The sequence below is a fragment of the Flavobacterium limnosediminis JC2902 genome, from assembly GCF_000498535.1.
GTDB classification, from domain to species: domain Bacteria; phylum Bacteroidota; class Bacteroidia; order Flavobacteriales; family Flavobacteriaceae; genus Flavobacterium; species Flavobacterium limnosediminis.
This window is the reverse complement of the sequence record NZ_AVGG01000005.1, coordinates 230,686-311,990: the sequence shown is the minus strand read 5'-3', so window position 1 is coordinate 311,990 and position 81,305 is coordinate 230,686. Positions and strand designations below refer to the sequence as shown.

Here is an 81,305-nt window from a genome sequence, read left to right as displayed (position 1 = left end):
GAGGGGTTTTTTGTTTTATATTGGTTTTATTTTTAGGAAAAATAAAGGTAAAATCAATGCAATCCTGTGGGATTAGTGGCTTTCTTTTGAAAACTATTTCATTCAACAATGAGGGTTTTTTGTTTTATATCGGTTTTATTTTAAAAAAAATAAAGGTAAAATAGGTGCAATCCTGTGGGATTAGCGACTTTCTTTTAAAAATACTTCATTCAACAATGAGGTTTTTTGTTTTATATCGGTTTTATTTTAAAAAAAATAAAGGTAAAATAGGTGCAATCCTATGGGAGTAGTGGCTTTCTTTTGAATTACTTCATTCAACAATGAGGTTTTTTGTTTTATATAGGTTTTATTTTTAGAAAAAATAAAGGTAAAATCGGTGCAATCCTATGGGAGTATTGGCTTTCTTTTGAAATACTTCATTCAATAATGTGGTTTTTGTTTTATATCGGTTTTATTTTTAGAAAAAATAAAGGTAAAATCAATGCAATCCTGTGGGAGAGTAAGCGGATGCTTTTTTTGTTTTGGACCTTTCCGTTTTTAATGAATTGAGAAACATAAGAAATTCTATATGTGCATTACACTTTCTGCAGCAATTACTAATTAATGGTGGTTTTTTGTTTTGTAAAAGTTATTGCTAAATAGCTTATGAGCACTTCAATTCAAATGATAAATTACTGATAATCAGCAATTTGCATTAATGAGTAAAAATAATTTCACTAACTTTACCTAATTTCTAAAACTACTATTGCACTTCCAAATCCAAATAGGTTTAGTTTAGTGTTTATTGTTTTGTCTTGCTGTTTTTGCAACAATTTACATTAAATGAATGCGAGGTTTTACTTGTAGCCTGAGACACTGTTATGTGGATGTGAATGTCCTTAAAGAGACTATCTCTATTGTCAATAGACGGATTTTAAGTAAAAAGTAAAATGAAAATAGTAAATACGTTGGAATTAAAAAAAAATAGCATAGGAAGTCTTGTGTTATTTTTGATATGCATGATGTTGACTTTACAACTCTCCGGTCAGAACCTTCAGATGGTTTTAACTGAAACCTGGAACAATCCCAATTGGACAAATGCTGTACGATCATTGAACACATATGATGGTAGCAATTATTTGACAACTACGACAAACCAAAGTTGGGATACAGGTACAATGTCATGGATTAATGCTAGTCGACTTCAATTTCTTAATAATGCTGATGGGACTGTAAATCAGATGATCATGCAATTATGGAATCCCGGAAGTAGTGGATGGGACAATTTTTATAGAACAACTTATACCTATACTGCCGTAAAAAAAGTGCTTACGGCAGTTTCCGAGAGTTGGATCCCGGTGCTTAGTACTTGGATGCTGAGTACCAGAGAATCAAATACGTATGATGCGAGCAATTATTTAACGAATGGGTTATTCCAAACGTGGGATCCTGTCTCCAGCAGTTGGAAAAACAGTTCGCAATCGAATTACACCAATAACGCTAACGGATCAGTGAATCAGGTTATTACACAAACATGGAATGCTGCCGGTGCGGGTTCTTGGGTAAATTCTGCAAAAACAAATTATACTTATAATGTAGGAAATAAAATCACACTTACAGTTACCCAAACCTGGAATGGGGCTAGTTGGGTTAATGAAACGCAGACGATTAATAATTACAATGCAAGTAATTATATAATCCATTCACTGATGCAAAATTGGAATGGAAGTGCCTGGGTAGACGACCAACAGAATAATTATACAAACAACGCTAATGGAACCCCTTTTCAGGTAGTCAATCAATTGTGGGGAACTCCTGTAGCAGGGATGTGGAACAATAATTTGCGATTTACATATACCTATGGTTCTTTGGCTGTCTCCGATTTTGATTATCACAATGTAATCGTCTATCCAAACCCCTCTTATGAGTATCTGATGATTAGTGGGGATTTTTCTGATCTGAAGTACGTTATTTCCGATCTGTCCGGGAAATGGATTCAGAACGGGGTTTTGGAAAATGAAAAAGCGTTTATAGATATGAATGCGTTGCAAAGTGGGATGTATTTTATTCATCTTGGGGAAGAGAACAGTAGGGTTATTAAAATATTTAAGAACTAAAGGGTACGGATAAGGAAATTAAGTTTACCGTAAAAAGTAGGACTATTTTAAATCCTCATCATTCTTTTGATGAGGATTTTTTGCGACAAGTTTTATATTACGATTGCTAATCGACACTATACTTTCATGACTAGCCCTGATTGCAGTGGAAATCTCCCGCCACTGTTAAAAGTGGTAGGAGATTGAAGCGTAAAGCAGGAAAAGGGATGGCAAGTAAAGACCATCCCGATAGCTATCGGGACATTCGCTCCAAATAAAAAACCAATCCGTAATAATGAATTGGTTTTTGTGTTTTATCCGTGAACAGTTTCCTGTTTCCCGTAATTGGTGATGATACTCGCTTCGTAGTCCAACCACTCTTTCCAGCGTTGGTCGACGTCGACTCTATCTGAATATTTTTTGGCCAGTTTCAAAAAGGTAGTGTAATGACCGGCTTCGCTAACCATTAGATCATGATAGAATTTCGCCAATTCCTCATCTTTGATGTTTTGGGAAAGGACTCTGAACCGTTCGCAACTTCGGGCTTCAATCATCGCTGCAAAAAGTAAACGCTCAATTAACGAATCGTTCCGGCTGCCGTCTTTTTTTGAAAACTTGAAAAGTTCACTTACGTAATTATCTTTCCGCTCGCGGCCTAGGGTTAGTCCGCGTTCCTTGATGATTTCGTGAACCATCTGAAAATGCTCCAGTTCCTCACGGGCAATGCGTATCATTTCGGTAACCAATTCTTCGTTTTCAGAATTTTGTGCGATAATGTGAATCGCATTGGTGGCTGCCTTTTGCTCACACCAGGCGTGATCGGTTAATATTTCTTCAATATTCGATTCTACGATATTTACCCAACGCGGGTCGGTAGCTAATTTTAAACCTAACATTCTGCATTATTTTAGACAAAATTAAGCTCTTTTTTGGATTTGTAACCCAAGGCGGAGTATTTTTGGACATGCAGAATAAAAAACTCTTAATTATCAGTTCGGTTTGGGTGGAACCTACCTCTTCCGCTGCCGGAAGCCGGATGTTGCAGCTGATTTATTTTTTTCAGTCGTGTGGATTTGAAATCACGTACGCCAGTACATCGGTAAGTTCTGATTTTGCTTTTGATCTGACGAAAATTGGTGTGTCTTGTCAACTTGTGAAGATGAATGATAGTACTTTTAATGCGTTTGTCTCTGATTTACAACCAGATGTTGTGCTTTTCGACCGTTTTATGGTAGAAGAACAATTTGGCTGGCGGGTTTCCGAATCCTGTCCGGACGCTATTCGTCTCTTGGATACCGAAGATTTACACTGTTTACGGGATGCAAGAAAGGAGGCTTATAGGAAGCAAATCGAATTTTCTGAAACGATGCTTTTTTCGGATGTTGCCAAAAGAGAAATTGCCAGTATTTACCGTTCTGACCTGACGCTGATGATTTCCGAAGTTGAGATGGAGCTGTTGCAGTCATTTTTTAAAGTGGATCAGGGTTTATTGTTTTATCTTCCGATTTTGGTGAATGAATCCAAAGCGGATGAACTTTTCGAAAAATCAGCATTCGAAGAACGAACCGATTTCGTTTTCATCGGAAACTTTCTGCACGAGCCAAATTGGAATTGCGTTCAGGTTTTAAAATCGGAAATTTGGCCGGTTTTGAGTAAAAAACTACCCAAAGCCAATCTGTTAATTTACGGCGCTTATCCTTCACATAAAGTACATCAGCTGAATAATCCGAAAGAGCGATTTTTTATAAAAGGTCGTGCTGAAAGCGCTGCAGAAGTGATTCAGAGTGCAAGGGTTTTATTAGCACCCATTCGTTTCGGAGCCGGAATAAAAGGGAAATTACTGGAAGCGATGCTTTACGGAACGCCATCAGTTACGACTTCAATCGGGGCAGAAGCCATGCATGGTGATTTGCCGTGGAATGGTTTTATCGAGGATACTAACGAGGGTTTTATCGAAAGAGCAGTCGAATTGTATGCCAATCCGTCAATCTGGGAAACAGCCCGACAACATGGTTTAGAAATCATACGAAAACGGTTTTCCGAAGCTGATTTTTTAAGCGGATTGCAAGCTGAAATTGATTATCTGATGTCAAATATTGAAGTTCACCGACAGCAAAATTTTATTGGGGCTTTGCTGCAACATCATACCTTGCAGAGTACGAGGTATATGTCGAAATATATTGAAGCCAAGAATGCTAATGAGGTGAAATGAAAAAGCTGCCATTCCGACTGGAAAAAGAAATCAAAAAATATTGGTTTAACATTAGGTGATTTCTACAGTCTCCGGAATGACAGCTTCTTTGTCAGTTTCTTATTTTTGGGTAAGAATTAAAACAAGTTTGTTGAAGTCTGCAGCAGCATTTATTACTGTTTTGTATTCTTCAAACTTCTCTAACGGATAGTTGACAATATTATAAAACTCAGTGTTTTCTATGGTTAGCTGATTCTCTGTTTTGGTGTAGGTACTCTTAAACTGGGCTTCCGTCTTGTTGTTTAGAACCAGTGATTTGTCCATATTTATCTTATCCATATTTTTTGTATCCACGTTTGGCGGTAAGATAACCTTAATTTTTCGAGTATAAGCATGTGGATACTGTAGCTCTACCGGCAGTAATCTTTTATTTTGCTGGTAAAGTTCCATTTGTTTTCCGATTACCAAACCTAATGACAGCAGGTAATTGTTTCCAGCTTTCTGAACCAACTCATTACCGGCATACTTGAATTCCAAAAGGAAAGGATTTTTCCCCACATTGGCTGTACCTTCATTTGCGGTTTTGAAGTTTTCGTTCTCTTTTTTATTGGTGTAATTTTCGATAACCGAATTAAAAATCGTTTTGTAATCGTCATTGGAAACATAATCTTTTATCGGTTGCAAATTCATGGCAGAGTAGCCTCCGTATGAAAACTCGGAACTCACCGTGGGATTTTCTATGTCTTTTGATAAATCGATGGTGATTTCCATAATATCGGTTGTTAATTCCGTACCGGGAAGGGCTATGAATTTAATTTCACTGACAGCCATTTTAACACCTGCGAATTCTTTCGATTTAATGAATAAGCCGTTATTGTTTCCTAATTGGGCAGGGAACAACGGAATTCTGTATTCGACTTCTGTCGGCGTAATGTATTTGTCCACAGTCGGGAAATAGAATAGTAACTCATTCAGGTTTTCGTAGCTTTCAAAATCCTTGTCGAATGGAATTCCGAATCGTTCCGAAGTCAGTACGGTATTGTTTTCAATTTTGAAATAATCAAAAACCGCAATGTAAAGCCTTAAGATATCAAATTGATTGGCTTGTTTGGTTTTGATTACCTCACTTATCGTGTTTTTGTTGTCGATATATCTGTCATACGTGATGGTTTTCTTAACCTTGTCTTCAATATTCCAGATTAACTCCTTAGTTTCTTTTGAACTTGCGATAGTCTTGCAAAATTCCGAAATAGCTTTGGTGTCTTTCTTGTCTAAAGGCTGGTGCAAACGGTCAAAAATATTCGAAGCGAAGGTTTTGTAATTGTACAGGTTTTTCGAGCCGTTGTACAGATTTTCATCCAATTTGTAACGAATCATTTTTAAGGCCGCAGTTCTGTTCGAGTATTCCTCGTTTTTTTCAAGTGCCGGAATATCGTTTTCTGTCAGTGTAATGACTTTTTTCGACTCATACTTTTCCTCATCGGTTGTGACATCCTTTAAACCGTTATACGTTTTGGTTTTGAAAATAAGATGCTCCGGATAGATAAGTTCAAAAGACATTTTAGCGATAACATATTCATCCTGAATTTTTACGGTATTACCATCCAAATCGGGAACTTCTTCCAGAATGAAGAACTTCTCGATTATCGCCCCTTTTTCCAAACCGGTAATGGCAAAATAATTGTATTTGATGTTTCTTTCCTCGTCAATTTCTTCCTTGATGTCGTTGTTGTTAAGGGTGACAACTTTACCGTTTTTCAAAAAGACACGCACTTTCTTTTCCAATAAGTTTTCGTTACCGGTATGCGGAATGTAAACCCTGTTGTTTCTTTCAATTGCGTCGTCTGTGTTAACTGCGACTTTTTCGTGAAACAGGTAAAATTGTTTTGCAGCGCCCTTATCGTTTAATAATTCGATTTTTATATCCCGTTCAAGAACTACCTCATTTAAGGTTTTATATTTTTCCGGTATTTCAACAGCGGTTAGTTTCTCATCCCAGTTGTAGTTTTTAAAAGTATATTCCTGTGCGTTACCAGTATAGGTAAACAGGAAAAACACAAATGGAAGTGTTGCTTTCAGAAGGATTTTTTTCATTTTTTTGATTTAAGGATTATCGACTCGTTATAGGCTTTTTTAAGATTTTTTACGGATTGGTTCCAAAGATCTTTTTCGGATTTGTCGAACAATATTTTTTTAATTTTAATTTTCGTGGTCAGGATGATTTTAGTATCCTTTTGTTCGTAATTAATTTCCACTTCCATTAAGTCATTATTGAAAACCGTGTTTTTCGGCAGATAGGAAACCGTGTATTCTTTAGGAATTTCCAACTCATAGACAGCGTTGTTGTAGGTTAAGAAATCCAATTCGATCTTATATTTCCTGTCTTCTTCCAAAAGCAGGCTTTCATAGGCTTTGTCCAAATTTAAATTCACAAATATTTCGTTATCGACCTTAAGAACATAATTTTCCAGTTGGAAATCGTAATTGATTTCGTAAGGCTTGTCTTTGTCGCTGATGTTGTTTTCCGCGAATTCCTTCAGATTAAATTTATTGTTTCCTTTCAGTACAAGGCTTTTTATCATCTCAAAGCGGGTTTTGCCGGTTGCGTCCCCAATCTGAGCGAGATAATGCCCTTTGTTATAACCGAAGAAACTTATGGATCCGTTACCGGAAAGCACATCGTTGTCTATTTTCAGTTTAAGTGTTTCTCGGACTTCGTTTTTGGCGGAAGTGACAATCGGTACAGAAACCACTTTAAAGGTTCCGTTTTCATCTATCAGGGCTTCTTTTCCCTGTATAAAAGATGAAGGAGTTCCGAACTCGGTTTCCTTATCGGTTCCATCAAGGAAAATATAGTCATTTCCTCTTTTGTAAGTTGCTATCATGTGATCGTCGACAGCAGGCGTTGCCAAATCCGAATAAGAATACGGAATGTTCCTCGTTCCGATCCATGTGATGTAAACCGTATTGATGTTTGCCAACCTTGACATAGCGGTAATAATGCTTGCCATATCCTTGCAGTCACCAAATTTCCTTTCAAATACAAGTTTTGCTTCCCTCGGAATAAAGCCTTCATATCCCTGCTCAAAAGCCACATATTTGATATTGTCCTTAACCCAATAGTAAATGCTTTTCACCTTTTCGCTTTCACTTGTTTTGCCTTCGGTTATTTTCTCAACTAACGATTTTAAGGCTGGATCTTCGGTTTTGTTCAGGTTGTTTACAAAGCCACGATAATAGGTGTAGAGTTTTGAAACATCGTCTAAAACATCTGTTTTTTTCCCGTCAACGGTGTAGTCTTTAATGTAAATGTCAATATGCGGAACAAAATACAGAAACCCGGGAGCAAAAGCCTCCGATTTTAAAGGTTTTATGTCTTTAAGCGTCCATTTGTAATAGATTTTACCTTTTTTTTCGGTTTTGGTAAATTCGATTTTATTGTCAGGATCATTAAAAATTTTATAACCGATGGTGATGTTTTTATCGGTTGTGATTTCCAAAGAAGAGTTTTCAATAGGCAAACCGCTCCCGAAAACGAACTTATGTAACAAATGCGGATCCACAAATTCGGTTGTATAGTTCAGCACTTTTTTGGCGCCGGTTTCAAGGTTAGGGAAGATCACCTGCTTTTCCTTTATGGCGCTGTGAAACACATTGCTGTCATCATAAAATTTTTCGCTGATTTGGGTAACTTTTACCTTCTTGTCCTTTCCTTTTTCGGTGATAACGGAATAGGCTTCATAGTCCACTAACTTCACCAGATCGGAATGTGTGAATGATCCTTTGTTGTTATGGATTCCGATATCGGATAAAATCATTGATTCGGATCGGCTGTCCTGAAAGATTTTCAGCTTGTCATCTTCAATCGAAATCTTATAGGATTGGATATCGTTTAAAATGAGTTCATTGTAATCCGGATATTTTACCTTGTACTCTTTTATGGTATTCTGACTGTAGCCATCGATACAGCAGAGTATCATGGCTACAGCAGAAAGGCTATTTAATGATTTGGACCAATTCATTTGTGTCGTATTTTTTTGTTACCACAGGTTTATTGTCTTTGTAAAGAACCACATCACCGTGTAAATTATTGTCTTTATAATTGGCAGTCAGTATTCGGTTACCGTTTTCTGCGAAATATTCCTGTAAACCTTCGAAATCCCCTGATTTTAAACGCTCAACTTTGTATATGTTTCCGTTTGCGTAGTATTCGTAACGTTCGCCTTCGGAAAAGTTTTTCTTGTAAGTGGTTGTTATTTCAGGTTTTCCTTCCGTGTTGTTGATGATGAATTTCCCATTCAGAGCTCCTTTGTCAAGCGTCAGTGTAATAGCCAGTTTTCCGTTAGGATAGTGGGAAGTAATTTCTGCCGATTCCCCGGTAATCTCATGTTTATCATTCAATTGTCCGTCTTTACCTTTTTTAATATAATATTTTGGGGCATTATTCTGATAGCCGACAATCAGGATATCTTCTCCTTTTTGATTGTAATAAGTATAATCGCCCTCCATAAGGTTGTTCAGCTGTGTATACTCGTATACTTTTGATTTATTATGGTAGTATCGGGTTGTTTTTCCGTACTCATCTCCGTAAACGTATTCATCGGCTATTCTTAAATTTCCTGCCAGGTCATATTGTTTGTTAAGTCCGTGAAGTACTCCTGAATAGTAAGGTCTTTCATAGGACAGTTTTCCGGCAGGGCCATAGAATTTCATATAATTGTGGCGCATGCCGTTTACGAATTCCCCTTCCGCAATAAGGTTGTTGTCTTTGTCTTTCTCGATGTATTTACCGTTAAAGTAGCCGTTAACCATGTCGTAGTTTTCTGTTACGGTACCATTGAAAAGTGATACAGTAAGATTGCCGCTGCGGTTTTTGTAATCTAAAGTACTGTTTGGTTCGCCGTTGGTGTCAAATCTTTTGAAAGATGTAATTTCACCATCCTTAAAAGTGGTTTTGGATTTCAGTTTGCCGCTCAGCCAATATTCCGATTTGTCACAGTTGAGTTCGTCATTATCGTAAAAACCTTCTGTTTCGGTGGTTCCGTCAGCAAAAAATGTTTTATAAGGACCGCTTTTTTCGCCGTTTTCAAAATAAATCATCTCATCCTGAATACCGTATTCGTAACTTTCATACAGACCGTTTATCTTATTATCGGCATAATTGGTAATCGAGTTTAATGAACCGTCTCTGTTGTAGTTATAGGTTACGCCCTCCTGAGTTCCTTTGTTGTAGGTTTCCTTGAATTTGACTACACCGTTGGAGAACTTTTGCTCCCATGTTTTGTTTTTGAACCCTTTTTCAAATTCACCGGTGATTATAACCTCTCCGTTGAAATTTCTGAATTGTACCGGTTTTTTGTTAATGTTGATTGGAGTGGGTTTCGGATTGTTTTTAGTAAACTGAAACACACTTTTCAATTCATTTTTACGGTACTTTCCTTCGAAGTATTTGTTTTCGTTTTCATCAAAATAGGAATACACTTCTGATTCTCCTTTATCAGTATAGATGCCTTCTTTCGATTTTTTTCCGGTAGGATAATATTCTGTTGTTTTCAGAAGATCTCCGTTTTCATAGGTGTTTTCTTCTTCGATACTTCCGTTGTTGAAATATTTTTTAGAAACGCCGTTGGCCTTTCCGTTCACGTATGTTATTTCGGATTTGATATCCTTTTTGCTGAAATAAGTAGTGTATTTTCCGTTCAGTTCTCCGTTAGCGTAAGTTCCTTCTTCCTCAATATCACCCACTTCGTTGTACTTGATGTATTGACCGTCAACTTTTCCTTCCTTATAAGAAATGGAAGATTTTACCTTGCCATTGGGATAATAACAGGTTAATATGCCGTTTTCTTTCCCGTCGTTAAAGTTCAGTTCGCAATATTTCCCCCCGTTTATATGATAAGTCGAGGAAACTCCTTCTAATTTATCATCTTTATAGTTTTCGATGGTACTGATATTTCCGTTTTCGAAATATTCTGTTTTTTTACCTTCCAGTTTGTTGTTGATATAGGTTCTTTCCTCAATAAGTTGTCCTTTACTGTTAAAGTATTTCTGAACACCTTCCGAAAGATCATTTTTAAAATTCAGTTCGCCGGAAACGTTACCGTATTCGTCAAGCAACTTGAATTTTCCTTCTTTTTTACCGTCAACATAGGTCCCCACCACATAAGGAACATTGTCTTTCAGGTACACCAAAACCTCTTTCGTTTCTCCGAAATGTTCTGTTTTTCGCGTAGCAAACATTCTCCAGAAATCCGTTTCGATGTATTTCTGCTGAAAGCCCTGAATTTCTTTTTTGTGGGAAGTCAGTTTTTTGCCCAAATCGTCTTCCAGACTCAATAAGATATAATAGGAAAGTCCTTCAAAATAATTCTTTTCGGCAATGTCTTTAATCCAGGGAAGATAAGTGCTTTCGAAAAAGCCATCACCGGATTTATGCTCTTTTGTGTATTCAACAACTGCCTGAACCTGACGGATTACGATATCGTCAAAGTCAGATTTTACCTTGTAAGCTTTTTTTAATGGCAGTTGATTTCTTAAAATAACATCGATTTCCTCAAAATTGTCACCCGATTTCGAAAAAACAAGTTTGCCTTTTTCCAGATAATTTTCACCGAATTTTTTGTTCAGTTTTAATACCGCTTCTTTGGCGTATTTTCCGTCAGGTGCCAATGTGATGTAACTCAGCAATGCCAGGGTTCCTTCAGTGATGTTACCGTTTTCAAGAGCTAAAAATCCCAGGAAATAATGAGCCGAAGCATGATTCGGATTTTTAACAATCACTTTTTTAAGCAATTCGATACTCTTTTGTGATTCTTCTTTTCGGATATAAAGAATGGCAAAATTATAGAGAAAATTGGAGGAATTACCCAGAAGTTTTTCTCCTTCGAGGAAGATTTTTTCGGCCTCGTCGTAACGTTTGGCATCACTTAAATAATTACCGTACAGCGTATATAAATTAGGCGATTTTTCAAACTGATTTTTTTGTTGTAAATCGTTCATCAGTTTTTCAAATTCCTCGTTTTTTTTCATGGCATAAAGCGATAGTGCTTTTTCATACTGCGCATCCAGAAACCGTGGATCGGTTTTTTCTATTTTATCAAATTCCTTAATCGATTCATCATATTTTTGGCTCTCATACAGAGAAATTCCCTTTTTTATGATGGAATCATTCTGATAGACAAAGGAATAGTCTTTATGCGAATAAGCACTTTGCGAATAAACACCCGAGGAAGAACCCAATAGCAGGGCGATGATTAATTTTCTCATTTATATGGCTGGTTTTTGGTTTTAAGTGTTGATTTCCAGATCACGTATATAATCTTCGTATTCATAAAAAAAGCGTTCGAAGGCATCCATCTTTTCGTTGAAGAAGTCGAAAATGTCATTCCATGAGGCTTTGTTGAACAAACTGATTCCGTTTTTTTCGACCCATATCTTACTAATGCACTTTCCGGTTTCAAGGTAGAAGTTTCTTTCAAAGACGGCATCATCAAGGTATTCTTCCAATAGGATGGTTTTCAGTGATTCGATTTTCTCGTAGTATATTTTTCTTTTTTCCTCGTCCTTGGGTTCGATGTCGATTAAAACCTGTGCCTTTTTATTGTCTACATAAAACTTAAACGTGAAATCCTTTATTTTGGTGTCATACAGCATCCATTTTCGGGGATAGGCCTCTGCGAAAGCTGTCCAGAATTCTTTTTTTATTTGTTGTGCTTCTTCTTTGCTAAACATCTTTCTTTTAATATAAGTTTGTTAAAACTAATTTTTGGGGTAACTTTATAGTTGGTTGATAAAAAAATAAATATAATGGATTTTTCTGATTTTTTGAAATACATTCCAAAAATAGAAAAAGAAAAGTTGCCATCTGTGGAAGCGCACCTTAAAATGGCGCCTCTTGAGAGAATTTCTTCACTTTCTTCAAAGGAGTATTTGGACAAAGACCCCCGAAAGGCTGCTGTCATGATGCTTTTATACCCCAGAAACAAGGAAGTGCATCTGGCTTTGATTGTCAGAAATTCCTATCCGGGAATACATGCTTCCCAAATTGCTTTCCCGGGAGGAAAAGTGGAACCGACGGATATCGATCTTCAATTCACGGCACTTCGGGAAACGCATGAAGAGATAGGAGTGAAGCCTGATGTAATTGAAATAATAAAACCCTTCAGTGAATTGTACATACCTCCCAGTAATTTTCTAGTATCCCCTTTTTTGGGGGTTGTTCATGAAGAAGTTACTTTTTTTCCGAGTCCCTATGAAGTAAAAAGAGTACTTGAATTGCCATTAAGGGATTTATTGGACGACAGCATAATTACCAAAGTCGTTATGTCAACTTCTTATGCCGAAAATATTAAGGTTCCCGTTTTTAATGTGGATAAATATGTGGTTTGGGGAGCCACGGCGATGATGATGAGTGAGCTTAAAGAAACCATCAGAAAAGTATTGTATTAGCACAGTTTTTCTTAAATTTGCAGTCTTTTCCAGGAACTAATGTAAGAATATTATGGGATTGTTTAAAAGAAATCCTTTCGGTCATATACTTTTCATCAAGAAATGGTTAATTCGTGTTTTCGGCGCATTAACACACAGGCGTTACCGCGGTTTCAATGAATTGCATATTGAGGGCTCTGAGATTATAAGAGCGTTACCGGACAGAAATGTACTTTTTATATCAAATCACCAAACGTATTTTGCGGATGTGGTAGCCATGTTTCACGTCTTTAACGCCAGTTTGAAAGGGCGTGAAGACAATATTAAAAACGTATTATATCTATGGAATCCAAAGCTGAATATCTATTACGTAGCGGCCAAAGAAACCATGCAGGCAGGATTGTTACCAAGGATTTTATCGTACGTTGGCGCCATCACCGTTGAACGGACCTGGAGAGCAGGAGGAAAGGATGTGGCCGAACACGAGAAGAAAGAAGTAAATCCCAATGATACGGAGAATATTAAAATTGCATTGGCCGACGGTTGGGTAATTACCTTTCCGCAGGGGACAACGAAATCCTTTAAACCGGTCCGAAAAGGGACTGCACATATTATCAAGCAACACAAACCAATAGTGGTTCCGATTGTAATCGATGGTTTTCGACGCTCGTTTGACCGCAAAGGGTTACGGTTAAAGAAAAAAGGGATTTTGCAGTCCTTCATCATTAAGGAGCCGTTGCAAATCGATTATGAGAATGAAACGATTGATGAAATTGTAGAAAAAATTGAATACGCAATCGAACAGCATCCTTCTTTTCTGAAAGTAATCCCGACAGAGGAAATCGATGAAATGAAAGAGTTGGACAGACAACGACAATGGAATTATTAAAATAAAAAAAAAACACCTGTATTTATCATTCAGGTGTTTTTTTATGGCATTGAAGTATTGAGTTATTGCAGCTGCTTCTTGTACAGAATTGCGTTGTCTGCAAAGTTGATCATGTTTACTTTTGGAGCACCGAATAATTGGATTTCCGATTTTCCAGTTGCCGAAATGCTGATGGTTTTACTGGCATTTACATTCGCGTTTGAATAGGATTCGGCAACCAATTCCATGTCCGCCACAATTAGTTTTTTTGCCTCCAGTTTTGAAGTGTTGTCCAAGCGTATTTTTGATTCGGCAGCTTCTCCTTCAACATTGGCGGTTGTTTTCTGATAAAGATCCATTTTTAAATTCTGTGTGGCTACCAGCGCTTTTAATTCGGCATTCTTGCTTAATTCTAAAGTAGCGGATTCCGATTTCACATTTAATTCGGCCTTAGATTTATCATTCATTAACAAGGTGAAATGAGTAGACTTCACGTTTAAATACGATTTGGAATAATCGTAATTTTTTATGGTGATTTCCTTTAATTGTAAATCGGCCAACGAATTCAATTGGGCTTCCTGTTTCAGTGTAATCAATTTCAGATTGTCTGTGTAGGTGACCCTTACGCTGAACTTTTTGGCTCCGGTCACTTCTTTGGTCGAACTAAGGCGCAACGCGTTTCCAACCATTTCATATTTTAAAACATCGTGCAGATTGTCGTCAGCTTCAATCTCAATACCTTGCTTTTCACCTTTTATTAGGAAAATTTCAAGATTGTCTTCAATCTCTAGACTTTCAAAAGACTGCACTTCTTTTTGGGTAACGGTTACAATTTTGGAGCCTTTAATTTTTTCCTTTTTCTGAGCGAAACAAACCGATGTAAGTACTAATGCAATAAGCAGGAAATGTATTTTTTTCATTGGGTTACAATCTTTAGTTTTCACAAATATAATATAAATACTACGCCGTTATTTATCTAGAATTAAAATTTCTACTCTTCGGTTCATTAAAGCTTCATAACCATTATTTTCCGGGATACTATATTTGGGTTTTGAAGAACCATAACCCAGATACTGTAAACGTTCTTCTGAAATTCCCTGTTGAATGAAATAATTTTTAACCGATTTTGCTCTCCTTGAAGACAATTTAAAATCGTCTCTCGGAACGCAACATATATGTCCGATAATAATAATTTTCAGGTTAGGTTTTTGATTTAATAAAGACACCCATTTCAACAGATTTCTTTTTGCAGTGCTAAGCAGAATATCTGAATCAAATTGAAATTCTATTCCTTCTAAGGAAAATAAAGTTGCATTTGGTGTTACTTCTGTAATTTCATTAAGGCTTGATTTTTTTGATAATTTTAATTCATCGAAACGTGTTATTTTTAACGTGTCAATCTTTTCAGAAACGATAAAATCGTTAATGATAAATTCTTCTAAATCGAATTGGTGTTCCTGCACATAATAGATAGTGACTTTCCTGTCTAATGCATTGTCTGATAATTCAGATTCTTTTTCACCTAAGCCAATAGTTTTGAAATCGGCTCTGTATTTTATTCGATTCTCAATAGTTTTTATCAAAAAATCTACTCTTTTTAAAGATAAATTTTTGTTTGATTCGGTAGTTCCTTTTTTATCTGTTGAACCTATAATAGAAAGTATTTTGGAATTTTTATTTGAATCAATCCAATTACTCAATTTGTTTATTTCTTCATTTCTTAATTCGGCTTTATTGTTTTCAAAATAAAACGAAACACTTTCCTGTGAAAACATAACTTGTGAAGATAAGCCGAAAATCAGAAAAAAACAGATGCTTTTCATAGTAAAATTGTTCTTACAAACATAAGTAATAAAAAAAACATCAGCGAATACTGATGTTTTTTATTTTGAATCAAAAAGAATTCTGTATTAATTATCACGGGTAAATTCAAAATTCTGTTCCCCTAATTTCATACTGAGCGCATTTTTGGCTTCGTTAAACTGTACTTCCATTCTGATTTGTTCAAAAACGAATTTGTCTTTTCCTTTGTTTTCCATAGAAACGGGTTGCCTTCCTTCGGAATTAATTATCAGTTCCCCGTTTTCCTGCGTAAATCTGATTTTAATCGGAATTTGTTTGCTTGAGAAGCTTCCGGTGTAAGCGCTTAAATCCGGTGCTTTTTCAATCCCGTTTTTTGCAAGGGTCCAAATATTGTTTGCATCATTAATGTCCGGCATTCTTTTGTCCGGATCAAGTGTGATACTTTCTAATTCTTCTGTCGATTCATGTTTGAAAGTCCACTCCGCATTACGTTGCCAGATATCTACCGGCAGTTTTACTCTGGTAACGGCACCGCTTTTTGTTTTGATGTCCATAACCACAGGCATTGGCATTTTTTCCATATTTACAATGGTGATGAATGCACCTTGTTTAGCATCACCTTTCACATATTTTACTTTTGTGATTCCCTGATCCAATTGCCAGTTGTTTATGAACCAGCTTCTCCAGAACCAGTTCAGATCTTCTCCCGCAACATTTTCGATAGTTCTGAAAAAGTCGTCAGGCATCGGATGTTTGTAAGCCCAGCGTTCTACATAGGTTCTGAAGGCGTAGTCAAATCGCTCACTTCCTAACATTTCACGCAACATGTTCAGTCCTTCTCCCGGTTTATGGTAGGCAAGTAGTCCCAAACGGACTTCTTTTAAATTATCGGGAGCGCTTATAATCGGTTCGATGGCCGGATCGGTTAACGTATGGGCTTCATGGTGCATGTTCCCCTTTTCCTGTTTGTATTCTCCGTTATTGAAATCTTCAGAACTTAGCCCGTTAATGAACGTGTTGAAACCTTCATCCATCCAAGCGAACAAACGCTCATTGGAACCTACAATCATCGGGAACCAGCAGTGTCCGAATTCGTGATCGGTTACACCCCATAAATCTTCCCCTTTGGAACGATACGAACAAAAAACAATTCCGGGATATTCCATTCCGCCTACATTGGAAGCTACATTAACCGCGGCAGGATAGGGGTATTCGAACCATCTTTTAGAATAATTTTCTATGGATGCCTTCGTGTATTCCGTTGAACGCCCCCAGGCTCCGTTTCCGCTGCTTTCCGAAGGATAGGCACTGATGGCTAAGGATTTTTTTCCGCTTGGCAGATTAATTCTTGCAGCATCGATGATGAAAGCGGCCGATGAAGCCCATGATACATCACGTGAATTCTTCATTTTGAATTTCCAGGTTAGCGTCGGTTTTCCCGAAGGTCGTGATGACGGATTTTTAATTTCGTCTTCTGAGCGGATGATTACCGTTTTTTCACTTTGCTTGGCCTGATCCCAACGTTGTTGCTGTTCTGTGGTATATACTTCTTTCGGATTCTGTAAGTCGCCGGAACAAACTACAATATGGCTTGCCGGAGCTGTAATGGCAACATCAAAATCGCCGTACTCAAGATAAAATTCACCAGCGCCCAGATAGGGATGGGTATCCCAACCGCGAACGTCATCATAAACACACATTCTAGGGTACCATTGTGCCACGGAAAATATCTTTCCGTTTTTGGTGTCTAAAACTCCCATTCGGTCCGAACCGTGAATAGGGGATATGAATGAAAAGTTGATTTTTATTTTTACGGAGCCCCCATTAGCACTCAGTTCCTGCGGAAGAATGATTTGCATGCGGGTATCGGTGATGGTATATTTCGCTTCTTTTTCAACGGTTTTTCCATTCTGAATACTGAGAACCGCTACCGATTTTATTTTGTGGCCTCCGTCGAAAGCCTGACCTCTGGCTCCATTTCGGCTTCCTTTTACCGGAATCACGGCGTTTCCGCGCGAATCTTTTTTAAACAGATTCTGATCCAGATGCATCCATAAAAAGTTCATTTTTTCCGGACTGTTGTTGGTGTAGGTCAGAATTTCAGAACCGGTGATTTCGTTGTTTTCTTCGTTTAAAGTTGCCGTTAGACTATAGTCGGCCCTGTTTTGCCAGTATTTTGGTCCGGGTTGTCCGCTGGCTGATCGGGTTTCTGTTCCGTTTTTTGAGTAAAAGTTATTGCCGAAAGCCTCATTGTAATTGTATTTTGAAGTTTTGGCATCCTGAGCATTGGCAATAAAACAGCCCAATAAAAGGGCGCTTATAGAAAATGCTTTTAAAAGATTTTTTTTCATAGATGTAAAATTTATTTGTTAGAGGCCATATATGGTATCGCTTTTTTATCTATTGGTGTTTGATTGTGCAAACTCTTTCTTAATGGCGATTTCATATTTTAAGTTTTCTGATTGTTAAGAATGGTGCGGTTTTGCAATGAATATATAAAAATAAGTAATTTCTGAATATTTGCAAATTTTTCAGAAAAAAAGAGGCTTATAAGAAGCCTCTTAACTATTTGGTTGTTTTTTTATTCTTCACTAACGCTACCACCCGAACTGGTTTGTTTTCGCAGTTGTTGAGGTTTTTTTGTATAGCTCACTGAACTTCCGCTGGAGGCTTTAGCATCTAACAAAAGTATCGGAGCCACGGTTATTGAACTACCGCTGTTGGATTGTGCATCGATTTCATTCGCCATCAGGTTTTCTGCGTTAATCGAACTTCCGCTGGAGGAATGGGCAAAGGTTTTCAGTGCTTTTCCTCTCACGTTTAATTCACTTCCGCTTGTTGATTCACAGGTAATGGTGTCTGATTCGATAGTAACATTCATTTCGCTGCCACTGCTGGTTTTGAGCGCGATGGCATTTCCCTTTAAAGTATTTAATGACTTTAAATTAGAACCGCTTGTGCTTTCCAGGCTAACGATAACCGGCATTTGAACAATGATTTTTTTCGAACTGACGTTTTTGTAGTTACCGTACTCGGAATCGATTTTCAAAACACCGTGATCGACGGTTGTGATAATGCCTTCATGTAAATTGTCATCGGCTTCCACAATTACTGCAAATTTATCCGATTGCTGGATTTCACAGTCTAAACCTTTGGCTACCGTGACTTTGTTAAAACCTGTCAGGTTTCTTGCCTCTTTGGTTACGTTTCCGCTGCCTTTTATACTGTTGCCCAGGCTAACACTTGAGGTACAGGAATTCAGCATGATGGCTGCAAGAGTGGCTATCACCAGCTTCGTGCAAAAAAGAACAACTTTTATCATGACTATTTAGTTTTTACGATTACTCCGTTTTCGTCTACCGTAAGGTTACCCGATTTTTTGGTTTCTGTGCGGATAATTTCTTTTCCGCCAACTTTAACCGTTACCGTTTTAATGGTGTCCTGATCTTTTTCGGTGATGTTCACTATTTCATCATCTTCATCCGACTCGTTTTCTTCAGGGCAGTTCAAACATTTCAATTCGCCTTCCTCCACTTTGTAATTGTAACCTTCCGGTCCGTAGAAGTAATCGAAATCAGCATTATCTCCGTCTAAATAATTAGTAACGTTTTTTTCTGGTGCATAAACAATTCCGTTCGGCAAGTATAAATATACTTCAACTTTTTGATTTCTGATTTTATTTTTCACATCAGTCAGCAAATAATTATCTAAAATTAGCTGATTTCCAACGATTTTGAAATTATATTTGATTTTTTCTGCGCGTTGATTCGCTTCTGCAAAAGATTTTCCGCTGGCGATTTTCTCTACCTGAATGTAAGGATAAGCTTTGTCAGTTGTTTTTAGATGAAGACTTACATTGTTAGAGTAAATCATTTCGTTTCCGGCCGAATCCTGCTTGATTTTTACATCGTATTTGTCTTCAACATCTTTTGAAAAGAAATCGTTGTTAACAAATCGCACTTTTATTGTGTCTGCACTTGTGATCGGAATGTCAACTTTCTGAACTATTTTACCATCCAAAGCCAATTGACCAGCTTCTTTAATGCCTAATGCGATTAAGAAACCTGTAGCGATTAACCATATTGCCAACAAACTGTATTTGGTGATGGTTCCGATTGGTCTTAAGTTGTTGATTAATAATTTCAATCCTAAAATAAGAAGGAAGAAAAGCGGAATACCAACTACTAATAGCAATAACAATCCCTGAATCCAAAATGGTGTTTCGATACCAAGTGGTGTATCGATGAAATCAAAAGCGGCATTTTCAGGTAGCGAAGAAGAGAAAATCATAACAACCGATGCAATGATGATTCCGATTAAGGCGCTTCCTGAGACAATCAGCATGAAAGCTCCAATTAGTTTCGCAATCACTTTAAAGATCGTCATGAAAACATCTTCTATTGATGTAGCTACTTTGTTGGCTCCGTCTCTTGCGCCATCGGCAATTTTTTTATGGTCGATATTGTTGATAGTTTCAGAGATTTCGCCAAAGCCTTCCTTTACTTTTTTCTCGATATTGGAGATGGTGATAGCTTGTCCTGTCATTTCCAGTTTTTCAGCTGTTGTTTTAGCTTCCGGTACTAAAATCCAGAAGATTATGTACGGGATAATTCCAATTCCCCAAGTGAAAAGTAAGATAACCATAATGATTCTTAACCAAAGCGGATCTACTCCAAAATAGTGTCCGAAACCAGCCAATACACCACCTAACATCCCTTTTTCCTTGTCACGGTATAATTTTTTAGAACGTGTGGAAGAAGCGTAAGTGTAGGTTGTCTGCGTTGTTTCGTCTTCAATTCGGTAATCTTCCGGCTGTCCCATTACGGCAATCACCTGGTCGATTTCGGTCAGACTTACAACTTGTTTGTCGTTTGAAAGTTTTTCGGATAACAATTCTGCAATCCTGCTTTCTATGTCGTTCATGATTTCGTCTCTTCCGTCTGGAGAAAGGGAACGTTTTATAGCATCAAAATAGCGACTTAATTTTTGATAGGCGTCTTCATCAATATGAAAAGAAAAACCTCCTAAATTTATACTTACTGTTTTGTTCATGACTCTTAGTTTTGGCTGGTTATTATGTTTACGGCATCCGACAATTCCGTCCATGTGCCATTTAATTCTTTTAAAAATTCTTGTCCTTCATCGGTTAAACCGTAATATTTTCTCGGTGGTCCCGAGGTGGATTCTTCCCAACGATAGCTGAGTAATCCGTCATTTTTTAATCGTGTCAGCAGTGGATATACGGTTCCTTCAACTACTAGCAGCTTAGCGTTTTTCAGTGTGTCTAAGATTTCAGAAGTATAAGCATCTTTTTCTTTCAGAACCGATAGGATGCAGAACTCTAAAACCCCTTTACGCATCTGAGCTTTGGTGTTCTCAATGTTCATAGAATTTCTTTTTTTGTGATTAGACTGTTCATTTTTTTGATTTTTTCCGCTACGCTCCAAAGAGTTAGGCTGCGCCTCGGGTGATGATTGATGTTTTTATTTTAAAAATGAGATGCTCATCGGATAACGATAGTTTTCCCCATTGCTCGTTTTTACTGCGGCATATATAATAAGGAAGAATTCCACCACTTTTAATGTGCAAAACAAAAAGAGTGCTGTTGCTGCCACGGTGATTAATCCGGTGCTGTTTCCTGACAGTAATTGCTCAATTTCAAAATTTCCTTCCTCAAATTGATTGAATGTTATGTTATTAAAGACTGCGAATAAAATGCTTGGAATCGCAACTACCGCAAGCAGTAATGAATACAATAACATGCTCAATTGAAAATTCAGTGTTTGTTTTCCGTTGTAATCCACAAATTCCGATTTGTCTTTTCTGAAAGCCCAGATTAAGATCGGGAAAAAGTAATTGCCCAGGGGAATAAAATACTGTGACAGCGTACTCAAGTGTACTAAGGTTGCTGTGTTTTTTTCTGTTACGGTTGTCATGATACTTGTTTGTTTTTTGATTGTTTTTTGATTGATGATTGAAACTCGATTGATGATTGATTGATGATTGAAACTCGATTGATTTGCTTTTTTAAATAATACTATTGATAGGCTATTAATTTCTTATACAAAGATAAGGTTAAAAGAAGATACCTTGCAATACAAAGTACTTAGAATTAACATTTTTTTAACATTTGCTTTTTTGTACTTTTTATAAGTGAAATTGTATAGATTATTATTTCCTGGATTTTACCAGTGTGATTGGTTGTAGGGTAGTTAAAAACTGGCTTTCTATTACCTGACTGTCCTGCAGTATTCTTTCCTCCATTGATTTTTCGCTGCAAACAGGGATGGTTTCTATTGCAATGTCAATTTGATTGTCTTTTGAACTACCAGCTTCTGCGCACTGTTCCGGTGTAATAGTGCTTTCGATTATCTGATTGTTTTCAGCAATAATTTCCTCCATAGTTTTTTGATAGGTAGTAACAACAATCGTTTCAGGAGTACTGTTTGCACTATGAATTTTTCGTCTTTCAATCGAATGAGTACCTTGTGTGTTGCCTGCTAAACCTGCGTCCGATGATACTGTTTGCGCCAAACTGTCTTCTTTAATGAATGATTGCTGCGCTAAAGCTGATATAACATTTGTAAAAGTTAATACAGCGATTCCTAAATAGATGATTGATTTTTTCATGATGATTGATTTTTTAATAATACTATAGATAGACTATTAATTTCTTATACAAAGATAAGGCTAAAAGAAGATACCTTGTAATGCAAAGTACTAATAATTAACATAATTTTAACAATTTAAAATTTAGTATGAATGCCTACTATTTTTTTGTACATTAGCATAAAATCAAGTGTTATGGAGTTTTCGCCCTTAAAATTGAATACCTTTTTGTTTTTTAAATTGCCGTCCGCATTTTGGTGTGGGGTTCGTGTAAAGGAGATTTCGACTCAGAAATGTGTAGCTTCGGTTAAATACCGTTGGTTCAATCAAAATCCTTTTAACTCCATGTATTTTGCGGTTCAGGCTATGGCGGCAGAGCTTACAACCGGCGCTTTGGTAATGTATCAGATTAAAAAAAGCGGAAAGAATGTTTCCATGTTGGTTGCAAACAATAAAGCGAGTTTTACTAAAAAAGCGAAAGGGAGGATCATATTTACTTGTTCCGAAGGGGATTTAATAGCCCAAGCCATTCAAAGAGCAATATCCACCGGGGAAGGACAAACCTTCTGGATGAAATCTGTCGGCACCGATGAAAAGGGCGATCAGGTTTCGGAAATGGATTTCGAATGGAGTATCAAACTGAAGTAAACAAGTAAATTCTGAATAAAAGTTAAACCTACCTTAATTAACATTTATTTTTATCGTTTGCTCTTTAAATTTGTAATAAAAAGCTGAAAATGAAGGTTTTAGTTACAGGCGCGACCGGTTTGATAGGGAAGGAGTTGGTTTCCTTGCTCCTGCAAAACGGAATCATCATTCATTATTTAACCACTTCTGTCAAGAAAGTGGAAAGTGAACCTAACTATCACGGTTTTCTCTGGGATCCTCAAAAAGGAACCATAGATGAGAATTGCCTTCTTGGTGTGGATGCCATTGTGCATCTGGCCGGCGCAAGTATTGCAAAAAGATGGACGGATTCGTACAAACAGGAGATTGTCGAAAGCCGGATTCTGACCACCAATCTTCTTTATAATGTACTGAAAAATAATCCCAATCAGGTCAGACAGATAGTAAGCGCTTCTGCAATTGGAATTTATCCAAGTAGTTTAACCGAAAAATACACTGAAGACAGCAACTCGGTAAGTCCCACTTTTTTGGGTAGCGTTGTTGAAAAATGGGAGGAGGCTTTAGAAAAGTTCCATCGTTTAAATATCAACGTTTGTAAACTGAGAATCGGTTTGGTTTTGGCCAATGAAGGCGGTGCCTTACCGCAAATGGCTAAGCCGATCAAATCCGGTATGGGGGCGGCTTTCGGAACCGGGAAACAAATGCAGTCCTGGATCCATATCCATGATTTGGCGGCGATGTTTTTGTACGCCATTCAGAATAAATGGAGCGGAGTCTATAATGCCGTGGCACCCAATCCGGTAACCAATTCCGAATTAATAAAGACGATCGCCAATGTTTTGGATAAAGATATCATCATGCCTAACGTGCCTCAGTTTTTAATGAAACTGTTTTTGGGTGAAATGCATATGTTGCTCTTCGAAAGCCAAAATGTAAGTGGTCAAAAAGCATTGGATGGCGGATTCCAATTCAAATATAGAATCCTCGAAAAAGCCCTTGATAACTTGTTGGGATAAAAAAAGCACCGAATCTCGGTGCTTCTTAGAATTATAACGTAAGAGTGAATTAATAATTATTTTGTTGCTTTAACGTTGATCTTCACCTGGATCTCGTCATGAATAAATTTGTCTTTCAGGTCATCAAATAAGGATTTTGAAGCATGATTGATGTGCCAATACGTTCTGTTTAACACAAGAGTGTCGCTCTCAAGACTTACCTCGTTGTCGGTAACCTTTATGTCAGCAGGAAAATTAACCGCTTTGGTTACATCCTTTATAGACAAGGCACCGTAAACCACTGTTTTTCCGTTTTCTTCTTCAATTCGTCGAATGACAAAAAAGCCCGTCGGATATTTTTTGATATTAAAAAAATGATCCTGGTCTGCTTTATCTCCAGTTCCTTTCAAATGCGCTTCCAGATCCTCTTTGCCGTCATCGGGTTTTAAATCGGTTACCGTAATGGTACTCATATTGATCGTGAACTTACCGGTAACAATTTTATTGTCTTTTACCGTAAATTCACCATCCTGAAGGTTAACGGTTCCCACATGTTTTCCGCCGGGTTTCGATCCGCCCCAGTTTATTACGGATGAAGTTGTGTTGGCTTTATAAACTACTCCGTCAGCGGTAACCGCAGCCTCAACCGTATCTTTTGATCCGTCGGTTTCAGCCTTTTTACAGGAAACAGAAACCAGAGCAGCAGCAATAAAAAGGCTTAAAACAATTTTTTTCATAGCTATGAATTTTAGGCGTTATACAAATCTATTTATTCGTAATCAAAAACTTCTTAAAATTATACTAAAGTTAGAGAACATTATCCGGCTTTGCAATTTTTAAGTAAAAAAACAAATGACAAATTGACATTTTTTATCGCTTTGGCAATACATTTGCAGTCCAAATAGCGATACAAGAAAATAATGTTCAAAAAAATATTTAAAAATATGGGCCAGGAAAGTACTGAAAACATCGAGAATGAACAGTTGCAAAATGAAAATGTTTCAGAAAACCAGGGGATTGAAAATCCTGAATTAACCGTTGAAGAACAGCTTGAGGAGGATTTAGCAAAAGAAAAAGATAAATTCCTGCGTTTGTTCGCCGAATTTGAAAACTACAAAAAACGTACTTCTAAAGAACGTATGGATTTGTTTAAAACAGCCGGACAAGAGGTTTTACAGTCAATGTTACCGGTGATGGATGATTTCGACAGAGCTATGGTTCAGATCGCAAAAACCGAAGACGAAAATCTTTTGAAAGGTGTGGAATTGATTTACGAAAAATTAAAATCAACCTTAGTTTCAAAAGGATTGGAAGAAGTTGAGGTAAAAGCAGGTGATGCTTTTGATGCCGATTTCGCTGAGGCAATCACTCAAATTCCGGCCGGAGACGATTTGAAAGGAAAAGTGGTGGATGTAGTGGAAAAAGGATATAAACTAGGAGATAAAATTATTCGTTTCCCGAAAGTAGTTATTGGGCAGTAAGCCAAAATAGATCAGACTGATGAAGAAAAGAGATTTATACGAAGTATTAGGAGTTGAACGCGGTGCTACGGCAGAGCAGATAAAGAAAGCCTACCGTAAAAAAGCAATTGAGTTCCATCCCGATAAAAATCCGGGCGACAAAGTGGCGGAAGATAAATTCAAAGAAGCCGCTGAAGCCTATGAAGTTTTAGGCGATGCTGACAAAAAAGCACGTTATGATCAATACGGTCATGCTGCATTTGACGGCGCCGGCGGATTTGGTGGCGGTGGTCACCACATGAACATGGACGATATTTTCAGTCAGTTCGGTGATATCTTCGGAGGTGCCTTTGGTGGCGGTTTCGGAGGTTTTGGCGGAAATGGAGGTGGTCAGCGCAGAATGAAGGGCGGAAATCTTCGCATCAAAGTAAAACTTACCCTTGAAGAAATAGCAAACGGAGTTGAGAAAAAAGTTAAGGTAAAACGTAAAGTTCAGGCTCAGGGTGTTACCTACCGAACTTGTCCGACCTGTCATGGTTCCGGTCAGGTAATGAAAGTTACCAATACGATCTTAGGAAGAATGCAAACCTCTTCACCATGTCATTCTTGTGGCGGAACCGGTCAGATGATCGACACCAAACCATCACAAGCCGATGCGCACGGAATGATTTTGGAAGATGAAACCGTTTCAATCAAAATTCCTGCAGGTGTGGTTGACGGCATGCAGTTAAAAGTTTCCGGAAAAGGAAATGACGCTCCGGGTGCCAACAGTATTCCGGGTGATTTGATTGTCGCCATCGAAGAAGTGGAACACGAGTTCTTAAAACGAGAAGGCGAAAACCTGCATTACGATTTGTACATCAGTTTTGCCGAAGCAGCTTTAGGAACATCAAAAGATATTGAAGCGATTGGCGGAAAAGTCCGAATTAAATTGGAAGAAGGCATTCAGTCCGGAAAAATCCTTCGTCTGAAAGGAAAAGGAATCCCAAGCATCAACAGTTACGGAAACGGTGATTTGCTGGTTCACGTAAATGTTTGGACACCAAAAACGTTATCCAAAGAACAAAAACAATTCTTCGAAAAAGCGTTAACGGATGATAATTTCATTCCGAAACCCGAAAAAACAGACAAGTCTTTCTTCGATAAAGTGAAAGATATGTTTTCATAATTTTTTTGTTGTTATGTTTTTAGCATAGCAATTTTTTTCCCATCCTGATGCAAATCAGGGTGGGTTTTTTGTGTAACAATTTAACACATTCGGTAACTAATGTGTACTTTTACACGCGCAAGGCCAAAAAGGCCAAACGGATGAGATAAATCAAAATTTTACAATGAGTTCAATTCTTGAAGTTAGAAATGTAGTCAAGCAATACGGCGACTATACCGCTTTAAACAGTGTTTCATTACAAGTTCCCCAAGGCAGTATTTACGGACTTCTCGGTCCAAACGGTGCCGGAAAAACATCCTTAATTCGTATTATCAACCAAATTACCATGCCCGATGGCGGTGAAGTGTTTCTGGATGGCGAGAAATTGGCTCCTCATCACGTACAGCATATTGGTTATATGCCCGAAGAACGCGGATTGTATAAAACCATGAAAGTGGGCGAACAGTGTTTGTATCTGGCACAACTAAAAGGATTGTCGCATGCCGATGCCAAAAAACAATTGAAATATTGGTTTGAGAAATTTGAAATCGAAAGCTGGTGGGACAAGAAAATTCAGGAATTGTCAAAAGGGATGGCGCAAAAAGTACAGTTTATTGTTACTGTTTTGCACGAACCGAAACTGTTGATTTTAGACGAACCGTTTTCAGGTTTTGACCCGGTAAATGCTAACCTGATTAAAGACGAAATCATTGAACTGAACAAAAAAGGAACTTCTGTAATCTTCTCAACCCACCGTATGGAAAGCGTCGAGGAAATGTGCGATTATATTGCCCTGATTCACAAATCGAATAAACTGATTGAAGGAAAACTGATCGACGTTAAAAAATCGCACCGAACCAATGCTTACGAAGTGGGTATACTGTCGGATAATGTGGAGCGTTTAATGTATGATCTGACACAAAAATTCCAGTTACAGCAAACCGATTTCAAATCCCTTAACGACGAACTGAAACTGGAAGTACAACTGAACGGTTCAGCACCGAATGAGTTACTGAATATCCTAACGCAAAACGGACAGGTAACGCATTTCGTGGAAAAAATTCCAAGCATCAACGATATTTTTATTCAAACAGTAAGCAATAAATAGACTTCTTAGACTTTCTTAGACTTCTTAGATTTTTAGAAAATCGGGAATTTGCGATAAAAAGCCTAACAATCTAAAACGTCTAATAAATCTAAAATGTCTAACGATCTAAAACGTCTAACAATCTAACAATCTAAAATGTCTGTATTAGCATTAATCATAAAAAGAGAATTCATTGCCAAAGTGCGCAATAAGTCGTTTATCGTAATGACTTTTCTGAGTCCGCTCTTAATTGTCGGGATGTCCTTTTTGATTGGTTATCTGGCCAACATGAACGCGGGTGAAGTCAAAAAAGTGGCCATTCATGACGAATCGGGTCTGTTTAAAAAAGACTTCAAAAATACCAAGGAAACCGCCTATACGGATTTGTCGGCCATACCTTTGAATGTAGCGAAAGATACGGCAAGCAAAAGTTATGAAGGGCTGATTTATATTCCGAAAGTAACCAATCCAAAAGATCTGGCAACAAAAGTGGAATACATTTCAGACGACAGTCCGAGTATGGAATTTATCATGGAAATGGAAGACGTTATCGATCATCAGCTGACCCAAAACAACTTGAAAGAACTGGGTTTTGATTCCGAAAAAATCGACAGTGCTCAGGTGAAATCCGACATCCATTTGGCAAAATTCTCCGGTGAAGACAGTCTGAAAGGATTGAACGAAATCAAAATCGGAATCGGTTCCGCTTTCGGTTATCTGATTATGATGTTCATTATTATCTACGGGAATTTTGTAATGCGAAGCGTTATCGAAGAAAAGACAAATCGTATCATCGAAATCATCATTTCTTCGGTAAAACCATACCAACTGATGATGGGTAAAATCATCGGAAACTCCTTGGCAGGAATCCTTCAGTTCAGTATTTGGGCCATTGTGGGTGGATTACTTTTAGTAGGTGTATCTTCCTTTTTCGGTATTCAGGCCGGAGCAGCTTCTTCGGTAGATCCGGCAATGGTGAACGCAGCGCAGCATGAATTGGGAGGAACCATTCAGATGTATCTCAATGAAATCTGGAATTTACCTATCGGAACATTAATGATCTGTTTCATAGTTTATTTCATCGGAGGCTATTTTCTGTACAGTTCGCTTTATGCCGCAATTGGTGCAGCCGTTGATTCGGAAACCGATTCACAACAATTTTTACTGCCAATCATCATGCCCTTAATGTTGGGTGTTTACGTTGGATTCTTCACGGTTATGGATGATCCGCACGGAACCGTCGCAACCATATTCTCCATGATTCCGTTTACGTCACCTATTGTAATGCTGATGCGAATTCCGTTTGGCGTGCCATGGTGGCAGTTAGCTTTGTCAATGACATTATTGTTTGGAACGTTTTTTGGTGTAGTTTGGTTCGCCTCTAAAATTTACCGTGTCGGTATTTTAATGTACGGTAAAAAACCAACCTGGAAAGAAATGTATAAGTGGCTTAAGTATTAAGTAGCTTAGTGAGTTAGTCGCTAAGTTCGTAATTTGAAAAATCTCAGTAACTTAGTTACTCAGAAACTCAGAAACTGAAAAAAAAAAATGAGTAAAATTTTAATTATCGAAGACGAAGCTTCCATCCGCAGGGTTTTAACTAAAATCTTATCGGAAGAAAGCGACACCTATAAAGTGGACGAAGCCGAGGATGGTCTTCAGGGCTTGGAAAAAATCAAGAACGAAGATTACGATTTGGTTTTGTGCGACATTAAAATGCCCAAAATGGACGGTGAAGAAGTACTCGAAGCCGTTAAAAAAATAAAACCCGAAATCCCGATGGTCATGATTTCCGGTCATGGCGATCTGGAAACGGCTGTAAATACGATGCGTTTGGGTGCGTTTGACTACATTTCAAAACCGCCCGATTTAAATCGGTTGTTAAATACCGTTCGCAACGCTTTAGACAGAAAACAACTCGTAGTGGAAAACAAAATTCTGAAAAAGAAAGTTTCGAAAAACTACGAAATGATAGGTGAAAGCGAACCCATCAATCGTATCAAAGAAATGATTGAAAAGGTAGCGCCAACCGAAGCGCGCGTTTTAATTACAGGTCCCAACGGAACCGGAAAAGAACTGGTAGCTCATCAGATTCACGAAAAAAGCGAGCGTTGTAATGCGCCGTTGATTGAAGTGAACTGCGCGGCAATTCCGAGCGAGCTGATTGAAAGCGAATTGTTCGGTCACGTAAAAGGAGCCTTCACTTCGGCCGTAAAAGACAGGGCTGGGAAATTCGAAGCGGCTGATAAAGGAACCATTTTCCTTGATGAGGTTGGCGATATGAGTTTGTCGGCGCAAGCCAAAGTATTACGCGCTTTACAGGAAAATCTCATTCAGCGAGTAGGAGCGGATAAAGACATTAAAGTCAATGTCCGTGTGGTGGCGGCGACGAATAAAGATCTGAAAAAAGAAATTGCAGAAGGTCGCTTCCGTGAAGATTTATACCATCGTTTAGCGGTGATTCTGATTAAAGTGCCGGCCTTGAACGATCGACGCGATGATATTCCGTTACTGATAAATCATTTCGCCGAAAAAATCGCTTCAGAACAGGGAACAGCGGTTAAAAAATTCTCTTTACCGGCCATTAGATTATTACAGGAATACGATTGGACAGGAAACATCCGCGAACTCAGAAACGTAGTGGAACGCCTTATTATCCTGGGCGGAACCGAAATTTCGGAGGAAGATGTGAAACTGTTTGCGAGTAAATAAATTAATTTAGGGATAAGTGATAAGGCAAAAGTAACTTGAGTAACAAGCACTTTTCACTTATCCCTTTTTCCTTTATCTCTTTTCATAGATATGAAACTAAAAAAAATAAACGAAAAACTGGCTTTAGCCTTAGCGGAAAACGGAATCGAAACGCCAAACGAAGTTCAGAAAGACTCTTTCGGAACTTTGAAAAGCGGAGCCGATGCAGTTGTGATTATGCCCAAAGGTGGTGGAAAATCGACTACGATTGTTTATACGGTGATTCAGAAACTGGAAAAAGCCGTTGGCGAATCCACCCGTGCACTGATTATAGTGAAAGACAAAGAAGACGTTCTGGAAATGGTGGAAATGTTCAAAAAATTTGCCCGCCACACCGATTTGCGCGTTTTCGGTTCGCACGATAAAGGCGACATCGATTATGATAAAAACCAGATTTCACTCGGAGTGGATGTGCTGATCGGTACACCTAACCGAATCAACGCCATGTTTTCTTCGGCCGGTTTTAACATGAACACGGTAAAAATGTTTGTGATTGATGATGCCGATGAACTTTTCAAAATCAGAATGGACACCATTGTATTGCGTTTGTCCAACAGTGTCGAAAAAACACAACGTCTTTTCTTCTCCGAAAACCTGACCGAAAGAGTTGAGGTTCTGGCGGATAAAATCATGCTGGAACCGTTTTTATTCGGCTTGGAAGATTACGAAGAAGAGGAAGAATAAAAAGAAATTAAAGCATATAAAAAAAGCTTCAACACTGTGTTGAAGCTTTTTTTGTTATAAATCGATTTTCTGTAACTCTTCATAATTCTTGTGGAGTCGTCTCAGTAAGAACCCGTAAATCAAACGGTAAAACAACCATACAATTAGCAGAATAAGGAGTAAGGATACCAGTAACAATATACTTGCGCCCACTACAATCTTCATTTCCTGATGCGTGTCGATAAGTAGCATTTTTACCTGGGAACCAATAATCAACAGTCCAGCCAAAAATACATAGGCAATATTGAAGAAAATATAGTAAGTCACTGTTTTTCTCGTTTTCAAAATACTCTCCATCAGTTTTTTTGTGGTGGATGTAGAGGATATGGATTGGAAATTCCTGTAAAATAAATAGATAAAGAAAGCCGCAACAGCATAACTCACATAATCCGAATAGTGAACAAAAGTTCCCACCCATCCTAATTTCGGATCAAAATCATTCGGAAGTAAAAAGCTCAATGAATTCAAAGCAATAAATTCAATGATACTGATGATAAAAATCCATTTTACGATTGAGGACGATTTTTTATGCAACATGCCATAAATCTCCTGTTCCGAAATTTTCGGAAACTGCGGTTCGTTTTTTTTCCAGTCCTTTTTTAATAAATCTAACTCGTCCATATTTCCTTTTCCTTAGGGATTTACTATTCGTTTTAATTTTCCTTTAATCCTGTTCATTTTTACCCTTGCATTCACTTCGCTAATCCCAAGTGTTTCGGCAATCTCGGTATAATCCTTATCCTCGAGATACATGAAAACCAAAGCTTTTTCAATGTCGTTCAGCTGATGCACCGCTTTGTACAACAACTTGATCTGTTCTTCCTCTTCGTAGTTGTAATCGTCGTGGGTAAACCGGTGAATCGTACTGTCAAATTCGATCGTATTAATCGATTTGGTTTTCTTCCGGTACAGCGTAATGGCTGTATTCAGCGCCACACGATACGCCCAGGTGGTGAATTTCGAATCGCCCCGAAACTGCGGGAATGCCTTCCAAAGCTGAATGGTAATTTCCTGAAACAAATCCTTATGCGAATCTTCATCAGAAGTATACAGCCTACAAATCTTGTGGATAATATTCTGATGTTCTTTTAATTGCGAAACAAACGATTGCTCTAAACTCGAATTCATAAAACATTAGTGTTACATTTTAACCGATTGTTACAAATTAGCATTTTTTTATTTTTTTGGAGCATCACTTTCGGGCATTTTTTGAGCCATGTTCCCGCTTTCCGTTGCAATCCGTCAATGCGAGCTTGCGTTGCAATCTCCCAACGCCGGGATTTCCACTGCAATCGGGGCTAAGGGAAAACTATAGGCTTCTTTTAAACTTTTGGTTTTTTAGTGAACGCATATACCCCGGATTTTTTTCGATTTAGACCTGACAGGTTTCTAAAACCTGTCAGGTCTAAAGGTTTATCTTCACTCTTTTCGCCCCTTTGTGTCTTCTCCGTGTCTCTTTGTGAAACAATTTTAATGAAACGCAAATATCACAAATGCATGTATGAGGATTTTTAGCAATTTTTTCCCTTCTCTATTTTCTGTTTTTCCTTTTCTCTTATCCCTTTTCCCTTTTTTCACATCTCTTCTCCCCACTTTCTTCGTAACTTAGCAATTCAGTAACTCAGCTACTCAAAAGAAAATGAATATTCCCCGTTCAAGTTTCCCGCGCATTGTCATAATTGGTGGCGGATTTGCCGGAATTTCACTGGCAAAAAAACTTAAAAATAAAAACGCACAGGTTGTCCTTTTGGACAAACACAACTACCATACATTTCAACCTTTATTGTATCAGGTAGCCACAGGCGGATTGGAAGCAGGTTCTATTGCCTATCCTATCCGAAAAGTAGTTCAGGATTATGAAAACTTCTATTTCCGACTAGCCAACGTGAAGGGAATCGATACCGAAAACAAAAAAGTCCTGGCCGACATCGGAGATTTGTATTACGATTATCTCGTGATTGCCACCGGTTCTAAAACCAATTATTTCGGCAACAAGGAAATCGAGAGTTTCAGTATGGCCATGAAAACCATTCCGCAGTCGCTCAACATCCGCAGTCTGATTTTAGAGAATTTCGAACAGGCACTGCTCACTAACGATATCAATGAACGGAACGCACTGATGAATTTCGTAATCGTGGGAGGCGGACCAACAGGAGTGGAGTTAGCCGGCGCTTTAGCCGAAATGAAAAAAGCCATACTTCCCAAAGACTATCCGGATCTGGATATCCGCAATATGGGTATTCATGTGATTCAGGGTAGCGCTCGGTTGCTGGATGCGATGTCGGTCAAATCATCACAAAAAGCAGAAGATTTTCTACACGGTTTGGGTGTAAGCATCTGGAAAAACGTACACGTAACCAATTACGACGGAAGAACCGTAACCACAAGCTCCGACCTAACATTCGAAACCGCAACGGTAATCTGGGCCGCAGGAGTAAAAGGTGCATTGATAAACGGACTGAAATCGGAATCCTTCATAGAACGCGCCGACAGGATTAAGGTCAACGAATTCAATCAGGTATTGGGGTACGATAACATTTTCGCGATTGGAGATATCGCCGTTATGGCTTCCGAAAAAAATCCGCAGGGACATCCCATGATGGCACAACCGGCCATGCAACAGGGAAATCTGTTAGCGGAAAACCTGATTAGGAAACTGCAAAACAAGGCAATGAAACCATTCGTGTACAACGACAAAGGTTCGATGGCCACCATAGGAAGAAACAAAGCCGTGGTGGATTTGCCCAGATGGCATTTTCACGGTGTTTTCGCCTGGCTCGTGTGGATGTTTGTCCATCTGTTTTCGCTCATCGGATTCAAAAACAAAGCGGTTGTACTGATGAACTGGATCTACAATTACATCAAATTCGACCGAGAAGGACGTTTAATCATCCGCCCATATAAAAAGAAAAACATTCAGAGTTTTACAAGTGACGAAATTTAAGAAGGCTGTCTAAAAGAAAATAAACGTCTTTTTTGTCATTTCGACCAACGGGAGAAATCTTATGATCAATATTTTAAAATTATGAGATTTCTCCTTTCGACGGAATGATATCCTTTCTAGACGACCTCGTCACCAATTTTATGACAAAATAAAACATGCAAACAAATACTAAATTTTCCCCCGAAGCAATAGCCATAAAAAGAATAGACAATTATCCCGGAAGACCAACAATCATATTCCTGCACGATTCATTAGGTTGTATCGAATTGTGGAGGGATTTTCCCGAAAAATTGGGAGCGTTAACAAATTGCAACGTATTAGTTTATGATCGCCAGGGTTACGGAAAATCATGCCCGTTTTCATATACAAAGCGTGATAATTATTACTTGGAACTGGAAGCGGATATTCTAAACCAACTGCTGAGTTTTTGGAATATTGACAATGTGATACTGTTTGGACACAGTGATGGAGGTTCCATCGCATTGCTTACGGCAGCAAAGTATCCGGAGAAAATTTCAGGGGTTATTACCGAAGGCGCACACGTTTTTGTAGAAGAGGTTACACTCAACGGTATTAAAGAAGCTATCGAACTTTATAAGACAACCGACTTAAAGTCAAAATTGCAGAAATACCACGGTGACAATACCGGGGAAATGTTTTGGGCGTGGGCGGGAACCTGGACTTCAGACGAGTTCAAGTCTTGGAATATTGAACGTTTTTTGCCTTCAATTCAATGTTTTTTATTGGTTATACAGGGTCGGGATGACGAATACGGTACTTTGGAACAGGTGAAGACCATCAGCACTAAAATAGCCGGAAAATCTTCCGAATTGGTCATTCCAAACATAAAACACACACCGCACAAGGAAGCGCCGGAACTTGTTTTGGATAAGTCTACTGAATTTATCAATCAATTATTAGCAAATTGATATTGGAGGATTTTTTTTATTGAAGTTAGGGTATATAAAAAAGGTTTCAGGTAAAACTGAAACCTTATATTTTTAAAATCGCAGTTGCGACTGTTTTTAATTGAAAATTTTAAGCATCCGGAATTTCGGGTTCAACCAGTTTCGTCAGTTTGTCTAAAGAATCTTGCCAGCCTAAATAACACATTTCAACTGGAATGACCGAAGGTATTCCTTCCTGCAGCACTTTTAATTCGGTACCACCAATAACTTCCCGCAACCAAACGGAAGTAATCATTTCTCCGGGAAGGTTCGGATCATCAAATTTATCGGTATACTTTAAAAATTCATTGGGTTTGATCTCGATATATTTTCCCCCAAAGGAGTGACTGTTGCCGGTTGAAAAATTATGAAATGACATTTTATAAGTTCCCCCAACAGACACATTCATTTCATGCACGGTACAAAGGAAACCATAAGGAGGAATCCAGGATGCAAGCGCATTGGCTTCGGTAAAGGCACGGTAAACTTTTTCGGGAGAGGATTTGAGGACTCTGTGTAACGATACGCTGTTATCTGCCATAAAATTAATTTGTATTATTTCCTACTCGTTTGGCTTTTGGGTTCCGCCCGTTTTTAATGGTCGCTGCTCCATTTGACCAATAAAGTTAATGATTTTCAATTAGATATGTGCTGGTTTTTTTAAGACAGCATAACTTAAAGTTTATTGTTCTTATAGTAATTTACCATAATTCCAACGAATTTGCTGTACCCTTCCAAACCGTCTTTCTGTTGGTTCACTTTCAGGAAATTGTCATAAAATGTATGGAAAATCACATCGATAAATGTTTGATGACTGTCCCAGAATTCCTCGGTTTCTTCAAAGTTTTTCAGGATTCCGGGATGAATTAACGGCAGCAATGGTTCGGCAGCACCTTCTTCAAAATTTTCCAGATTCCCCAAGCAGTAGCGCAATGCATACGCATAACCGCAGTATTTGAAATAAATGTCGTCGTTGTAAATCGTAGCCATATAACCGATGAAATTGGCTTCGCTTTCCGGGCCAATACCAATCTGATGCGCCATTTCGTGTCCGGTTGTAGTTGTGAAATTATGCAACGGGATGAGGTTGTTCACCTGAGCTTCATTGGTAAACGGATTCAGATACCCGCCGAAACCCATATATGTAAGTGGCGTACTTAACAGTGAAGGTTTAACGGAATGTTTTTCATACTTAAGATATGGAAATGCCTTTGCCAGATTGTCATAACCGTTTTGTGTTTTCTCGAAAATTTGTTCCCGGTTAAATGGAAGAACAACTTTTACAGTATCATTTTTAACCAATTGCGAATGAATGGAGTTTGTTTTTAAAATCATCAGTTTGGTGAAAGCCAGCAATTCCTCCTGAGTGTATTCGCGTTCAATCTTTAGTTTTTCATACATCGGAACCCGCAAATAATTCATCGCCCATAGAAGGTTGAAGAAAAAATAAAATACCGATACAAATCCCAAAAGGGATAAAAGATTCGATTTCCACTGCGATTTCCATGTTTTTCGTTGTTTCCAGAACCACCGAAGCAAAAAGAAAATGGCGATACAATAAATAAGATCTCCTACAGAAAACGGAATTTTCCCCAACGTGATTCTAGAAATTCTGGCTAAAGGCGGGTAAAACCCGTTGCTGTAATAACGCTCCACTGTCTCCGGAAAAAAGGAAAGAATCTTTAATCCGATCAATTGAAAGACGAGAAAAAGCGGTAAAATCAGTTTTCGGTTCATGGAGAAAATTTTGATAAAGATAGAAAATAGATGATAGAAAATAGAAAATAGAGAATAGACGAGAATCAAGAGACAAGAAACGAGAAACAAACATAATATGATGATAAAACCGTCTTGACTCTTTGTTCTTGGTTCTGTTTTCAAATCCAAAGACTTGTCGTAAATTTGTAATAAGCAGGAATTAAGAAAAGAGTATTATGAAAAGTTTAGATATTCCGAAAAAAGTCATTCTCTTCTGTGACGGAAGCAAATGCGGAAAGCCCAACAAACACAACCGAAAAGTGTTTCGAGGACTCATAAAACAAACCGAAATGAAAGGCGATGTCGTGATGATGAAAATTCAATGCACCGATAATTGTAAGTGCGCTCCTGTGATAGGTTTTCAGCCTGATAATGTTTGGTATGGCGAAGTGTCCGAAAAAAAAATACCGCAACTTTTCGAGGAGCACGTGGCACATGAGAAACTACTGAATCACGAATAATTTCTGCTGAAAAATACTTAAGAAAAAACGTTTTTGATTAAAGTTATAAAAAAATAAGTAGGATTTTTTAACTTTTTTAAACACAGATTTCACGAATTTTCACAAATTAATCTGCGTAAATTAGTGAAATCTGTGTTTAATGTGTAAAGATGTCCGCTTAATCTTTACCACGAAAATTACTCCACATTCTGATCTCCAAAGTGGTAAAACTTCGTAACTTTGGGACTTTGAAAAAAACAACATTAAATAAAAAATATGAGCCAGGAAGTAAGAAACCTTGAGCCTAAACAGCTTTGGAATAAATTTGCCGACCTGAATGCCGTGCCGCGTCCCTCTAAAAAGGAAGAGCGCGTAATCGCATTTATGATGGATTTCGGAAAAAAACTAGGTCTTGAAACCATTAATGATGAAGTAGGAAACGTAATCATCAGAAAACCGGCTTCGGCAGGAATGGAAAACCGTAAAACCATAGTGATGCAGTCGCATTTGGATATGGTGCACCAAAAAAACAACGACACTGTTTTCGATTTTGATACACAGGGAATTGAAATGTATGTGGACGGGGACTGGGTTCGCGCCAAAGGAACTACACTTGGTGCCGATAACGGTCTTGGAGTAGCAACCATCATGGCGATTTTAGAAAGTACAGAGATCAAACACCCGGCTATCGAAGCGTTATTCACTATTGATGAAGAAACGGGAATGACCGGAGCGATGGGCTTAAAAGGCGGTTTGCTTAACGGTGAAATCCTTTTGAATTTAGATACGGAAGAAGATGATGAGATCGGCATTGGTTGTGCCGGTGGCGTGGATGTTACGGCAACCCGTCAGTATAATGAGGAAGAAGTTCCGCAAGATTCAGTAGGTTATACCATTACCGTTAAAGGTTTAAACGGAGGGCACTCCGGAATGGATATCGATAAAGGTTTAGGGAATGCCAACAAAATAATGAACCGTTTGTTGTTCGACGGATTTGAAAACTTCGGTTTGCAGATTTCGGAAATTAACGGAGGAAGTCTGCGTAATGCAATTCCGCGTGAAAGCGTTGCTAAAGTGATCATTGCCGGAATGTACGATGAGGCTTTCGTGTTTGATATGCAGGAAGTAATTAACGATATTAAATTCGAGTATAAAACGACTGAGAAAAACCTAACCATTGAAATCGTAAAATCCGATTTACCTTCAAAAGTAATGGATTTGGGAGTCCAGGAAGGTTTGTTACGTGCAGTTTATACGGCTCATAACGGAGTTTACAGAATGAGTGCCGATATGGAAAATCTGGTGGAAACGTCCAACAATATTGCCCGTGTGATTGTGAAAGACGGAGAGATTTCGATTCAGAATTTAACACGTTCTTCTGTTGAATCGTCTAAGTTTGATTTGGCGAATGCATTACGTTCGGCTTACGAATTGTTTGGCTGCGAAGTGACGGTTACCGGTTCTTACCCGGGTTGGACACCTAATGTGACCTCTCCGATTTTAGATGTGATGGCATCCATCTATGAAAAACAAAACGGTTCCAAACCGAATGTCGCTGCTTGTCACGCCGGATTAGAATGCGGAATCTTAGGAACTAATTATCCGGATATGGACATGATTTCCTTCGGTCCAACCATCAAAGGAGCACACAGCCCGGATGAAAGAGCTTCGATTTCTTCAGCTCAGAAATATTGGAAATTCGTCCTTGAGATTTTGGAGAGTATTCCGGTGAAAAATTAAGCTGAAATTAGTTTTCAGAATATAGTAAAAAAGGCTTTTCGTAATTGAAAAGCCTTTTTTTATCTGCAAAATCTGCGGGATTTTTAATTTTTAAGCTTTACCTTTCTTCTTTCTTCCCCACCAAATCAGAAATCCGGTAACCGGCAAACTCGCAATCAGTAAACTAATCAGGAAAGCGAATATTTTTCCGGGTAAACCCAAAATGGCTCCGGTGTGAATGTCGTAATTCATACGCATTACCTTATCGGAATTAGTTGTTGTGGGATAACGTCCCCAAACATGATTGACCTGTTTTTCTTTTAAGGTATACTGATCATAGTAACGGTAGTCTATTTTCCAGTACGTTCCGGCTTCCGGATTTGCGTTGGCAGCAATTGATGAGCTGTCCGTTTCCGGAGGATGTACCTCGATGGATTTTGCTGTCGGATATTCCTTTTGCATCATCAGCCAGGCTTTGTCCAACGGATTGGCGATTTTAGCATCTGCAGTTTTAGGTCGCACGGAAACCGGATCCTCGTAAATTAAGGATTTTTCGCCTCCCATCGCCGTGTAATAACAATACGCAAACCAAGGGAAACCCCAAACCAAACCCGTTACGGCAAAAATTAGTGCGATACTCATCACGTAAAAACCTGTGATATTGTGCAAGTCGTAATTTCTTCGTTTCCATTTTAAACTCTCCTTCCATTGAAACCAAAAACGTTGTTTGGCTGCTTTTCTGTTTTTCGGAAACCAAAGGATGAAACCACTGATGATCATCAGAACAAAAATCAGGGTAGCAGTCGCCACAACAGTTTGACCGATTTCTTGCGGTAACCATAAATAAAAATGGCCGTCTAAAATGAAAGGGAAGAAGCCTTTGTCCAAATCAATGGTTTTGATTATTTTTCCGTTATACGGATTCATGTAAACCGTATAATAATAACGAGGTTCATTATTGAAAAAGATACCTTCCGCAGCTTCTTCAGGACCATTATATTCTATAGCGTGCAAATGTTTGTTTGGAAGTTCTTTTTGAGCAATTTTCTGTAATTCAGATGGTAGCATATAAGGAGCATCCTGTTTGTCGATAAAACGGTAATCTTCGATCATGTCCTTGATTTCCATCTGAAACGCATAAATACATCCGGTGATGGCAATAATAAATACGATAATACCGGAAGCCAGCCCTAGCCAAAGATGTATTTTTCGGATTGCTTTTTTTAAAATGTTGTTTTTCATTCTTCAACGATAAAAACTCCCCACCGAAATGAGGAGTCTGATTTAAACTAAACTAACACAAATCATTTATTATTAAAATCTATAGGTTAAACCGGCAGTTAAGCTTCTTAATTTTTGAGGCGTAACGGTTGACCAACCCGAATAGTATTTTTCGTTTAGAAGGTTGTTCACTTTTAAGGAAATGTTGAATTTGTCGTTGTTATAACACAAAGCCGAATTTAAAATAGTGTAATCCGGTAATTCAAACGTACCTATGTTGGCTCTGTTTAAGGTTTTGTATTCGCTGGCATAATTTCCTCCGAATCCAATTCCGAATCCTTTTAAGTTACCCGCCACAAAAGTGTAATTAGCCCATAAGTTTACTAAATTTTCCGGTCCGGCTTCTTCGGGACGCAAACCTAAATAGCCATCTCCGGGATTATCTTTAGTCACTTCGCTGTCATTATAGCCATAACCTGCAATGATATTTAAACCTTTCGTCGGATTAGCCGTAAGACTGATTTCAACACCTTTACTGTTTACTTCACCACCCTGAATTGAGTTGTTGATGTTGTTCGGATCGGTCATCAATCGGTTCTTCACATCGATGTTGTAATAGCTGATCGAACCTGAAATAATGTCTTTGTACAGATTTGTTTTTAAACCAAATTCATATTGGTTGGCGTGCTCCGGGTCAAAAGATTTCATTCTCGGGTTGGAACCGTCAACATCGGCAACCTGTTGTGGTGCTACGTTGACAAAACCATTCATGTAGTTACCGAAAGCCGATAATTTGTTCTCTATGATTTGATAGACGGCACCAAATTTTGGTGAAAAACTGGTTTGGCTGCTGATTTCGTCAGTTGACCAATATGCGGTTTTTCCTTTAAATACATCACCACGGATACTGGCCATAACAGAAAGTTTATCAGTAATATTCAATACATTTGAAACATAAGCACTGATGATTTCAGTTTCTGCCGTCGAGTTACCTTCGAAGGAACCAACCAAAAGATTGTCTACACCGGCTTGGGTTAAATCGCCTGTATCCGTTTGGTTTACTAAAGAAACAGTTCCGTTGCCAACCCAACCTGTGCTTCCGTTGAAAATATCGGATTTGAAGTAGTCAAGTCCGGCCACTAAGCGATTTCTTAATTTTCCGATTTTGAAATCACCGATGAAATTTTGTTGGATATCAGTAGTCAATGTTTCACCGTTTCTTTTTGAGATAAATCGGGTAAACTCATCGCCATTGGCAGAATCCCATAAATAGGAGTAGTAGCCACTGGTTTTGCTGTTACTTCTGGATAAGACAGTTTGTGATGTCCATTGATCCGATAATTTATAAATCATCAGAGCCTGTAAATTATACGTCGGATTGCTGATGGATAACTCATTTGAAGTATAGGATTTCTTATAACTTCTTTCAAAAAGATCCATTGAGTTAAAAGACAACGGAGAATATCTGCTTAAGAAAATCATCGGTGCATTAGCTGATGTTCTTTCGTAGAATTCGGTATTGATTAAAAAGGATAGTTTGTCGGTAACCCTGTAATTCAAAGAAGGAGCGATGAAGAATGATTTTCCGAAACCGGCATCCTGAAAAGAATTTTCCTTTTGGTAGGCTGTGTTTACTCTGAAATCAACATCTTTATTTATGGGGAGATTTACATCGGCGGTAACTCTGTCCATCCCGTACGTCCCGGCATTATAGCCAATTTCACCACCAAATTTTGAATGTGGTTTTTTGGTCACTATGTTGATTAATCCGCCGTAAGAAATCAGACTGCTGCCATATAGAGTTCCCGACGGGCCTTTTATGACTTCGATATTATCTACGTTTAACGGATCAATAGTCCCGTTGTTGATGCCGGGAAATCCATTAATCATCGTTGGTTGAGTGGCAAATCCTCTAACAATGTAAAATTCGGCACCGTCACCGCCACGACCGGTCGACTCCCAAAGTCTTGCTACTCCGGTGGCATTTTTTAGAGCGTCATTAAAATTGGTTACAACTTGCTCTTTTAATAATTCGCTTGTAACCGTATTGTAAACTTGTGGGTTTTCAATGTTGGTTAACGGCATTTTTGAAACGGTAGTACTCTTTTCTCTTTTGTATTTATGAGTGTTTCCGTTAACAATAACTTCATTTAATGTCTTGATGGAATCTTTTTTTGTTTCCTTTTCCTGAGCAAGAAAAGACGTGCTGACAAATAGCGCACTTACGGTTAAGTAAAATAATTTCGCAGTTTTCATTTTTATTTAGAATAAATTAAAATAATATTTTACCGCAAAACTATTTTCTAATTTCGAAAAACACAAGATTTATTTAGACTTATTTAAAATAAAATTGTGATATTTTTATTACGTGTTGAAAATGAATTAGTTATAAAGAAAAAGCCCCGCTGATTGCGAGGCTTTTTAAAATTTTCGTTTCTTTTTTGGATTTAACGCTTCTTCATAGCAAATAGTTCCTTGCTTATTTTTCCGTCTTTCATTCCGGAAATTTCAGCAACTAAACTGTCAGATGAAATCTTGTTATAAGTAATCTTGTTAGGAAAATCATGTTTCGGATTTTCAAAAACCAACTGATCATCATCCGCGGCAGTCAGATAGAAAGCTACCGTTTCGTTGTTGTTTTGTCCTTTAACGGTCACTTTGTAGAACAAACTGTCGTTCTTTTGTTCCAAAACCACATTTTCCTGAAAAACAGTGTCCACTTCAACGGTTACGAAATTTTTTCCGATAAAAGTACTGTCGTTTTCCTGTTTCCAGGTCTCGGTTAAATTGCCTTCCGCAGAAGTATTTCCCCATTCTCCCAAAAGCCAGTCTGCTTTTTCAAGCTGTTCGTAGTCTTTGGTTACAATCTCTTCCGGTTCACCAATCTGTAGTGAACTCTCTTTCTTTTGGTTACAGGCCACAAACGCAATTGCAGCTAAAGTAACAGTGAATTTTTTCATTTTCATTCAAGATTTTTAACGGGATAAAGGTAGATAAATTGAATAATATTTTGCAAAAAAAGAGATGTTGTTTTTTAGCTGTTTTTTGAACCTATTTTTTTTGTAATTTTGCACCCGAAAACAGCGTATAGAATTATGTTAGACAGACTGCAATATGTGAAACAGCGTTTTGACGAGATCTCGGATTTGATTATCCAACCCGATGTTATCGCCGACCAAAAGCGTTATGTTCAGCTTAATAAAGAATATAAAGATTTGAAAGCCTTGGTTGAAAAACGCGAGGAATACATCAATGTCGACGGAAATATTAAAGAAGCCCAGGAAATCATTGCCGATGGTTCTGATGCCGAAATGGTGGAAATGGCCAAAATGCAACTGGAAGAAGCCAAAGAGCGTTTGCCGCAACTGGAAGAGGAAATCAAATTCATGTTGATCCCGAAAGACGCCGAAGATGCCAAAAACGTAATGGTGGAAATCCGTGCCGGTACCGGTGGGGATGAAGCTTCCATTTTTGCGGGCGATTTGTTCCGTATGTACACTAAATATTGCGAAAGCAAAGGATGGAGAACTTCTGTAGTGGATATGAACGAAGGGACTTCGGGCGGATTCAAAGAGGTGATTTTTGAAGTGACCGGAGAAGACGTTTACGGAACTTTAAAATTCGAAGCGGGTGTTCACCGTGTTCAGCGTGTACCGCAAACCGAGACGCAAGGACGTGTGCACACTTCCGCAGCGACGGTTATGGTACTTCCGGAAGCCGAAGAATTCGACGTACAAATCGACATGAACGACGTTCGTGTGGATTTCTTCTGTTCATCAGGTCCCGGTGGTCAGTCGGTAAATACGACAAAATCGGCCGTGCGTTTAACACACATCCCTACCGGATTGGTGGCACAATGTCAGGATCAGAAATCACAACATAAAAATAAAGACAGAGCGTTAGAGGTTTTGCGTTCCCGTTTGTACGAACAGGAATTGGCGAAAAAGCAAGCGGAAGATGCCGTAAAGCGTACTTCGCAAGTTAGTTCAGGTGACCGTTCTGCAAAAATTAGAACCTACAATTATTCGCAAGGTCGTGTAACCGATCACCGAATTGGTTTAGACGTTTTTGATATGGATGGGGTTATGAATGGTAAAATCCAAAAATTTATTGACGAACTCCAGTTGGTCAACAATATGGAAAAACTGAAAGAAAGCGACGTTTTCTAATAGAAAAAAGAGCAAAGAGAATAGAAAAAGATGCCATACTGAACTTGTTGATGTATGGTATTTTTTTTGGAGCGAATGGCTTGGGCCTTTTTGGAATCCATTTTCCCGCTTTCCGCTCTGCGAGGCGCCGCTCCAATCGGGGCTAGACCGGAAACCATTTGAATTTTTGTAAACTTTCAAAAAATTACCGGTCATATTGGGTTTAGAAAAAACTTTGCGACCTTTGCGAAAACTTTGCGACCTTTGCAGTTAAATTACAACAACCAAACTCAGCAACTTGGTAACCGAAAAAAAATAAAAACAACTCTTTTGCCGCTTCGAACCTAAGTACCTTAGCATCTCAGCGCCTTAGTACCTAAATAAGATGACAACACAACAACTACAAGACCAAATCCAATCAAAAAAATCATTCTTATGCATTGGTTTGGATGTCGACTTAAACAAAATTCCGGAACACCTGTTACAAACAGAAGACCCGATTTTCGAATTCAACAAAGCGATCATCGATGCGACCCACGATTTATGTGTTTCCTATAAACCCAACACCGCTTTTTACGAAGCTTACGGAATAAGAGGCTGGCAATCATTGGAAAAAACCATTCATTACATTAACGAAAAATATCCTGAAATCTTCACCATTGCCGATGCAAAACGTGGAGATATCGGAAACACGTCTTCCATGTATGCAAGGGCATTTTTCAAAGATCTGAACTTTGATTCGGTTACCGTGGCGCCTTATATGGGAAAAGATTCGGTAGAGCCGTTTTTGGCATTTGAAGACAAGCATACGATTATGTTAGCATTAACTTCAAACGAAGGTGCTTTCGATTTTCAGACTCAAAATGTAGACGGAACAGAATTGTACAAGGTAGTTTTAGAAACTTCCAAATCCTGGAAGAATTCCGAAAACCTGATGTATGTGGTAGGAGCAACCAAAGCGGAATATTTTACCGAAATCCGTAAAATTGTCCCCGACAGTTTCTTATTGGTTCCCGGAGTAGGCGCTCAAGGCGGAAGTCTTGCGGAGGTTTGCAAATACGGTATGAACGAAAACGTCGGTTTGTTAATCAATTCGTCCCGCGGAATCATTTATGCGTCCACCGCAGCCGATTTCGCCGAAAAAGCAAGAGAAGAGGCCTTGAAACTGCAACAGGAAATGGCAACAATCCTTAAATAGGTTATATTTGTTACTGCTCATTTCTAAATTTTAAAAATGAAAAGTACCTTTCTGCTTCGTTTTGCGGTAGCTGTGATTTTAATCATGCACAGTGTACCGGGCATGTTCAACAACGGGATTAATGATTTCGGTAACCTTTACCTGAATACGGTCGGATTTGCTCCGTTCGGATTGGCATTGGCCTGGGCAATCAAACTATCGCACGTAGTGGCAGCCATTTTACTGCTTCTGAATAAATACATCAAACCGGCAGCAATCGTAACGATATTCATATTGGTTGTCGGTATTTTTATGGTTCATTTACCGGAAGGCTGGTATGTAGTGGGCGGAGGACGAAACGGAGTGGAGTTTAATTTCCTGCTTATTTTTGTTTTGCTGACAATCATGTTTCCCAACGGAATAACCAAAAAGGAACAAACTCCCGATTTATAATTAAATTTTTATCTGGCAATGCCAAATTCAAAGACATATACCGATCAACTCGGAATCCAACATACGTTCGAAAAAACACCTAAAAGAATTGTTTCCTTAGTGCCGTCCCAAACCGAATTACTTTTCGATATGGGCCTGGAAGACAGTGTAGTGGGAATCACTAAATTCTGCGTGCATCCGTTTCATTTCAAATCGACCAAAACGATTGTCGGCGGAACGAAACAGGTGAAAATCGATAAGATAAAAGCATTGCAACCGGATATTATCATCGCCAATAAGGAAGAGAATACGTTGGAAATTGTAGAATCATTAAAAGATATTTGTCCGGTTTGGGTAACGAATATCATTACCATTGAAGATAATCTGCAAATGATTTCCGATTTCGGACAATTGTTCAACAAACGCACCGATGCGCAAAAATGGATCGATAAAACGAATTTCGCTTTAGCTGATTTTCAGAATTTCATGAAAAACAGGGAAGTTCAGAAAGTGGCTTATTTTATCTGGGCCAATCCGTATATGGTAGCAGGAGGGGATAATTTTATCAATGAATTGCTGAAGCTGAATAAATTCGAAAACATCTATGACAATCACCCGAAATACGAAGGACGTTACCCGGAAATCGTAATTCAGAAAATGCGGATTCAGGGCGATCCCGATTTGGTTTTATTGTCTTCCGAACCGTTTCCCTTTAAAGACGAACACGCTTTTGAATTAGGGCGGCATACGCATCATGCCAAAACCGTTTTTGTAGACGGTGAAATGTTTTCCTGGTACGGCAGCCGGTTGGTGAAAGCTTTTGATTACTTCAAACAATTGCATAATCGTTTGGATTAAATGCAAAAAAAAACCACGCCCGAAAGCGTGGAATTCTTTTTTTAACTAACCCTAACCAAATGAGAAACTATTCATTCTGACGCAAAGTTCCGATAATTTTTTCTTAGTTAGTGTTAATAAATTGTTATTTGTATCTCGTTGAATTTTAATTTTTTAGCCCTGTTTTCCATCTTGTAAGGCAAATACTTTTTTCAGTAAATCACTGCTTCGGGAAGACAGATTGTTACGAATGTCTTTCTCTTCCACAGCAATCATTTTGAAAACACCTTCCATGGATTTGTTGGTGGTATAATCCGTTAAGTCGGGATTGACTTTTTTTACCAACGGCACACTGTTGTACTTTGTAATTATGGTGGCCCAAACTTTATCAGCGCCTACTTTGGCAAACGATTTTTTAATCACCGGATTGAATTTCGCGTATAAAGCAGTTGAGGTTGTGGTTTGTAAATAAGTCGTAGCGGAACGGTCATCACCCATAAGAATGTTTTTTGCATCGTTGAAAGTCATCCCCTTCACCGCATCGACAAAAATAGGAGTGGCTTCTTTTACTGCATCTTCAGCCGCACGGTTCATTACTTTCAAACCTTCATCAGCCAATTTGCTCATGCCGATATCACGAAGCGTTTTGTCTACCTTTTTAAGTTCTTCCGGTAAAAGGATTTTTACCATTTCATTTTTGTAGAAACCGTCTGTATTGGTAAGTTTTATCACTTGTTTTTCAATTCCTTTGTTCAGCGCTTCTTTCAGTCCGGAAGCAATTTCGACTTGTCCTATTCCCATTTGCCCCATAACGCCCGGTGTTTGTGGTAACTGATCGATAACCTGTTGCATTTCCGCGCAACCAAAAAAAGGAATGAAAGCTAATAGTAGTGCTGTTTTTTTCATGCTTATTTAATTTAGTTTCCAAAGGTAAACAAACATCATACCAATTTTAGGTTATAGGATTTTCTTATGAAAAAATAAAAACAATCAATTTGATTTATGAAAAGTTAATCAGTTAATTCGGTAATTTTAACTAAATTTAATGCTCGTAAAAAATTGACCTACAGTATTTTAATTTGGTAATTTCTCGTAAAAATAAATATTCATCCGTTACTAATAACTTTATAAAATATGGAAAGCAATTCTAATAACAATGGTAAATGCCCGTTTTCCGATACAGCTCAAAGTCAAAACCTGGGAGGGATCGGGACAAAAAATCGGGACTGGTGGCCCAATCAGTTAAAAGTAAGCATGCTGCGTCAAAACTCTTCACTGTCTAATCCGATGGGAGATGCGTTTAATTATGCAGAAGAATTCAAAAGACTTGATCTTCAGGCTGTAAAAAATGACCTTACTACACTTATGACCGACTCACAGGACTGGTGGCCTGCAGATTTCGGACATTACGGACCTTTATTCATCCGTATGGCATGGCACAGCGCCGGCACATATCGTATTGGAGATGGTCGTGGTGGTGCAGGAGCCGGACAACAGCGTTTCGCACCGCTTAACAGTTGGCCGGACAATGCCAATCTTGACAAAGCACGCAGACTGCTTTGGCCCATCAAACAAAAATACGGTCGCAAAATTTCCTGGGCCGATCTTATGATTCTGGCCGGGAATGTCGCTTTGGAATCGATGGGATTCAAAACCTTTGGATTTGCCGGTGGCCGTGAGGATGTATGGGAACCGGAAGAACACGTTTACTGGGGTTCTGAAACCACATGGTTGGATGATCAACGATATACGGGGGAACGAGACCTTGAAAATCCGCTTGCGGCAGTTCAGATGGGGTTAATCTATGTAAATCCGCAAGGACCTAACGGGAATCCGGATCCGATTGCTGCTGCTATAGATATACGCGAAACCTTTGCCCGTATGGCCATGGATGACGAGGAGACCGTTGCACTTATTGCGGGAGGTCACACGTTCGGTAAGGCGCACGGTGCAGGAGATGCCTCGCTTGTGGGAGCAGAACCCGAAGCGGCGGACATTGAATTGCAAGGTTTGGGATGGATGAGTAAACACGGTACGGGTAAAGGTGGAGATGCCATTACGGGTGGACCGGAAGTTACCTGGACACAAACACCAACCAAATGGAGTAATCACTTTTTCGATAACCTGTTCAGTCACGAATGGGAACTGACCAAAAGCCCTGCCGGAGCATTTCAGTGGGTGGCCAAAAATGGCGCAGGTGGCGGGACGATTCCCGATGCGCACGATCCTTCAAAAAAACATGCGCCTACCATGCTGACTACAGACCTGTCGTTGCGTTTTGATCCGGCGTACGAAAAAATTTCCAGACGTTTCTATGAAAATCCCGATCAGTTTGCAGACGCTTTTGCCCGTGCCTGGTTCAAACTGACACACCGCGATATGGGGCCTCTTGCTCGTTATCTTGGAAGTGAAGTTCCTTCAGAAGTATTGATATGGCAAGATCCGATTCCGGCCGTGAACCACGAACTGATTAATGAAAATGATATCGCTTCCCTGAAAGCCAAAGTGTTGGATTCCGGTCTTTCCGTTTCTCAATTGGTTTCCACAGCTTGGGCTTCGGCTTCCACTTTCAGAGGTTCAGACAAACGAGGTGGTGCTAACGGTGCACGTATTCGTTTGGCTCCTCAAAAAGATTGGGCGGTAAACAATCCGGTTCAGTTATCAAAAGTATTAAATACGCTGGAAGGCATCCAAAAAGAATTTAATAACTCGCAATCTGGTGGTAAAATGGTTTCACTTGCCGATCTGATTGTATTGGCAGGTTGTGCCGGTGTTGAGAAAGCTGCGAAAAATGCTGGTCATAACGTAACGGTTCCTTTCTCGCCCGGTCGTATGGATGCTTCGCAGGAACAAACCGATGTGGCGTCATTCGCCGTATTAGAGCCAAAAGCTGATGGTTTCCGTAATTACCTGAAGACCAAATTTACAATTCCAACAGAAGCATTGTTGGTGGATAAAGCGCAATTACTGACACTCACAGCGCCCGAATTAACCGTTCTTGTAGGTGGTATGCGTGTATTGAATACCAACTTTGATAATTCGAAAAATGGGGTGTTCACAAAACGTCCGGAAACACTTACCAACGATTTCTTTGTGAATCTGCTAGACATGGGTACAACCTGGAAAGCGGTTGATGGACATAAGGAATTGTTTGAAGGCAGTGCAACCGGGGTAAAAGAATCAATATGGTCAGGAACCCGTGCCGATCTTGTCTTTGGTTCCAATTCCGAACTCAGAGCACTTGCCGAAGTGTATGCCAGTTCCGATGCTCAGGAGAAATTCGTAAACGATTTTGTAGCGGCATGGAATAAAGTAATGAACCTGGATCGCTTCGATTTGGCTAAATAGAATTAAAAATCATGCAAATTTCAGAAGTTCATCTGTTAACCAACTCCCTTTCGGAAACCGAATTCTTTTACAAGGAAAAGCTAAGCTTGAAAGTGATAGAACAAACGGATGAACTTCTTTCTTTTCAGACAGGAACTTCAAAGTTGTGTTTTCATTTGTCGGATGCCATTCAGAAACCGGTTTATCATTTCGCTTTCGATATTCCCGAAAATAAGCTGAAAGCGGGTTTGAAATGGATGAGGGGTAAAGCGGAACTGATTCCGTACGAACCCAATCAATATATAGTCGATTTCAGTAATTGGAATGCCAAATCGTTTTATTTCTACGATAACAACGGCAATATTCTGGAATGCATCGTTCGCTATGATTTACAGAATGTTGTGAATGAAAAATTCAGCAGCGCCTCTTTTTTAAAAATAAGCGAAATCGGTTTTGTGGCCGATAACGTATTCGGATTTTGTGACGAGGTGAATCAGCGTTATGAAACCGATTATTTCATCAAACAACCCAAACGCGAGAACTTCTCTGTATTGGGAGATGATCACGGATTGTTTATCGTTTCCGATGAAAAAAGAAACTGGTTCCCAACGATGAATCAGGCAAAACCGTTTTGGACGAAAGTCATTTTCGAGAACAATGGCAAGCGACATGAAATGGTTTTTAGTCCGTGAAATCCGTGTTTGTATGTGACTTATGCTAATCAAGTGTTAAAATAAAACACCGACATCCTTCATGTTAGACCTGACAGATTTTTAAAAACCTGCCAGGTCTGCGTTGAAAAGACACTATCCCAAAAAGTGTGTAAGTTTTAAAAATGAAATTTTTAACACATGACTATGTAAAACCCAATTTTGAGAATTCCTGATGACATCAAATTATAAATCACTTAAATTGTTTTATTTTCTTACTTTTTGTAGATTAGCGGAAAATAGAGGTAGTGTATTTTTCTTTAGATTATGATGCTTTTAAAGTGAGCAGTTCTATATATTAATGCGTTACGTCTGTTTAAGAGTTAGTTGTAACTTTCGAAAAAAAATTGTGTAAAAAACAAAACTTAGCAAAATGCCTGAATTAATTAGTAAGTATAAAATATTTTTAGCCTCACCATCTGATTTATCTGAAGAAAGAGAATCCATAGACCAAGTTGTTGAAGAATTAAACTTAACGTTTGGAAGCCAAAATAACATTATTTTAGAATTACAAAAATGGGAAACAAATTCCGCGCCAGCAATAGGTTCCGAAGGATTACAAAGCATAATAAATAATGATATCCCTGAATATGATTTATTTATTGGTCTTTTATGGATGAAATTTGGAACACCAACAAAAGAATATGGTTCAGGTACAGAAGAAGAATTTAACATAGCTCATCAAAAATTTATAAAAGATAATAACTCTGTACAAATTTTATTTTATTTCAAAAATTCAGCACCTCAGTCTTTAACTGAAATAAATCCTGAACAGCTCACAAAAATTAGAGATTTCAAATCCAGTTTGGGAGAAAAAAACGTTTTGTATTGGGAATTTAATCTAAAAGATGAACTCGAAAGATTATTAAGAATTCATATTCCTAAAAGGATTCAGAATTTAAAAGCTATTCCAAATCTTCCAACAAAAATTGAAGAAGTAAATACAGATATCATAATTGTTGAAGAAGAAGATTTTGGGATCATTGATTATCAAGAGTTTATAGAGGAATCGTTTTCGATTTCAACTCACGCTTTAATAAGGATTTCAGAAGCAACGAACTGGATTGGTGATGAAATGAATAAAAAAACGTCTGAAATAGATGTTTTAATCGCTAAAAACAGAAATCAGCCCATATCCTTTAAAGTTCAAAGAAATATCTTTGAAAGAACAGCAAACGTAATGAATGATTTTGCAAATCGAATTGAACCCGAAATCCCAATTTATATAAATAATTTTGAAAAAGGTATTGATTCATTTTCAAAATTAATAACGATTTATATTAATGATTTTGAAAACAAAAAGGAAGAAATAATTGAAGCTGGTGATTCTTTAGATAATCTATTAATCCAAATTGAATTCGCATTAAATAATATGCATCTGTTTCTAAATACAATTGATGGTTTACCGAAAATGTCAAAGGAATTAAATAGTGCAAGAAAAAATGTTGTGAATATACTTTCTGAATTCTTGAAAAAACTTGAAACAAGTATTACAATTGGAAAAGAAGTACATAAAAATATTATTTACTAAAAGAACTTTATGATGTAAAAGCTACATCTATAAACGGTTTTGTTCAAATGGAATTTTAGGGCAAAACAGAATGCTTTTTTGAATATTTGACTTAGCGATAAACAAACTAAAAGAACAAAAAAACCACGCTAGCGAGAGCATCCTGCTCTTGCCCGCAACATAAATTCATTGAGTTGTAACACGATATACCGAAGTGGCGGAATTGTGCAAATATGTTATAGATTGTCGGCAATTGGTTTTTGTACATGAGTAAGATGCTCGCGCCAGTTTAGGGACACCGCCAAACACCATCAAAATAGTTGAAAAATGAAAGCAATTGTACATGCAAAATATGGACCGCCGGAAGTTGCCAAGTTAATGGAGGTTGCTAAACCTTTTCCAAAAGATAACGAAGTATTAATTAAGGTCTATTCATCCACAGTAAACCGTACTGACTCCGGTTTCAGAAGTGCAGAATATTTCATTTCACGGTTTTGGAGCGGACTTTTGCGACCAAAATGTCAAATATTAGGTTGTGAGTTTGCAGGTGTAATTGAAGATATCGGAAAAAATGTAACAACATTCAAAAAAGGCGATAAAGTTTTTGGGTTTAATGACAAAACCTTTGGTGGTCATGCAGAGTATTTGACAATTGCTGAAACAGATGCGATTACACACATGCCTGAAAACTTAAACTTTGATGAAGCGGTAGCTATTACAGAAGGCGGACATTATGCCTTGGTGGACATCAGGGCTGCTAAAGTTGAATCCGGACAAAATGTTTTAGTGTATGGAGCAACCGGTGCTATTGGTTCTGCGGCTGTTCAACTATTAAAACATTTTGGGGCAATAGTAACCGCGGTTTGTAATACGAAAAATGTAGAGTTGGTAAAATCTCTTGGTGCAGATACGGTTATTGATTATCAAACGCAGGATTTCACAAAGACAAAAGAAAAATTTGATTTCATTTTTGACGCAGTGGGAAAAAGTTCATTCGGTCAATGCAAACCTTTGCTGACTGAAAAAGGGATATACATTTCAACTGAACTGGGTAAAAATGGAGAGAATATACTTTATGCACTTACCACTTCGCTTTGGGGAGGCAAAAAACTTTTGTTCCCAATTCCGACTACTACTAAAAAGGATGTGCTATTTTTGAAAGAACTTGTTGAAAAAGGCGAATTCAAACCTGTAATTGACAGGAAATACAAGTTAGATCAAATTGTAGAGGCATACAAATATGTTGAATCCGGTCAGAAAACGGGTAATGTTGTAATAAAAGTAGTTGACTGACAATAATTCCAAACAATAGGGTGGTGTGTCATGCTTATGCGATCTGAAAATCTAAAACTCTATAGCATTTTACGAACATTTCTTATAGCAACTAAAACAGAGGAAAATGACAAAATATAATTTTCGCAATTCAATTTACATTTGGCTTTTCGCGGGGTTATTTATGAATTCCTGCCATGGCCAAGTGGAGAAAAACGCTCCGAAGCAGACGACTAATGTACCGCAACCAGGCCTGGAAATAATAGGAAGGCCACAGCCTAAAGTTGTCAATTCTAACCCGGTTTGGGATCCCAGTCTTGTAAGCCAATATATTAGAGCTATCTTTCAGGATTCGAAAGGGAATTTATGGTTTGGTACCTTAGGCGAAGGTGTAGTGAGGTATGATGTAAAAACGCTGACTTACTTTTCTAATCCTAATGGTTTTAATAGCAACACTGTTTATGCTATTAATGAAGATAAAAATGGTAATCTTTGGTTTGGGACTGACCAAGGCGTTTATAAATATGATGGAAAAACCTTTAGAAATTATAATCAAAAAGATGGCTTGAGCCATATAGATATAAGTCGGAAAAGCATCCTTGTTGACAAATCGGGTACTATTTGGGTAGGTACACATGGTGGCGTTTTCCGATATGATCCATCTGCCGATAGCAAAGGTGATCAATGTTTTTCATTATTTCAACAACTTCCCCCTATAAATGTTGCTGGCATCATGGAAGACAAAAGTGGAAACATTTGGTTTGCTTCTTTTGAAAATGGTGTCTTTCGTTATGATCCTTCGGATTCGATCTTAACAGGTGGAAAAACAATTACCAATATTGCAGAAAAGGAAGGTTTGGGAGGTAACTATGCGGGAGGTATAGCACAGGATAAAGCTGGAAATATGTGGTTTACTATGAAAAACGGCATCTGTAAATATGATGGAAAAACTTTAACCGAATACACTGCTAAAGACGGATTAGGGGGTACTGAATTTTGGGGTATATATATAGAAGAGTCAGGTATTATTTGGGTTACAGCCCGAGGTAGTACTACGAGATTTGACCCTTCCGTTCCCTTACCAAATCCAAAAGCATTTACCGTGTTTACAGAAAAAGACGGGATTAACTGTTGTGTTCAGAGTATGTATCAGGACAAGTCGGGAAATATGTGGTGGGGTGCCGGAGCCGGACTTTATCGATTTGATGGCAAACGCTTTTATCAAGTGAAACAGAACGGTCCTTGGTAGTATAAACAGTTTTAGACGACCGAACAGAATTGAAAACAAACACCCCTGGGAGCGGATTTACTTCGTCAGTTCGGCTTAAATCTCGGGTGCAATCAGTGCCTACAAAGAGAACAAATAAAAAACTGCAACCATATGAAGTTGTGGTTTTGTTTTTTGATAAATTGCCACGGCAACAAAATTCAGAGCCAATATCCATCACAAATTGTGAATATCTATTTTATCAATTGTGCATTTCGTTTCTTTTAAAATCTAACTTTGCCCGATAGCGCGGATTTGTAACCGTGCCTACAAAGAGACCAAATAAAACTGCAACCGTAAAAGTTGTGGTTTTGTTTTTTAAATAAGCCCTCATGCCAACAAAAGCCAATGCCAACTTTCATCTCAAATTGTGGATATCTATTTTATGAATTGTGGATTTATTTTCTTTTAAAATCTAACTTTGCCATCCTTTAAAAAAAAAACAGTTATGGGTGCAATTTGGTACGAATGCAAAGTAAAATACAGAAAAATAGACGATAACGGTGTACAAAAGGTGGCGACAGAGCCTTATTTGGTAGATGCCTTATCCTATACGGAAGCAGAAAGCAGAATTAATGAAGAGATGGCTGCCTATGTTAGTGAAGAGTTTAAAATCACGAATATAAAAGTGGCTAATTATGCCGAAATACATCCCTTCGAGAATACGGACCGTTGGTTCAAATCAAAAGTGTCCTTATTGGCTTATGATGAAGAAAGCGGTAAAGAGCGTAAGACGAGTTTTTATCTGTTAATACAAGCCAACGATGTAAAAGAGGCTTATGATAACACCGTTTTTGCCATGAAAAACACCATGGGCGAGTACACCATACCGGCTATTTCGGAATCTCCTATCATGGATGTTTTTCCTTATTTCAGTGGTGAAGAAGACGGATTAGAGCAATTGGAGAAATTCAATGCCCTTAAAGCATCTAAGCCCGTAAAAGAAGAAGAAATAGTGGATCACATGGAATTTGCCCCGGAATTGGTGGAGGAAAGCATTTAATTATAATATTATAGAGGCGGGTTTAAAACCCGCCTCTATAATATTTACAACCCGAGAATCCCTTTTTTGAATTGCAATTGTTCTGCGTTCGGATTTTCACCTGCGGAAATATACACGTCTTCCAAAAAGCCGTCAAGCTGTAATCCCATCGCGGCTAAATAATCGGTAACCGGAATTCGTTTCGTTCCTGTAACATAATCATCAAAAAACCATTGAAGATTTTTACCCGAAACGGAATTTGAAATCGCAATAATGTCTTTCAATTCGTAACGCGTATTGGTTTTTCCGAACGCTTCATACATACCGGCAAATACATCGTCTAAACTTTTATGATTGTTTGTCGCTTTCCGGATTTCAATGTCTAAACCTAAAGCGACCAATTCGCCACCACCATACACCAAGTAATGGTTCTGGTCTTTGTTGTTTCCGGATTCCTGAATGCTGAGTTTGTTCTGCATCAGATCTCGGGTAATATTGTATTTCGTAATTACGTTTTCGAAACGTTTGTAAAACGTCGGTTCGTCGATAATTTTGGTACGCGTCAGTAAAATGTTCGTCAGATAATCGGTGAAACCCTCCTTAAACCATTCTTCCTGTTCCTTCGGGATTAATGTGTGGCCGTTCCAAAGGTGAATCGTTTCGTGCGCCATGATGTGGCCCCAATTCGTACGGCTGTTTTTGTTTACTTTCCCTTTGATAATCTGACTGAAACTGGTTCTGAAGGCACTACCGTCTGTCATAATATCATTTTCATTAACCACGATGAGGTATTTTTTCTTCGGTGAACCTTTAAATACTTTCGTAGTCGATTCGATAATGGGTTGCATCAGTCCGATAAAGTCGTTTTCATAAGGTTGCATTGAACTTCCAAGAGCAAACAATAATTCAAAATCACCCAACTTGATTTCCTTTTCGTGATGATTTCCAACAAAAATACAATTGTTTAAAAGGAATCGTAAATCCTCATTAACGGTATAATGATTCGGTTTTTGTGTTTTGATCCACGGGGTGGAAGCTTTCCAGTTTTTCGGTAACGTAAAAGAAACCGATACGTTTTTTACATCTCCCAAAGCGGGAATATCCGGAGCCATGAATAAAGAATATCCGGTAAAAAATAAGCCTTCCGGAGTTTTGTAAGCCACTTCGTCAACGCCGCCGCAATGATCCCAGTTTTCGGTGTTGTGATCTAATGCAATATCATATTCAACGGTAAACGAACCACTTGATACTGATTGGATTTCCCAAGTGCCTTCACCTAAATACTTGAGGGTTTGTTTTTGGCCTTTTTTGTTTTTGGCCGTAATGTTCTTTACGAATTTGGCTTCGCCATCAGGATTTTTGTCCGAAGGATGCGTAATCATGAAAAAACGGTTTTTTGCTTGCGATAATTCAAGATTCGCTTTGACGTGAACGAGATTTTGCTGCTGTTTTGTGAAGTCCAGCTGATACTCGGCGGCGTTGTTTTGTGCCTGGACGTTTAAAAAAAATGGTAGTCCCAACAGGAGCAAAAGATACTTTTTCATGATTGTTTTTTTGATGATTGATGATGAATTTGCTTCATGGAAACCAAGAAACAACAGTACAAGACGACCGAATTACTGTTTTGTTACAAATAGACCGCATTATTTACCCCGAAGAATTTAAATTTTAAGCCGTTACTTTTTTAATAAATGCGTAAATTGCACCCTCAAAATTAGTACCAGAAAAATGGAACAAGCACAACCATACCAACCAAAAAATAAAGTCAGAATTGTTACTGCAGCTTCGTTATTTGACGGACACGATGCAGCCATAAACATCATGCGCCGAATCATTCAGGCAACCGGTGTTGAGGTAATTCACCTGGGACATGACAGAAGCGTGGAAGAAGTAGTGAATACTGCTATTCAGGAAGATGCGAATGCGATTGCGATGACGTCTTACCAAGGAGGACACAACGAATATTTCAAGTATATGTATGATTTGCTGAAAGAAAAAGGAGCAGGTCATATTAAGATTTTTGGAGGCGGAGGCGGAGTAATCCTTCCTTCTGAGATTTCCGAATTGCACGAATACGGTATCGAAAGAATTTATTCTCCGGACGATGGCCGTGCCTTGGGATTGCAGGGAATGATTAATGATTTGGTACAACGTTCCGATTTTCCGGTAGGTGAAGTGCTTAACGGGGAATTAGATCATTTGGAAGATAAAAATCCAACGGCGATTGCCCGCGTGATTTCTTCGGCAGAAAATTTCCCTGAAGTTGCCAAATCTACATTAGATAAAATCTACAAAATCAATCAGGACAGTAAGACTCCGGTTTTAGGAATTACAGGAACAGGTGGTGCCGGAAAATCCTCGTTAGTGGATGAGTTGGTACGTCGTTTCCTAATCGATTTTCCTGAAAAAACCATCGGATTAATTTCCGTGGATCCATCCAAACGTAAAACAGGAGGAGCGCTTTTAGGAGACAGAATCCGAATGAATGCGATCAATAATCCGAGAGTTTACATGCGTTCATTGGCAACGCGTCAATCGAATTTAGCGTTATCGAAATATGTTCAGGAAGCGATTGAAGTACTGAAAGCGGCTAAATACGATTTAATCGTTTTGGAAACCTCAGGAATCGGTCAGTCGGATACGGAAATCATGGATCACTCTGATGTTTCGTTATACGTAATGACACCTGAATTTGGAGCAGCAACCCAGTTGGAGAAAATTGACATGTTAGATTTCGCCGATTTGGTGGCTTTAAATAAATTCGACAAACGTGGCGCTTTAGATGCGATTCGCGATGTGAAAAAACAATACCAGCGCAACCATAATTTATGGGACGTTGACCCTGATAAAATGCCTGTTTTCGGAACAATTGCTTCGCAGTTTAACGATCCGGGAATGAATACGCTTTACAAATCCATCATGGATAAAATTGTAGAGAAAACGGGAATCGATATGCATTCGACTTTCGAGATTACGCGTGAGATGAGCGAGAAAATTTTCGTGATTCCGCCACACAGAACCCGTTATTTATCTGAAATTTCAGAAAACAACCGTAAATATGATGAAACGGCACTTTCTCAAGTGGATGTGGCTCAGAAATTATACGGTATTTTCAAAACAGTAGAAACCGTTTCAGGACGAGTTCCTAAAATTGATAAATCAGGAATTATTGAAGAATCGTTGAATCATTCACCGGAGAAACAAGAATTCCTATCCTTGCTTACCAAAGAATTCGACCGCGTAAAAATGAATCTGGATCCGTACAACTGGGAGATCATTTTAACTTGGGACGAAAAAGTAAACAAATACAAAAATCCGGTTTACTCGTTTAAAGTACGTGATAAAGAAATCAAAATCGCAACACATACCGAGAGTTTGTCACATACACAGATTCCGAAAGTTGCGTTGCCGAAATACCAGGCTTGGGGTGATATCCTGAGATGGAACTTACAGGAAAATGTACCTGGAGAATTCCCATTCGCATCAGGATTATATCCGTTCAAACGTGAAGGAGAAGACCCGTCGCGTATGTTTGCCGGAGAAGGAGGGCCAGAAAGAACCAATAAACGTTTCCACTATGTGAGTGCCGGTTTACCTGCAAAACGTTTATCGACGGCTTTTGACAGTGTGACGTTATACGGAAATGATCCGCACGTTCGTCCTGATATTTACGGAAAAATCGGTAATGCCGGAGTTTCTATCTGTTGTTTGGACGATGCTAAAAAATTATACTCAGGTTTCGATTTGAGTCACCCGATGACTTCGGTTTCGATGACTATTAACGGTCCAGCGCCAATGTTGTTAGGTTTCTTCATGAATGCGGCTATCGATCAGAACTGTGAGAAATACATCAAGGAGAACGGGTTAGAGAAAGAAGTTGAAGCTAAAATCAACGAAATCTATAAGCAAAAAGGGGTGGAGCGTCCGCATTACCAGGGAGAATTGCCGCAAGGAAATGACGGTTTAGGATTAATGTTACTAGGTGTTACAGGAGATGAGGTTTTACCATTGGATGTTTACACCGATATTAAAATTAAAACCTTGGCTCAGGTTCGTGGAACGGTTCAGGCGGATATCCTAAAGGAAGATCAGGCACAGAATACCTGTATTTTTTCTACGGAATTCGCACTTCGATTAATGGGTGACGTTCAGGAATACTTTATTAAGGAGAATGTTCGTAATTTCTATTCGGTTTCGATTTCCGGCTACCATATTGCGGAGGCTGGAGCGAATCCTATCACGCAGTTGGCATTCACTTTGGCTAATGGTTTCACTTACGTGGAATACTATTTAAGCCGTGGCATGAACATCAACGATTTCGGTCCGAACCTATCGTTCTTCTTCTCGAACGGTATCGATCCGGAATATTCGGTAATCGGTCGTGTGGCTCGTAAAATATGGGCAAAAGCTTTAAAATTAAAATATGGAGCTAACGAAAGAGCGCAGATGCTGAAATACCACATTCAAACATCGGGTCGTTCGTTGCATGCTCAGGAAATTGACTTTAATGATATCCGTACGACGTTACAGGCGTTGTATGCGATTTATGATAACTGTAACTCATTGCATACCAATGCGTACGATGAAGCAATTACAACTCCGACGGAAGAATCGGTACGTCGTGCAATGGCTATCCAGTTGATTATCAATAAGGAATTAGGATTAGCGAAAAACGAAAACCCAATTCAGGGATCGTTCATTATCGAAGAATTAACTGATTTAGTGGAAGCTGCGGTTTTAGCCGAATTCGACAGAATCACCGAAAGAGGTGGTGTTCTTGGTGCGATGGAAACCATGTACCAACGTTCGAAAATTCAGGAAGAATCATTGTATTATGAAACACTGAAGCATACAGGTGAATTCCCTATTATCGGTGTGAATACATTCTTGAGTTCGAAAGGTTCACCAACAGTTATACCTGCAGAGGTTATCCGTGCTACAGAAGAAGAGAAACAATACCAGATTGTTATGTTGGATCATTTGCATGAAGCCAACAAGCATAAAGTGGAAGAGCAATTGAATATCATTCAGGAAGCGGCCATCAACAATCAGAATATTTTCGAAAAACTTATGGATGCGACGAAAGTGTGTTCGTTAGGTCAGATTACTTCGGCTTTGTTTGAGGTGGGAGGTCAGTATCGAAGAAATATGTAAGACTTTTAGTTTTAAAAAGAGGTTCCAATTCGGAACCTTTTTTTATGTTTAATTTATGACTTCTTTTGAACCTTCAAAATGGATTTTCACTAATTTTGAAAGAGTAGCCTTTAAATCAAATACCACAAAATTGAATACAGCCCCATAATATTTAGATTTAGAAATCAATCAATCAAATAATAAATATTATGAAAAATTCAATCGCAATCAGAAACTGGAAGTCATTAGGCTTCTGCCTGGCTTTATTTGCAGGCTTATTTATTTTTTCTTGTGAATCCGACGACGATTTACCTCCGGATACGACAGCAACGAAAGTTCCTTATGTATGTACATCCTGTGCTACAACTTCAGAAGCATTGCCCGAGAATGATAATGTCTCCAGAGGGATTTATAAAGGGGTTTTTTCAGCGGGAACATTGGTGATTAACAACAGAAATAATGCAGAAAAAGTTACAGGTAAGGTTTATTACAAAAACAAAACTATTAATTTACAGGAATCTCCTGAGGTAGTTATGGTTCAAGGCCGACCTACTTACTTGTCATTAAGAGGATCGTCCGGTGGTACAAATGTGACTTTGCTTTTTTCGGTTAACGAAGATGGTTCATCTCCCCTAATAGAAGAGCTTACCATTTCGGGTGAAAGAAACATAACTTCGTTTGCGGTTTTTAAAGAAAAATCTAATACGCTGATTGAGGCTTATGAAGGAAATTACTTTTTGGTAAATGGTGCTATCTCTACTTCGGATGAGGTGAGTGAGATTTCAGAAAGAGTTGATTCTGGTTTGGGAGTCCCTGAAAATGCAATAAAAGTTGGTGGTTTGAGAATGGTTTTGTCTCGATCTGAATCCATGTGGGTGTTGCTTAAAGTTATGGGTGATAATGAAAACTCAGTTATGGATCGCGGAATCATTAAGAATGTTTCTTTGGTTTCAGATGCAAACGGAAAAACAGTTGCTAACCTGAGTGGAGATGAGTTGAATCATAGCGAATATGTTTCTTCAGGTACACTGGTTATGCATGCAGAGCGAAAAAGATAAAGGATAAGTAATCCGATTAAAAATAAAACACCTCTTCGGTAAAAAGAGGTGTTTTTTATTGGTTTGGAATTGGTTTTGTACGATTCCCGATGTCGTATTTGTATAAAAAAGTATGGTACCACCAGTTAATTGATTACAGACCAAAACGATATTGAAGGCTTGCTAAAAACTGCGTTCTTGATGATAAGAATCCTGCTTCGGCTCTAAACATCCAATGTTTGTTAAATTGATATTGTGAACCCACGATGAAATTCCACATATCTTTTGGGTTTTTATCCATAGAGTATTGAACAGTGGAATTTGAGATGTTGTTTACCGCCGTATCTGCTGCGGCTAAAAATTCACCGGCTCTATCCAAAATTTGATTTGCGGTATTGTATTTTGCCTGATTAACAGGACTGTTTTGTTCAATTGGAGTTAATCCATTCCACCATGCGTCCACTTGTTGTTGTGTGTCGTTTACGGCGGTTATGCCATTTTGAATTTTCTCGTCCAAATCGCCTTCCGGTAAAACTTCGCTTAGGTTTACGGAGCCATTGGTGTCGGATTTGAAATGTACACGGAATCCTCCGGCCCAAACAGCAATAGTTCTGTCTGGTTTGTTTAATTTGAAATTTTTACCAAGTCTGGGGCCAAAAACAAAGGTAAATGTGGGTTTGTTTAATTGTGGGACATCGGTCCAGGCACAGTTCATATCCAATGCCAGGAATCCTCCGGCAACTCCTATGGTGGGGGTCATCCCGATACCAAAAGAGGTGGCCTCAAAATCAACTTTAGATTCGAACGAAGTTACCTCTGTTTCTGTACCGGTGGCAGGATTTTGTAACCAAACTCCCATTCCAACCTCAGTACTTGCGGATGTTTTTCCTAAAATGCCATAAACATTTAAAAACGGGAATAGCCAAATATCAGGACGTACCGTAAGGGTGTTTGAAGAAACTTGTGCTTTATTAAATCGTATGATATTGTCCAGGTTGTACATAGGGCCGTTGTTAAATCCGACGCTTAAATTGTCTATTAAGATATCCGATTCCTGCCAAAGATAATTTACGCTTATTCCTGCCGAATAAGGAAGATGGTATCCTGCCTTGGTGGCCTTATCGCCCCAAATGGGTAAGGCATAGGGATAATCCGTTACTTTTAAGCTGTCAATTAGTTCCTGATTGGCTTTACCAACTTCTTTGTTTGAGAAAACCTGTGCGTTTACCGACAAACTTAAAAATAGACAAAAGGCAAATAAAATATAATTTTTCATGGTATTCGAAGTTTATATTATTGTTCTGACTCAGTTGTTTTTTTCTCTGCATTTTTTTTTGCTTTGCCGGCTCCTATCGGAATACCTGCCGTTATGTAAAAACTCTGGTTGTAAACATTTTTACCGGAGTCGTCAATTTCTATATCAATTAAACCGTAATAATAACGCACGCCCAAATTCATTCCGTTGCCCCCCATTAATCGGTAGCCAATTCCGGCTATTAACCCCGCATCAAGAGGATGGTAGTTATCCTTAATGGATATTTTGTATTTTAAATCTTCCTTGTCTATTACATCTGCGGTGAATTCATCATGGGCTTTGTATAAAAGGCCTAACTGAAAACCTCCTTCGGCGTAAAAGTTTTTCGGGAGTTTTCTTTTCATCATCAGCGGAACGTTGAAGTATTGGAAGCTTCTTTTTACCTTTCCGTCTACAAATGCATTATCTAAATCAGGATTATTAAGTAAATATGGTTTTATATCATCTGCCCCCATGGTTGATTTTACGATTACTCCGGTGTGGAACATCCAGTCGTTTTTCATCTTAATGTCAAAATAAAATCCCAAATTGAAACGGGCGCTTGATTCGGAATCGTCCAGTCCTCTGAGCGAAGCAAAATTTACGCCGCCGTCAAGTCCGAATTCTATTTTGCCGGTATTTAATTTGTCTCCCAACAGCAATGAGATTAACACCTGTCCGCTGACAGTACATGAGAACAATAAGATGCATGTGGATAGTATTGTTTTTTTCATGTTTGTGACTGATCTCTGGTGTGGTTTGCTAATTCCGTGACTTGTAAAATCTTAAGATTCTAAGGATTATAAGATGAAAATACAACGGTAAACTGCTGTATCAGAATAAAGTTACTATAAAAAACTGATATTAATGAAATATCGCTGTGTTATTTTTCTTCATTTTTTTATGTTAAACTTTTTTGCAATTGCTTTGAGGTTAATTGTTTAGTGTTTTTTAATGGTTGTTTCTTTGTAAATTTACGTAGGTTTTTCAAGTGTGAGAGGCTGTTAAATTCGGCTTTGCGAAAGTTTGGCACGACTATTGTAAAATTGAAGAATAGTTGAGGTTGCTTCGATTGCCTTAGGGATTACTTACTTAAAGAATTAAAAAAATAAATTTATAGCCATGAGCAAGAAAATTACTTTATTATTAGCTTTTATCGGGATGATAGGGCTTACAGGTTGTACTACGGAAGAATATTATGTTCAGGGGGATACTTATGATCAGGATACCATCAGTGAGGTTTTTGAATTTTATGGTGTTGATTTTCTTCCGAATGATTATAGTGTATATTTAGAGTTTCCTCATGCGATTTATACCTCGGATATGGTTTTGGTGTACCGTTTGGCTGGAGTCGGACCGGAAGGTAATGAATGGAAATTACTGCCTGAGACCCATTATTTTCCTGATGGTACTTTAGATTATGGTTACAGAAATGATTTCACCCAGTATAGTGCGATAGTCGATTTGTATGGTTATGATTTATCCACTTTGCCAAACGCCTTTAAATTAAATCAGATGTTTAGGGTGGTAGTTATACCGGCTTTCGTAAATAAAAAACAAACGAACCCGGTAGATGTTAACGATTATAATGCTGTAGTTAAAGCTTACCATATAGAGGAATCAAAAATCCAGAAAATAAAAATGTAAATGCAATTTGTTTGTTAGTTATAAAAAAGACCGTCTTTGGACGGTCTTTTTTATTTTTTGATGAAGCTAATTAGATTATCCTGAGTGGTTAGACTTTGTAATTCTTTGAATAACTCAGTTATGAATGAAAAACAAAGTTCAGGTCTGAGAATGATTTTGTTGAAAAACACTATATTTTTATCATAAATAAATTGCAAGAAAAATCGCAAACAATTACTTTTGTGTGATTAATCTTAAAAATTTAAACATGAAGTTAACTAAGTTTTTTTTTGTTCTTTCTTTTTTTCTTTCTCTCGCCACTTCTTCAGGGCAGGTTACAGTTCAAATTTCAAATTTGAAAGTGGGAGGAGTTGCAGTTACTAACAATACTGTAAATTTTAATGGAAGTTCCAGTTTGTCAATAAGTTTAGATGTTAATCTTAGCACTTTTAATGGTGACTCAAATAACACTTTTGGAAATACCTATATATTCTTTAAAGCTTCTGGTTCCGAAACTGAAACCCAAGTTGGCTTTGCTACAAATACATTTGTTGTTACTTATCCTCCTTTTGTCTCACAGACAACTTATACAAGTACCAGGTCTTTTGGTTCAATTACTCTTAATGCATCTAATTTTTTTGCATCTGGCGGAGTGTTATATGCTAAATATATTAATAATAACAACTCGAACTATACTTCTTCTAATATATCGGTAATAGGAGGGACTAGAACCACGCCGAGTCCGCAGTCTAACACTATATGTTGTAACCAAACCATACGATATGGAGACAAGCCTGGTACAATTACAGGGTCAAATATTGTTATGAACGGGCAAGTTGGTTTAGAATGGATTGTCAGCTCGGGAAGTCCTCTTTCTCACGATGATTTACGTGGAAGTACTGCTTTGAAACCTGATTACCTTTTTCAGACAACAACTTATAAGAGAAAAGTAACCTATTATTCATCTCCTCAAAGCGTGTCTATTAGTTCACCTGTGACGATTACTGTCGTGCCTACACCAATAATGTCGAATACCATATATACCAATGCCATTACTATGGGTGATGATAGTTATGAAATTAGGGAAGGAAGTCCTGTTCAATTTAACGGTCTTGGTACGTATGTTAATTTAAATATATTGGCTGATCCTTTTCATGTTGCCGATCGATCAGATGCTTTAGTGAACGTCGAAGATTTTCAATGGCAATATAAATCAGGTGATTCGGGCGCTTATTGGAATGATATTCCTAATGCAGTACTTCCATATTTAGATGGATTTACAATGCCTTCAGATAATTTATCGGGATCTTATTATATAAGACGTATCGCAAAATATCAAGGTATAAGCAAAGTGAGTAATGTTTTAAAGATTGTAACTGTAAAAGCAAGCGATTCAAATACTGTTTGTTGTAGTCAGCTATTGGAGGCTGTTGCTTCTGCAGGGTTTCAATCGCCGTCTGTTATAACTGGTTCTACTCCGGTTTATAGTGTAAATGATGGGGGTTATTACGCTAGTCCTTCCAGTGTGTCTTTTTCGTATCAGTGGCAACAACAAAGCAGAACATCTGCCTGGTCCGACATATCGGGTGCTACCTCTATGGATTTTTTACCACCGGCCATATCGACTTTCTCGACAATAATAAATTATAGAAGAGTTGTAAAAGTTAGTTATTGGAAAGGGTTCAGTCATCGATCTTATGTAACATACAGTAATGGAGTCTCGGTTGCTACCCCTCCAGGTGGGGTCCGAAGTAAGGTTGGTGTCGAAGATAAGGGTGGAATAGACTTGGATTGTGCGATTTATCCTAATCCTACTTCTTCAGTTTTAAATATCTCAGGTATCTCAGATGTTTTAAATATTAATATCAGAATGGTTAATTCACTTGGTCAGGAGATTAAAATGAATTTTGTAAACAAGGATAAAAATTTGATTTCTGCAGATGTTTCAGACTTGCAAAATGGAGTTTATTATATGATTTTTGAAAAGGGTTCGAATGTGGTACTGAAAAAATTCATTAAGAATTAATGTGTTCCATGTTTGAACTTCAGTTTATAAAATCCCTAAAATTATAGGTAATTCGATTTGTTTTTCGATTATTTTTAAATACACCCCTATTTTTTTAGGGGGTAAATGATTTTGTAATGTAAAATTTTATATTTTTGCGGTGTATAACTATAGGTCATAACCTTAAAAACACAACTTATGTCAACATTTCGTTTCCATGCTTTACAAAAAGCGACAGACAGAACACCCGTAGCGGTAGATGATTCGGAGAGAAAATCAGCGATTTTCGGAAGTAACGTTTTTAACGACAAGGCGATGCGACAATTTTTGACGCCGGAAGCTTATAAGGCTGTTAAAAATGCTATCGAAAACGGAATTAAAATTGATCGTAAAATTGCAGAGTACATTGCAATGGGAATGAAAGAATGGGCGCTTTCTAAGGGGGTGACTCATTATACACACTGGTTCCAGCCGTTAACAGGAACAACCGCTGAGAAACACGATGCGTTTTTCGAAACATCAATGGACGGAAGCGATCCTGTTGAGAAATTCGGAGGAAGCCAATTGGCGCAACAGGAACCGGATGCTTCATCTTTTCCGAACGGAGGAATCAGAAATACATTCGAAGCACGAGGATATACCGCTTGGGACCCAACATCTCCGGCTTTCATCTTCGGAACAACATTATGTATCCCGACAGTTTTCATCTCTTATACAGGTGAGGCTTTAGATAACAAAACACCTTTGTTGAGAGCATTACATGCGATTGACAATGCAGCGACTGATGTTGCTAAATATTTTGATAAAAACGTTAAAAAAGTAACCCCTACTTTAGGTTGGGAGCAGGAGTATTTTCTTGTTGATGCTGCTTTGGCAAATTCAAGACCAGATATTTTGGCAACCGGAAGAACTTTGTTAGGACATACTTCTGCAAAAGGGCAGCAATTGGAAGACCACTATTTCGGTTCTATACCGACTCGCGTATTACAATATATGAGAGATTTGGAAAAAGAATGTATGTTGTTGGGAATTCCAGTGAAAACCCGTCACAACGAGGTAGCTCCAAACCAATACGAATTAGCACCTATCTTCGAGGAAACAAACTTAGCGGTTGACCACAACTCATTGTTGATGGATGTTATGCAAAAAGTAGCAGAGCGTCATCATTTTAAAGTGTTATTCCACGAAAAACCATTCAAGGGAGTTAACGGTTCAGGTAAACACAATAACTGGTCATTGGCTACAGATACAGGTATAAACTTGTTAAGTCCGGGCAGAACGCCGATGAGCAACTTGCAATTCTTAACATTCTTCATCAATACAATCAAAGCGGTTCATGATTATGAAGAGTTGATGAGAGCTTCTATTGCTTCTGCAAGTAACGACCACCGTTTGGGTGCGAATGAAGCACCACCGGCTATCATATCTGTTTTCATCGGTCAGCAATTAACAAATGTTTTAGCTGAATTAGAAGGTGTTTCCAGCGGAAAACTTTCTCCAGAAGAAAAAACAGATTTGAAATTGAACGTAGTAGGTAAATTACCAGACGTATTGTTGGATAACACCGACAGAAACAGAACGTCTCCATTCGCCTTCACAGGAAATAAATTCGAATTCAGAGCGGTTGGTTCTACTGCAAACTGTGCGGTTTCAATGACGACTTTAAATACGATTGTTGCAAAACAATTGAAAGATTTTAAAGTTGAGGTAGATGCATTAATTGAGACAAAAGACATGAAGAAAGACGATGCGATCTTCAATGTTTTAAGAGAATACATCAAAAAAACCAAAGCGATTTTATTCGAAGGCGACGGTTACAGTGAAGCTTGGGAAATTGAAGCTAAAAAACGTGGCTTAAGCAACCATAAAACAACTCCAAAAGCATTAAAAGCAAAAGTATCTAAACAAGCTATTGATTTATTCGGAGAGATGAATGTAATGGACCATGTTGAGGTAGAATCCCGTTACGAGATCGAATTGGAAGAATACACCAAGAAAATTCAGATTGAAGGACGTGTGTTGGGTGATATCGCTCGTAACCACGTAATTCCGACATCAATCCGTTACCAAAATACGTTGATCGAAAACGTAAGAGGACTGAAAGAAATTTTCGGAAAAGATTTTGAAAAAATTGCGAAAGAGCAAATCGGATTAATCAAAGAAATTTCAGAGCATATCGAAGGTATCAATTCAAATGTAGAAGCTATGACGGAAGAGCGTAAAAAAGCAAATGCTTTAAACAGCTCAGAGAAAATGGCCGATGCATATTGCGAAAAAGTAAAACCATATTTCGATATCATCAGAAGCCACTGTGATAAATTAGAGCTGTTGGTTGACGACGAAATCTGGACGTTGGCTAAATACAGAGAATTGTTATTTGTGAGATAATATTCTCTTCAATTTATTAAACCTCCTTCGGGAGGTTTTTTTATTTAAAAATGTCGTTGGTCTGCTTTTTTATTCGCTTCGTGGAAAACTTGTAATTGTTTGAAAAATAAACTGTTAAATAATTTTTACAAAGCGATAAATGTGCTAAATTTGAACTGTAAATCTACCACAAGATTTATTTTTCCAACTACATCTCGTAAGGTTATTTAATCCCTGACGTTTTATTTCCTCTGTATTAATTCGCGTTTTTTTTTATTGTCAAATACTGTATGGGTTCTAATTAAAGTACACGATTTTCTCAACAGAATTTCGTTAACCGGACAGGAGTAAACATCAATTTAAGTCTTATTCATCTATGATTAAGACACTTCACAACAATTTGTGTTAAAATTCGATAATTTGTTTACTTACTCCTGTACTCAGAAACAAACCAAACCCATAGAGGGAAAGTGAGACGGACCTTGTCTGTCTCACTTTTTTATCCAAATTCAGGACACTTGTTTTTTAATTGTGAAAAGCATTCCTTTTTTAAGAGGAGTGCTTTTCGTTTTTTTTTTTTATATACTAAATTTCGTCTGATTTAGTTATATAGAAAAAAAAAACTATTTATGAGAAAATTCCTGTTACTGCTTTTAACCGGTTTCATGTCCAAATCCTTTTCACAGGAAAAATTTACGGTGTATTTTGACTCTGCTATTCATCAGGTGGCCATCGGTTCAAATGAAAAACTAACAAAATGGATGTCGGAAAATAAAAATGCCGAAGTCCTCAAAATTTACGGTTATTGTGACAGTATCGGTTCCAACGGTTACAATGATAAACTGGCACTACGCCGGGTGAATTCTGTTTTAAAGACGTTGCGTGCTAATGCGATTGGTTTGTCGGATAAGCTTGAGACCAAAGGTTTCGGTAAACGATTAGAGCAATCGGAAGTTCTTGCAGACAACCGTAAAGTGGAAATTTATTTTCAAACGAAAGAAGAAAAATTGTCTTCTAAAATTGCTCAGGTGAAAGTAGGCGATAAACTCCGGCTCATGAATCTGAATTTCTATGGCCGCTCAGGTGTTGTGCTTCCGAAATCAGTACCCGTTTTAGCTGAATTACTTCAGATCATGAGACAAACCCCCAAACTTAAAATTCAGATTCAAGGACATATCTGCTGTCAGCCTCAAGGCGATGTTGAGGATATTTCCACCCTGCGCAGTAAAACGGTTTATAATTACCTTGCGAAGAACGGAATCGACACGAACCGTCTTTCGTATAAAGGTTTTGGAAGCAGCATGCCTTTATATCCCATTCCGGAACAAAATGATTTTGAAAGGGAAGAAAACAGAAGGGTTGAAATTCAGATTGTGGAAAATCAATAATTCCCCGTTTTATTTATCAGATTATTTTCGTTTATTCGTTATAGTTTAAAAACCCATTTTATGAAACGATTTTCCGTATTCCTGTTACTTGTTTTTCCGTTTTTTATGTCGGCACAGGAACAGTTTTCGGTTTACTTTGAAAGTAACAAACATGAATTAACCAAAAAACAGTCGGCACTCTTGAGTGAATGGATGATTGCTAATAAAGATTCCAAGGTGGTTGCCATTAACGGTTTTACCGATGAAGACGGCAGCAATGTTCATAACGATTCGCTGTCACAACGTCGGGTGGATTTTATTCAGACGGTTATCGTAAAAAACAGCATAAAAATCAGGGATGATTTTAAAACCAGAAGTTTTGGTGAAAGCCACGATCATTCAAATATAAAAGCTGAAAACCGTAAAGCGGTCATTTATTATATTAAGGCAAAAGATCTGGCCAGAGAAAATGAGATTTTAGGAATCAAACCCGCCCAGCCTGTTGTTGCAGAGATTGTTCCGATTGAAGAAGAAGATATGCACTTTCCTCCAAATGCTACTTTGGAAGAAAAAGTGGCTTTGGCCAGACCCGGAACGAGAATCGTAATCAAGGACGTCTTTTTTTATAAAAACACTTTTGGAATCATGCCTACGTCTAAAAGGGCTATGGATGAATTATTGATGGTATTGGATAGAAATCCTAAAATGGTTATTGAAATTCAAGGGCATATTTGTTGTGTGGATGCCGATAAAAGAAATCTTTCACTGGATAGGGCCAAACAGGTCAGAAGGGTTTTAGAGGCGAATGGGATTTCTCCAAAAAGACTAAAAGTAAAAGGTTTCGGAGTATCTCATCCTAAATTTCCGATTCCGGAAGCCAATGAGCTTGAAGCTTTAGCTAACCGCAGGGTGGAAATTATGATTTTGAGTAAGTAGGAGGAGAGGCTAGAAGATAGAAAATAGAGAATAGAAAATAGAAGCAAGAGACAAGAGACAAGAGGGGAAAGGGAAAAGATGCAAGAGTCAAGAAGATAGTTAGCGGTATGTGAAAACTCGACGGAAATAAATCGGAAATCATGACAGAAAATAAGCAAACCATACAAAACTATATCGACGGTTTTATCGCCAGCGATCATCATAAAATTTTATCATGTTTAACCGATGATGTCACTTGGGATATTCCCGGGATGTTCAGTATATCCGGTAAAGAAGCTTTTGACAAAGAAATTGAGAACGACAATTTTGAAGGCAGTCCAACAATACAGATCATCCGAATGGTCGAAGAAAATGATATTGTCATTGCTGAAGGAGCTGTCCAAGGTAAAATGAAAAATGGCGGATTGCTGGACGCACTGTTTTGCGATGTCTTTCATATGCGTGGTGGAAAAATAAAGCATCTGACTTCTTATCTGATGAATAAATAAAAGCTATTCTGCTAGATCTTACCGTGATTAATCTGTGTGAATTTATTTTGTAAGTTCGCATCGCTCAGGTGTGGAATCTATGTTTTTAATCCTGCTTCCTCCATCTTCCGTAACACATTTTATTTTCTTGCTTCTTGACTCTTGCCTCTATTTTCTGTCCTCTATTTCCTTTTTCCTGTTTTCTCCACTCTATTTTCTTGTTTCTTGACTCTTGCTTCTATTTTCTATTCTCTATTTTCTTTTCCCTATTTTCTCCTTATCTTTGCACCACAACACACAAATAAACCACATGAGTTCTGATAACAGCCAACGTTATAACCTTCGCGGAGTTTCGGCTTCCAAAGAAGATGTGCACAACGCAATTAAAAACATCGATAAGGGATTGTTTCCGAAAGCTTTCTGCAAAATCGTTCCCGATCATTTAACCAATGACGACCATTATTGCTTAATCATGCATGCTGACGGTGCAGGTACGAAATCCTCATTAGCCTATATGTATTGGAAAGAAACGGGCGATATTTCGGTTTGGAAAGGTATTGCACAGGACGCTTTGATTATGAATATCGACGATTTGTTGTGTGTGGGCGCTACGGATAATATCATGTTGTCTTCCACTATCGGAAGAAATAAAAACCTGATCCCGGGCGAAGTGCTTTCAGCAATCATAAACGGTACCGAAGAATTGATCGCCGAATTGAAAACGTTTGGTGTAACTATCAATTCCACAGGTGGAGAAACCGCAGACGTTGGTGATTTGGTTCGAACCATTATCGTGGATTCAACCGTAACTGCCCGAATGAAAAGAAAAGATGTGGTGGATAATGCTCATATTCATCCGGGTGATGTTATCGTGGGACTGGCTTCTTACGGTCAGGCGAATTACGAAAAAGAATATAATGGCGGAATGGGCTCTAACGGATTAACATCTGCCCGTCACGACGTATTTGCGCATTATCTTGCAGAGAAATATCCGGAAAGTTATGATGCTTCCGTACCCAAAGAACTGGTATATTCCGGAAACGTGAAACTTACGGACAAAGTAGAAGGTTCACCGATTGATGCCGGAAAACTAGTGTTATCGCCTACGCGTACCTATGCCCCGATTATCAAAGCGATATTGGATAAATATTCAGCCGGATTAATTCACGGAATGGTGCATTGCAGTGGCGGTGCGCAAACCAAGGTATTGCATTTTGTTGATAACGTACACGTAATTAAAGATAATATGTTCCCCGTGCCTCCTTTATTTAAACTGATCCAGGAGCAATCGGGAACGGATTGGAAAGAAATGTATCAGGTATTTAATTGTGGCCACCGAATGGAATTATATATCCCGGATGATATTGCAGAAGATATCATAGAGATTTCAAAATCATTTGGCGTAGATGCACAAATAATAGGAAGGGTTGAAGCTTCCGAAACCAAAAAGTTAACCATTACTTCAGAGTACGGAGTATTTGAATACTAAAAAAGAATCCCTCAATTGAGGGATTTTTTTATGTCTATTATTTTTCACCATAAATTACCAACGCACTGGAGTCAATAACGACTTTACCATCCGGATATTTCTGTTTTACGGTTTCGTAAACTTCTTTTTTGATTTTTGCTTTCATGGCTTCATCCGCCATGCTCAGGGCAGCTACGATAGGTGCGCCTATTTCTGTCATCATGTTCCAATAGGTGTCAGTTGTCCCGCTGTTTAATTTTCCACTGACTTCTGTTTGTGAAATATTTTTTAATCCGGCTTTTGAAAAGATGTCCGCTATAAAACCGTCTTTAGCACAACGGAACATTCCTGGTGCTCCGGGTGGAGGAGGGGGAAGTTCCATGTTTTTGTTGATGGTTCCCATAATGGCCGTTACCCAGAAATTTTTTTCGGGAACATTCCAAACTGATGTTGCAATACGTCCTCCGGGTTTGAGTACGCGTACCATTTCTTTGGCGGCGAGTTCCATATCCGGGAAGAACATGAATCCGAAGCGGCAACTTATGGCATCAAAAGTATTGTCCGGAAACGGAAGTTCGCAAACATCACAGGCGACGGTTTCAATATTTGTAATGCCTCTTAGTGTTGCATTCTCACGGGCTATTTCAAGCATATCTTCGGCAAGGTCGGTAATGATTACTTTGCCGTCCTTCAGTTTGCCGGCAATGGTTAATCCGGGTTCTCCGGTTCCTGCGGCCACATCCAATACAATATCATCGCTTTTAAGATTGAGGAGTTGGATTATCTCATCGCCCATCGGTTTTAAAAAATCCATGGTCAGGTCATCCCATTTTTTCCATCCGGAAGAAAATTTATTCCAGGAGGCCTTTTGTTGTTCGCGAATTTGTTCAAGTTGCTGTTCCATTGTTTCTGAGTTTAAATGGATTTACTATTCCGTTAGTTTTTTACAGCAGACGGCAGGTTTTGCAGTAGATTGTTTTTCAGGCAATTGAAGTGTAAAGGTACAGTAAAAATGAATAACTGAAACAAAGTTTTTTTTGATAAAATGTAGCAAAGTTCTTCTTGTTCAATATTATAAGTAGCAATACAATTTTTTTGCAATTCCGAAAACACTTACCTTTGTTTAAAATCAAAAATTATGAACATTAATCCGAAAAATGGAGTGGGTGAGTTGCTTTTCGGAATGAAGCAGCAACATGTGGTGGCCGTTTATGGTAAACCCGATAAACAGTTTGCCGATGAAGATAAGAATATTATTTATCTGTATAATAAATACAAAATGCGACTTACGTTTTATGAGGATGAGGAGTTTCGTTTGGGATATATCGTGATTTCTGATCCGCAGTCAACGCTTTACGATAAAAAAGTAATAGGGTGTAAGCCAAAAGAAATTCAGAATGAATTGCCGCAAAAAGATTTTAAAACCTGGGAAGTAGCGGATGAAGACGGGATAGAAAATCACTTTAACGAAGACAATTGGTTACTGTTAATTGCTGAATACGATGAAATTATCAAAGTGGAAGTAGGCGCCATCTTCGATAAAAACGACGAATTTGACTGGAAGTTTTCGGGGTAGGATTGAGAAGGGTGAATAGAGAAGAGAAAATAGAGAAGAGAAAATAGAGAAGAGAAAATAGAGAAGAGAAAATAGAGAAGAGAAAATAGAGAAGAGAAAAGGGAAGAATTCGTAAAAATCCGTGTTGCTTGCATCCGTTTCATCCGCGTTCCATTTTAGAATTTGTATTTTGGAATTTGTGACTTAGTGTTCATCAAGGGTTGACAGTGAAACATATTTAGTAAATAAAAAAGGCACAACGGTTAAAACCAATGTGCCTTTTTTATGTGAGATATTCAGAATTACTGCTTCGGAGTAGCTTCTGTCATTTCCAATTCGAAAATCAAATCGGTATTTGGTGGGATAACGCCTCCGGCACCTCTTTCACCGTATCCTAATTTGGAAGGGATGAATATTAAGGCTCTGTCGCCTGAATTCATGTTTTCCAATCCTTCAATAAAGCCTGGGATCAAGCCGGATTTGTTTCCGTAAGTAAAAGGGAAACCATTGTATCCTCCTTGTTGTGCACGCATCGGATCATGTTTTCCGTATAGTTTTGCCACATCTTCAAAGCTCGCGTCAAATAATTTTCCGTCTTCGAAATAACCGGCATAACCAATTTGTACCTGAGCACCGGCAGCAGGTTTTTTACCGCTTCCTTTTTTAGTGATCACATACTTAAGTCCGCTTTCTGTTGTAGTAGCTGTGGCTTTCAGTTTTTCAAACTCAGCTTTTTTAGCCTGCATAACAGCAGCGTATTTGTCATTGTATTCTTTGTCTTTAGCGGCGTTAAGTTCGGCCTGCTTTTTGTTTTTCTCTGCCTGTTCGTCGGCTAATTTTTTATCCTCAACCGCTTTGTTGGCATAGTAATCGGCAAAAACTTTTCCGGCATCAAAATTCTTAGCTTCTTTTCCTTTGCGGGTAATGGTTACCCTGACGATTTTATCGCCTTGTTCGATTTTGTTAACCACATCCATTCCCTCAGTAACTTCTCCAAAAACAGTGTGTCTTCCGTTTAACCAAGGTGTGTCTTTATGCGTGATAAAAAACTGACTACCGTTAGTTGCCGGTCCTGAATTAGCCATTGAAAGGATTCCGCCTTTAGTATGATTTAAAGTCGGGTCAATTTCATCTTTAAATTTGTACCCCGGATCGCCGGCACCAGTTCCAAGCGGATCTCCACCCTGAATCATGAAATCCTTAATTACACGGTGAAAGGTCAGTCCGTCATAAAATGGTTTTCCTTTAAAAGGATCTGCTACGATTGTGTTTTTACCTTCAGCTAAGGATACGAAGTTAGCAACCGTAATCGGAGTTTTCTGGTACTCTAATTTTACGGTGATTATTCCCTTATTGGTTTCGATAGCTGCAAAAATACCATCATTGGAACTTTTGGTAGCTGTAGTCGTCGCTTTTGTCTTTGTTGCAGATGCTTTTTTGGTTTTTTGAGCATAACCGCTCATCATTCCTAAAAATAATAAAAGCAGGATTTTGTTTTTCATATTTATGCTTGTATTCGCCTTACTCTTTTTGCATTGTGCCGGGATTTTCAGGATTTGTCCCATAGATTAATTATTTTTTTGCTGATAATTCAATTTCGAAAATCAGGTTGGTATTGGGTGGAATTATTCCTTGTGCACCTCTTTCACCGTAAGCCAGATAGGATGGAATAAATAATAGTACCTTGTCACCGGTCGACATTTTTTCCATTCCTTCAATAAAACCCGGAATTAAACCTTCTTTTTTTCCGTATTCAAAAGGAAAAGCATTGTAACCTCCCTGTTGATCGCGAATCTGATCGTAGGTTCCGAATAATTCAGCCACATCTTTGTAGTTGGTATCAAAAAGCTCGCCATTTTCAAAATAGCCTGCATAACTGAAAAGAACATTGGTTCCCGGAGTTAACTTTGGCTGGTTCCCTTTTTTAATGAAAGCATATTGTAAACCGGATTCAGTTTTAATGGCTTTTGCTCTTAAAGCATCAAATTCGGCTAGTTTATCTGTTTTGATTTTGGCGGTTCTTTCGGCTATTTTCTTCAGTTCAACCGCTTCGGTATCATAATAGTTTTTGAAAACTTTCAGAGCATCAAATGCAGAGGCTTTAACTCCTTTTCGGATTATGGTGACTTTTGTTATTTCGTCATTACCTTCAATGGTAGCCACTACATCCATTCCTTCAACTACTTTTCCGAAAATCGTATGAATTCCGTCAAGGTGAGGAGTGGCTGTGTGTGTGATGAAAAACTGACTTCCGTTGGTGTTCGGACCTGCATTGGCCATAGATAGGATACCGCTGTCATTGTGTTTTAATGTAGGGTCAATTTCATCTTTAAATCGGTAGCCGGGACCACCATTTCCTGTTCCGTCCGGATCTCCTCCCTGAACCATGAAATTGGATATAACACGGTGAAAGGTCAGTCCGTCATAAAAAGGTTTTCCTTTGAATTTAGCATTAACAAACGGGTTTTTCCCTTCTGCCAATGTTACGAAATTAGCAACTGTAACCGGTGCTTTTGTATATTCAAGGGAAACAACAATGTCTCCTTTCGGAGTTTCGATAGCGGCATATAAACCGTCAGCTAAATTATCGTGATTGTTTTTGCAGGAAAATAATAATGCGGTAAGTGCTACTACTATTCCGGTAAGTGTTTTTTTCATTGTAATGGTGAAATTGTATTTCAAAAAATTATGGTTTTGCAGTACCCGGTTTAAAATCGTTTAATGTCACTTTGCAGATAACAGGTTGGTTGGTACCGATTTTTTCGTTGTCACCGTGATAGCCGTACGCCATGTGGGAAGGGAAAAGGAAGGTAACTTTTTCTCCCTTTTTCATTAGTTTGATTCCGTCGCGCAATCCCATCATAATGTGTTGTTTGTCTACGACATAGTTTTGCGTTTTAAGTTCTTCGGTAGTATAAATGACGTTACCGGACAAATCGGTTACTTCATAGTCAAAGTTGGCCATATCTCCTTTTTTTGGAGTCAGGGTTTCGGTATCGTTTTTTACATCGTAATAGTACCAGTACCCCTTTGGCGAAGCAATATAATTGTTGGCGGTATCTTTTTTGATGATGTCCCTTATTAAGGTTTCCTCATTATTTATGAGCTTTTTGTTGCGTTCAATGGATTCCTTTATAAAAGTACCCGAAGAATGTGACACCGGTTTTCGGGCTTCCTGTTTTTGGGTACAGCAAGCGAACAATATTCCCGAAAACATTACACCGTATATATGGATTCTTTTCATAATCAATTATTCTTTTCGGTTGCTAAAATAGCAATAAATTCTTGTACTGTTGCCTCTAAAGAAGAGTCTGATTTTCCTCCCGCCGCATTAATGTGTCCGCCTCCGTTAAAATGAGTTCTTGCGAATTGGTTCACATCAAAGGCGCCCTGCGAACGGAACGATATTTTAATAACGCCTTCTTCTTTATTTTCAATGAAAATTGCAGTAAAGTCGAAACCTTTTAAAGACAAACCGTAATTAACGATGCCTTCTGTGTCACCTTTCGTATAACCGAACATATCTAGTTCTTCCTGACTCAAAGTAATGTAAGACGTCTTGTACTCCGGCAGCAGTTTCATGTTTTGTAACGCACGCCCCAATAACTGTAAGCGGTTGTACGAACTGGTGTCAAAAAGCAGGTTGTGTATTCTAGGGTTTTCAACTCCTTTGTCAATAAGATCGGCTACAACGCGGTGTGTTGTGCTGGTGGTTAAAGGAAAACGGAACGAACCCGAATCGGTAACGATGCCAGTGTAAATACAGGTAGCAACGGTTTTGTTTATCAGATTTTCTCCGCCCAACTGATGAATGAAATGATATACCATTTCGCAGGTGGAACCGTATCCGGTATCAGAAAAGGTGTATTTTGCATAATCGGAAGGCAATTGATGGTGGTCAATCATCACAAAAGTTTTATCTAACTTCTCTAATGTTACCTGCATAAAATCACCCACGCGGTGCAATGCGTTGAAATCTAAAGTGAAAATAATATCCGACTGATTTAGTTTTTCAGTACAGTTTTGCATGTCTTTTTCGAAAATCATGACTTTTTCGGCATCGGGTAACCAGGCTAAAAAATCGGGAAATTCATTCGGAGCAATTACTGTTACATCGTGGTTTTTCTGAAGTAAAAAATGATATAATCCCAAGGTAGAGCCCATGGCATCGCCGTCTGGGTTTCTGTGCGGGATAATTGTGATTTTTTTTGGGGAAGCTAAAAGTTCTTTAAGTGCTTCAATTTCATAGGCTGTCATCATGTTGCGAAATTACATTTTTTCAGGATATTTTTCATTACTTAAATCTTTCAAATTTTTAATTTTTCATTTTCATAGAAATGACTATTTTTGCACATGCAACACAACGTACTTATTTTAGATTTCGGATCGCAATACACTCAGCTTATTGCGCGTAGAGTTCGCGAATTAAATATATTCTGCGAAATCTTCCCTTATAATCATTTCCCGGATGATTTGTCAAGTTATAAAGCGGTAATTTTAGGAGGAAGCCCTTTTTCCGTTCGCGGAGAAGATGCGCCACATCCTGATTTGTCCCAAATTAGAGGTAAAATGCCTTTGCTTGCGGTTTGTTACGGAGCACAATATCTGGCACATTTCAGCGGAGGTGAAGTAGCAGCTTCTAATACCAGAGAATATGGTAGAGCTAATTTATCCTATATTAAGGAGGATGAAGTTTTCTTTGATGGTGTTGTTCAAAACAGTCAGGTTTGGATGAGCCACAGTGATAGTATCAAAGCATTGCCAACCAACGGAGTTAAGTTAGCGAGTACCAATGATGTAGAATATGCTGCTTATAAAATCGAAGGTGAAACTACCTATGCAATTCAATACCATCCGGAAGTATTCCACTCTACGGATGGAAAGCAAATGCTTGAAAATTTCCTTGTAAAAATTGCAGAAGTGCCTCAAAACTTTACCCCGGGTGCTTTCGTGGAAGATATTGTAGCTGAAATGAAAGAAAAAATCCAGGACGATAAAGTGGTTCTTGGACTTTCAGGTGGAGTGGATTCGACGGTAGCGGCTGTTTTATTGAACAGAGCAATCGGTGCGAATTTATATTGTATTTTCGTGAATAACGGTTTGTTACGTAAAAATGAATTCGAAAACGTATTGAACCAATATAAAGGAATGGGCTTAAACGTTAAAGGAGTAGATGCTTCAGAACGATTTTTGTCTGAATTAGCCGGAGTGGATGATCCGGAAACTAAAAGAAAGATCATCGGCCGCGTGTTTATTGAAGTTTTTGATGACGAGGCACACCATATCGAAGATGTAAAATGGTTGGCACAAGGAACTATTTATCCGGACGTAATCGAATCGGTTTCGGTAAAAGGACCTTCAGCAACGATCAAATCACACCACAATGTGGGTGGTTTACCGGATTTCATGAAACTGAAAATTGCAGAACCTTTGCGTATGTTGTTTAAAGACGAAGTGCGTAGAGTGGGTGCCAGTTTAGGGATTGATCCGGAATTATTAGGAAGACATCCGTTCCCGGGACCAGGTTTATCTATCCGTATTTTAGGTGATATTACTCCGGAGAAAGTAAGAATTCTTCAGGAAGTAGATGCTGTTTTCATCAACGGATTGAAAGAACACGGATTATACGACAGCGTTTGGCAGGCAGGAGCAATCTTGTTGCCGGTAAACAGTGTTGGGGTTATGGGTGATGAGCGTACTTATGAAAAAGTAGTAGCATTACGCGCTGTGGAATCTACAGACGGAATGACAGCGGACTGGGTACACTTACCGTACGACTTCTTAATGAAAATTTCAAACGAAATCATTAATAAGGTAAAAGGTGTGAACAGAGTGGTATATGACATCAGCTCGAAACCACCAGCCACAATTGAGTGGGAATAATAATAATTAAGAAAATTATGAATAAGTCGTTACAATCTATAACTTTGTGACGACTTGTTCGTTTTAAAAAATACCATATGAAGCAATTTTTTATTGGATTGTGTACCGCTTTAGTAGCTACTGTTTCTGCTTATTCACAGACGAAAGAACATAAGGTTACGAAAGGAGAAACTACGTACTCGATAGCCAAAAAATACAATGTGTCTCCGGAAGATATCTATCGTTTAAATCCTGAAGCTAAAAATGGCGTCAATGAAAATTCGGTGCTTTTAATTCCGACGAAAGTGGGTCAGCCTGTAAAAACTGCGGTAAAAGAAACTCCGAAACCAACCGGTAAGGAAACCCGTGTATATCATGTGGTGGAAGCCAAAGAAACGGTTTTCAGTATAGCAAAAAAATACGATACCACAGCGGAATCGATCACTAAAAACAATCCGGGTATTGAAAAAGAAGGGTTGAAATTAGGGCAGTCGATTGTGGTTTTTACAACAAAAAAAATCGATAAACAGGAAACGGTTAAGTCGATTGTGAAACCGACAGCGATTTCCTCTGCAAAATATCATACGGTTGAATCAAAGGAAACGAAATTCGGAATCGCTAAGAAAAACGGTTTGTCTGTTGAAGAACTGGAAACTTTGAATCCTGAAATCAAAGAAAATCTCGAAATCGGGCAAAAACTGCGTCTGAATAAAAATACGCCTGTGGCTGCGAAA

General features: G+C 38.4%; 68 protein-coding genes (1 of these 68 running past the window's edge). 38 read left to right on the top strand and 30 right to left on the bottom strand.

The features are described 5' to 3' along the window. Positions 1-929: 929 nt before the first annotated feature. Positions 930-2,096 (top strand): T9SS type A sorting domain-containing protein, encoded by a 1,167-nt coding sequence (locus FLJC2902T_RS07220; protein WP_035677683.1) that lies wholly within the window; start codon positions 930-932, stop codon positions 2,094-2,096. A gap of 293 nt (positions 2,097-2,389) precedes the next feature. Here FLJC2902T_RS07220 and miaE read toward each other — a convergent pair whose 3' ends face one another. Beyond that, on the bottom strand, positions 2,390-2,971 hold the full coding sequence (miaE, locus tag FLJC2902T_RS07215) for a tRNA-(ms[2]io[6]A)-hydroxylase (RefSeq protein ID WP_023579143.1): 582 nt from the start codon (positions 2,969-2,971) through the stop codon (positions 2,390-2,392). A gap of 68 nt (positions 2,972-3,039) precedes the next feature. On the opposite strand from miaE, the gene FLJC2902T_RS07210 reads away from it, so the two are divergent. Beyond that, positions 3,040-4,287 carry a glycosyltransferase gene (locus tag FLJC2902T_RS07210; RefSeq protein WP_023579142.1) on the top strand — a complete coding sequence of 416 codons (1,248 nt, stop codon included), beginning with the start codon at positions 3,040-3,042 and terminating at the stop codon, positions 4,285-4,287. A 99-nt stretch (positions 4,288-4,386) separates the two neighbouring features. Here the strand turns inward: FLJC2902T_RS07210 and FLJC2902T_RS07205 are convergent, their stop codons facing one another. The 4 genes from FLJC2902T_RS07205 to FLJC2902T_RS07190 are packed head-to-tail and all read right to left on the bottom strand — an operon-like array spanning position 4,387 to position 11,997. Next, positions 4,387-6,360 carry a DUF3857 domain-containing protein gene (locus FLJC2902T_RS07205; RefSeq protein ID WP_035677679.1) on the bottom strand — a complete coding sequence of 658 codons (1,974 nt, stop codon included), beginning with the start codon at positions 6,358-6,360 and terminating at the stop codon, positions 4,387-4,389. Then, positions 6,357-8,288 carry a transglutaminase-like domain-containing protein gene (locus FLJC2902T_RS07200; RefSeq protein ID WP_035677676.1) on the bottom strand — a complete coding sequence of 644 codons (1,932 nt, stop codon included), beginning with the start codon at positions 8,286-8,288 and terminating at the stop codon, positions 6,357-6,359. The genes FLJC2902T_RS07205 and FLJC2902T_RS07200 overlap by 4 nt, the downstream gene beginning before the upstream one ends. Beyond that, a complete protein-coding gene (locus tag FLJC2902T_RS07195; protein WP_023579140.1) occupies positions 8,263-11,532 on the bottom strand; it encodes a toxin-antitoxin system YwqK family antitoxin in 3,270 nt (1,089 codons plus the stop codon). The genes FLJC2902T_RS07200 and FLJC2902T_RS07195 overlap by 26 nt, the downstream gene beginning before the upstream one ends. A gap of 21 nt (positions 11,533-11,553) precedes the next feature. Beyond that, positions 11,554-11,997 carry a DUF4268 domain-containing protein gene (locus FLJC2902T_RS07190; RefSeq protein WP_023579139.1) on the bottom strand — a complete coding sequence of 148 codons (444 nt, stop codon included), beginning with the start codon at positions 11,995-11,997 and terminating at the stop codon, positions 11,554-11,556. A 75-nt stretch (positions 11,998-12,072) separates the two neighbouring features. Between FLJC2902T_RS07190 and FLJC2902T_RS07185 the strand changes: the two genes are divergently transcribed. Together FLJC2902T_RS07185 and FLJC2902T_RS07180 are read left to right on the top strand one after the other, a co-directional pair. Further along, complete coding sequence (locus FLJC2902T_RS07185; protein WP_023579138.1) at positions 12,073-12,714, top strand: NUDIX hydrolase; 642 nt, start codon at positions 12,073-12,075, stop codon at positions 12,712-12,714. A gap of 52 nt (positions 12,715-12,766) precedes the next feature. Continuing rightward, positions 12,767-13,582, top strand: a complete 816-nt coding sequence (locus tag FLJC2902T_RS07180; protein ID WP_023579137.1) for a lysophospholipid acyltransferase family protein — start codon at positions 12,767-12,769, stop codon at positions 13,580-13,582. A 62-nt stretch (positions 13,583-13,644) separates the two neighbouring features. On the opposite strand, the gene FLJC2902T_RS07175 is transcribed toward FLJC2902T_RS07180, so the two are convergent. The 8 genes from FLJC2902T_RS07175 to FLJC2902T_RS07140 form a co-directional block, all read right to left on the bottom strand. Beyond that, a complete protein-coding gene (locus tag FLJC2902T_RS07175) occupies positions 13,645-14,481 on the bottom strand; it encodes a GIN domain-containing protein (protein WP_023579136.1) in 837 nt (278 codons plus the stop codon). A 48-nt stretch (positions 14,482-14,529) separates the two neighbouring features. After that, entirely contained in the window at positions 14,530-15,261 is a 732-nt protein-coding gene (locus tag FLJC2902T_RS15775) for an OmpA family protein (protein ID WP_245594746.1), read from the bottom strand. Positions 15,262-15,471: 210 nt separating this feature from the next. After that, positions 15,472-17,715: a M1 family metallopeptidase gene (locus tag FLJC2902T_RS07165; protein ID WP_023579134.1), complete on the bottom strand. Its 2,244-nt coding sequence runs from the start codon at positions 17,713-17,715 to the stop codon at positions 15,472-15,474. A gap of 230 nt (positions 17,716-17,945) precedes the next feature. After that, positions 17,946-18,686 (bottom strand): head GIN domain-containing protein, encoded by a 741-nt coding sequence (locus FLJC2902T_RS07160; protein WP_023579133.1) that lies wholly within the window; start codon positions 18,684-18,686, stop codon positions 17,946-17,948. A gap of 2 nt (positions 18,687-18,688) precedes the next feature. Next, positions 18,689-20,416 (bottom strand): PspC domain-containing protein, encoded by a 1,728-nt coding sequence (locus tag FLJC2902T_RS07155; protein ID WP_023579132.1) that lies wholly within the window; start codon positions 20,414-20,416, stop codon positions 18,689-18,691. 5 nt (positions 20,417-20,421) lie between these two features. Next, positions 20,422-20,751 carry a PadR family transcriptional regulator gene (locus FLJC2902T_RS07150; RefSeq protein WP_023579131.1) on the bottom strand — a complete coding sequence of 110 codons (330 nt, stop codon included), beginning with the start codon at positions 20,749-20,751 and terminating at the stop codon, positions 20,422-20,424. Positions 20,752-20,847: 96 nt separating this feature from the next. Continuing rightward, complete coding sequence (locus FLJC2902T_RS07145; RefSeq protein WP_023579130.1) at positions 20,848-21,300, bottom strand: DUF4870 domain-containing protein; 453 nt, start codon at positions 21,298-21,300, stop codon at positions 20,848-20,850. Between the two features lie 235 nt (positions 21,301-21,535). After that, the gene (locus FLJC2902T_RS07140) at positions 21,536-21,994 is read right to left on the bottom strand and encodes a hypothetical protein (RefSeq protein ID WP_023579129.1); all 459 of its coding nucleotides are present in this window, start codon (positions 21,992-21,994) and stop codon (positions 21,536-21,538) included. A 174-nt stretch (positions 21,995-22,168) separates the two neighbouring features. Here FLJC2902T_RS07140 and FLJC2902T_RS07135 point away from each other — a divergent pair, with 174 nt between their 5' ends. After that, on the top strand, positions 22,169-22,621 hold the full coding sequence (locus FLJC2902T_RS07135) for a DUF4442 domain-containing protein (protein WP_023579128.1): 453 nt from the start codon (positions 22,169-22,171) through the stop codon (positions 22,619-22,621). 89 nt (positions 22,622-22,710) lie between these two features. Beyond that, a complete protein-coding gene (locus tag FLJC2902T_RS07130) occupies positions 22,711-23,616 on the top strand; it encodes a TIGR01777 family oxidoreductase (protein WP_023579127.1) in 906 nt (301 codons plus the stop codon). A gap of 56 nt (positions 23,617-23,672) precedes the next feature. Here the strand turns inward: FLJC2902T_RS07130 and FLJC2902T_RS07125 are convergent, their stop codons facing one another. Beyond that, entirely contained in the window at positions 23,673-24,332 is a 660-nt protein-coding gene (locus tag FLJC2902T_RS07125; RefSeq protein ID WP_023579126.1) for a YceI family protein, read from the bottom strand. Between the two features lie 183 nt (positions 24,333-24,515). Here FLJC2902T_RS07125 and FLJC2902T_RS07120 point away from each other — a divergent pair, with 183 nt between their 5' ends. From FLJC2902T_RS07120 to FLJC2902T_RS07095, 6 genes are all read left to right on the top strand, one after another. Further along, a complete protein-coding gene (locus FLJC2902T_RS07120; protein WP_023579125.1) occupies positions 24,516-25,076 on the top strand; it encodes a nucleotide exchange factor GrpE in 561 nt (186 codons plus the stop codon). 19 nt (positions 25,077-25,095) lie between these two features. After that, complete coding sequence (dnaJ, locus tag FLJC2902T_RS07115) at positions 25,096-26,223, top strand: molecular chaperone DnaJ (RefSeq protein WP_023579124.1); 1,128 nt, start codon at positions 25,096-25,098, stop codon at positions 26,221-26,223. Positions 26,224-26,386: 163 nt separating this feature from the next. After that, the gene (locus FLJC2902T_RS07110) at positions 26,387-27,310 is read left to right on the top strand and encodes an ABC transporter ATP-binding protein (RefSeq protein ID WP_023579123.1); all 924 of its coding nucleotides are present in this window, start codon (positions 26,387-26,389) and stop codon (positions 27,308-27,310) included. Positions 27,311-27,445: 135 nt separating this feature from the next. Beyond that, positions 27,446-28,750, top strand: a complete 1,305-nt coding sequence (locus tag FLJC2902T_RS07105; RefSeq protein ID WP_023579122.1) for an ABC transporter permease — start codon at positions 27,446-27,448, stop codon at positions 28,748-28,750. An 87-nt stretch (positions 28,751-28,837) separates the two neighbouring features. Beyond that, complete coding sequence (locus FLJC2902T_RS07100) at positions 28,838-30,001, top strand: sigma-54-dependent transcriptional regulator (protein ID WP_023579121.1); 1,164 nt, start codon at positions 28,838-28,840, stop codon at positions 29,999-30,001. Positions 30,002-30,091: 90 nt separating this feature from the next. Next, entirely contained in the window at positions 30,092-30,724 is a 633-nt protein-coding gene (locus tag FLJC2902T_RS07095) for a DEAD/DEAH box helicase (RefSeq protein WP_023579120.1), read from the top strand. 54 nt (positions 30,725-30,778) lie between these two features. Here the strand turns inward: FLJC2902T_RS07095 and FLJC2902T_RS07090 are convergent, their stop codons facing one another. Together FLJC2902T_RS07090 and FLJC2902T_RS07085 are read right to left on the bottom strand one after the other, a co-directional pair. Then, positions 30,779-31,384 (bottom strand): hypothetical protein, encoded by a 606-nt coding sequence (locus FLJC2902T_RS07090; RefSeq protein WP_023579119.1) that lies wholly within the window; start codon positions 31,382-31,384, stop codon positions 30,779-30,781. 12 nt (positions 31,385-31,396) lie between these two features. After that, complete coding sequence (locus FLJC2902T_RS07085) at positions 31,397-31,891, bottom strand: RNA polymerase sigma factor (RefSeq protein ID WP_023579118.1); 495 nt, start codon at positions 31,889-31,891, stop codon at positions 31,397-31,399. Between the two features lie 511 nt (positions 31,892-32,402). On the opposite strand from FLJC2902T_RS07085, the gene FLJC2902T_RS07080 reads away from it, so the two are divergent. Both FLJC2902T_RS07080 and FLJC2902T_RS07075 read left to right on the top strand, forming a co-directional pair. Further along, complete coding sequence (locus FLJC2902T_RS07080) at positions 32,403-33,707, top strand: NAD(P)/FAD-dependent oxidoreductase (RefSeq protein ID WP_023579117.1); 1,305 nt, start codon at positions 32,403-32,405, stop codon at positions 33,705-33,707. Between the two features lie 155 nt (positions 33,708-33,862). After that, entirely contained in the window at positions 33,863-34,636 is a 774-nt protein-coding gene (locus FLJC2902T_RS07075) for an alpha/beta fold hydrolase (RefSeq protein ID WP_023579116.1), read from the top strand. Between the two features lie 109 nt (positions 34,637-34,745). On the opposite strand, the gene FLJC2902T_RS07070 is transcribed toward FLJC2902T_RS07075, so the two are convergent. Continuing rightward, positions 34,746-35,195, bottom strand: a complete 450-nt coding sequence (locus FLJC2902T_RS07070) for an SRPBCC family protein (protein WP_023579115.1) — start codon at positions 35,193-35,195, stop codon at positions 34,746-34,748. 134 nt (positions 35,196-35,329) lie between these two features. Then, on the bottom strand, positions 35,330-36,391 hold the full coding sequence (locus FLJC2902T_RS07065; RefSeq protein ID WP_023579114.1) for a DUF3810 domain-containing protein: 1,062 nt from the start codon (positions 36,389-36,391) through the stop codon (positions 35,330-35,332). 197 nt (positions 36,392-36,588) lie between these two features. Here FLJC2902T_RS07065 and FLJC2902T_RS07060 point away from each other — a divergent pair, with 197 nt between their 5' ends. Both FLJC2902T_RS07060 and FLJC2902T_RS07055 read left to right on the top strand, forming a co-directional pair. Continuing rightward, complete coding sequence (locus FLJC2902T_RS07060; RefSeq protein ID WP_023579113.1) at positions 36,589-36,873, top strand: (2Fe-2S) ferredoxin domain-containing protein; 285 nt, start codon at positions 36,589-36,591, stop codon at positions 36,871-36,873. Between the two features lie 255 nt (positions 36,874-37,128). Beyond that, the gene (locus FLJC2902T_RS07055) at positions 37,129-38,592 is read left to right on the top strand and encodes an aminoacyl-histidine dipeptidase (protein WP_023579112.1); all 1,464 of its coding nucleotides are present in this window, start codon (positions 37,129-37,131) and stop codon (positions 38,590-38,592) included. 90 nt (positions 38,593-38,682) lie between these two features. Here the strand turns inward: FLJC2902T_RS07055 and FLJC2902T_RS07050 are convergent, their stop codons facing one another. From FLJC2902T_RS07050 to FLJC2902T_RS07040, 3 genes are all read right to left on the bottom strand, one after another. Next, positions 38,683-39,813, bottom strand: coding sequence for a PepSY-associated TM helix domain-containing protein (locus tag FLJC2902T_RS07050; protein ID WP_023579111.1), 1,131 nt, complete (start codon positions 39,811-39,813; stop codon positions 38,683-38,685). A gap of 72 nt (positions 39,814-39,885) precedes the next feature. Beyond that, on the bottom strand, positions 39,886-42,048 hold the full coding sequence (locus FLJC2902T_RS07045) for a TonB-dependent siderophore receptor (protein WP_023579110.1): 2,163 nt from the start codon (positions 42,046-42,048) through the stop codon (positions 39,886-39,888). Positions 42,049-42,239: 191 nt separating this feature from the next. Next, positions 42,240-42,752, bottom strand: coding sequence for a DUF6265 family protein (locus tag FLJC2902T_RS07040; protein ID WP_035677746.1), 513 nt, complete (start codon positions 42,750-42,752; stop codon positions 42,240-42,242). 135 nt (positions 42,753-42,887) lie between these two features. On the opposite strand from FLJC2902T_RS07040, the gene prfA reads away from it, so the two are divergent. From prfA to FLJC2902T_RS07020, 4 genes are all read left to right on the top strand, one after another. After that, the gene (gene prfA, locus FLJC2902T_RS07035) at positions 42,888-43,961 is read left to right on the top strand and encodes a peptide chain release factor 1 (RefSeq protein ID WP_023579108.1); all 1,074 of its coding nucleotides are present in this window, start codon (positions 42,888-42,890) and stop codon (positions 43,959-43,961) included. A 364-nt stretch (positions 43,962-44,325) separates the two neighbouring features. Continuing rightward, on the top strand, positions 44,326-45,138 hold the full coding sequence (gene pyrF / locus FLJC2902T_RS07030) for an orotidine-5'-phosphate decarboxylase (RefSeq protein ID WP_023579107.1): 813 nt from the start codon (positions 44,326-44,328) through the stop codon (positions 45,136-45,138). A gap of 36 nt (positions 45,139-45,174) precedes the next feature. Next, the gene (locus FLJC2902T_RS07025; RefSeq protein WP_023579106.1) at positions 45,175-45,570 is read left to right on the top strand and encodes a DoxX family protein; all 396 of its coding nucleotides are present in this window, start codon (positions 45,175-45,177) and stop codon (positions 45,568-45,570) included. Positions 45,571-45,588: 18 nt separating this feature from the next. Next, the gene (locus tag FLJC2902T_RS07020; protein ID WP_023579105.1) at positions 45,589-46,407 is read left to right on the top strand and encodes an ABC transporter substrate-binding protein; all 819 of its coding nucleotides are present in this window, start codon (positions 45,589-45,591) and stop codon (positions 46,405-46,407) included. Positions 46,408-46,560: 153 nt separating this feature from the next. Here the strand turns inward: FLJC2902T_RS07020 and FLJC2902T_RS07015 are convergent, their stop codons facing one another. Next, on the bottom strand, positions 46,561-47,292 hold the full coding sequence (locus FLJC2902T_RS07015; RefSeq protein WP_023579104.1) for a DUF4197 domain-containing protein: 732 nt from the start codon (positions 47,290-47,292) through the stop codon (positions 46,561-46,563). Positions 47,293-47,520: 228 nt separating this feature from the next. Here FLJC2902T_RS07015 and katG point away from each other — a divergent pair, with 228 nt between their 5' ends. The 6 genes from katG (at position 47,521) to FLJC2902T_RS06985 (ending at position 55,475) form a co-directional block, all read left to right on the top strand. Next, positions 47,521-49,734: a catalase/peroxidase HPI gene (gene katG / locus FLJC2902T_RS07010; RefSeq protein WP_023579103.1), complete on the top strand. Its 2,214-nt coding sequence runs from the start codon at positions 47,521-47,523 to the stop codon at positions 49,732-49,734. 11 nt (positions 49,735-49,745) lie between these two features. Next, the gene (locus FLJC2902T_RS07005; protein ID WP_023579102.1) at positions 49,746-50,405 is read left to right on the top strand and encodes a VOC family protein; all 660 of its coding nucleotides are present in this window, start codon (positions 49,746-49,748) and stop codon (positions 50,403-50,405) included. 391 nt (positions 50,406-50,796) lie between these two features. After that, the gene (locus FLJC2902T_RS07000) at positions 50,797-51,954 is read left to right on the top strand and encodes a DUF4062 domain-containing protein (RefSeq protein ID WP_023579101.1); all 1,158 of its coding nucleotides are present in this window, start codon (positions 50,797-50,799) and stop codon (positions 51,952-51,954) included. A 306-nt stretch (positions 51,955-52,260) separates the two neighbouring features. Beyond that, a complete protein-coding gene (locus FLJC2902T_RS06995) occupies positions 52,261-53,226 on the top strand; it encodes an NAD(P)-dependent alcohol dehydrogenase (RefSeq protein ID WP_023579100.1) in 966 nt (321 codons plus the stop codon). 106 nt (positions 53,227-53,332) lie between these two features. Further along, positions 53,333-54,454 carry a ligand-binding sensor domain-containing protein gene (locus FLJC2902T_RS06990; protein ID WP_023579099.1) on the top strand — a complete coding sequence of 374 codons (1,122 nt, stop codon included), beginning with the start codon at positions 53,333-53,335 and terminating at the stop codon, positions 54,452-54,454. Between the two features lie 466 nt (positions 54,455-54,920). Beyond that, entirely contained in the window at positions 54,921-55,475 is a 555-nt protein-coding gene (locus tag FLJC2902T_RS06985) for a DUF4494 domain-containing protein (protein ID WP_023579097.1), read from the top strand. A gap of 44 nt (positions 55,476-55,519) precedes the next feature. Here the strand turns inward: FLJC2902T_RS06985 and FLJC2902T_RS06980 are convergent, their stop codons facing one another. Next, a complete protein-coding gene (locus FLJC2902T_RS06980) occupies positions 55,520-56,998 on the bottom strand; it encodes a M61 family metallopeptidase (RefSeq protein WP_023579095.1) in 1,479 nt (492 codons plus the stop codon). A gap of 184 nt (positions 56,999-57,182) precedes the next feature. Between FLJC2902T_RS06980 and FLJC2902T_RS06975 the strand changes: the two genes are divergently transcribed. Both FLJC2902T_RS06975 and FLJC2902T_RS06970 read left to right on the top strand, forming a co-directional pair. Then, positions 57,183-60,608 (top strand): methylmalonyl-CoA mutase family protein, encoded by a 3,426-nt coding sequence (locus FLJC2902T_RS06975; RefSeq protein WP_023579094.1) that lies wholly within the window; start codon positions 57,183-57,185, stop codon positions 60,606-60,608. 188 nt (positions 60,609-60,796) lie between these two features. Further along, positions 60,797-61,645, top strand: a complete 849-nt coding sequence (locus tag FLJC2902T_RS06970) for a hypothetical protein (RefSeq protein ID WP_023579092.1) — start codon at positions 60,797-60,799, stop codon at positions 61,643-61,645. Positions 61,646-61,778: 133 nt separating this feature from the next. On the opposite strand, the gene FLJC2902T_RS06965 is transcribed toward FLJC2902T_RS06970, so the two are convergent. Then, on the bottom strand, positions 61,779-62,900 hold the full coding sequence (locus FLJC2902T_RS06965; protein WP_023579091.1) for a hypothetical protein: 1,122 nt from the start codon (positions 62,898-62,900) through the stop codon (positions 61,779-61,781). 17 nt (positions 62,901-62,917) lie between these two features. Next, entirely contained in the window at positions 62,918-63,652 is a 735-nt protein-coding gene (locus tag FLJC2902T_RS06960) for a porin family protein (protein ID WP_023579090.1), read from the bottom strand. Between the two features lie 388 nt (positions 63,653-64,040). Here FLJC2902T_RS06960 and FLJC2902T_RS06955 point away from each other — a divergent pair, with 388 nt between their 5' ends. The 7 genes from FLJC2902T_RS06955 to FLJC2902T_RS06925 all read left to right on the top strand — a co-directional run bounded on the left by FLJC2902T_RS06955 (position 64,041) and on the right by FLJC2902T_RS06925 (position 73,175). Further along, positions 64,041-64,565: a hypothetical protein gene (locus tag FLJC2902T_RS06955; RefSeq protein WP_023579089.1), complete on the top strand. Its 525-nt coding sequence runs from the start codon at positions 64,041-64,043 to the stop codon at positions 64,563-64,565. 247 nt (positions 64,566-64,812) lie between these two features. Next, positions 64,813-66,570 carry a T9SS type A sorting domain-containing protein gene (locus FLJC2902T_RS06950; protein ID WP_023579087.1) on the top strand — a complete coding sequence of 586 codons (1,758 nt, stop codon included), beginning with the start codon at positions 64,813-64,815 and terminating at the stop codon, positions 66,568-66,570. Positions 66,571-66,747: 177 nt separating this feature from the next. Next, entirely contained in the window at positions 66,748-68,937 is a 2,190-nt protein-coding gene (locus tag FLJC2902T_RS06945; RefSeq protein WP_023579086.1) for a glutamine synthetase III family protein, read from the top strand. A 608-nt stretch (positions 68,938-69,545) separates the two neighbouring features. Next, positions 69,546-70,304, top strand: coding sequence for an OmpA family protein (locus FLJC2902T_RS06940; protein ID WP_023579085.1), 759 nt, complete (start codon positions 69,546-69,548; stop codon positions 70,302-70,304). 60 nt (positions 70,305-70,364) lie between these two features. Then, positions 70,365-71,219 (top strand): OmpA family protein, encoded by an 855-nt coding sequence (locus tag FLJC2902T_RS06935; RefSeq protein WP_023579084.1) that lies wholly within the window; start codon positions 70,365-70,367, stop codon positions 71,217-71,219. A gap of 140 nt (positions 71,220-71,359) precedes the next feature. Further along, the gene (locus FLJC2902T_RS06930) at positions 71,360-71,707 is read left to right on the top strand and encodes a nuclear transport factor 2 family protein (RefSeq protein ID WP_023579083.1); all 348 of its coding nucleotides are present in this window, start codon (positions 71,360-71,362) and stop codon (positions 71,705-71,707) included. A gap of 289 nt (positions 71,708-71,996) precedes the next feature. Further along, entirely contained in the window at positions 71,997-73,175 is a 1,179-nt protein-coding gene (locus FLJC2902T_RS06925; RefSeq protein ID WP_023579082.1) for an AIR synthase related protein, read from the top strand. Positions 73,176-73,212: 37 nt separating this feature from the next. Here FLJC2902T_RS06925 and FLJC2902T_RS06920 read toward each other — a convergent pair whose 3' ends face one another. After that, positions 73,213-74,058, bottom strand: coding sequence for a class I SAM-dependent methyltransferase (locus FLJC2902T_RS06920; RefSeq protein ID WP_023579081.1), 846 nt, complete (start codon positions 74,056-74,058; stop codon positions 73,213-73,215). 234 nt (positions 74,059-74,292) lie between these two features. On the opposite strand from FLJC2902T_RS06920, the gene FLJC2902T_RS06915 reads away from it, so the two are divergent. Next, a complete protein-coding gene (locus tag FLJC2902T_RS06915) occupies positions 74,293-74,730 on the top strand; it encodes a hypothetical protein (protein ID WP_023579079.1) in 438 nt (145 codons plus the stop codon). A gap of 281 nt (positions 74,731-75,011) precedes the next feature. On the opposite strand, the gene FLJC2902T_RS06910 is transcribed toward FLJC2902T_RS06915, so the two are convergent. The 4 genes from FLJC2902T_RS06910 to FLJC2902T_RS06895 form a co-directional block, all read right to left on the bottom strand. After that, a complete protein-coding gene (locus tag FLJC2902T_RS06910) occupies positions 75,012-76,211 on the bottom strand; it encodes a peptidylprolyl isomerase (protein ID WP_035677740.1) in 1,200 nt (399 codons plus the stop codon). A gap of 70 nt (positions 76,212-76,281) precedes the next feature. Further along, the gene (locus tag FLJC2902T_RS06905) at positions 76,282-77,391 is read right to left on the bottom strand and encodes a peptidylprolyl isomerase (protein WP_023579077.1); all 1,110 of its coding nucleotides are present in this window, start codon (positions 77,389-77,391) and stop codon (positions 76,282-76,284) included. A gap of 4 nt (positions 77,392-77,395) precedes the next feature. Then, complete coding sequence (gldI, locus tag FLJC2902T_RS06900; RefSeq protein WP_023579076.1) at positions 77,396-77,953, bottom strand: gliding motility-associated peptidyl-prolyl isomerase GldI; 558 nt, start codon at positions 77,951-77,953, stop codon at positions 77,396-77,398. Between the two features lie 2 nt (positions 77,954-77,955). Beyond that, positions 77,956-78,969, bottom strand: a complete 1,014-nt coding sequence (locus FLJC2902T_RS06895) for a DHH family phosphoesterase (RefSeq protein ID WP_035677660.1) — start codon at positions 78,967-78,969, stop codon at positions 77,956-77,958. 93 nt (positions 78,970-79,062) lie between these two features. Here FLJC2902T_RS06895 and guaA point away from each other — a divergent pair, with 93 nt between their 5' ends. Next, complete coding sequence (gene guaA / locus FLJC2902T_RS06890) at positions 79,063-80,592, top strand: glutamine-hydrolyzing GMP synthase (RefSeq protein WP_035677657.1); 1,530 nt, start codon at positions 79,063-79,065, stop codon at positions 80,590-80,592. Between the two features lie 77 nt (positions 80,593-80,669). After that, positions 80,670-81,305, top strand: the beginning of a protein-coding gene (locus FLJC2902T_RS06885; RefSeq protein WP_023579073.1) for an amino acid ABC transporter substrate-binding protein. It continues 1,302 nt past the right edge of the window; the window shows 636 of its 1,938 coding nt (coding positions 1-636); it begins with the start codon at positions 80,670-80,672; its stop codon lies beyond the right edge, outside the window.

What these genes read in the sequence shown, in the direction of transcription:
- FLJC2902T_RS07220 (WP_035677683.1), top strand. Translation starts at nt 930, where the DNA reads ATGAAAATAGTAAATACGTTGGAATTAAAAAAAAATAGCATAGGAAGT.
- miaE (WP_023579143.1), bottom strand. Translation starts at nt 2,971, where the DNA reads ATGTTAGGTTTAAAATTAGCTACCGACCCGCGTTGGGTAAATATCGTA.
- FLJC2902T_RS07210 (WP_023579142.1), top strand. Translation starts at nt 3,040, where the DNA reads ATGCAGAATAAAAAACTCTTAATTATCAGTTCGGTTTGGGTGGAACCT.
- FLJC2902T_RS07205 (WP_035677679.1), bottom strand. Translation starts at nt 6,360, where the DNA reads ATGAAAAAAATCCTTCTGAAAGCAACACTTCCATTTGTGTTTTTCCTG.
- FLJC2902T_RS07200 (WP_035677676.1), bottom strand. Translation starts at nt 8,288, where the DNA reads ATGAATTGGTCCAAATCATTAAATAGCCTTTCTGCTGTAGCCATGATA.
- FLJC2902T_RS07195 (WP_023579140.1), bottom strand. Translation starts at nt 11,532, where the DNA reads ATGAGAAAATTAATCATCGCCCTGCTATTGGGTTCTTCCTCGGGTGTT.
- FLJC2902T_RS07190 (WP_023579139.1), bottom strand. Translation starts at nt 11,997, where the DNA reads ATGTTTAGCAAAGAAGAAGCACAACAAATAAAAAAAGAATTCTGGACA.
- FLJC2902T_RS07185 (WP_023579138.1), top strand. Translation starts at nt 12,073, where the DNA reads ATGGATTTTTCTGATTTTTTGAAATACATTCCAAAAATAGAAAAAGAA.
- FLJC2902T_RS07180 (WP_023579137.1), top strand. Translation starts at nt 12,767, where the DNA reads ATGGGATTGTTTAAAAGAAATCCTTTCGGTCATATACTTTTCATCAAG.
- FLJC2902T_RS07175 (WP_023579136.1), bottom strand. Translation starts at nt 14,481, where the DNA reads ATGAAAAAAATACATTTCCTGCTTATTGCATTAGTACTTACATCGGTT.
- FLJC2902T_RS07165 (WP_023579134.1), bottom strand. Translation starts at nt 17,715, where the DNA reads ATGAAAAAAAATCTTTTAAAAGCATTTTCTATAAGCGCCCTTTTATTG.
- FLJC2902T_RS07160 (WP_023579133.1), bottom strand. Translation starts at nt 18,686, where the DNA reads ATGATAAAAGTTGTTCTTTTTTGCACGAAGCTGGTGATAGCCACTCTT.
- FLJC2902T_RS07155 (WP_023579132.1), bottom strand. Translation starts at nt 20,416, where the DNA reads ATGAACAAAACAGTAAGTATAAATTTAGGAGGTTTTTCTTTTCATATT.
- FLJC2902T_RS07150 (WP_023579131.1), bottom strand. Translation starts at nt 20,751, where the DNA reads ATGAACATTGAGAACACCAAAGCTCAGATGCGTAAAGGGGTTTTAGAG.
- FLJC2902T_RS07145 (WP_023579130.1), bottom strand. Translation starts at nt 21,300, where the DNA reads ATGACAACCGTAACAGAAAAAAACACAGCAACCTTAGTACACTTGAGT.
- FLJC2902T_RS07140 (WP_023579129.1), bottom strand. Translation starts at nt 21,994, where the DNA reads ATGAAAAAATCAATCATCTATTTAGGAATCGCTGTATTAACTTTTACA.
- FLJC2902T_RS07135 (WP_023579128.1), top strand. Translation starts at nt 22,169, where the DNA reads ATGGAGTTTTCGCCCTTAAAATTGAATACCTTTTTGTTTTTTAAATTG.
- FLJC2902T_RS07130 (WP_023579127.1), top strand. Translation starts at nt 22,711, where the DNA reads ATGAAGGTTTTAGTTACAGGCGCGACCGGTTTGATAGGGAAGGAGTTG.
- FLJC2902T_RS07125 (WP_023579126.1), bottom strand. Translation starts at nt 24,332, where the DNA reads ATGAAAAAAATTGTTTTAAGCCTTTTTATTGCTGCTGCTCTGGTTTCT.
- FLJC2902T_RS07120 (WP_023579125.1), top strand. Translation starts at nt 24,516, where the DNA reads ATGTTCAAAAAAATATTTAAAAATATGGGCCAGGAAAGTACTGAAAAC.
- dnaJ (WP_023579124.1), top strand. Translation starts at nt 25,096, where the DNA reads ATGAAGAAAAGAGATTTATACGAAGTATTAGGAGTTGAACGCGGTGCT.
- FLJC2902T_RS07110 (WP_023579123.1), top strand. Translation starts at nt 26,387, where the DNA reads ATGAGTTCAATTCTTGAAGTTAGAAATGTAGTCAAGCAATACGGCGAC.
- FLJC2902T_RS07105 (WP_023579122.1), top strand. Translation starts at nt 27,446, where the DNA reads ATGTCTGTATTAGCATTAATCATAAAAAGAGAATTCATTGCCAAAGTG.
- FLJC2902T_RS07100 (WP_023579121.1), top strand. Translation starts at nt 28,838, where the DNA reads ATGAGTAAAATTTTAATTATCGAAGACGAAGCTTCCATCCGCAGGGTT.
- FLJC2902T_RS07095 (WP_023579120.1), top strand. Translation starts at nt 30,092, where the DNA reads ATGAAACTAAAAAAAATAAACGAAAAACTGGCTTTAGCCTTAGCGGAA.
- FLJC2902T_RS07090 (WP_023579119.1), bottom strand. Translation starts at nt 31,384, where the DNA reads ATGGACGAGTTAGATTTATTAAAAAAGGACTGGAAAAAAAACGAACCG.
- FLJC2902T_RS07085 (WP_023579118.1), bottom strand. Translation starts at nt 31,891, where the DNA reads ATGAATTCGAGTTTAGAGCAATCGTTTGTTTCGCAATTAAAAGAACAT.
- FLJC2902T_RS07080 (WP_023579117.1), top strand. Translation starts at nt 32,403, where the DNA reads ATGAATATTCCCCGTTCAAGTTTCCCGCGCATTGTCATAATTGGTGGC.
- FLJC2902T_RS07075 (WP_023579116.1), top strand. Translation starts at nt 33,863, where the DNA reads ATGCAAACAAATACTAAATTTTCCCCCGAAGCAATAGCCATAAAAAGA.
- FLJC2902T_RS07070 (WP_023579115.1), bottom strand. Translation starts at nt 35,195, where the DNA reads ATGGCAGATAACAGCGTATCGTTACACAGAGTCCTCAAATCCTCTCCC.
- FLJC2902T_RS07065 (WP_023579114.1), bottom strand. Translation starts at nt 36,391, where the DNA reads ATGAACCGAAAACTGATTTTACCGCTTTTTCTCGTCTTTCAATTGATC.
- FLJC2902T_RS07060 (WP_023579113.1), top strand. Translation starts at nt 36,589, where the DNA reads ATGAAAAGTTTAGATATTCCGAAAAAAGTCATTCTCTTCTGTGACGGA.
- FLJC2902T_RS07055 (WP_023579112.1), top strand. Translation starts at nt 37,129, where the DNA reads ATGAGCCAGGAAGTAAGAAACCTTGAGCCTAAACAGCTTTGGAATAAA.
- FLJC2902T_RS07050 (WP_023579111.1), bottom strand. Translation starts at nt 39,813, where the DNA reads ATGAAAAACAACATTTTAAAAAAAGCAATCCGAAAAATACATCTTTGG.
- FLJC2902T_RS07045 (WP_023579110.1), bottom strand. Translation starts at nt 42,048, where the DNA reads ATGAAAACTGCGAAATTATTTTACTTAACCGTAAGTGCGCTATTTGTC.
- FLJC2902T_RS07040 (WP_035677746.1), bottom strand. Translation starts at nt 42,752, where the DNA reads ATGAAAAAATTCACTGTTACTTTAGCTGCAATTGCGTTTGTGGCCTGT.
- prfA (WP_023579108.1), top strand. Translation starts at nt 42,888, where the DNA reads ATGTTAGACAGACTGCAATATGTGAAACAGCGTTTTGACGAGATCTCG.
- pyrF (WP_023579107.1), top strand. Translation starts at nt 44,326, where the DNA reads ATGACAACACAACAACTACAAGACCAAATCCAATCAAAAAAATCATTC.
- FLJC2902T_RS07025 (WP_023579106.1), top strand. Translation starts at nt 45,175, where the DNA reads ATGAAAAGTACCTTTCTGCTTCGTTTTGCGGTAGCTGTGATTTTAATC.
- FLJC2902T_RS07020 (WP_023579105.1), top strand. Translation starts at nt 45,589, where the DNA reads ATGCCAAATTCAAAGACATATACCGATCAACTCGGAATCCAACATACG.
- FLJC2902T_RS07015 (WP_023579104.1), bottom strand. Translation starts at nt 47,292, where the DNA reads ATGAAAAAAACAGCACTACTATTAGCTTTCATTCCTTTTTTTGGTTGC.
- katG (WP_023579103.1), top strand. Translation starts at nt 47,521, where the DNA reads ATGGAAAGCAATTCTAATAACAATGGTAAATGCCCGTTTTCCGATACA.
- FLJC2902T_RS07005 (WP_023579102.1), top strand. Translation starts at nt 49,746, where the DNA reads ATGCAAATTTCAGAAGTTCATCTGTTAACCAACTCCCTTTCGGAAACC.
- FLJC2902T_RS07000 (WP_023579101.1), top strand. Translation starts at nt 50,797, where the DNA reads ATGCCTGAATTAATTAGTAAGTATAAAATATTTTTAGCCTCACCATCT.
- FLJC2902T_RS06995 (WP_023579100.1), top strand. Translation starts at nt 52,261, where the DNA reads ATGAAAGCAATTGTACATGCAAAATATGGACCGCCGGAAGTTGCCAAG.
- FLJC2902T_RS06990 (WP_023579099.1), top strand. Translation starts at nt 53,333, where the DNA reads ATGACAAAATATAATTTTCGCAATTCAATTTACATTTGGCTTTTCGCG.
- FLJC2902T_RS06985 (WP_023579097.1), top strand. Translation starts at nt 54,921, where the DNA reads ATGGGTGCAATTTGGTACGAATGCAAAGTAAAATACAGAAAAATAGAC.
- FLJC2902T_RS06980 (WP_023579095.1), bottom strand. Translation starts at nt 56,998, where the DNA reads ATGAAAAAGTATCTTTTGCTCCTGTTGGGACTACCATTTTTTTTAAAC.
- FLJC2902T_RS06975 (WP_023579094.1), top strand. Translation starts at nt 57,183, where the DNA reads ATGGAACAAGCACAACCATACCAACCAAAAAATAAAGTCAGAATTGTT.
- FLJC2902T_RS06970 (WP_023579092.1), top strand. Translation starts at nt 60,797, where the DNA reads ATGAAAAATTCAATCGCAATCAGAAACTGGAAGTCATTAGGCTTCTGC.
- FLJC2902T_RS06965 (WP_023579091.1), bottom strand. Translation starts at nt 62,900, where the DNA reads ATGAAAAATTATATTTTATTTGCCTTTTGTCTATTTTTAAGTTTGTCG.
- FLJC2902T_RS06960 (WP_023579090.1), bottom strand. Translation starts at nt 63,652, where the DNA reads ATGAAAAAAACAATACTATCCACATGCATCTTATTGTTCTCATGTACT.
- FLJC2902T_RS06955 (WP_023579089.1), top strand. Translation starts at nt 64,041, where the DNA reads ATGAGCAAGAAAATTACTTTATTATTAGCTTTTATCGGGATGATAGGG.
- FLJC2902T_RS06950 (WP_023579087.1), top strand. Translation starts at nt 64,813, where the DNA reads ATGAAGTTAACTAAGTTTTTTTTTGTTCTTTCTTTTTTTCTTTCTCTC.
- FLJC2902T_RS06945 (WP_023579086.1), top strand. Translation starts at nt 66,748, where the DNA reads ATGTCAACATTTCGTTTCCATGCTTTACAAAAAGCGACAGACAGAACA.
- FLJC2902T_RS06940 (WP_023579085.1), top strand. Translation starts at nt 69,546, where the DNA reads ATGAGAAAATTCCTGTTACTGCTTTTAACCGGTTTCATGTCCAAATCC.
- FLJC2902T_RS06935 (WP_023579084.1), top strand. Translation starts at nt 70,365, where the DNA reads ATGAAACGATTTTCCGTATTCCTGTTACTTGTTTTTCCGTTTTTTATG.
- FLJC2902T_RS06930 (WP_023579083.1), top strand. Translation starts at nt 71,360, where the DNA reads ATGACAGAAAATAAGCAAACCATACAAAACTATATCGACGGTTTTATC.
- FLJC2902T_RS06925 (WP_023579082.1), top strand. Translation starts at nt 71,997, where the DNA reads ATGAGTTCTGATAACAGCCAACGTTATAACCTTCGCGGAGTTTCGGCT.
- FLJC2902T_RS06920 (WP_023579081.1), bottom strand. Translation starts at nt 74,058, where the DNA reads ATGGAACAGCAACTTGAACAAATTCGCGAACAACAAAAGGCCTCCTGG.
- FLJC2902T_RS06915 (WP_023579079.1), top strand. Translation starts at nt 74,293, where the DNA reads ATGAACATTAATCCGAAAAATGGAGTGGGTGAGTTGCTTTTCGGAATG.
- FLJC2902T_RS06910 (WP_035677740.1), bottom strand. Translation starts at nt 76,211, where the DNA reads ATGAAAAACAAAATCCTGCTTTTATTATTTTTAGGAATGATGAGCGGT.
- gldI (WP_023579076.1), bottom strand. Translation starts at nt 77,953, where the DNA reads ATGAAAAGAATCCATATATACGGTGTAATGTTTTCGGGAATATTGTTC.
- FLJC2902T_RS06895 (WP_035677660.1), bottom strand. Translation starts at nt 78,969, where the DNA reads ATGATGACAGCCTATGAAATTGAAGCACTTAAAGAACTTTTAGCTTCC.
- guaA (WP_035677657.1), top strand. Translation starts at nt 79,063, where the DNA reads ATGCAACACAACGTACTTATTTTAGATTTCGGATCGCAATACACTCAG.